Annotated in this window: 106 protein-coding genes, 2 tRNA genes and 1 rRNA gene (1 of these 109 running past the window's edge); 44 read left to right on the top strand and 65 right to left on the bottom strand. The window is 68.8% G+C overall.

What is annotated here, in order from left to right; genetic code table 11:
* The 3 genes from FQ377_RS11950 to FQ377_RS11940 all read left to right on the top strand — a co-directional run.
* A protein-coding gene (locus FQ377_RS11950; protein WP_148601493.1) for a flavin-containing monooxygenase crosses the window boundary here: on the top strand, nt 1-625 show its 3' end. The gene continues 887 nt to the left of window position 1, outside the view; the window shows 625 of its 1512 coding nt (coding positions 888-1512); its start codon lies off the left edge, out of view; it ends in the stop codon at nt 623-625.
* On the top strand, nt 622-2394 hold the full coding sequence (locus FQ377_RS15000) for an SDR family NAD(P)-dependent oxidoreductase (protein ID WP_222861870.1): 1773 nt from the start codon (nt 622-624) through the stop codon (nt 2392-2394). Before FQ377_RS11950 ends, FQ377_RS15000 begins: the two co-directional genes overlap by 4 nt.
* A gap of 158 nt (nt 2395-2552) precedes the next feature.
* Nucleotides 2553-3140, top strand: coding sequence for a GAF domain-containing protein (locus tag FQ377_RS11940; RefSeq protein ID WP_187393351.1), 588 nt, complete (start codon nt 2553-2555; stop codon nt 3138-3140).
* A gap of 62 nt (nt 3141-3202) precedes the next feature.
* Here FQ377_RS11940 and FQ377_RS11935 read toward each other — a convergent pair whose 3' ends face one another.
* Nucleotides 3203-3745 carry a DUF7793 family protein gene (locus FQ377_RS11935; RefSeq protein ID WP_148601491.1) on the bottom strand — a complete coding sequence of 181 codons (543 nt, stop codon included), beginning with the start codon at nt 3743-3745 and terminating at the stop codon, nt 3203-3205.
* 281 nt (nt 3746-4026) lie between these two features.
* Nucleotides 4027-5052, bottom strand: a complete 1026-nt coding sequence (locus FQ377_RS11930; RefSeq protein WP_148601490.1) for an alpha/beta hydrolase — start codon at nt 5050-5052, stop codon at nt 4027-4029.
* Nucleotides 5053-5200: 148 nt separating this feature from the next.
* On the opposite strand from FQ377_RS11930, the gene FQ377_RS11925 reads away from it, so the two are divergent.
* Nucleotides 5201-5743 (top strand): GNAT family N-acetyltransferase, encoded by a 543-nt coding sequence (locus tag FQ377_RS11925; protein WP_148601489.1) that lies wholly within the window; start codon nt 5201-5203, stop codon nt 5741-5743.
* Between the two features lie 39 nt (nt 5744-5782).
* On the opposite strand, the gene heR is transcribed toward FQ377_RS11925, so the two are convergent.
* The 5 genes from heR to FQ377_RS11900 all read right to left on the bottom strand — a co-directional run bounded on the left by heR (nt 5783) and on the right by FQ377_RS11900 (nt 11250).
* Nucleotides 5783-6628: a heliorhodopsin HeR gene (heR, locus tag FQ377_RS11920; protein WP_148601488.1), complete on the bottom strand. Its 846-nt coding sequence runs from the start codon at nt 6626-6628 to the stop codon at nt 5783-5785.
* 682 nt (nt 6629-7310) lie between these two features.
* On the bottom strand, nt 7311-8522 hold the full coding sequence (locus FQ377_RS11915; protein ID WP_222861869.1) for a phospholipase D-like domain-containing protein: 1212 nt from the start codon (nt 8520-8522) through the stop codon (nt 7311-7313).
* 34 nt (nt 8523-8556) lie between these two features.
* Nucleotides 8557-9429, bottom strand: coding sequence for an ABC transporter permease (locus FQ377_RS11910; RefSeq protein WP_187393350.1), 873 nt, complete (start codon nt 9427-9429; stop codon nt 8557-8559).
* Nucleotides 9430-9434: 5 nt separating this feature from the next.
* Nucleotides 9435-10211 carry an ABC transporter permease subunit gene (locus tag FQ377_RS11905; RefSeq protein WP_187393349.1) on the bottom strand — a complete coding sequence of 259 codons (777 nt, stop codon included), beginning with the start codon at nt 10209-10211 and terminating at the stop codon, nt 9435-9437.
* Nucleotides 10201-11250, bottom strand: a complete 1050-nt coding sequence (locus FQ377_RS11900) for an ABC transporter ATP-binding protein (RefSeq protein WP_222861868.1) — start codon at nt 11248-11250, stop codon at nt 10201-10203. Before FQ377_RS11900 ends, FQ377_RS11905 begins: the two co-directional genes overlap by 11 nt.
* Nucleotides 11251-11463: 213 nt before the next feature.
* Here FQ377_RS11900 and FQ377_RS11895 point away from each other — a divergent pair, with 213 nt between their 5' ends.
* From FQ377_RS11895 to FQ377_RS14885, 4 genes are all read left to right on the top strand, one after another.
* On the top strand, nt 11464-12501 hold the full coding sequence (locus FQ377_RS11895) for an isopenicillin N synthase family dioxygenase (protein WP_148601484.1): 1038 nt from the start codon (nt 11464-11466) through the stop codon (nt 12499-12501).
* Nucleotides 12502-12659: 158 nt separating this feature from the next.
* Entirely contained in the window at nt 12660-13166 is a 507-nt protein-coding gene (locus tag FQ377_RS11890) for a carboxymuconolactone decarboxylase family protein (protein WP_148601483.1), read from the top strand.
* Nucleotides 13163-14173, top strand: a complete 1011-nt coding sequence (locus tag FQ377_RS11885) for a pirin family protein (RefSeq protein ID WP_187393348.1) — start codon at nt 13163-13165, stop codon at nt 14171-14173. Before FQ377_RS11890 ends, FQ377_RS11885 begins: the two co-directional genes overlap by 4 nt.
* Nucleotides 14174-14195: 22 nt before the next feature.
* The gene (locus tag FQ377_RS14885; protein WP_187393347.1) at nt 14196-14546 is read left to right on the top strand and encodes a GNAT family N-acetyltransferase; all 351 of its coding nucleotides are present in this window, start codon (nt 14196-14198) and stop codon (nt 14544-14546) included.
* Between the two features lie 9 nt (nt 14547-14555).
* On the opposite strand, the gene FQ377_RS11880 is transcribed toward FQ377_RS14885, so the two are convergent.
* The 4 genes from FQ377_RS11880 to FQ377_RS11865 form a co-directional block, all read right to left on the bottom strand.
* Nucleotides 14556-14849: a DUF3253 domain-containing protein gene (locus tag FQ377_RS11880; protein ID WP_148601482.1), complete on the bottom strand. Its 294-nt coding sequence runs from the start codon at nt 14847-14849 to the stop codon at nt 14556-14558.
* Nucleotides 14839-15192 (bottom strand): 2-polyprenylphenol hydroxylase, encoded by a 354-nt coding sequence (locus FQ377_RS11875; protein WP_148601481.1) that lies wholly within the window; start codon nt 15190-15192, stop codon nt 14839-14841. The genes FQ377_RS11880 and FQ377_RS11875 overlap by 11 nt, the downstream gene beginning before the upstream one ends.
* Entirely contained in the window at nt 15192-15662 is a 471-nt protein-coding gene (locus tag FQ377_RS11870; protein WP_148601480.1) for a DUF3817 domain-containing protein, read from the bottom strand. Before FQ377_RS11870 ends, FQ377_RS11875 begins: the two co-directional genes overlap by 1 nt.
* Before the next feature lie 121 nt (nt 15663-15783).
* Nucleotides 15784-15981, bottom strand: coding sequence for a CsbD family protein (locus FQ377_RS11865; RefSeq protein WP_148601479.1), 198 nt, complete (start codon nt 15979-15981; stop codon nt 15784-15786).
* A 216-nt stretch (nt 15982-16197) separates the two neighbouring features.
* On the opposite strand from FQ377_RS11865, the gene FQ377_RS11860 reads away from it, so the two are divergent.
* On the top strand, nt 16198-19839 hold the full coding sequence (locus tag FQ377_RS11860; protein WP_148601478.1) for a TM0106 family RecB-like putative nuclease: 3642 nt from the start codon (nt 16198-16200) through the stop codon (nt 19837-19839).
* A 69-nt stretch (nt 19840-19908) separates the two neighbouring features.
* On the opposite strand, the gene FQ377_RS11855 is transcribed toward FQ377_RS11860, so the two are convergent.
* Nucleotides 19909-20112, bottom strand: a complete 204-nt coding sequence (locus FQ377_RS11855; RefSeq protein WP_026533290.1) for a cold-shock protein — start codon at nt 20110-20112, stop codon at nt 19909-19911.
* A gap of 212 nt (nt 20113-20324) precedes the next feature.
* Complete coding sequence (locus FQ377_RS11850; protein ID WP_148601477.1) at nt 20325-21314, bottom strand: LLM class flavin-dependent oxidoreductase; 990 nt, start codon at nt 21312-21314, stop codon at nt 20325-20327.
* Nucleotides 21315-21557: 243 nt separating this feature from the next.
* Between FQ377_RS11850 and FQ377_RS11845 the strand changes: the two genes are divergently transcribed.
* Complete coding sequence (locus FQ377_RS11845) at nt 21558-22793, top strand: benzoate/H(+) symporter BenE family transporter (protein ID WP_262364431.1); 1236 nt, start codon at nt 21558-21560, stop codon at nt 22791-22793.
* On the opposite strand, the gene FQ377_RS11840 is transcribed toward FQ377_RS11845, so the two are convergent.
* Nucleotides 22790-24091 carry a cation:proton antiporter gene (locus tag FQ377_RS11840; protein ID WP_148601475.1) on the bottom strand — a complete coding sequence of 434 codons (1302 nt, stop codon included), beginning with the start codon at nt 24089-24091 and terminating at the stop codon, nt 22790-22792. The genes FQ377_RS11845 and FQ377_RS11840 overlap by 4 nt on opposite strands.
* A 167-nt stretch (nt 24092-24258) precedes the next feature.
* On the opposite strand from FQ377_RS11840, the gene FQ377_RS11835 reads away from it, so the two are divergent.
* Nucleotides 24259-27552, top strand: a complete 3294-nt coding sequence (locus tag FQ377_RS11835) for a DEAD/DEAH box helicase (RefSeq protein WP_148601474.1) — start codon at nt 24259-24261, stop codon at nt 27550-27552.
* 9 nt (nt 27553-27561) lie between these two features.
* Here the strand turns inward: FQ377_RS11835 and FQ377_RS11830 are convergent, their stop codons facing one another.
* The 9 genes from FQ377_RS11830 to FQ377_RS11790 all read right to left on the bottom strand — a co-directional run bounded on the left by FQ377_RS11830 (nt 27562) and on the right by FQ377_RS11790 (nt 37561).
* A complete protein-coding gene (locus FQ377_RS11830) occupies nt 27562-28434 on the bottom strand; it encodes an alpha/beta fold hydrolase (RefSeq protein ID WP_262364430.1) in 873 nt (290 codons plus the stop codon).
* A 39-nt stretch (nt 28435-28473) separates the two neighbouring features.
* Nucleotides 28474-29949 (bottom strand): ABC transporter ATP-binding protein, encoded by a 1476-nt coding sequence (locus FQ377_RS11825; protein ID WP_148601473.1) that lies wholly within the window; start codon nt 29947-29949, stop codon nt 28474-28476.
* Entirely contained in the window at nt 29946-30674 is a 729-nt protein-coding gene (locus tag FQ377_RS11820) for an energy-coupling factor transporter transmembrane component T (RefSeq protein ID WP_187393346.1), read from the bottom strand. Before FQ377_RS11820 ends, FQ377_RS11825 begins: the two co-directional genes overlap by 4 nt.
* 30 nt (nt 30675-30704) lie before the next feature.
* On the bottom strand, nt 30705-31544 hold the full coding sequence (locus FQ377_RS11815; protein WP_148601471.1) for an ECF transporter S component: 840 nt from the start codon (nt 31542-31544) through the stop codon (nt 30705-30707).
* Nucleotides 31545-31652: 108 nt separating this feature from the next.
* Nucleotides 31653-32687, bottom strand: coding sequence for a nucleoside hydrolase (locus tag FQ377_RS11810; RefSeq protein ID WP_148601470.1), 1035 nt, complete (start codon nt 32685-32687; stop codon nt 31653-31655).
* A 2-nt stretch (nt 32688-32689) separates the two neighbouring features.
* The gene (locus tag FQ377_RS11805) at nt 32690-33355 is read right to left on the bottom strand and encodes a GntR family transcriptional regulator (protein WP_148601469.1); all 666 of its coding nucleotides are present in this window, start codon (nt 33353-33355) and stop codon (nt 32690-32692) included.
* A gap of 107 nt (nt 33356-33462) precedes the next feature.
* The gene (locus FQ377_RS11800) at nt 33463-36306 is read right to left on the bottom strand and encodes an aconitate hydratase (RefSeq protein WP_148601468.1); all 2844 of its coding nucleotides are present in this window, start codon (nt 36304-36306) and stop codon (nt 33463-33465) included.
* A 112-nt stretch (nt 36307-36418) separates the two neighbouring features.
* Nucleotides 36419-36679 carry a YegP family protein gene (locus tag FQ377_RS11795; RefSeq protein ID WP_148601467.1) on the bottom strand — a complete coding sequence of 87 codons (261 nt, stop codon included), beginning with the start codon at nt 36677-36679 and terminating at the stop codon, nt 36419-36421.
* A gap of 105 nt (nt 36680-36784) precedes the next feature.
* Complete coding sequence (locus FQ377_RS11790; RefSeq protein ID WP_148601466.1) at nt 36785-37561, bottom strand: SDR family NAD(P)-dependent oxidoreductase; 777 nt, start codon at nt 37559-37561, stop codon at nt 36785-36787.
* 214 nt (nt 37562-37775) lie between these two features.
* Between FQ377_RS11790 and fdhA the strand changes: the two genes are divergently transcribed.
* The 3 genes from fdhA (at nt 37776) to FQ377_RS11775 (ending at nt 41585) form a co-directional block, all read left to right on the top strand.
* Nucleotides 37776-38993, top strand: coding sequence for a formaldehyde dehydrogenase, glutathione-independent (gene fdhA / locus FQ377_RS11785; protein ID WP_148601465.1), 1218 nt, complete (start codon nt 37776-37778; stop codon nt 38991-38993).
* Nucleotides 38994-39125: 132 nt separating this feature from the next.
* Nucleotides 39126-40496, top strand: a complete 1371-nt coding sequence (locus FQ377_RS11780) for a dihydrolipoyl dehydrogenase family protein (protein ID WP_148601464.1) — start codon at nt 39126-39128, stop codon at nt 40494-40496.
* Nucleotides 40497-40784: 288 nt separating this feature from the next.
* Nucleotides 40785-41585 (top strand): LysM peptidoglycan-binding domain-containing protein, encoded by an 801-nt coding sequence (locus tag FQ377_RS11775; RefSeq protein ID WP_148601463.1) that lies wholly within the window; start codon nt 40785-40787, stop codon nt 41583-41585.
* 121 nt (nt 41586-41706) lie between these two features.
* On the opposite strand, the gene FQ377_RS11770 is transcribed toward FQ377_RS11775, so the two are convergent.
* Nucleotides 41707-42369 carry a hypothetical protein gene (locus FQ377_RS11770; RefSeq protein ID WP_148601462.1) on the bottom strand — a complete coding sequence of 221 codons (663 nt, stop codon included), beginning with the start codon at nt 42367-42369 and terminating at the stop codon, nt 41707-41709.
* 158 nt (nt 42370-42527) lie between these two features.
* Between FQ377_RS11770 and FQ377_RS11765 the strand changes: the two genes are divergently transcribed.
* The 3 genes from FQ377_RS11765 to FQ377_RS11755 are packed head-to-tail and all read left to right on the top strand — an operon-like array spanning nt 42528 to nt 45656.
* Complete coding sequence (locus FQ377_RS11765) at nt 42528-43793, top strand: type III polyketide synthase (RefSeq protein ID WP_262364429.1); 1266 nt, start codon at nt 42528-42530, stop codon at nt 43791-43793.
* Nucleotides 43790-44527 (top strand): class I SAM-dependent methyltransferase, encoded by a 738-nt coding sequence (locus tag FQ377_RS11760; RefSeq protein WP_148601460.1) that lies wholly within the window; start codon nt 43790-43792, stop codon nt 44525-44527. Before FQ377_RS11765 ends, FQ377_RS11760 begins: the two co-directional genes overlap by 4 nt.
* Complete coding sequence (locus tag FQ377_RS11755) at nt 44520-45656, top strand: FAD-dependent oxidoreductase (RefSeq protein WP_148601459.1); 1137 nt, start codon at nt 44520-44522, stop codon at nt 45654-45656. The genes FQ377_RS11760 and FQ377_RS11755 overlap by 8 nt, the downstream gene beginning before the upstream one ends.
* A 124-nt stretch (nt 45657-45780) precedes the next feature.
* On the opposite strand, the gene FQ377_RS11750 is transcribed toward FQ377_RS11755, so the two are convergent.
* Complete coding sequence (locus tag FQ377_RS11750) at nt 45781-46320, bottom strand: hypothetical protein (protein ID WP_148601458.1); 540 nt, start codon at nt 46318-46320, stop codon at nt 45781-45783.
* A gap of 133 nt (nt 46321-46453) precedes the next feature.
* Here FQ377_RS11750 and FQ377_RS11745 point away from each other — a divergent pair, with 133 nt between their 5' ends.
* Nucleotides 46454-46798, top strand: coding sequence for a DUF3140 domain-containing protein (locus tag FQ377_RS11745; RefSeq protein ID WP_148601457.1), 345 nt, complete (start codon nt 46454-46456; stop codon nt 46796-46798).
* Nucleotides 46799-46829: 31 nt separating this feature from the next.
* On the opposite strand, the gene FQ377_RS11740 is transcribed toward FQ377_RS11745, so the two are convergent.
* From FQ377_RS11740 to FQ377_RS11720, 5 genes are all read right to left on the bottom strand, one after another.
* On the bottom strand, nt 46830-47033 hold the full coding sequence (locus FQ377_RS11740; RefSeq protein WP_148601456.1) for a hypervirulence associated TUDOR domain-containing protein: 204 nt from the start codon (nt 47031-47033) through the stop codon (nt 46830-46832).
* 91 nt (nt 47034-47124) lie between these two features.
* On the bottom strand, nt 47125-47919 hold the full coding sequence (locus FQ377_RS11735) for an EAL domain-containing protein (RefSeq protein WP_148601455.1): 795 nt from the start codon (nt 47917-47919) through the stop codon (nt 47125-47127).
* Between the two features lie 161 nt (nt 47920-48080).
* The gene (locus FQ377_RS11730) at nt 48081-49781 is read right to left on the bottom strand and encodes a thiamine pyrophosphate-binding protein (RefSeq protein ID WP_148601454.1); all 1701 of its coding nucleotides are present in this window, start codon (nt 49779-49781) and stop codon (nt 48081-48083) included.
* Entirely contained in the window at nt 49782-50786 is a 1005-nt protein-coding gene (speB, locus tag FQ377_RS11725; protein ID WP_148601561.1) for an agmatinase, read from the bottom strand.
* 136 nt (nt 50787-50922) lie between these two features.
* Nucleotides 50923-51504, bottom strand: a complete 582-nt coding sequence (locus FQ377_RS11720; RefSeq protein WP_148601453.1) for a helix-turn-helix domain-containing protein — start codon at nt 51502-51504, stop codon at nt 50923-50925.
* A 77-nt stretch (nt 51505-51581) separates the two neighbouring features.
* Here FQ377_RS11720 and FQ377_RS11715 point away from each other — a divergent pair, with 77 nt between their 5' ends.
* A complete protein-coding gene (locus FQ377_RS11715) occupies nt 51582-53075 on the top strand; it encodes a sodium:solute symporter family protein (protein WP_148601452.1) in 1494 nt (497 codons plus the stop codon).
* A 45-nt stretch (nt 53076-53120) separates the two neighbouring features.
* Here the strand turns inward: FQ377_RS11715 and FQ377_RS11710 are convergent, their stop codons facing one another.
* Together FQ377_RS11710 and FQ377_RS11705 are read right to left on the bottom strand one after the other, a co-directional pair.
* Entirely contained in the window at nt 53121-54446 is a 1326-nt protein-coding gene (locus FQ377_RS11710) for an AI-2E family transporter (RefSeq protein ID WP_148601451.1), read from the bottom strand.
* The gene (locus FQ377_RS11705; RefSeq protein WP_148601450.1) at nt 54443-56173 is read right to left on the bottom strand and encodes a long-chain-fatty-acid--CoA ligase; all 1731 of its coding nucleotides are present in this window, start codon (nt 56171-56173) and stop codon (nt 54443-54445) included. Before FQ377_RS11705 ends, FQ377_RS11710 begins: the two co-directional genes overlap by 4 nt.
* A 269-nt stretch (nt 56174-56442) precedes the next feature.
* Here FQ377_RS11705 and FQ377_RS11700 point away from each other — a divergent pair, with 269 nt between their 5' ends.
* The gene (locus FQ377_RS11700) at nt 56443-57561 is read left to right on the top strand and encodes a VIT1/CCC1 transporter family protein (RefSeq protein ID WP_148601449.1); all 1119 of its coding nucleotides are present in this window, start codon (nt 56443-56445) and stop codon (nt 57559-57561) included.
* Nucleotides 57562-57578: 17 nt separating this feature from the next.
* Here the strand turns inward: FQ377_RS11700 and FQ377_RS11695 are convergent, their stop codons facing one another.
* From FQ377_RS11695 to FQ377_RS11665, 7 genes are all read right to left on the bottom strand, one after another.
* Complete coding sequence (locus FQ377_RS11695) at nt 57579-58049, bottom strand: SRPBCC family protein (RefSeq protein ID WP_148601448.1); 471 nt, start codon at nt 58047-58049, stop codon at nt 57579-57581.
* A 56-nt stretch (nt 58050-58105) separates the two neighbouring features.
* The gene (locus FQ377_RS11690) at nt 58106-59161 is read right to left on the bottom strand and encodes a zinc-dependent alcohol dehydrogenase family protein (protein WP_148601447.1); all 1056 of its coding nucleotides are present in this window, start codon (nt 59159-59161) and stop codon (nt 58106-58108) included.
* A gap of 72 nt (nt 59162-59233) precedes the next feature.
* Nucleotides 59234-60649: a sugar porter family MFS transporter gene (locus tag FQ377_RS11685; RefSeq protein ID WP_316245927.1), complete on the bottom strand. Its 1416-nt coding sequence runs from the start codon at nt 60647-60649 to the stop codon at nt 59234-59236.
* A gap of 89 nt (nt 60650-60738) precedes the next feature.
* Nucleotides 60739-61641, bottom strand: a complete 903-nt coding sequence (gene sucD, locus FQ377_RS11680; RefSeq protein WP_148601446.1) for a succinate--CoA ligase subunit alpha — start codon at nt 61639-61641, stop codon at nt 60739-60741.
* A gap of 10 nt (nt 61642-61651) precedes the next feature.
* Nucleotides 61652-62818, bottom strand: a complete 1167-nt coding sequence (gene sucC / locus FQ377_RS11675; RefSeq protein ID WP_148601445.1) for an ADP-forming succinate--CoA ligase subunit beta — start codon at nt 62816-62818, stop codon at nt 61652-61654.
* A 188-nt stretch (nt 62819-63006) separates the two neighbouring features.
* Nucleotides 63007-65478: a DNA helicase PcrA gene (pcrA, locus tag FQ377_RS11670; protein WP_148601444.1), complete on the bottom strand. Its 2472-nt coding sequence runs from the start codon at nt 65476-65478 to the stop codon at nt 63007-63009.
* Nucleotides 65479-65608: 130 nt separating this feature from the next.
* Entirely contained in the window at nt 65609-67150 is a 1542-nt protein-coding gene (locus FQ377_RS11665; protein ID WP_262364427.1) for an alanine/glycine:cation symporter family protein, read from the bottom strand.
* Between the two features lie 164 nt (nt 67151-67314).
* Between FQ377_RS11665 and FQ377_RS11660 the strand changes: the two genes are divergently transcribed.
* A complete protein-coding gene (locus tag FQ377_RS11660) occupies nt 67315-67953 on the top strand; it encodes a hypothetical protein (RefSeq protein ID WP_262364426.1) in 639 nt (212 codons plus the stop codon).
* Nucleotides 67954-67990: 37 nt separating this feature from the next.
* Nucleotides 67991-68064, top strand: a tRNA-Arg gene (locus tag FQ377_RS11655).
* Nucleotides 68065-68121: 57 nt separating this feature from the next.
* Here the strand turns inward: FQ377_RS11655 and FQ377_RS11650 are convergent.
* Nucleotides 68122-70005 (bottom strand): ABC transporter ATP-binding protein, encoded by a 1884-nt coding sequence (locus tag FQ377_RS11650; RefSeq protein ID WP_148601442.1) that lies wholly within the window; start codon nt 70003-70005, stop codon nt 68122-68124.
* A gap of 143 nt (nt 70006-70148) precedes the next feature.
* Between FQ377_RS11650 and FQ377_RS11645 the strand changes: the two genes are divergently transcribed.
* The 3 genes from FQ377_RS11645 to FQ377_RS11635 are packed head-to-tail and all read left to right on the top strand — an operon-like array spanning nt 70149 to nt 72433.
* Nucleotides 70149-70970, top strand: a complete 822-nt coding sequence (locus FQ377_RS11645; protein ID WP_148601441.1) for an amino acid ABC transporter substrate-binding protein — start codon at nt 70149-70151, stop codon at nt 70968-70970.
* Nucleotides 70971-71022: 52 nt separating this feature from the next.
* Nucleotides 71023-71682: an amino acid ABC transporter permease gene (locus FQ377_RS11640; RefSeq protein WP_148601440.1), complete on the top strand. Its 660-nt coding sequence runs from the start codon at nt 71023-71025 to the stop codon at nt 71680-71682.
* Nucleotides 71669-72433, top strand: a complete 765-nt coding sequence (locus FQ377_RS11635; RefSeq protein ID WP_148601439.1) for an amino acid ABC transporter ATP-binding protein — start codon at nt 71669-71671, stop codon at nt 72431-72433. The genes FQ377_RS11640 and FQ377_RS11635 overlap by 14 nt, the downstream gene beginning before the upstream one ends.
* 123 nt (nt 72434-72556) lie before the next feature.
* Here the strand turns inward: FQ377_RS11635 and FQ377_RS11630 are convergent, their stop codons facing one another.
* Together FQ377_RS11630 and fdhD are read right to left on the bottom strand one after the other, a co-directional pair.
* Nucleotides 72557-72973, bottom strand: coding sequence for an ester cyclase (locus FQ377_RS11630; protein WP_148601438.1), 417 nt, complete (start codon nt 72971-72973; stop codon nt 72557-72559).
* A gap of 167 nt (nt 72974-73140) precedes the next feature.
* On the bottom strand, nt 73141-73968 hold the full coding sequence (gene fdhD, locus FQ377_RS11625) for a formate dehydrogenase accessory sulfurtransferase FdhD (RefSeq protein WP_148601437.1): 828 nt from the start codon (nt 73966-73968) through the stop codon (nt 73141-73143).
* Nucleotides 73969-74270: 302 nt separating this feature from the next.
* Between fdhD and FQ377_RS11620 the strand changes: the two genes are divergently transcribed.
* Complete coding sequence (locus FQ377_RS11620; protein ID WP_148601436.1) at nt 74271-74966, top strand: hypothetical protein; 696 nt, start codon at nt 74271-74273, stop codon at nt 74964-74966.
* Here FQ377_RS11620 and FQ377_RS11615 read toward each other — a convergent pair.
* The 5 genes from FQ377_RS11615 to FQ377_RS11595 all read right to left on the bottom strand — a co-directional run bounded on the left by FQ377_RS11615 (nt 74963) and on the right by FQ377_RS11595 (nt 78511).
* A complete protein-coding gene (locus FQ377_RS11615) occupies nt 74963-76225 on the bottom strand; it encodes a molybdopterin molybdotransferase MoeA (RefSeq protein WP_148601435.1) in 1263 nt (420 codons plus the stop codon). The genes FQ377_RS11620 and FQ377_RS11615 overlap by 4 nt on opposite strands.
* Entirely contained in the window at nt 76222-76506 is a 285-nt protein-coding gene (locus FQ377_RS11610) for a DUF6457 domain-containing protein (RefSeq protein ID WP_148601434.1), read from the bottom strand. The genes FQ377_RS11615 and FQ377_RS11610 overlap by 4 nt, the downstream gene beginning before the upstream one ends.
* Nucleotides 76507-76524: 18 nt before the next feature.
* The gene (gene mobA, locus FQ377_RS11605) at nt 76525-77133 is read right to left on the bottom strand and encodes a molybdenum cofactor guanylyltransferase (protein WP_262364425.1); all 609 of its coding nucleotides are present in this window, start codon (nt 77131-77133) and stop codon (nt 76525-76527) included.
* Complete coding sequence (locus FQ377_RS11600) at nt 77130-77627, bottom strand: HNH endonuclease (RefSeq protein WP_148601432.1); 498 nt, start codon at nt 77625-77627, stop codon at nt 77130-77132. Before FQ377_RS11600 ends, mobA begins: the two co-directional genes overlap by 4 nt.
* Before the next feature lie 185 nt (nt 77628-77812).
* Complete coding sequence (locus FQ377_RS11595) at nt 77813-78511, bottom strand: iron-dependent transcriptional repressor DtxR (protein WP_148601431.1); 699 nt, start codon at nt 78509-78511, stop codon at nt 77813-77815.
* A 187-nt stretch (nt 78512-78698) separates the two neighbouring features.
* On the opposite strand from FQ377_RS11595, the gene serC reads away from it, so the two are divergent.
* Nucleotides 78699-79823, top strand: a complete 1125-nt coding sequence (serC, locus tag FQ377_RS11590) for a phosphoserine transaminase (RefSeq protein WP_148601430.1) — start codon at nt 78699-78701, stop codon at nt 79821-79823.
* 13 nt (nt 79824-79836) lie between these two features.
* Here the strand turns inward: serC and FQ377_RS11585 are convergent, their stop codons facing one another.
* The 3 genes from FQ377_RS11585 to FQ377_RS11575 are packed head-to-tail and all read right to left on the bottom strand — an operon-like array spanning nt 79837 to nt 82045.
* Complete coding sequence (locus FQ377_RS11585; RefSeq protein ID WP_148601429.1) at nt 79837-81114, bottom strand: MFS transporter; 1278 nt, start codon at nt 81112-81114, stop codon at nt 79837-79839.
* Between the two features lie 31 nt (nt 81115-81145).
* The gene (locus FQ377_RS11580) at nt 81146-81652 is read right to left on the bottom strand and encodes a DUF3027 domain-containing protein (RefSeq protein WP_148601428.1); all 507 of its coding nucleotides are present in this window, start codon (nt 81650-81652) and stop codon (nt 81146-81148) included.
* A gap of 9 nt (nt 81653-81661) precedes the next feature.
* Nucleotides 81662-82045, bottom strand: coding sequence for a cold-shock protein (locus FQ377_RS11575; RefSeq protein WP_148601427.1), 384 nt, complete (start codon nt 82043-82045; stop codon nt 81662-81664).
* A 167-nt stretch (nt 82046-82212) separates the two neighbouring features.
* Between FQ377_RS11575 and FQ377_RS11570 the strand changes: the two genes are divergently transcribed.
* From FQ377_RS11570 to FQ377_RS11540, 7 genes are all read left to right on the top strand, one after another.
* A complete protein-coding gene (locus FQ377_RS11570; RefSeq protein ID WP_148601426.1) occupies nt 82213-82515 on the top strand; it encodes a hypothetical protein in 303 nt (100 codons plus the stop codon).
* A 236-nt stretch (nt 82516-82751) separates the two neighbouring features.
* Nucleotides 82752-85073, top strand: coding sequence for a putative bifunctional diguanylate cyclase/phosphodiesterase (locus FQ377_RS11565; protein ID WP_187393345.1), 2322 nt, complete (start codon nt 82752-82754; stop codon nt 85071-85073).
* A 74-nt stretch (nt 85074-85147) separates the two neighbouring features.
* A complete protein-coding gene (locus tag FQ377_RS11560) occupies nt 85148-87529 on the top strand; it encodes a helicase-associated domain-containing protein (protein WP_148601424.1) in 2382 nt (793 codons plus the stop codon).
* Nucleotides 87522-89177, top strand: coding sequence for a DNA repair helicase XPB (locus tag FQ377_RS11555; protein ID WP_148601423.1), 1656 nt, complete (start codon nt 87522-87524; stop codon nt 89175-89177). Before FQ377_RS11560 ends, FQ377_RS11555 begins: the two co-directional genes overlap by 8 nt.
* A gap of 59 nt (nt 89178-89236) precedes the next feature.
* Nucleotides 89237-89947 (top strand): response regulator transcription factor, encoded by a 711-nt coding sequence (locus FQ377_RS11550; protein ID WP_148601422.1) that lies wholly within the window; start codon nt 89237-89239, stop codon nt 89945-89947.
* A 10-nt stretch (nt 89948-89957) separates the two neighbouring features.
* Nucleotides 89958-91484, top strand: coding sequence for a sensor histidine kinase (locus FQ377_RS11545; RefSeq protein WP_262364424.1), 1527 nt, complete (start codon nt 89958-89960; stop codon nt 91482-91484).
* A 63-nt stretch (nt 91485-91547) separates the two neighbouring features.
* Nucleotides 91548-91838 carry a WXG100 family type VII secretion target gene (locus FQ377_RS11540; protein WP_148601421.1) on the top strand — a complete coding sequence of 97 codons (291 nt, stop codon included), beginning with the start codon at nt 91548-91550 and terminating at the stop codon, nt 91836-91838.
* Nucleotides 91839-91927: 89 nt separating this feature from the next.
* Here the strand turns inward: FQ377_RS11540 and groL are convergent, their stop codons facing one another.
* The 3 genes from groL to FQ377_RS11525 all read right to left on the bottom strand — a co-directional run bounded on the left by groL (nt 91928) and on the right by FQ377_RS11525 (nt 94621).
* Nucleotides 91928-93565 (bottom strand): chaperonin GroEL, encoded by a 1638-nt coding sequence (gene groL, locus FQ377_RS11535; protein ID WP_148601420.1) that lies wholly within the window; start codon nt 93563-93565, stop codon nt 91928-91930.
* 227 nt (nt 93566-93792) lie between these two features.
* Nucleotides 93793-94365, bottom strand: coding sequence for a LytR C-terminal domain-containing protein (locus tag FQ377_RS11530; RefSeq protein WP_148601419.1), 573 nt, complete (start codon nt 94363-94365; stop codon nt 93793-93795).
* Nucleotide 94366: 1 nt separating this feature from the next.
* Nucleotides 94367-94621: a DUF3263 domain-containing protein gene (locus FQ377_RS11525; RefSeq protein WP_148601557.1), complete on the bottom strand. Its 255-nt coding sequence runs from the start codon at nt 94619-94621 to the stop codon at nt 94367-94369.
* Nucleotides 94622-94776: 155 nt separating this feature from the next.
* Here FQ377_RS11525 and FQ377_RS11520 point away from each other — a divergent pair, with 155 nt between their 5' ends.
* Complete coding sequence (locus FQ377_RS11520; protein WP_148601418.1) at nt 94777-95562, top strand: uracil-DNA glycosylase; 786 nt, start codon at nt 94777-94779, stop codon at nt 95560-95562.
* Nucleotides 95563-95588: 26 nt separating this feature from the next.
* Here FQ377_RS11520 and FQ377_RS11515 read toward each other — a convergent pair whose 3' ends face one another.
* Complete coding sequence (locus tag FQ377_RS11515) at nt 95589-97028, bottom strand: threonine/serine exporter family protein (protein ID WP_262364438.1); 1440 nt, start codon at nt 97026-97028, stop codon at nt 95589-95591.
* A gap of 313 nt (nt 97029-97341) precedes the next feature.
* Nucleotides 97342-98415 carry a lipid II:glycine glycyltransferase FemX gene (locus FQ377_RS11510; protein ID WP_148601417.1) on the bottom strand — a complete coding sequence of 358 codons (1074 nt, stop codon included), beginning with the start codon at nt 98413-98415 and terminating at the stop codon, nt 97342-97344.
* A gap of 138 nt (nt 98416-98553) precedes the next feature.
* Between FQ377_RS11510 and FQ377_RS11505 the strand changes: the two genes are divergently transcribed.
* From FQ377_RS11505 to FQ377_RS11490, 4 genes are all read left to right on the top strand, one after another.
* Nucleotides 98554-99558, top strand: coding sequence for an aldo/keto reductase family protein (locus FQ377_RS11505; protein ID WP_148601416.1), 1005 nt, complete (start codon nt 98554-98556; stop codon nt 99556-99558).
* Between the two features lie 17 nt (nt 99559-99575).
* Nucleotides 99576-100421, top strand: a complete 846-nt coding sequence (locus FQ377_RS11500; protein WP_148601555.1) for an NAD-dependent epimerase/dehydratase family protein — start codon at nt 99576-99578, stop codon at nt 100419-100421.
* 102 nt (nt 100422-100523) lie between these two features.
* Complete coding sequence (locus tag FQ377_RS11495; RefSeq protein ID WP_148601415.1) at nt 100524-100976, top strand: hypothetical protein; 453 nt, start codon at nt 100524-100526, stop codon at nt 100974-100976.
* 136 nt (nt 100977-101112) lie between these two features.
* Entirely contained in the window at nt 101113-102201 is a 1089-nt protein-coding gene (locus FQ377_RS11490) for an alkene reductase (protein WP_222861874.1), read from the top strand.
* Nucleotides 102202-102274: 73 nt separating this feature from the next.
* Here FQ377_RS11490 and FQ377_RS11485 read toward each other — a convergent pair whose 3' ends face one another.
* The 3 genes from FQ377_RS11485 to FQ377_RS11475 form a co-directional block, all read right to left on the bottom strand.
* Entirely contained in the window at nt 102275-102484 is a 210-nt protein-coding gene (locus FQ377_RS11485; RefSeq protein ID WP_148601413.1) for a hypothetical protein, read from the bottom strand.
* A gap of 80 nt (nt 102485-102564) precedes the next feature.
* A complete protein-coding gene (locus FQ377_RS11480; protein ID WP_148601412.1) occupies nt 102565-102837 on the bottom strand; it encodes a hypothetical protein in 273 nt (90 codons plus the stop codon).
* Nucleotides 102838-103019: 182 nt separating this feature from the next.
* Nucleotides 103020-103211 carry a hypothetical protein gene (locus tag FQ377_RS11475; RefSeq protein ID WP_148601411.1) on the bottom strand — a complete coding sequence of 64 codons (192 nt, stop codon included), beginning with the start codon at nt 103209-103211 and terminating at the stop codon, nt 103020-103022.
* A 106-nt stretch (nt 103212-103317) separates the two neighbouring features.
* Here FQ377_RS11475 and FQ377_RS11470 point away from each other — a divergent pair, with 106 nt between their 5' ends.
* On the top strand, nt 103318-103845 hold the full coding sequence (locus tag FQ377_RS11470) for a metallophosphoesterase family protein (RefSeq protein WP_148601410.1): 528 nt from the start codon (nt 103318-103320) through the stop codon (nt 103843-103845).
* Between the two features lie 13 nt (nt 103846-103858).
* Here the strand turns inward: FQ377_RS11470 and FQ377_RS11465 are convergent, their stop codons facing one another.
* The 3 genes from FQ377_RS11465 to FQ377_RS11455 all read right to left on the bottom strand — a co-directional run bounded on the left by FQ377_RS11465 (nt 103859) and on the right by FQ377_RS11455 (nt 105942).
* Nucleotides 103859-104764, bottom strand: a complete 906-nt coding sequence (locus FQ377_RS11465) for a DMT family transporter (protein ID WP_148601409.1) — start codon at nt 104762-104764, stop codon at nt 103859-103861.
* A 157-nt stretch (nt 104765-104921) separates the two neighbouring features.
* Nucleotides 104922-104995, bottom strand: a tRNA-Thr gene (locus tag FQ377_RS11460).
* A gap of 86 nt (nt 104996-105081) precedes the next feature.
* Nucleotides 105082-105942: a DsbA family protein gene (locus tag FQ377_RS11455; protein ID WP_148601408.1), complete on the bottom strand. Its 861-nt coding sequence runs from the start codon at nt 105940-105942 to the stop codon at nt 105082-105084.
* A gap of 191 nt (nt 105943-106133) precedes the next feature.
* Here FQ377_RS11455 and FQ377_RS11450 point away from each other — a divergent pair, with 191 nt between their 5' ends.
* From FQ377_RS11450 to FQ377_RS11435, 4 genes are all read left to right on the top strand, one after another.
* Nucleotides 106134-107567: an alpha,alpha-trehalose-phosphate synthase (UDP-forming) gene (locus FQ377_RS11450; protein ID WP_262364437.1), complete on the top strand. Its 1434-nt coding sequence runs from the start codon at nt 106134-106136 to the stop codon at nt 107565-107567.
* A complete protein-coding gene (otsB, locus tag FQ377_RS11445; RefSeq protein WP_148601406.1) occupies nt 107557-108339 on the top strand; it encodes a trehalose-phosphatase in 783 nt (260 codons plus the stop codon). The genes FQ377_RS11450 and otsB overlap by 11 nt, the downstream gene beginning before the upstream one ends.
* A gap of 114 nt (nt 108340-108453) precedes the next feature.
* The gene (locus tag FQ377_RS11440) at nt 108454-109542 is read left to right on the top strand and encodes an ABC transporter ATP-binding protein (protein WP_148601405.1); all 1089 of its coding nucleotides are present in this window, start codon (nt 108454-108456) and stop codon (nt 109540-109542) included.
* Nucleotides 109543-109707: 165 nt separating this feature from the next.
* Nucleotides 109708-111069 carry a DUF4032 domain-containing protein gene (locus tag FQ377_RS11435; protein ID WP_148601404.1) on the top strand — a complete coding sequence of 454 codons (1362 nt, stop codon included), beginning with the start codon at nt 109708-109710 and terminating at the stop codon, nt 111067-111069.
* A gap of 57 nt (nt 111070-111126) precedes the next feature.
* On the opposite strand, the gene FQ377_RS11430 is transcribed toward FQ377_RS11435, so the two are convergent.
* From FQ377_RS11430 to rrf, 4 genes are all read right to left on the bottom strand, one after another.
* Nucleotides 111127-111600, bottom strand: a complete 474-nt coding sequence (locus FQ377_RS11430) for a DUF4190 domain-containing protein (protein WP_148601403.1) — start codon at nt 111598-111600, stop codon at nt 111127-111129.
* 117 nt (nt 111601-111717) lie between these two features.
* Nucleotides 111718-113082: an FAD-binding oxidoreductase gene (locus FQ377_RS11425; protein ID WP_148601402.1), complete on the bottom strand. Its 1365-nt coding sequence runs from the start codon at nt 113080-113082 to the stop codon at nt 111718-111720.
* Nucleotides 113082-113615 (bottom strand): SRPBCC family protein, encoded by a 534-nt coding sequence (locus FQ377_RS11420; protein ID WP_148601401.1) that lies wholly within the window; start codon nt 113613-113615, stop codon nt 113082-113084. The genes FQ377_RS11425 and FQ377_RS11420 overlap by 1 nt, the downstream gene beginning before the upstream one ends.
* Before the next feature lie 81 nt (nt 113616-113696).
* Nucleotides 113697-113813: ribosomal RNA gene (gene rrf, locus FQ377_RS11415) — 5S ribosomal RNA — on the bottom strand.
* Nucleotides 113814-113816 lie beyond the last annotated feature (3 nt).

Genomic DNA, 113816 nt, shown 5'->3' with positions numbered 1-113816 from the left:
GGACCAGCGGCTCTGCGTGGCTCCGAGCGCCGATCTGTTCAAGGCCCTCAAGGCCGGGACGGCGTCCGTGGTCACGGACACCATCGACACCTTCACGCCGCACGGCATCCGCCTCGCCTCGGGGCAGGAGCTGGAGGCCGACGTGGTGGTCACCGCCACCGGACTGTCCATGCTGCCCCTGGGAGGGGCCACCTTCAGCGTGGACGGCGAGCCCGTGAACCTCGGCGACTCCTGGGTGTACCGGGGACTGATGGTCAGCGGCGTGCCGAATCTGGCGCTCTGCGTCGGCTACACCAACGCCTCCTGGACGCTCCGGGCGGATCTCAGCTCACGCTACGTCTGCCGCCTCATCACCTACATGGACCGCCACGGGCATCGCTACGGCGCGCCGTCCACGGACGGCGGGATGACGCCCCGCCCCATCCTCGACCTGACCTCCGGCTACGTGCAGCGCGCCGTCTCGGCGTTCCCCAAGCAGGGCGACAGGCAGCCATGGACCATGCGCCAGAACTACCTGCTCGACGCCCCCACCGCCCTGCGCGGCAATCTCGCCAAGAACATGGTCTTCGACCGCCCGGCATCCAGCGGTACGCCCGCCCCCGAACTCCAGGAGATCCACGCATGAAGCCGGCACCGTTCCACTTCGCGGGCGCCACCGCCGTCGTCACCGGCGCGGCGGGCGGCATGGGGGAGCACCTCGCCCGCGGACTGGCCGAGCGCGGGAGCAGGCTGCTGCTCGTCGACCGAGACGCCGCGAATCTCGATGCCGTCGCCTCCTCCATCCGCGCCGCCTACCCGGACACGTCCGTCACCACGTTCGTGGCCGATCTGGCCGGGCGCGACGCCGTCGACCAGGTGGCTGCCGACCTCCTCGCCGCCACCGACACCGTGGACCTGCTGATCAACAACGCCGGCGTGGCGCTGGCCGGGACGTTCGACCAGATCACCATGGACGACTTCGACTGGGTCATGGCCGTGAACTTCCGTGCGCCGGTGCTGCTCACCCACCACCTGCTGCCCCTCATGCGCCCCGGCGGCCACGTGGTGAACGTGTCGAGCCTGTTCGGCCTGGTGGCCCCGCGCGGGCAGACCGCCTACTCCTCGTCGAAGTTCGCGTTGCGGGGCTTCACCGAGGCGCTGCGCAACGAGCTGCTGCCGCGCGGTATCGGCACCACCTCCGTGCATCCCGGCGGTATCCGCACGAACATCGCCCGCAACGCGCGCTTGGGCGGCGATCTCGACGAGGCCGCCAGCAGGAAGGCCCGGGGCGACTTCGACCGGCTCCTGACCTTCCCGGCCGATCGGGCGGCGCAGCTCATGCTGGAGGCCGTGCGGAACCGTACGCCGCGCCTGCTGATCGGCCTGAGCGCCAAGCTGCCCGACGTCGTCGCCCGGGTGGCTCCGCTGTCCTTCGGCATGCTCGAGCGCCGCGTCGCGCGTCTGTCCCGCCTGCCGGGTGCGGTGCGCCGAGCCTCCGGGGCAGGCCGCAGCACCGGACCCGGCATTGGTGCGGCGGTCGACCCCGACGGCGTGCTGGGCGACGGCTACCTGCGCGTGGACGGCGTGAGGGTCCGCTACCGGGACGAGGGAGCCGCGGAGAGGACGCCTGTGCTCCTGCTGCACGGGATCGGGCGCAGCCTCGAGGACTGGGAGGGTCTCTACGAACGCCTCGCACCGGACCACCGCGTCATCAGCGTGGATCTGCCGGGCTTCGGACTCTCGGAGCGCACCGAGGGCAAATACTCCATGGAGACACTGGCCCGCTTCGTCCTCGCGGTACTCGACACCCTCGGGGAACACCGGCCGCTGCACGTGGTGGGCAATTCCCTCGGTGGGGCGGTCGCCCTGAAGATCAGCGCCCTGGCCCCCGAGCGCGTCCGGAGCCTGGTGCTCGCGAACAGTGCCGGCTTCGGCAGGGAGGTCACCATAGCCCTGCGCCTCCTCGCCGTCCGCCCCGTGGGCAGGTTCCTCATGCGGGACAAGTCGCGGAAGGCCGCCTACCGCACCGAGAGGGCCCTCTTCTACGACAAGGTCTTCGTCACCGAGGAGCGCCTCGACCACGCGCAGGAGGTGGGCCGGAACCCCGTGTACGACGACGTCATGCTCGCCGTCGCCGGACACCTGGGGACCTTCGGCGGTGTACGTCGTCGCTGGCGGACCGAGCTCCTGCGCCGTGTGGCAGCCCAGCGCAAGCCCACCCTGGTCATCTGGGGCGACGAGGACCGCGTGCTCCCGGCGTCGCATCTCGAGCACGCGCGCGCCGCGTTCCCGCACGCCGAGTTCCACCTGTTCGAGAAGTGCGGGCACATGCCGCAGATCGAGCGGGAGGAGGAGTTCGATGCCCTGGTGCGGCACTTCGTCGCCGGAGCCGACGCCTCTGCCGCGCGCGTCTGACCGTGCCGGGGTGCTCCGATCTGCTCCCGTGCTCCGTCGTGACATAGCCGACACCCCCGGTTACCGGCTCGGTCGTGGTGGGTGCCGTAACGTCGAAGACCATTGGGGGAACAGCCGACGCCCTCGCCACCACTCGTATGCCAGGACCTGAGACGACGATGAAATCAGCGAGGACACCCTCCAGTGAGGTTGGCCGTGGCGATGATGCGGTCGCCGGGGACAATCCCGGTACAGCGCTCCCGCCTGGCGGCGGCCGCGGCGCCCGGTCGGAGGCGGAGAAGTTGCGCCTGCTCTCCGTCGCACGATCGCGGATCCTGGAGGTACAGGATGCGGAACGCTTCGACCGGATCGTCCGCTATGCGCGTGAGATCTTCGAGGTGAGCTCGGCCAGTATCGGCGTGATCACCGCCGACCAGCAGATCCTGTTCTCAGTGACCGGCCCTCTGTCCCGGAGCGTGGACCGTGGTGATGCGCTGTGTAACGTGACGATCCAGGACGAGCATCTCCTCGTCGTCGAGGACACGCACGAGGATCCGCGCTTCAGTGCCAACGCACTCGTCACGGGAGATCCGCGCATACGGTTCTATGCCGGATGCCCACTGCGTGGACCCGGTGGCTGGCTCATCGGCACGCTGTGCGTGATCGACCAGCGGCCGCGTGCCTTCACCGCCGAGGACCAGCGGGTGCTCCGCTCCCTGGCTGCCCAGGCCGAACTCGAACTGAACACACCACCGGTCGTCGAATAGATCCCGCACCCGCGGATGTCCTCGAAGATCTGGGTGTTCGAATGCCCCACCCATCTCCGAGGCTACGGGTCGGAGTGTCGTGGACCCGGCGGCCGCTCCGACGCCCTGTGAGGGGTCCGTGCATGCTCCTCGACGACCCCGAACCGGTGACGGGACTCCTCGGAGGACACAGGGCGACAGTGACGCTCGCGATGTAATTCATGGATGTCCTCACAGTGGGGATCGTGCCCCAGTAGCCACCCCAGTGCCTGCTGACGATCAGGGAAGTACTCACACGGGTACGGCGCCCGTGCATAGGCGGCTGCCAGGACTCTGTCCATGGGGGAATCCCCGAACATCGCTGCGGCCAGGATGTTGCGGGCCGAGGACATGACTCGCCGTGCCTCAGCCGAGATTCCCAGTAGGCCGGCCATGTCGACCACCACCACGTATCGGAGTCCGTGCGCGACGTCGAAGCTGCCCTGCAGCATCCGCTGGGCGGCCTCACGGTCGAGGTGGAGTGGATGACGCATGGATACGGAGACAGCACGTGGTTCCATCAGCTCGATCCGATAGTCGTCGGCGAACGAGCTGACCCCCGTCAGTGGGGAACTTTCTTCAGGCATGCACGACACCTTCACCTAGACACGACGATCACAAAGGCACTCGATGGCTGACGGCGCTCCATCGCTTCGCCTCGTATCGTCAGAAACACAGCACCGACGACGGCCGCGAAGAAACCCGTCCACGGCCCTGAGCAACCCCGCTGGCTCGGGTAGTACCACCAGAGTATCGGCATCGGATGCGGGACCGTCATGAACACGCCAACCGACCCCATCGCCTGAATGGAGCTTGTCACCCCCCGGTGACCACCGCTTCCCGGACCAGCCCAGGCCGGTTCGATGCATCAACAGGCACGCCCTGGTCCCTCCCTGCGCCCCTCGGTTCGCCCTGAATCCGCCGGCCCCGCCGGAACATAGGCCGCCCGCCAGCGCTCCAGCTCGGCGAAGAACGCGGACCGTGCCGGTTCCGGCGAGAGCGTCAGGTCGTGGATCCCGCCGGTGATGCGCACCAGGGTGACGAGCCCGCCCAGCTTCGGGGTGCGGCGGGCTATCTGGCCGACGTCGAGCACCACGTCCGTGGAGGAGACGCGATCTGGTTCCCGGACAGGGTTCGAGCTCGCGTCGGAGCAGGCCACGAACACCGGGCAGTCGATGGCGAGACCGCGATTGAGCCGTGCGTGCCCGGCGCGGATGGCCCGCAACCACCCGGCGACCACGGGAAAACCCCGGTGCGGCTTCCAAGCGAGATCGTAGTCCCACTCCCCGCTGGATTCCCGGTGCAGGAAGCGCCCGTAGGCGGATCCGAGGGAGCTGACCACGGTCTTCGGCTTCAGCGTGCCGAGCTTACGCACCGCGAGGGTGCCGACCGTGCGCTGGAGGAAGCCCGCGTTGAGATCGAACCACGGGCTGTTGAGCACCAGCGCGTCGACGATGCCGCGCCCGCGCCGGTCGTGGGCCCACAGCGAGGTCACCAGACCGCCGGTCGAATGGCCCATGACCACGAGGACGTCGTGGCTTTCCTCCTCACGGATGATCCGGGCTGCGGCATCCAGCTCCTCGTCGTAGGCCTCGAGAGCCGTGATGTAGTTGGGGCTCTGGTGCTCACGCAGCGAGCGCCCGTACTTCCGCAAATCCAGGGCGTAGAAGTCGAACCCGGCCCCGAGCCAGGCGTCGGCGAGATGCTGCTGGAAGAAGTAGTCCACGAAGCCGTGCACGTAGAGGACTGCGCGCCGCGATCCTCCCGGTAGGGCCCGGCGCACCAGCGTGGCCACGACCTCGCCCTCCTCGTCGGGCCGCAGGGGGATGGTCCGTGCCTCGTAGCCCTCGCCCAGGACGTCCGGTCCGTACGTGTGCTGCTGTGTGGTCGTCATCGATCGTGGTCCTCCCTGACCTGTTTCCGGCGTGCGCTGCCCGGTACGGCGTCACTGCCGGGCCTCCGGACCCAGTCTTGCACCGGTTCTGCCCGGGGCCGGGTCCATCTGCTCCGAGCCACGCCTCCATCGGCCCTAGATTGGGATCATGAGCATCCGGATCACGACGGCGACAGCGGACGATGCCGAGGCACTGGCCGAGTGCGCCGCGATCACCTTCCCCCTCGCCTGCCCTCCGGCATCGCGCCCCGAGGACATCGAGCGGCACATCGCCACGCACCTCTCGGCTGCGCGTTTTGCTGCCCTGGTCGGCATGCCCGGCCACACGATCCTCTGCCTCCGGGAGGACGCGCGGGTCGTGGGGTGGAGCATGGTGGTCCTCGACCAGCCCGCTGACGCGGATGTGCTCGACGCCCTGTCCCTCTCCCCGGTGGTGGAGCTGAGCAAGTTCTACGTCCATCCCGAGCAGCACGGGCGGGGTACGGCCGCCGCACTCATGGCGGCGACACTGGAGCTCGCTGCGCGCTCAGGACTGCCCGGAGTATGGCTCGGCGTGAACCAGGAGAATCCCCGCGCCATCCGCTTCTACGAGAAGAGCGGCTTCCGGATCGTCGGCACCAAGCGGTTCCGCCTAGGGGACCGGTTCGAAGACGATTTCATCCTCGAGCAGCCGTTGGCCATGGCCCCGTGATCGGTCTCGGTCGACTGAGACACAACGTGCTCGCTTGTCCTAGCCGATCAGTACGTTGGCGAAGACCTGCCATGCCAGGAGGGTCTTGGCGATGAGGCTGAGCACGATGTAGGTCCGTTCGCCGGTGAGGTAGTTCCTCCAGCGGCCGACCTGCTTGTACTGGAGCCACTGGTTGATCGCGAAGCTGTTGAAGAAGACGAACAGCGAGATGATGATGCCGTACACGAATCCCGGGGGCCCTTCCCCACCCTCGACGCCGACATTGACGATCAGGTAGACCGCCACGGCCAGCCACGGGCCGATGCCGGCAACGCAGCCGAACCAGAAGGGCGTCCACCAGGCGCGCTGCCCGCGTTGTGGGCGTCCGTCCGCGTCGTGCATGAGTCCGTTGTTCGTCATCTCCATCAGCCATCCGAAGAGGATCATCGAGATGTTGGCGATACCCAGACCGATGAGTGCTGCTATGTCCGAGATCCCCAGAATCAGGCTGATGAGCACGATCATGAGCGTGGAGGACACACTGTACTCAACCCACCGGAAACGATTACGTCCTCTGGAGAGCTCCCCGATGTAGCGGTGGAAACCGATGGGTGAGGCGATCAGGAAGTGGAAGAAGGCAGACAGGAACAGGAAAGATGCCGTCGCGATGCCCAGAGGCACATCGAAGACGAGATTGGTGACACCCTGCGACAAGGATGTCCCTGGGGTGCCGTTCAACGCGAACGTCGACACCGGTAGGGAGAAGTCGTTACTGAGCGCCACCATGAGTGATCCCGAGGCCAGATGAAGAAACCCCATGACAGCGTTGAAGACCCGCAACCGTGTGGCCGTGCGGAACGCTATCTGCACGGACGTGGTCTGCAGCTCCAAAGGAGAAACACTCATGAATAAGATTGTGTCACCATTGGATCGAATGTGATACCGGATCGGACTCCGGACCGCGACATTTCCTGGCGGTAAATTCGCCGGCTGTTTCGAGTACCGAGACCCGCTCTGCATTGCCTTCCGGCGCGACCGAAGAACTCACCCAGTCAGCCAATGAAGCTGAGCGCGGCTGATTGGCAGAGCGATCTACACCCGCCTTCTGCATCACAGGAGGAGAGCACGTGGTGTTTGCAGTGGTTTGCCGCCGATCTCCGGCGGTGGCAGATCGACTCTCTGGATACGCCACTTACAGTCGGCCCTGCGAAGTCCAGCCGGATGGGGGCTCACCCTTGCTTGAAGGCTTTTGTAGCCCAAGGATGAGGAACGTGATGCTCACGGTAAAAAGGCAGCCCAGAACGTCGTTCCCGAAAACATTATCGAAATTGCGACGACAAGGAATACGATACCAATGGAAAGAACACCCTACCCGTGCCTTCGGGACGGCCGGCCGACGTCTGCTCTGGTTCCTTGCCGCCATCCATGTGGCAGACGCTACGCAGGAACAAGAAGATGCGCAATTGTGCACACCACTTGCTTCGGCGGGGGCGTCGTCCTGGAATGCCTCGACGAGCACGAACCGGTCGGGTGCTTGCCCTATGAGGGCGGGGAGCTACTCCAGAGAGGTGCAGTCGTGGGCCATGAATCAGCGGCGAGCCCCGGCGAATTCGAAAACGTACGCGAAAGCGGTCCTGGTGTAGGCGATGCCCCGCCCCTGGCGACGAATGGTGTCGGGGTCGGCTGCCGACGGTCGTCGGGGGATGAGATAGCCGTCGAGGCCCGCGGTATCGAGTCGGTACCCGCCGTCGCGCTGGTGCACCGTGGCAACAAGCCGGAGGACCGGATCGAGTGCGGCAAGGCTGGCATCTCCGTGACTGGTATTGGCCAGCAAGCTGCCCTGTGACGAGAGATAGTGTCGACAGTGTTCCCAGACCGGCCCGGCGTAGAGCGAGATGAGTAGGTCGAAGCTGCCTCGCAGGATCGGCAGCGGCGTGGTGTAGTCTCCGGTCTCGCTGTACCAGTCGGTGGGGAAGGCGGCCTCGATCCCGTACACCACGGGACCGCCCAGCTCGACCAGGACGTCCGTCCACTGGAGGCCGCGACGCAGGTTCGCCCTCTTGTTGTAGCTCGCGTCGATGATGTTGAGCGAGCCGACGAAGGCCCTCTCGCCGTCGACGATCATCGCCTTGCGATGGTTGCTGAGGTCAGGTCGCTGGTACCGCCCCCGGAGGGGTTGTACCGGCAACATCAGGTGCCGATCGATGCCGGCGCTCGTGAGCTTCTCGATGGTTGCGCGGTAGTTCGGAGAGCGCCAGGACCCGATGTGGTCGAGCAACACCCTCACCGTGACACCCCTGCGTACGGCGCGGGTCACCGCATCGAAGAACTCGGTCGTGGTCTCATCGAGGGACAGGATGTACGTCTGGAGGTGGACAGAGTGCCGAGCGGACTCGACGGCCGACGTCAGGGCGGCGAGTTCCGCTGCGTATCCCGTGATGAGGGTCGTGGTGTTGCCCCTGAGCATGGGCATAGCGCCCAGCCGTCGGTTCAGGCGCACGACCGGGCGGATCCACGGCGGATCCGGGGCCTCGGTGACCAGATCCAGCGCGCCCGGGTCGACGGCCCTGATGGTGTCGCTCATGGTCGCCTGCTTCTCACGACGCGATCGGGGAAGGTGCGGGCTCCCGATGAGCAGGAACACGATGGTGCCGATCACCGGGATGAAGAAGATCGCCAGGAGCCAGGCCATGGCTGCAGTCGGTCTGCGCCCCTGCGGGAAGGTGATCAGCGCACCGATACGCAGGGCGAGGTCGAGGACCAGGAGGATCGCGCCCAGGACGACGGCCAGTCCCGTCACATCGCGGATCATCCGGCGGACACCGCGCCGGGCCTCAACCGCGGAGGTCGGCGCGGCGGCGGAAACCGACGAGGCCGACAAGGGCGACCACGACGGCGATACCGACCATGACCGCAGCCAGTCCGCCGTCGATGCCGTCGACCACCGGCACGTTTCCGCTGTAGGGATACCAGAGATTGACCTTGGCCCACCCGGTCAGCGCATCGTTCAGCGGCAGGAAGGTCGCGAGGACGAACGAGACGGCCGCGATCCCTGCGGTGATCGCCGAGCTCAGGCGCCGGTCGCCGAGGAGAGCGCCGAGGGTCAGCGCTATCGCCGCATACATCAGACCGAACAGGAAGACCCAGAGTGCGGAGGATGCCAGGGCTCCGATGGCGATCCCCATGTCACCGCTCGCGTTGCCGATGACCATCCCGAGGAACATCGCGACGCTGACCAGCAGCAGATGTGTCACCACGGCGGCGGTCTTGGCCGCGAGGAAGGTGGTACGACCCACCCCGGAGGACAGGACCAGCCCGAGGGTGCGAGCCTGCTCCTCACCCGCCGTCGCGGCTCCGGCGGAGATGATCGCCGCGGCGATGAGGAAGCCCGGAGCGAGGATCGAGAGCATTTCCGCGTGGAGCCAGCCCTCAGGGGTGGCCAGTGATATCCCGCCCAGGATCTGGTCGAAAGCAGCGGGTAGGTTCTGGGCCAGATCTGCGAAAGTATCGCGCAGAGGTGGCCAGAGGGCACCGACTCCCGCACCGATGACCAGACCGTAGACGGCCAGGACGGATACGAGTACCAGCTTGTCGCCGACGGCGCGGGCCCAGATCGTGGCGAAGTGCCTGCCGACCGAACGGGCCGGTCCGCGACCACCCCCGGAGGTGCTGTCGCGAGTGGAAGGCGTGATGGGTGCTGCGGTCATGAGGTTCATCCCTTCAGGTCGCGCCGGTTCACGGCGACGAGACCGGCGACCAGTGCGACGACGATGATGGCTGCGAAGGCACCCAGGTGGGAAAGATCGATCCCGTTGCGCAGCGGATCACTGCCCAGGGCGTAGTGCCACGGGCTGAGCCGTGCCCACTGCTCCAGACCGGCGAGCGGCAGCATGGCCGAGGTCAGATAGGAGATGACCGCGAGGCCGCCTGCTGTTCCGGAGGCCAGCTCGGGACGGCCGGTGGCTGCCCCGACCGCGAGGGCCACGGCGGCGAAGGCCAGGGCGAGCATCACCAGATGGGTGCTGCCGGCCGCCAGTGCACCTGCGGTGAGCTCGGAATCGAAGACGAGCGCGGCCACTGTCATCCCGCCCCAGAAGAGCCCGGCGATGACGACCAGGCTCAGGAGGAGGCTGCAGGCCTTCGCAAGGAGGAGACTTCGCCGGGTCACCGGTTGCGCCGACAGGACGGCCATGGTGCCCTCGCGCTCCTCCCCCGCGAAGAGGCCGGCTCCCGCGATGATGCCGTAGGCGACGAGGGCGATGGGTGCCATCAGGGTGAAGATCTCACCCACCACGTAGCCGCCCGGTGAATCGCCGCCGATGAACGCCGTCAGTGCCTCGGGCATGGAGGCGGTCAGGGAGTCGAGGGCGGAGCCGAGGCTGCCGGAGACGGCGAGCCCGAAGAAGGTGAAGACGGCGAGGGTCCCGCCGAGGACGCCGGTCGGGACCGCGCGTTGTCGACTCTCGTGCCGCAGGACCTCAGCGAACATGGCGTCCCGCCCTGGGCGCCGATGCTGTCGCGGTCCGGGCCGGTGACAACGGGGCGGGGGAATCGTCGGAACGGTAGAAGGCCAGGAAGATCTCCTCGAGATCCGCGTCCCGGGAGTGCAGATTGACCACCTCATGGACCAGGGCCGCCTGCAGGACGTCGTTGACGCTCCCCTCGTAGGCGATCCCGGCGTGGACGCCGTCGATCTCGGCGTCCCGCACACCGGCGACGCCCTCGAACATGTCGATCGGGACCGGCTGGTCGAACTCGAAGTCCAGGCGTCGGATGGCCTTGCGCTTGAGCTCGTCCACCCGCTCGACGACGACGAGCTTCCCCCGCCGGATGATCCCGACGCGGTCCGCGACGCGCTCCACCTCGGAGAGGGTGTGGGAGGACAGGAAGACGGTGCGACCGGCAGCGCGTACCTCGCGCAGCATCTCGTGGAAGGTCTGCTGCATGAGGGGATCGAGGCCGGCATTGGGCTCGTCGAGGATGAGCAGCTCGGGGCGGTGCATGAAGGCCTGGATGAGACCGATCTTCTGCCGGTTGCCGGTCGAGTAGTCCGCCACTTTCTTCCCGAGGTCTGCTTCCAGGCGTTCAGCCAGTTCCAGCACGTAGGACCAGTCCACATTTCCGCGCAGCCGTGCGAAGTACCGCAGCGTCTGGATACCGGTGAGCTTCGGGTACAGCGCCAGATCGCCCGGGATGTAGCCGATGCGTCGGTGGATCTCGAGCGAGTCCGGCCCCACAGCGAGACCCAGGACCCGCGCCGATCCGGAGGAGGGTCGCAACTGATCGAGCAGCATCCTGATGGTCGTGGATTTTCCGGCACCGTTGGGTCCGAGGAATCCGAAGATCTCTCCGCGGCCGATCTCCAGGTCCAGCTCCTCCACGGCGGTGAAGTCCTTGAACTGCTTGGTCAGGCCGACAATTTCGATGGCCGCTGTACCCGAGGCATCCGGTGACTCTGCCGGTCCCGATGGCGTGGGTTCGCGGTCACGATCTACGGACGTGGCTGCTGCTTCGACCTCGTCACTCACCGGGCGCTCCTCGCTGGGCGTGATACCGGGCGATCAAACGGGGAGTCTCCCCGGCGCCTCATCGATAGCCTCGAGACGCTTCATAGTGTCCTCCACATCGCGGGAGGAGTGAAGGGGCAGCTGGGCGAACGGACGGCACCGGCCCTGCGTGCGGCGCAACACGGCGTAATGCAAAGGAGCCACCATCCGGGGACCGGGCGTAGCCTCCTGCGCATGCTGCACACCCCGGGATCGATCCCCACCCTTGACCTCAGTACCGCGCGTTCCGCCGATGGCTCCTTCACCCCGGAGTTCATCGAGGAGCTGCGTGCCGCCGCACACACCGTCGGCTTCTTCCACGTGGTCGGCTACGGCGCCGCCCCCACCCAGGTCGATGACCTCTTCGACGTCACCCGCCGGTTCTTCGAGCTGCCGCTCGAGCAACGCCTCGCGATCCACAACCGCACCTCCCCCCACTTCCGCGGCTACGCCGGCCTGGGGACCGAGATCACGCGCGGCCGCCCCGATGCCCGCGAGCAGATCGACTTCTCCCCCGAACGCGCACCCGTGGCCGAGTACCCGGCGGACGAACCGTACTGGCTCCTGCAGGGCCCCAATCTGTGGCCCCGCGAGACCCTGCCGGAACTCGAGGACCGGGCCATGGCCTGGGCGGACCTGATGTCGCAGGTGGGCGCCGAGCTGCTGTCGGCGATCGCCGTCGCCCTTCACCTGCCGGAAGACCACTTCGCCGAAGCGTTCGCTGCGACGCCGGCGTGGATGGCGAAGCTCGTCCACTACGTGGGCGGAGTGGTCGACGAGGCAGGATCGCAGGGCGTCGGCGCCCATGCGGACTACGGCTTCGTGACACTGCTGCTACAGGACGAGGTGGGCGGACTGGAGGTACTCCCCCACGGCACGGACACCTGGGTTCCCGTCACGCCGGTCCCCGGAGCGCTCGTGGTGAACCTGGGCGAGATGCTCGAGGTGGCCACCGAGGGATACCTCGCAGCCACCGTCCACCGCGTGACCGCTCCTGCCCCCGGCGTGGACCGCTACGCCATCCCGTTCTTCTGGTCACCACGCCTCGACGCCGTCATCGAGCCGGTTCCCCTCAGCGATGAGCTGAGGGCCTCGGCGCGCGGGGTCTCCGACGACCCGGAGAACCCGATGCTCTCCTCCTACGGCTCCAACGTCCTCAAGGGCCGCGTCCGCGCCCACCCGGATGTCACCGAACTCCACCACCCGGAGCTCCTCTCGCGCCGGACCGCCTGATCCCCGCCGTCGGGTGAAGGCCCGCGCCTGAAACCCGTGCCCGATTCGGCCGGCACCGGACCGTGCCCCGTTCCCGAAGTCGTACCGGGTGAGACAGACTGGGAGGAGCACTGGGAACGAATCGCGGTCACCCTCGACCGGTCGACGTGAGGAGCAGCATGACAGGCAAGGATCTTTTTCTCGACAAGTCGGACCCCGCCAGCTGGAGGGCCCTGAACGGTCTGGCGCTCAAGGTCGCCGAGGCGGTCGAGCAGGCCGGTCTGCCGCGCTCCACCGTCGAACTGGTCAACGTCCGGATCTCCCAGCTCAACGGCTGTGCCTTCTGCCTCGACCTGCATGTCCGGCTCGCGCGTCAGGCGGGGGCCAGCGAGCAGCAGGTCGCCGTCCTTCCCGCCTGGCGGGATACCACGGTGTTCTCCACCACCGAACGCGCCGCCCTCATGATCGGGGAAGCCGCCACGGAACTCCCCGACCACGAGCGGCTCCAGACGGAGTTGGCGGCCGCGCGGGCAGAGCTCACCGATGAGCAGTTCTCGGCCCTCCAGTGGGCTGCCGTGACCATGAATGCCTTCAACCGGGTCTCGATCCTCAGCGGCCATCCCGTGCGCCTCCGTCCTGGAGCAGGCAAGAACGCCACGCAGAAAGCAGCAGCGGAGGCATCATGAGCAATCTCGAGGTAGCCCCCAAGGAAACACTGTGCCGGCAGCAGGGACACCCTGACGGGGTGGAGGTCCTGCCCCCGCGCGATGTTCCGCTGGGCGGACCCCGTGCCATGCCCGTACGCCGGACGCTGCCGCAGCGGAAGCGCAGTTTGATCGGTTCCTGGTGCTTCCTGGACCATTACGGTCCGGATCTGGTCTCCACCTCCGGCGGCATGTCGGTGGCACGCCATCCGCATACCGGGCTGGCCACTGTCAGCTGGCTGTTCTCCGGCAAGATCGACCATCGGGATTCTGCCGGGAACACCGCGACCGTCGAACCTGGCGAGGTCAATCTCATGGTCGCCGGTCGCGGCATCTCCCACCAGGAACTCTCCACCCACGACACCACGGTGCTGCACGGCGCGCAGCTCTGGTTCGCACTGCCTGACTCCACGCGTCACATGCTGCCGACCTTCGAGCGCTTCGCCCCGGAGCCCGTCCGTCTCGCCGGCGCCGAGCTGAAGGTCTTCCTCGGGTCCCTCGCCGGCTCCACCTCGCCCGTGGAGACCTACACACCGCCCCTGCTCGCCGCCGAGGCAGTGATCAGCGCCGGAGAGACCCTCGAACTGGAACTGGATCCGTCCTTCGAACACGGCGTCCTCCTGGATACCGGTGACCTGACCCTCAACGGCTCCGCCGTTCCGGTGGACCATCTCGCATACCTGCCCACCGGGCATGCCCGGCTGATCCTGGAAGCGAAGCAGTCCCCCGTGCGGGTACTCATCCTGGGTGGGGAGCCCCTCGGTGAGCAGATCGTCATGTGGTGGAACTTCATCGGCCGGACCCACGAGGAAGTGGCCGCCTACCGGGAAGCATGGCAGGCCGAGATCGGCGCCGAACCCACCCCGTCCCCGGACGGGACTCCCGGTGGGATTCCCCCGCACCTACGCTTCGGCCCGTTCCCGGAGGGTACACCGGCACCGCTGCCCGCCCCCGTCCTACCCAATGTCCAGCTGCGACCTCGCGGCTAGCCACAGCCGATCAGGAGTTTCCATGGAACCGAAGAGTACTCCCACCGTCGAGCACGCAGCGGCGAAGAACTGCTACGAGATCCTCGACGACGGCACCGCTATCGGCAAGACCGAGTACGTGCCCGCCGGCGGCGTGGGGCAGAACGAACGGATCTTCCATCACACCGAGGTCGACGAGGCCTACGCCGGCCAGGGACTCGCGTCGATCCTGGTCAGGCACGCCCTCGACGACACCATTGCTGCCGGTCTGACGATCGTCCCTGTCTGCCCGTACATCAAGACGTGGCTGAAGAATCACGAGGAGTACCAGCAGCACGCCTCACCCGTGCGGCGCGAGCATCTGCAGGCCGTCCGGCAGCTCGCCGGGACCTGAGCCGACCCGTCACCGAGCGGGTACGCCGTTCGGCCCGTCGGATTCACCCGTGTCCACCCAGCGGATGCGGACGGGACCGCGTGCGTCGGCGTCAACAGGGTCGCCGCCCTGCGTGACCTCGACCAGCCCTGCCGCGGCGAGTTCGAAGGCGACGCGACGCGCTGCGGGCATCAGCTCCCGCCACTGCTCGCCACCGATGCTGCGCGCGGCCTCGGACGGGCAGAGCGTCTTCCCGTATCCGCGGTGCTCCGCAATACGCAGGATCTCCGCGCGCAGGGCCCCGGGAAGGGCCTCAGTCGTCATCGGCGGGGGCCCCGGCGGTGCCGGGAGGCTTCGGGCGAAGCGCCTCGAGCTCCTCAAGTGCCGCCGTCCACCGCGCCTCGCGCTGGGCCGCCGACTGCTCCCACCACGGCGTGCCCCGCTCGCCGAGGCCTTCCTTGGCGAGCTGGACGGTGCGCCGTGCCCGCGGAAGGGCGCCTCCGGCGTCGCCCTTGGAACTGTTGCGCACGCCGGAGCGCCCACGCCCGAGGTGGGACATGAGGCGGATCTTCACCTCCTCCGGCAGGGACGGATCGGTCTTCCGCCAGCGGCGTCCGCTGTGGAGGAAGAACCGCTTGTCGTCCGTGGTGCCACCGAGATCACTCATCAGGAGCCCTCACCGCCCCATGATCCGGGCGGGCCGAGCATCAGCAGGACGCTGAAGACCACACCTATGCCCACGACGGCGACCAGCAGTGCGACGAGCGGACTGCGCAGCACCCAGGCCTGCAGTTTCTCGGGGACCGTCGCGGGAGCCTCCGCTCCGGGGCCCAGACGCCAGGTGTCGCTCAGCTGCCCGCGGCGTTCGATCCGTCGTTCGAAGGGGATGGTCGCGAACGGGATCACCGCCGAGGCCAGGCCGAGCACCCCGGTGCCCGCCGACCAGCGCTGGTTGATCCAGACGAACACCGTTGTGACCACGAAGCACAGGAAGACGAACCCGTGCACGGCTCCTGCGGGTGGCACGAGCGCCTCGGTGGTCCGCGTGACGTACTTCAGGAACATTCCCAGCAGCAGGAAGGCCCACGTCATCACCTCCGCGACGGCGACGGAACGGAACAGCGTGCGGGGATTCATCGGTACTCCTGGTGATCGGGTCTCCCCCGATTGTTCCATTCTTCCCGGAGCCGCGGAGCCGCTCGAGCCCGGACACAGCGAGAGCCCCGTACCTATCGGCACGGGGCTCTCACATGCGGGACTACTTGCCCTTGAAGGCGTTCGAGACGTTGGACGCCGCATCCTTCACGTTCTCACCGGCCTGCTTGCCGGACGCCGAAGCCTGGTCGCCCTGACCCTCGGCCTTGAGATCGTGGTTGTCGGTCGAGTCGCCGATGGCCTCCTTGGCCTTGCCCGAGAGTTCCTCGGCTTTATTCTTCGCCTTGTCGATGAAGCTCATGCGAACATCCTTTCCTCGTCACTGCTGGTCGGTCCCGCGGATCCTCCCGCGGAGGTGCGGTTCAGCGGCACAGGACCCTCGCGCGGAACGACTACCACCCCGGGACACGGGCCCGCGCTGCTGCGGCCGATGGGGGTAATCTACCGTGCCGGAGCCGTCCTGTCGGAGGATCATGATGGACTGGACCCTGCCCGCCGAGCGAAAGGTCCCTGGTCCATGTTCCTGCTCGAGGCGTGCTCCCCTCGGTCCAGCCGACCGGATCTGGTGTTCTCGGCCTCCGATCTGGTGACGGCGTCGGAGTGCGAGTACCGCGTGCTGCGCGTACTCGACGAGAAGCTCGGGCGGACACCACGCGCAGAGTTCGCGGTGGACGGCATGACGGAGCGCGCAGCGCTGCTCGGGGACGTCCACGAGCGCCGCGTGCTGGACGGACTCGTGGCCGAGCACGGGCTGTGGTCACCGGATCGTCCCACGGGCGTGTACGACGTCGCACCGGCCGAGTCGATGGACCGTGCCACGCTGGCACACAAGCACGAGGAGTCGCTCCATGCACTGCACTCGGGGGCCTCCGTGGTGTTCCAGGCGGCCTTCTTCGACGGCGTCTTCCACGGGCGCTCCGATTTCCTCGTCCGCCGCCCCGATTCCTCCTACGCCGTCTGGGACACCAAACTCGCCCGGCGGGCGAGGGTGGGCGCCCTGCTGCAGCTCGCCGCCTACGGTGACCAGCTGCAGGCCGCAGGGATCCCGACGTCGCCCGAGGTGACGCTCGTGCTGGGCGACACCACGCACACCACGCACAGCCTTCCCGATCTCCTCCCGGTCTTCCGCGAGCGCCGCGACCGGTTCCTCGACCTGGTCGGGGCGCAGCGGGACCAGTCGCACCCGGTGGAGTGGGGCGCGTCCGGGCTACAGGCCTGCGGCCGCTGCCCCTACTGCACCGAGCAGGTGGAGGTCAGCCGCGATCTGCTGCTCGTCGCAGGCATGACCACAGAGCGCCGGGCGAAGCTCCGGAGCGAGGGCGTCCTGACCATCGAGCAGCTGGCAGCACAGCCCCCACGCGCGGGCGACCCGACCTCCGCCCGGCTGCGGGACCAGGCCCGGCTCCAGGTGGGCGTGGCGGAGACCGACGGCGGCGTCGTGTACACCGGCCCGGACGGGACGGAGCGCTCCGTCTCCTATCGCGTGCTCCCCGAGCACACCCTGGGCACGCTGCCGGCGCCGAGTCCGGGCGACATCTTCTTCGATTTCGAGGGTGACCCGCTCTGGCAGGACCCCGTGGACGGCAGCTGGGGCATCGAGTACCTGTTCGGTGTGCTGGAACTCCCCGCGTCCGGCGGCGCCCCGCCCTTCCACCCGTTCTGGGCGCACACCCGGGCCGAGGAGCGCTCGGCGCTGGCACGCTTCCTCGACTATGTGGCCGAGCGCCGCCGGCGGTTCCCGGAGCTGCACATCTACCACTACGCGGCGTACGAGCGCAGTGCCCTGCGCCGCCTGTCCCTCACCCACGTGATCGGGGAGGACGCGGTGGACACTCTGCTGCGCGAGGGCGTCCTCGTGGACCTCTACGACACCGTGCGCCACAGCCTGCGCCTCTCGGAGCGCTCCTACAGCCTCAAGAAGCTCGAGCCCCTGTACATGGGCTCGAACCTGAGATCCGGGGACGTCACCGACGCCGGCGCCTCCGTGGTGGCCTATGCGGCCTACTGCGCGGCCCGGGACGACGGCGATGCCGCGGCCGCCGCACAGCTCCTTGCGGGGATCAGCGACTACAACCGGTACGACTGCCTCTCGACACTGGGACTCCGCGCCTGGCTGCTCGGCCTGCAGGACCTCCGTGCCACAGGCGACGGCGACGCACCGCCGAGCCCCGCCCCGGCCCGGGGGGCTCAACCAGTCGGAGAGCGCCCCGGTCGGGAATCGCACAACCTGCCCGACGACCTGCCCGACGACGGTCCGGACCCTACCGAGGCCAGGCTGCTCCACCACCTGACCGATCCTCCTGAAGCAGCGGACCCCGCGGACCAGCAGGCCATCGCCCTGGTGGCCGCTGCCGTGGGCTACCACCGGCGCGAACGCAAGCAGTTCTGGTGGTCCCACTTCGATCGCCTCGCGGCATCGACCCAGGCCTGGGAGCAGTCCCGCGACGTCCTGGTCCTCCACGCCGTCGAGGTGCACACCGACTGGGCCCGCCCCACCCCGCGCTCCAACCCGGCCCGCGTCCTGAGGGCCACAGTCCGTATCGAGCCGGGAGCGGAGTTCCGCGAGGGCTCCACCTGCTTCGCCGTCTACGCCGCACCCGTAGCCGAGGACGCCGACTCGGTGGACAGCGGCGGAGCCGGCCGCGGCGGCTGGTTCGGCGCCGAGCTCCTGGCGGTGGACGAGAACACCGACGGTACGGCGACCGTCCTGCTCCGCGAGCGGTCGAAGCGCGGCGCCCCGGAACGGTCCGAATTACCCGTGGCCCTGACCCCCGACCAACCGCTCAGGACCAGGTCGCTGGAGGACGCGCTCGCCGCCCTCGCCGAGGACGTGGCCGGCTCACTACCCGACCTGCCGGCCGGCCCGGCGCTCGATCTCCTCCGGCGCCTGCCACCCCGGCTCGATGCCGCCGGAACACTTCCCACGGTCCCTCCGGGCGACGACGGGTACGTGGCGGCCATCGTCGCAGCACTGCAGGCGATGTCCTCCTCCTATCTGGCGGTGCAGGGTCCACCCGGCACCGGGAAGACCCACGTGGGGGCCGCCGTGATCGAGCGACTTGTCCGGGCCGGCTGGAAGATCGGCGTCGTCGCCCAGTCCCACGCCGTCGTCGAGAATCTGCTCGGCCGCGCCATCGACGCCGGGGTCCCGGCCGAGCGCGTGGCGAAGAAGCCCCGGGACCAGGGGAAGCCCGGCGACCAGCAGTCGCAACTGCCCTGGTCGCAACAATCGGACCAGGACGTGGCACGACTCGTGGACGATCCGGACGGCTGCCTGATCGGGGGAACCGCGTGGACCATGACGGGCAGGCTCGTGCCGGCGGAAGGCCTGGACCTGCTGGTCGTCGACGAGGCGGGCCAGTTCTCGCTGGCCAACACCATGGCCGTCGCCCGGGCCGCGCGCCGGCTGCTCCTCCTCGGGGATCCGCAGCAGCTCCCCCAGGTCACCCAGGGGACGCATCCGGCACCGGTGGATGACTCCGCGCTGGGGTGGCTGTCCGCCGAGCACACGACGCTGCCGGCCCGGTACGGGTACTTCCTCGCGGACACCTGGCGCATGCACCCCGCGCTGTGCAGGGCGGTCTCCCACTACGCGTACGAGGGCCGGCTCGAGACCGCCCCGGCTGCCCGCGAGCGCTCCCTCGACGGCGCCGCTCCCGGCATCGACTGTGTGGTCGTGGAGCACGCGGGGAACACCACCTCCTCGCCCGAGGAGGCGGCCGAGGTCCGCACGCAGGTCGGTCTGCATCTGGGACTGCCCTGGACTCCCGCGGCGGGTGCGGCACCCCGCCCCCTCGACCAGGCCGACATCCTCGTGGTCGCGCCCTACAACGCCCAGATGCGCCTGGTGCGCCGCGTCCTCGACGCCGCAGGGTACGCGGCCGTGCGGGTGGGTACCGTGGACCGGTTCCAGGGGCAGCAGTCCGTGGTCGTCCTGCTCACCCTGGCGGCGTCGTCGGCCGCGGAGGCCGCCAGGGGCGCAGGCTTCCTGCTCGACCGCCACCGGATCAACGTCGCGCTCTCCCGCGGCCAGTGGCGGGCCGTGATCATCCGCTCGCCCCGGCTCACCCACTACCTGCCAGGCTCACCGGACGGACTCGAGGACCTCGGGGCGTTCATCGGACTCTGCCAGCCCGGACACCAGGGCTCTGGGCGTTAAACGAAGAAGCAGGCCGGACCGGGGTCCGACCTGCTTCTTCGCGAAAAGATCTAGTGGAAGATCCGAACCCTAGAGGGGCTGGATGTTCGACGCCTGAGGACCCTTGGGGCCCTGCTCGGTGTCGAAGCTGACCTTCTGGTTCTCATCGAGCGAGCGGTAGCCGCTCGCGTTGATGGCGGAGAAGTGTGCGAACACATCTGCGCTTCCGTCGTCGGGAGCAATGAATCCAAAGCCCTTTTCAGCGTTGAACCACTTCACGGTACCTGTTGCCATTTTTATTTTATCCTTCTGAAACTCAGACGCGCTCCGACTTTCGGAGAGCCCCAGTCGCGGCGTGCTTGTCCGCTTTTTCAGAGACGCGGCCCACCCCGTGAGGGCTGAACCGCACGAAATACAAATGCGCAACACTACAACCGAGACCCACTTAACCAAACCTTGCGGGGTAAAGGCAAGCAGGATGCGGAAAGTCGTGATTTCTGCGGGTCTCAGGCAGCCACGGGCAGCACGGATCCGGCGAGCAGTTCGAAGGATCGCAGCCACGCCTCGGTGCTCCCGGCCTGGGTGGCGACGATCAGCTCGTCGGCCCCGTACCGGGTGGTGAACTGCTCGAGGTAGTCCCGGACCATGTCGGGGGTCCCGACGGCGCTGTGCCGCGCCAGGCCCGCCATCTGCTGGCCGCCGGGCGAGGACAGGATGGCCTCGGACTCCTCCCGCGTGAAGCTCTGCCCACGACCGAGGAGCAGTGTGACGCGACGCAGCATGGCCTCGTGGAACTCGTGCCGCGCCTGGTCGGTGTCGTCGGCGGTGATGACATTCACGCCGGCGATGAAGTGCGGCGCCTGCGCCTGGGCCGATGGCCTGAACTCCCGGCGGTAGAGTGCGGCGGCGTCCTCCAGGGCCTGGGGTGCGAAGTGTGAGGCGAACGCGAAGGGCAGCCCGAGGGCCGCTGCGAGCCTCGCGCCGAAGAGCGAGGACCCAAGGATGTAGAGCGGCACGTTCGTGCCCTGTCCCGGGGTCGCCTGGACACCCGGGACACGGCTCTGCCCCGTCAGGTACCCCTGCAGCTCCAGGACGTCCTGCGGGAAGCTGTCAGCCGCCATGGGATCACGACGTAGTGCCCGGGCAGTGGTCTGGTCGCTGCCGGGCGCGCGTCCGAGACCGAGGTCTATCCGGCCGGGGTGGAGGCTCTCGAGGGTGCCGAACTGCTCGGCGATGGTCAGCGGCGAGTGGTTCGGCAGCATCACGCCGCCGGAGCCGAGGCGGATGGTCGAGGTGTGCGCGGCCACATGGGCTATCAGCACGCTCGTCGCGGACGAGGCGATACTGCCCATGTTGTGGTGCTCGGCGTACCAGATGCGGCTGTAGCCCCAGCGCTCGGCGTGCTGGGCCAGCGAGACGCTCGAGGCGAAGGTTTGCGCCGGCGTCGAGCCCTCGGCTACCTGGGCCAGATCCAGGATGGACAGGGGGACGGTCATGGTGTGCCTTTCGATCGTGCGTGCTGCGCAGAGATCATGCTGCAGCGCTCTCTGTACAAGAACCGTTGCCCGGGTACTTCAATTCCCGGCCGCGCTGGCAGGACCGGTTCTGCCGGACCGGGAGCCGCGGGCCGGCAGAACCGGGCCCGGTCCCCGGAGCGCCCGCGCTACGCTTGCCGTGTCCGTCCCCCACCCCGCCCGAACGACCGCTTCCGCCCCGGCGGCGCTGCCTCCAGGAGATCCGTGGCCCATCTCAGCCAGGTCGAGCGGCCCTCCCTGCACGAGCCCGTCCTCGCCGGTGTGGTCACGGCCATCGTCGGCTTCACCTCCTCCTTCGCCGTCGTCCTCGCCGGACTGCGGGCCACGGGCGCGAGTCCTGACCAGGCGTCCTCGGGACTGCTCGCCCTGACCGTGGTCGTGGGCCTGGGGATCATCCTGCTGGCGCTGCGGTACCGCGTGCCCGTGACGCTCTCGTGGTCCACGCCCGGCGCGGCGCTGCTGGCCGGGGCCAGCGTCCCCTCCGGCGGCTGGCCGGCTGCCGTGGGCGCCTTCCTCGTCACGGGCGTCCTCTTCGCCCTGACCGGTGCCGTTCCCTGGCTGGGCCGGCTCGTGGCGCGCATCCCGCAGCACCTGGCCCAGGCGATGCTCGCCGGGGTGTTGCTGCCCCTCTGCCTCGCCCCGTTCCGCTCCCTCGGGTCCATCCCCGAGCTGGTCCTGCCGGTGATCCTCGTGTGGCTCGCCGCCTCCGCCCTCGCGCCACGGTGGGCCGTGCCGCTCGCGCTCGTGGCGGCGCTGGTCGTGATCGGTGTCCAGCTGAGGCTGCAGGGCACCGTCATCGACCCCGCCTCCCTGCTCCCGCATCCCTCGCCCACCGTGCCGGTCCTGGAACCCGGAGCGCTGATCGGCCTCGCGCTGCCCCTGTACGTGGTGACGATGGCGTCGCAGAATCTGCCCGGCGTCGCCGTCCTGTCCTCCTTCGGGTACCGGACCCCGTGGCGGCCGGCGCTGCTCGTGACCGGGGTGGGCACCGCCGTCGTGGCTCCCTTCGGCGGGCACGCCGTCAATCTGGCGGCGCTCTCGGCAGCGCTGGCTGCCGGGGAGGGAGCGGGCGCCGACCGCGAGAGACGCTGGATCGCGGCGCTCACCGCGGGGTGCTCGTATCTCGTCCTCGCCGGGATCTCGGGGGCGCTCGTCGTCGTCGTGGGCTCCGCACCGGCCGGGCTCGTCGAGGCCGTGGCCGGTCTTGCACTCATCGGGACCATGGCGACCGCGGTGACCGCCTCGTTCCGCGACGCCTCGGGGCGTATGAGCGGGGCCGTGACGTTCCTGCTGGCGGCCTCCGGCCTCACGATCCTCGGGATCGGCGGCGCCTTCTGGGCGCTGGTCGGCGGACTGCTCGTGCGGCTGACGCTCGAGCGGACGGCGGTCACCCGCACGCCCCGGGGCCCGGCGACCCGGGGGTCAGCGGCCGAGGGCTAGACCGGGGTGGTGGCCGCGTTCGCCTCGTCGCCCTCGTCGCGTGCCTTGCGCTGCCGGGCGCTGTCGAGGGCGTTGATGATGGGCCCCGCGGAGATACCGTGCACCACGATCGACATGACGATGACCAGCGCAACGATGCGCCAGAGCGTCGCCTCGTCGGCCATGAACTCGCCCTTGGCCAACGCATAGCTCAGGTAGTACAGGGACCCGATGCCCCGCACACCGAAGAACGCCAGGACCCCCCTCTCCCGCGGCCCGGTCCGGGTGCGGGCGAGGCTGAGCCACGCGGTGACAGGACGCACCAGCACGATGAAGGCGACGGCGACCACCACCTCCAGCGGTCGCAGGCCGTCGAGGAGCCCGCGCGCCACGGCGCCTCCCAGGAGTACCAGCACCACCACCGTCAGGAGCCGCTCCAGCTGCTCGATGTAGCTGTGCAGCACCCCGTGGTAACCGTTCGTCTGTTCACCCGCGCGGATGGTGAGGGCGCAGACGAAGACGGCGATGAAGCCGTATCCCTCCACCCCCTCCGTCAGCCCGTAGGTCAGGAACGTGGCGGCCAGGGCCACGAAGCCCTGCGAGTAGTTGGCCAGGCGGACGCTCTCGAAGGGTGCGCGGAAGAAGATCCGGCCGAGCAGCTTGCCGATCAGGTACCCGAGGGCGCAGCCGATGACCGTGCGCCACAGCACATCCAGCAGGATCCACTCGGTGAGCCAGGCGGACGGTGCGGTACCGACCGTGCTGAGCAGGATCGCCAGGTAGACGAAGGGGAAGGCGAGTCCGTCATTGAGGCCCGCCTCGGAGGTCAACCCGAAGCGCACCTCGTCCTCCCGCTCCAGGTCCTCCTCCAGCTCCGTGGGCTCGCCCACCTGCACCTCGGAGGCCAGGACGGGGTCCGTGGGCGCCAGGGCCGCAGCGATCAGCAGGGCGGACGCGACGCCGAGACCCAGCACCCACATGCCCATGAGCGTGAGGACGACGATGCACAGCGGCATGGCGATGCCCAGGAGGCGCCACGTGGTCGCCCAACGGCGCCAGCCCAGTTTCCGGTCCAGGGCCAGGCCCGCGCCCATCAGGGAGATGATCACGCACACCTCGGTGAGGTGGATGGTGATGTCGCTGTACTTGACCGGGTCCGGATCCGGCAGATCCTCGGCGAACGTGAAGATGAGGATGCCCGCCCCGAGGAAGACCATGGGCATCGAGACGGGGGCCCGCATCAGCAGTCGGGGCAGGAGGGCTGCGGCGAAGACCGCGAGCCCCGCCGCCGTGAAGACGACGCTCGTCGGTTCGAACACGCATGACCTCTTCTTGTTGTGTACCCGTGGTGTCCCCCGACCAAGAATAAGTCAGCGTGCGGCACCTCCCGCGCCACCCGGTCCACGGCTGCCGGTCAGGATGATCGACCCAGCCTCGGCCGCGAACCCGGACGGCAGGCGCCCGTACCGCGTGAGAGCATGGAATTATGCCCAATTCGCCTCACCCCCTGGTCGATGTCACCGACATCATCCGGATCGTGGGCGGGGCCGCGTTCCAGCGGGGGCAGACCTACGCCAAGGACGGCGCCGTCAGCTCGGTGTCCTGGGACGCCGGCTCGAAGCTCCTCACCGGTCGCGTCCGGGGAACCGCGGCGAACGACTACCGGACCAAGCTCCGCCTCGGGGTCAAGGGTGACGGCCGGTTCCGCCCGCTCGAGAACTTCTGCAGCTGCCCGGTCGGCGCCGACTGCAAGCACGTCGCAGCCACCGCACTGCAGTCCAACACCGAGAACCTGCTGGCCCGGCACGACGACGAGCGCGGTGCCCGCCCGGATCCGCGGTCCGCCGTGCCGGAGGGCTGGCAGGCGTCCCTGACCGACCTCCTCTCCGCCGACGCCGACGCCCCGGACGGCACAGCGGCACCCACTCCCCTCGGCGTGCAGTTCGAGCTGAGGACGCCCGAGGTCGCCGTGCAGCGCTGGGGGTCGGCGGCCGAGCGCCAGGGCCAGCGCACGCTCAACACCCGCCTCGGCGTCCGGCCGGTCAGCCAGAACGGCAAGGGCAAGTGGATCAAGAACAATCTCTCCTGGGGGAGCATCAGCTACCAGACGTACGGGCTGACCTTCGACCCTGAACAGCACCGCTGGTTCTCCCAGTTCCCCGCCCTGCACCGCGGTACGGGGGTCAACTACTTCGGCAACAACGATTCCTGGCTTTACCTCGACGACTTCAGCAACCCGCTCCTGTGGCAGCTGCTGGACGAGGCGCAGAGGCTGGGGATCGCCTTCGTGGGGTCCCGGAAGTCGGTGCGGATCGACCTCGCCGAGCAGGCCACCCTGCGGCTCGATGCCAGCGTGGACGACGACGGCGCACTCCGGCTGGCCCCGGCCCTCGACATCGACGGCCGACCGCACCCCTCGGACACCGCCCACGTGATCAGCACCCACGGCATCTACGCGGTGACCGACGGCGACATCATCACCCTGGCGCCCACCTCCCGGAAACTCACGCCGAAGGACATCGAGCTCCTGCAGCGCGGTCACGCCGTCGTGGTCCCCGAGGAGGAGAAGTCCCTCTTTCTCCAGGAGTACTACCCCCGCCTGCGCCAGCGGATCGAGGTGGACAGCAGCGACGGCAGCGTGGACCTCCCCGTGATCGAACGGCCGCGGCTCGTCCTCACCACCACCTACACCGACGACGCGCTCACGCTCGACTGGCACTTCGACTACCCGCTCGGCGACACCGTGCGGCGTCGGCCTTTCCGCAGGGGCGGGCCCGGCAGCGACGACGGCTACCGGGACGCCGAGGCGGAGGACGCCCTCGGTGCCGCTGCACGGAAGACCCTCGGCACCCTCCCGCTGAGAACTCTCACCCTGGCGGACATGCAGGCCGTGGAGTTCGTCGAGGAGATCCTCCCGGAGCTCACCGCGCTCGACGACGTCCACGTCGAGATCGTCGGCGAGAAGCCCGACTACCGGGAGCTGACCGAGACGCCCACGCTGCGCATCAGCACCGTCGAGACGGACAACCGGGACTGGTTCGATCTCGGCGTCATGGTCACGGTCAGTGGTCGCACCATTCCGTTCGACGCGGTGTTCCGCGCCCTGGCACAGGGCAGGACGAAGCTCAAGCTCGTCGACAACACGTACCTGTCCCTCGAGCAACCCGTCTTCGACCAGCTGCGCGAGCTGATCGAGGAAGCCCGGTCCCTCAGCGAGTGGGACCCGGAGACGGGCCTGACGATCAGCCGCTACCAGGCGGGGCTCTGGGCGGAGTTCGAGGACCTCGCGGAGGAGACCGAGCAGGCGCAGTCCTGGCGCGACGCCGTCACGGGGCTGCTCGAGCTCGAGGAGGTCGCCGCGACGCCCGCCCCGGCCGGTCTCGTGGCCCGGATGCGCCCCTACCAGCTCGAGGGCTTCAGCTGGCTCGCATTCCTGTGGCGGCATCGCCTCGGCGGGGTGCTCGCCGACGACATGGGCCTGGGCAAGACCGTGCAGGCCCTGGCCCTGATGGTCCACGCGAAGGAGACCGGCGGCCTCGAGGCCCCGTTCCTCGTCGTCGCCCCCACCTCCGTCGTCCCGAACTGGACCAACGAGGCCCACCGCTTCGCTCCCGGGCTGAAGGTGGTCACCATCACCGACACGCAGGGCGCCGCGGGCCGGGCCTTGAGCGGGCAGGTCGGCGACGCCGATGTGGTCATCACCTCGTACACGCTCTTCCGCCTCGATTTTCCGGCCTACCAGGATCTTCCCTGGTCGGGGCTCGTGCTCGACGAGGCGCAGTTCGTGAAGAACCGGGCCTCCAAGGTGCACCAGGCGGCCAAGGACTTCCAGGCACCGTTCAAGCTCGCGATCACCGGAACACCCATGGAGAACAACCTCATGGAGCTGTGGTCCCTGTTCAGCATCGTGGCGCCCGGCCTGTTCCCGTCCGCCCGGAAGTTCACCGACGACTACCGCACGCCCATCGAGAAGATCGGCGACAACCGCCCGCTCGTGCGGCTGCGCAACCGGATCCGGCCGCTGATGATGCGCCGCACCAAGGAGGCCGTGGCCGCGGATCTGCCGCCCAAGCAGGAGCAGGTGCTCGAGGTGGAGCTCCACCCCGAGCACCAGCACATCTACGAGACGTACCTGCAGCGGGAGCGGCAGAAGCTTCTCGGCCTGATCGAGGACATGAACCGCAACCGGATGATCGTGTTCCGCTCCCTGACGCTGCTGCGCATGCTCGCCCTCGATGCCTCCCTCGTGGACCCGGCGCACGCCGGCGTCCCCTCGGCCAAGCTCGACGTCCTGTTCGAGAATCTGGAGGGGATCATTGCCGAGGGACACCGCGCACTGGTCTTCAGCCAGTTCACGTCCTATCTGAAGAAGGCCGCGGAGCAGCTCGAGGCACGCGGGATCAGGTACGCCTACCTGGACGGCTCCACGCGCAGCCGCGGCGACGTGATCGATTCCTTCAAGGACGGCGACGCCCCGGTGTTCCTCATCAGCCTGAAGGCCGGCGGGTTCGGCCTCAATCTGACCGAGGCCGACTACTGCTTCATCCTGGACCCCTGGTGGAATCCCGCGTCCGAGAACCAGGCCGTGGACCGCACGCACCGCATCGGCCAGACCAAGAACGTGATGGTCTATCGCATGGTGTCCAAGGGGACCATCGAGGAGAAGGTCATGAAGCTCAAGGAGAACAAGGCGAAACTCTTCACGTCCGTGATGGACGACGACGCCGTGTTCAGCTCGGTCATCACCGCGGAGGACATCCGGGGTCTGCTGGAGGCCTGACCGGCCGCCTCAGCCGCCCGGCTGATCGGCGGGAGCGTGCCGCAGGGCCGGGTCGAGCAGTTCGGCGAACGCCCTGGGGCGGGCCGCGATCCACCAGTGGCTGCCGGGGACACTCGTCACGGTGAGATCCTCCACCAGGTCCTCCAACCCGTCGACGAGCTTCGGCGAGATAAAGGGGTCCTTGAGCGGGACGATCACGTGGACGGGGGCCGACACACGGCGGCTCCTGGGCGGAATCTCCTCCGAGAACATGTTCACGCGGTACAGGGCCAGCCCACGGATGGGGTCGGTGCCCACATTGCGGCGCGCCGCCAGCTCGTACCGGCGGGTCAGGCCGGAGCGCCAGAGCAGCTCGGGCAGGACCGGCAGCTGGAACAGGGCGACGTACCAGCTGCGCAGCAGCTGCCCGATGCCCTGTGGCATCAGCCGCGGCTCCCGGAGGCGACGCCGAAGCCAGCGCGAGAAGTGCCGCAGGTCGGGTCCGGAGATGCTCGTGTAGTCGACGATCCGGCCGTCGGCCCGCTCGTCCTGCACGGCGGCCCAGCCCTGGATGGACCCCCAGTCGTGGCCGACGAGCCGCACACCCCCGGGGGTGTCGACGGCGTCCAGCACGGCGAAGATGTCGTCCACCAGCTCCCCCAGGGTGAAGCCCGCCCCACCGAGCGTGCGGGAGCGGCCCGCGTTGCGCGTGTCGAAGGCGACCAGGTGATGCGTCGGGGCGAGCTCGCGCAGCACCGGGTGGTAGACGCGGTGGTCGTCGGGGTAGCCGTGGACGAACACCAGCGTCGGCGCGTCGGGACGGGGATCCACGCCGTACTCGAAGACGGCGATGTCGGCGCCCTTCGTGGGGACCGTCCGGTGGCGTTCGCGCAGCACATCCATGGCTCCACCCTAGAGGGCTGCCGCCGGTCGGGGGAATGCTCAGTGGCCTTCCCGGACGACCCTGCCGTCGTCGAGCCAGAGGCTGCGGTGCACCACCGCGTCTGCGAAAGCCGCGTCGTGGGTGGCCAGGACGACGGCGCCTCCCGCCCGGGCATGGGCGGCCAGGAGGGCCGCCACGGTCTCGCGTGCGGGGGCGTCGAGCCCGGCCGTCGGCTCGTCGAGCACCCAAAGGCTGGGCCCGGTGGCGATCAGTGAGGCGAGCGCCACCAACCGACGCTGGACGAAGCCGAGTTCGTAGGGATGGACCTCCTCCACCGCCCGCAGACCCACCTCCGCGAGAGCGGCTGCGGCCCGGCGCCCCGCCTCCGCCCGGCCCGCGCCGGTGACCCGCGGACCGTAGGCCACCTCCCGGAGCACGGTCCGCTCGAACAACTGCTGGTCGGTGTCCTGGAACAGATAGCCCACGGTGCCGGCGAACGAACCCGTCGGCTGCCGGCGGATGAGCGTGCCCTCCACCGTGACCGAGCCGGCCCCGGCCCGGAGCAGTCCGTCGAGGTGCTGGAGCAGGGTGGACTTGCCCGAGCCGTTGGGGCCCCGCAGCGCGACGATCTCACCCGGATGGACGTCCAGGTCGATGCCGCGAAGACCGGCGACCCGCGGCGCTCCCCGCTCGTCCGGATAGCTGAAGGACACGTTCCTCAGCTCCACGAGTGCGGGGCCCGCTCCGGCCGGGCGGTCCACGCCGGTTCTCGTAGGGGGATCCCCCGCCGTGCCGATGCCGTACCGATCGAGCCCGGCCGAGCGGGCCTCGGCGAGCGGGCCGTCGAAGACCGGACGGCCGCCCGCCAGGGCCAGGACCCGCGCGGACCGCGGCGCGTCGAGGGGGAGCATCGGCGCGGAGACCACGACGCCGGTGCCGTCCCCGCGCAGCACCTCCAGGGCCGCTCCCACCTCACGCACGGCGTCGTCGTCGAGCCCCTGGAAGGGTTCGTCGAGGACCAGGACCCGTGGACGCTGCACCACGGCGGCGGCGATCAGGGTGCGCTGCAGCTGGCCCCCGGACAGTCGGCGTGGGTCTCGCTGGAGCAGCGGTGTCAGCCCCAGCGCCACCGCGACCTCCTCCACGCGCAGGCGCAGCTGCGCACTCGGCACCCCGCGGTTCGCCAGGCCGAAAGCCACCTCCTCACCGACGGTCGAGGACATCATCGACAGTTGTCCCCACGCCCCCTGCGCCACATAGGCCACCTGTGCACTCCACCGGGCGGCGTCGATGCGCGGATCCCGCGGCGAGCCGTCGAAGCGGAGCCGCTGGTCCCCGAGCGTGATCGACCCGAGAAGAGTGGCTCCGGCGTCGAGACCGGTGAGGCCCGCGAGCAGGCGGACGAGCGTGGTCTTCCCCGACCCCGATGCGCCCGCGAGGACCACGTGCTCCCCGGGCTGCACCGAGAGCGAGACATCGGTCAGGGCCGGGGCGGCGCCGTCGTGGGCGAAGGACTCGACCTCGAGACTGATCATCCGGGCACCGTCACGATCAACCACACCGCGCAGCAGAGGCCGACGCCGAGCACCAGCAGGCGGCGGAACACGCGCTGCCCCGCCGTGTCGGAGTCCGGCACATAGCTCGTGCGCGCCACCGTGGCGGAGAAGCCGCGTGCCTCGAGCATGTGGTTGCGCTCCGAGGCGTCCACGAGCAGGCCGATGACCAGCGGAGTGGTGACGGCGAGCAGTCCCCGCAGGCGGGTGAACGGGCCTCGGCCCACCACGAAACCCCGCGCCTGCTGGGCGCGGGTGATCTGCTGCCCGCGGAGGGCCACGTGCGGAATCAGGCCGACGGCGGAGCCGATGACGAAGACGAGCTTCCGGTTCCAGCCGCGGTGGGTCATGGTGGCCAGGAGCTCGGCGATGTCGAGGGTCATCGCCGTGGTCAGCAGGACACCCGCGAAGACGCTCGTCCGCACGCCCAGGACGGCGGCGAAGACCAGTCCCTCCACGCTCACGCGGGCGATCCCGAGATCGAGCAGGATCCGCTCCCCCTCGGGGAAGAACAGTCCGTGGAGCAGGAGGGAGGAGATCAAGAGGGGCCCGGTGACCAGCGCGAGGGCGAGCCCGATCCGGCGGGCCCTGCCCGAGAACAGGACGGCGGGAAGCACCCCGAGCACCAGGACCCCGAGGGAGAACTCCCACCGGTTCACCACGAGCACGAGGACCACCAGCAGCGCGGCCGTGAGCAGCTCGGTCACGGGGTTGTAGATCCTGCGGCGGGGCATGGGTCAGGCCGTGCCGGCATCGTTCCCGCGGGCGGCGGACCGTCCGCCGCCTCGCCCGCCGATGACCCGCTGCGTCCGGGCGAAGGGGAACTGGCGGACCGCCCGCTGCGGCAGCGCGTGGACGATCAGCGCCACGAGGACGAACACCACGATCTTGTCCAGCGAGTCGGAGAGCAGACCCTGCTTGGTCGCGGCGAGGAGGAGCTTGTCCCCCAGCGAGCGGAACACCGCGATGATCGCATTGGTCCCGGGGGTGCCCGCCGCACCGAACATGAAGACCGCCACCGGGGCCGCGACGAGTCCGCCGATCGCGCCGGTCACGAGACCCGCACCCGCTGCGGTGTAGACGCGGCGGAAGAGTCCGTGCTTCGCGGCGAGACCGGCAAGCAGGCCGATCAGTGCAGCGCCGGCGGCGAAGGGCAGGGCGAAGGGATTGAACAGTCCCCAGATCGCGTTGCTGATGGCACCGGTCGCGGCTCCTGCGGCCGGTCCGGCGAGGACGGCGACGAGCACCGTCCCGATGGCGTCGAGGTAGATCTGCAGGCCCAGCGATCCTGCGAGCTGGCCGATGGCGATGTTCAGGGCGATCCCCAGCGGCATGACCACGAGCGAGCTGGTGCTGAGCATGGGCAGGATCCCTGCGACGAGGAGTGCACCTCCTCCGAGGAAGCCGATGAGCGAGACGAGCGCGGCCACGCTGCCCATGCCCCCGGCGAGCTCGGTGGGCTGCAGGATCACCAGGAGGAGGTACGTCAGGACGATCAGTGTGCCGCCGGCGGCGAGGAGCAGGCGGCGGGGTCGCAGGGCGGCCGGCTCTGCTGCCGGCGCGGAGGATGAGCTCACGGTATTCCTTGGGCGGGGATCGAGGGCAGGACACGCACCTCATGTCACCTCGGCGCCGGCCACGCAGCATCGCGGGCCGCTTCCAGTGTAGCGGGGGCCTGCGCCGGGTCAGCCGTGCATCCGGGCCAGGTGCGAGAGCCGGCGGACCATGAGCTCGAAGACGGCCGGAGGGTCGTTGCCCGTGACGATCCGCGCATTGGGCCGGCGCCCCCACATCCCCGCGACATCGGCCACCGTCTGCCCGATCGTCAGTGGAGACTGTGTCTCCACGTCCACCGTCACGGTCCGCTCCGTGATGCCGGCCTCCCCCGTGGCGACCATCGCGGCGAAGAGATCGTGCAGATGCGCGATGTACCCCTGGCCGTGGAGCCGGTGGAACTCCATGTAGAAGCGCAGGGCATCGGACAGGCATGCGACAACGGCGTTGTCGCTGGTGCTGCGCGTCCCCTCGGGCTGATCCGGCGAAACCACTTCCGGCCCGGCACACGCCGCCGCGGCCACGGCCTCCAGATGCGCGGGAGTGCACTCGATGCGCTCGGTGGTCTCGAGGGCGCAGATGACGGGCAGCTTCTCGTACGGCAGCCCCTCGTAGGCGGCGAACACCTCCCTGGCCGCATGCGGATCCACGTGCATGTTCCACTCGGCGACCGGCGTGGTGTTGCCCGGGTAGTTGAACGCCCCACCCATGATCACGAGACCCTTCAGGAGCATGGGCAGCTCCGGCTCGGCCCGTAGCGCCAGGGCGAAATTGGTGAGCGGACCCGTGATGATTCCGGTGACCTGGCCGGGATGGCAGCGGGCGGCTTCGAGCCAGACATCCACGGCGTTGCGGCTCGAGACGCTGCAGCGCGGCGGAGGCAGGACGGCGTAGCCGATTCCCTGGTCGCCGTGGGTCTCCTCCGTGGTGACGAGGGGGATCTCCAGTGGCACCTCGCTGCCGATGGCCACCTCCACGCCGGCCCGGGCGCACAGCTCAAGCAGCGCCAGATTGTTGGCGGCCACCTGGTGGGCGCCGACATTGCCCGCGGTACAGGTGATGGCCTCGATACTCACCCCGGGCGTCGCGAGCAGGTACAGGAGGGCGACGGCGTCGTCGATCCCCGTGTCGACGTCGAGCAGGAGGCGCTGGCGGGACTGCGGCATGATCAGTCCGCCGCCGACGTGCGCAGCAGCTGCAGTCGCAGCGTGCGCGCCGTCTCCATGTGGGCGCGGGCGATGGCCCGGGCGTCCTCGCTCCGCCGCTCGGTGATGGCACTGATGAGCGCCTCGTGCTCCCCGAGGACCTCCTGCCAGCGATTGCCCACCGAGAGGGTGGAGCGCGGGGTGTGGATCAGGTGCGTGGAGAGCCGCTGGAGCAGATCCATGAGGATGGGATTGCGCGCCGCTGCCCACAGCGTGGTGTGGAACTCGAGATTGTTGGTGACCTTCGTGGTGTCGTCGGGGTCGACGGCGGCGCGGTCGCGATCCAGGAGCGCTTCGAGCCGCATGAGATCCGCTGTCCCGCGGTTCAGGGCCGCCTGTCCGGCCGCCTCCTCCTCCAGCATCACCCGCAGGTCGTAGATCTGGATGACCTGCTGCGGGTCGACCTGGGGGACCTGGAGTCCGCGGACCGCGCGTTCGAGCAGTCGCTCGTGCTGCAGCCTGCTCAGTGCCTCCCGGACCGGGGTGCGGGAGACTCCGAAACGCTCGGAGATCACGACCTCGCGCAGCGCCGTCCCGGGAGGGTGCATCCCGGCGAGGATCTCGCTCCGGAGCGCCCGGAAGATCGCCTCACCGTCGACGCGCGCCGTCAGCTCTGTGGGTTCGGCCATGGCACCCCCTCGGATGATCTGGGCTGGACAGGAGTTGGATCGGATGAAGAGCTGCCGCCGGTCCCGGTCCGGGAGGTGGGCCTCCCGGACCGGGACCGGCGTACCGATCAGGCGGCGAGCTGGCGCAGCACGTACTGCAGGATCCCGCCGTTGCGGTAGTAGTCCGCTTCTCCCGGCGTGTCGATGCGCAGTACGGCGTCGAACTCGACGGGAGCTCCGCCGTCACCCGGGGTCGCGGTGACCTTCACGGTGCGCGGCGTGCGGCCCTCGTTGAGCTCGGTGACCCCGCTGACAGCGAAGGTCTCCGTGCCCGTCAGGCCCAGCGACTCGGCATTCTGCCCTTCCGGGTACTGCAGCGGCAGCACGCCCATGCCGATCAGGTTCGAGCGGTGGATGCGCTCGAAGCTCTCGGCGATGACCGCCTTGACGCCCAGGAGCGCCGTGCCCTTGGCCGCCCAGTCACGCGAGGACCCGGAGCCGTACTCCTTGCCGGCGAGGACCACCAGGGGCGTTCCGGCCTCGCGGTAGTTCTCCGCGGCGTCGTACACCGCGGCCTGCGGGGCGTCCGGCTGGGAGAAGTCCCTCGTGAACCCGCCCTCGACGCCGTCGAGGAGCTCGTTCTTGATCCGGATGTTCGCGAAGGTGCCGCGGATCATGACCTCGTGGTTGCCTCGGCGCGAGCCGTAGGAGTTGAAGTCCTTGCGCTGCACACCCTTCTCGGTCAGGTAGCGCCCGGCCGGGGTGTCCGACTTGAACGAGCCCGCGGGCGAGATGTGGTCGGTCGTCACGGAGTCGCCGAGCTTCAGCAGCACGCGGGCGCCGTCGATGTCCTCGACCGGACTCGTCTCGCGCTGCATGCCGTCGAAGTACGGGGGCTTGCGCACGTAGGTGGACTCCGCGTCCCAGGCGAACGTGTCGCCGTCGGGTGTGGGCAGCGACTGCCAGCGCTCGTCACCGTCGAAGATGGTCGCGTAGCTCGAGGTGAACATGTCCTCGTCGATGGAGTCGTCCATGACTTTCTGGACCTCGACCGGGTTGGGCCAGATGTCCTTGAGGAAGACATCGGCTCCCTCATGGTCCTGACCGAGGGGCTCGGTGTCGAAGTCGAAGTCCATGGTTCCGGCGAGCGCGTAGGCGATGACCAGTGGCGGCGAGGCCAGGTAGTTCATCTTCACGTCCGGGTTGATCCGGCCCTCGAAGTTGCGGTTTCCGGAGAGGACCGCGGTGACGGCGAGATCGTTGTCCTGGATGGCCTGCGAGATCTCGTCCTCCAGCGGACCGGAGTTGCCGATGCAGGTGGTGCAGCCGTACCCGACCGTGAAGAACCCGAGCTTCTCGAGGTACGGGCTCAGTCCGGACTTCTCGTAGTAGTCGGTGACCACCTTGGAGCCGGGGGCCACGGACGTCTTGACCCACGGCTTGGACACCAGGCCCTTGTCCACTGCATTGCGTGCCAGGACGGCGGCGGCGAGCATCACCGAGGGATTCGAGGTGTTGGTGCAGGAGGTGATCGAGGCGATGCTGACGATGCCGTGATCGAGGTCGAAGGCACGACCGTCCTCCATGGAGACACTGACCTGCTTCGACGGCCGGGTCGACGCGGCGTCAGCGGAGGAGACGGTCTCGCGTGGTTCCGCGTTCTCCTCGGTGACGGTCTCGGTCGTGCCGGGGGTGAAGCTCGGTGCGTCGGAGGCGGGGAAGCTCTCCTGGGACGCGGCGTCCACGGTGCCGTCCGGTGCGAAGTGCGTCTCGGGATCCTCCGAGTAGCTGCGCAGGTCCTCGCGGAACTGGCTCTTCGCACGGCTCAGCTCCACACGGTCCTGCGGACGCTTGGGTCCGGCGATCGAGGAGACCACGGTGGAGAGATCGAGCTCCAGGTACTCGGAGAACTTGATCTCGCGGGAGGGATCGTGCCAGAGTCCCTGCTCCTTGGCGTAGGACTCCACGAGGGCCACGTTCTCCGCCGGACGCCCCGTGAGGCGCAGGTAGTCGAGGGTGACGTCGTCGATGGGGAACATGGCGGCGGTGGAGCCGAACTCAGGGCTCATGTTGCCGATCGTGGCGCGGTTGGCCAGCGGCACGGAGGCCACGCCCTCGCCGTAGAACTCCACGAACTTGCCCACCACACCGTGTCCGCGCAGCATCTGCGTGATGGTGAGGACGACGTCGGTCGCCGTGGCGCCGGCGGGGATCTCCCCGGTCAGCTTGAAGCCGACCACTCGCGGGATGAGCATCGACACGGGCTGTCCCAGCATCGCGGCCTCGGCCTCGATGCCGCCAACGCCCCAGCCCAGCACACCCAGGCCGTTGACCATGGTGGTGTGGGAGTCGGTGCCGACGCAGGTGTCGGGGTAGGCCCGGAGCGCGCCCTCGACCTCACGCGTCATGATCGTCCGTGCCAGGTACTCGAGGTTGACCTGGTGCACGATCCCCATGCCGGGCGGCACCACCTTGAAGTCGTCGAAGGCGGTCTGTCCCCAGCGCAGGAACTGGTAGCGCTCGCCGTTGCGCTGGTACTCGATCTCCATGTTGCGCTCGATCGCCCCGGCGTTGCCGAAGGCGTCGATCTGCACGGAGTGGTCGATGACCAGTTCGGCCGGCGCGAGCGGGTTCACCTTCGTCGGGTCACCGCCGAGCTCCACCACGGCCTCGCGCATGGTCGCGAGATCGACCACGCAGGGAACACCGGTGAAGTCCTGCATGACCACGCGGGCCGGGGTGAACTGGATCTCGGTGTCGGGTTCCGCCGTCGGATCCCATTGCGCAAGGGCGCGGACGTGATCCGCAGTGATATTCGCGCCGTCCTCGGAGCGGAGCAGATTCTCCAGCAGGACCTTGAGGCTGTAGGGGAGGGCGTCAGCGCCCTCGACAGCACTCAGCCTGAAAATTTCGTATTCTGCGCCGGCGACATCGAGTACGCCCTTCGCGCCGAATGAGTCCGCAGTCGTCATGACCTCGGCTCCCTTCGATGAGATTGTGGAATGCCCTCATCCTATTCCACGATCCCCGCGACTGTATACAGTCGTACACCGAAAGTCCGTCAGACGGCGCCGGCGATCACGCTCAGGCGTCCCGCCCGAACGCATGCTCCTGTCCGGCGAGGGCCTGCAGTCCGCTGAGGATCTCCACCGGCCCCGGATCGTCCCGGCTGTGATCCACCACGGGCCCCGTGCCGGCGATCTCCCGGATAAGTTCTATCCCGGCCACCGCCTCCTCCTTCGAGGCGTAGAAAGTGGATACACCCACCAGGGTCCCGTCGGGAGCGGTCAGCTTGACGCGGAACCCGCCGTCGTGGGCGTCGACCAGCTTGAAGTAACCTGCCATCGTCCTACCTCCTTGTAAGGGGCATCTTCAGAATTTCCGATGGCTCATCGTAAGCACACTTAGTGCTTCTGGAACCGCGCAATTATGCAACGGTCACCCCGATCATCAGCGGCCGCGGCGGGCCAGCCGGGCCACGAGGGACGACGGCGCCACCCGGGCGAGGGCGACGAGCACCCGGTAGCGCAGACTCGGGATGGAGACGGCCTTCCCCGCGGCGGTGTCGCGCAGCGCTTCGCGCACCACGAGGTCCGTGTCGAGCCACAGGATGCCCGGCACGCTCGCCCTGTCCGCACCCATCCGCTGGTGGAAGTCGGTGTGGACGAACCCGGGACACACCGCCGTGACCCGGATACCTCCTGGCCCGTAGGTGAGATTGGCCCACCGACTGAAGCTGATCATCGCCGCCTTCACGGCACCGTAGGTCCCCCTCGGGGTGAACCCGGCAACGCTCGCGATGTTGATGATCGTCCCGTGCTCATGCCGGCGCATCGACTGCAGCGCAGCATGGGCCAGGGACAGCGGGACTTCCAGGTGGATCCTCAGATGGCGCACCTCGTCGTCGAGCGTGTTGTCCGCGAACGGCTTCACGAGTCCGTACCCCGCATTGTTGACCAGCACCGTGACACGTGCCCGGCCGGGGTGCGCCGGTCCGTCGTCGGCCAGGCGGGCGAGGACCCGCGCCAGACCGTCGGTCTCGAGCAGATCGGCGGCGATGGTCTCCACCCCGATGCCCCACCGCTCCCGCAGCGCGGCTGCGGTCTCCCCGAGCGGGCCGGGTGCCCGGGCCACCAGCACCAGGTCCCGGCCGCGGGAGGCGAAGTGTCGGGCGAACTCGGCGCCGATGCCCGATGTCGCGCCGGTGATGAGGACGGTTTCGGTCATGTGGCCACCCTCCCCCACGCCACCCACGCGGGCAAGACGCATCGCTGCAGCTCACCACGCCTGCCCTGGCGGATACGGGGCGGAAAATACATGGTCCGTGCAAGCCCCCGAGATGTTAGAGTCCCGACATCTGCGACCCGAGGCCATCAGTGGGCGCAGGGTGTTGGCGTGCGGGTCAGCCGGACGCCACCGAGGTATCAGGAGAGGATGTTCCATGAGTGGTAACAGAGCTGTTGCGTACAAGGGGACGGGGAAGGTCGAGGTCATCGACACCGACTACCCCACATTCGAGCTGAAGGACGGACCGGGGGTGAACCCGGCCAACGTGGGCCGGCAGGTCCACCACGGCGTGATCCTCAAGACGGTCACCACCAACATCTGCGGCTCGGACCAGCACATGGTCCGCGGCCGCACGTCCGCACCGAAGGATCTCGTGCTGGGTCACGAGATCACCGGTGAGGTCGTCGAAGTGGGTCGCGACGTCGAGTTCATCAAGAAGGGCGATATCTGTTCGGTCCCCTTCAACATCGCGTGCGGACGGTGCCGCAACTGCAAGGAGCGTAAGACCGGCATCTGCCTCAACGTCAATCCGGACCGCCCGGGCAGCGCCTACGGCTATGTGGACATGGGCGGCTGGGTGGGTGGCCAGGCCGAGTACGTCCTGGTGCCCTACGCCGACTGGAATCTGCTGAAGTTCCCGGACCGGGACCAGGCCCTGGAGAAGATCCTCGACCTGACGATGCTCTCGGACATCCTTCCCACGGGCTTCCACGGCGCGGTCACCGCCGGCGTGGGCGTGGGGTCGACGGTCTATGTTGCCGGAGCCGGTCCCGTGGGCCTGGCAGCAGCAGCGTCGGCGCAGTTGCTCGGTGCTGCCGTGGTGATCGTCGGCGATCTCAACGAGGACCGCCTCGCGCAGGCGCGGAGCTTCGGCTGCGAGACCATCGACGTGTCGAAGGGCGATCCGGGTGAGCAGATCGAGCAGCTGCTGGGTGTCCCGGAGGTGGACTGCGGCGTGGACGCCGTGGGCTTCGAGGCGCGCGGCCACGGCGAGGGTGCAGCCACCGAGGCCCCGGCCACGGTGCTGAACTCCCTCATGGACATCACGGCCGCCGGCGGTGCCCTCGGCATCCCGGGCCTGTATGTCACCGGCGATCCGGGCGCAGCCGACGACGCCGCGAAGGTGGGCTCGCTCTCGCTCAGCCTGGGGACGGGCTGGGCGAAGTCGCTGTCCTTCACCACCGGGCAGTGCCCCGTCATGAAGTACAACCGGGGCCTGATGATGGCGATCCTGCACGACCGCATCGCGATCGCCAAGGCCGTCAACGCCAAGACGATCGGACTCGAGGACGCCCCTCGCGGCTACGAGGAGTTCGATGCCGGTGCGGCCACGAAGTACGTACTCGACCCGCACGGGTACGTCGCCGCCTAGGCGGTGGTGCCGGGACCGTCGTCGGTATCGTCCGACGGCGGTCCCGGTCCTCGCGGGGAGGACCCACGTTCTCCGTCACATCCGGGACTGATCGTGGTACCCGTCCGGGCAGTCACCGAAGGAGCACTCGCCATGGAGTACACGTTCGACGTCCTCGTCATCGGTGGTGGCCCCGCGGGCATGGCCGCCGCCACGCGCGCTGCAGAGCTCGGCGCGCGGACCGCCGTCGTCGAACGGTCGGCGCTCGGTGGCACCTGCGTGAATTCCGGCTGCGTGCCGAGCCGCGTCCTGGCGAAGACCGCCCGCCTGTTCCGGGAGGTCCGCACGGCCTACGACTACGGGATCGTGGTGGACGAGCCGGCCGTCGACTGGGACAGGACAGTGCAGCGCGTGCGGGCCACGGTTGCCCGGGTCCTCGCGTCGAAGGGGTACGGCGCCACGATGGAACGCCTGGCCATCGAGCTGATCGAGGGCGACGCCGAGCTCACCGGCGACCACCGCGTCCTGGTCGGCGACAGGGAGCTCACGGCGGCCTCCATCATCCTGTGCGTCGGCGGGAGTGGTCGCCGGCTACCCATCGACGGCGCCGAACACGCCGTCCTGCCGCACGAGGTCCTGGATCTCGAGCGCCTTCCCGGCGCAGTGGCCATCATCGGCGGCGGACACACCGGCGCCCAGCTGACCACCATCTTCGACGCGCTGGGCTCGCAGGTGCTGCTCCTCGACCTCGCACCGCGCATCCTCATGACGGAGGACGAGGACGTCGCCGCCGCCGTCACGGCCGGCTTCACGGGCAAGGGGGTGGAGGTGGAGACGGGCATCGGCGGGATCGACCGCATCGAGCGGGTGGACGGCCACCTCACCCTCAGCTGGGAGCACGACGGCGACCGGCGGTCGCGGGACGTGGACGCCGTGATCATGGCCGCCGGCTGGCCCGCCAACCTCCCGGGGCTCGGACTGGAGTCCGCCGGGGTGCGGACCGCCGGCTCCTTCATCCCGGTGGACGACTACCTGCGGTCCTCCGTCCCCCACATCTTCGTGGCGGGCGACGCCAACGGCCTGAGCATGCTGGTGCAGGCCGCCGTGGTCGAGGGGGAGACGGCGGCGGAGAACGCCGTGCTGGGTGCCACCCACACCTCGCCACACCATCTGCTGCCCGAGGGCGGCTTCACCGATCCGGATTACGCCGGCGTGGGCCTGACCGAGGCGAAGGCCCGCGAGCGCGACGCGGAATGCCATGCGGTGACCGTGCCCTACGCCGTCGTGGAGCGCCCGATCATCGACGACCGCGAGCAGGGCTTCCTGAAGCTCGTGGTGGACCGCCGGCGTGAGCTCATCCTTGGCGCGCACGCCGTCGGTGAGAACGCGGTCGAGGTCATCACCGCCGTGGCCGCGGCCATGGCGGGTGGGACGGATCTCTCCACCCTGGCCCGGGTCAAGTTCGCCTACCCCACTTACAGCGCTGTGATCGGGCATGCGGCCCGGGCTGCGCTCAGCGGCTGACCGGTCGGAAATCTCCACACCGCAGGACCTTCCGCAGCGTTGTCAAGCACCGACCTGCACCAATTTGGCATCGAATCGCAATTCCTTTAGGGTGGACCAAGTTCCCCGTCCAGGGAAGCGAACGGCTGCCGCCCAGCGAGCAGCGATCTATGCCCGGCACCGCTCTCCACCGCTCGTTGCTCATCAGGCGGCTGCCGAACCATGACCTCAATACCGTCAAGGTGAGCAGCGGCGCGAAGAAGTCCGGGGACGGACCTAGTGCGGGTGGCCTCGGAGCATCGTAATCCCATGAACACAAACACCTTCAGCACCACCGCCCGCCGCGGCTTCGCCGTCGTCGCCCTCACCGGACTGGCCCTCGGCTCGGCGGCCGGAGCGGCCAACGCCGCACCCGGGAGCGACTGGGACGCCCTCGCCCAGTGCGAGAGCGGCGGAGACTGGAACATCAACTCCGGCAATGGTTTCTCCGGTGGACTGCAGTTCCAGAAGTCCACGTGGGACGCTTTCGGCGGCAAGGGACAGCCTCAAGACGCGAGCCGTTCGCAGCAGATCGCTGTCGCGGAGAACGTCCTCGCCGGTCAGGGTTGGGGCGCATGGCCCGCCTGCTCCGCCAAGCTCGGCCTCAACGGTGCAGCAGCACCCGCGCCCGTGCAGTTCGCCCAGTCGGCAGCTGTCCAGGCACCCGTCGCCGCCCCTGTTGCCCAGGCCCCCGTCGTCCAGGCACCCGTTGCCGCCCCGGTCGCCCAGGCCCCGGCACCTGTTGCCGCTCCTGTAGCTCCGGCCGCAGCCCCTGTCGCCGCTCCTGTAGCCCCGGCCCCTGCTGCCGCCCCCGTCGCCCAGGCCCCGGCACCTGTCGCTGCTCCTGTTGCGCAGGCACCCGTCGCTGCCCCTGTCGTCCAGGCGCCGGTTGCAGCACCTGTCGCGCTCAGCGGCCAGAGCTACACCATCCAGTCCGGCGACACCCTCAGTGAGATCGCCCAGCACCTCGGCGTCGTCGGCGGCTGGCAGGCACTGTACGCCGCGAACACCGGCACGGTTGTGGATCCCAACCTGATCTATGCCGGTCACCTGCTGAACCTCCCGGCCTAGTCCGGTCCACGTCGGTCCGGCTCCCGGGCCGGCGACAGAGAACCCCCGTCCTGTACAGGGCGGGGGTTCTCTGTCTTTGGGAATCCCCGGTCAGGGACCCTGTGGCTCGGAATCAGCTCGGTCAGGCGCAGGATTTCGCGTCGACGTCGATCTTCAGGGGGTGGGGCACCGCGAAGTCCCGCTCGTCGTTGGCGAAGGCCACCATGATGTTCTCCGCACTGCCGTGCGAAGCACCCTCGGCGAGTTCGACGGTGACGATGATGTTGAGGTGGGCGTCGGGTTCGAACACGTAGCCCTCGGCCTCGACGGGCGGACCGATCGGCTCGGGAGCCTTGGTGGGGGCCGGAGTCGCTGCATGCTCGTCGTGCCCGCCCTCGGGCGCTCCCCCGTGGTGATGACCCTCGCGGTTCGCGGTCTGCACCATCGTCGAGACGACGGTGAGGTCCTCGGGATCGCCGAGGCGTACCTCCCCCAGGGTGAAGGCCTCCAGCGTGGGATTGTGGAGCATCACCGTGTAGTGCAGTCGGCTCTCCTTCGGCTGCACCCCGCAGAGCGCTGCGCCGTCGCGCCCGATGTTCAGGGGGTCATCCCCCAGCCCGGCGCCGACGGGATCGGCCTGGCCCGCACCTGCCCCGTCCGATCCAGCGGCGCTCCCGTCCGCAGCACTGTTGACGCCCAGCGGATCCTCCTCGGCGGCGCCGCAGCCCGCCAGGACCAGGCAGGCACCGAGCGCGACGAGCAGGGTGGCGCGGTTCCGATGGGGCAGTGCGGTCTTGGATCTCACGGGTGGTCCGTCCTGGTCGGGAGGACGGCTGAGCCGTCGGCGGTGATGGGTGTGATTCGTCGCATCGACCGCCCCGGCTTGGTCCGGGAACGGCGCGCGGCAGCGAGGCACCGCGGAGGACCTCCCCGCGGGGCGGGGCACGAAGGCCTTCGTTGTGTTTGTCGCGGCAGTCCTCTAGTAATGGGTGTATGACAGTGATCCTGAGAGCCCTCGAAACAGCTGTACCCGACACGATCATGGTGCAGCCGCAGGTCCGTGACGTCTTCGCCGCCCAACCCGATCTCACCCGGCTCGGGAAGCGCCTCGTGGGGGCCGCCTTCGATTCGTCGGGGATCGAGACCCGCTACACCGCCCTGGAAGAGCTCACCGTCGAGAAGTCTTTCGAGCACCCGGTCTTCTTCGACCAGCAGAACATGCAGATCCTGACGCCCAGCACCAAGACCCGCAACGAGCTCTACGCTCAGGAGGGCACCAAGCTCTTCGTCGAGGCGGCCCGCAAGGCACTCGACGCGGCTGCGGGAATCGAGGCCGCGGACGTCACCCACGTGGTCACGGTCTCCTGCACGGGCTTCTTCGCTCCCGGCCCGGACTACAAGATCGTCCGCGCCCTCGATCTCGATCCGGCCGTCCAGCGCTACCACCTCGGCTTCATGGGCTGCTACGCCGCGTTCCCTGCCCTGCGCGCCGCCAAGGCGTTCTGCGACGCCGACCCGGACGCCGTCGTCCTCGTGGTCTCGGCAGAACTGTGCTCCCTGCACGTGCGCTCGTCCAACAACCCCGACACGATCGTGGGGTCGTCCCTGTTCGCGGACGGGGCCGCAGCAGCGATCGTCTCCGCCCGGGATCTCCCCCTGGAGGGGCCGGCGCTGACCCTCGACCACTTCGAGACCGTCCTCACGCCCGTGGGCGAGGAGTCGATGGCCTGGAACATCGGCGACGAAGGTTTCGAGATGGTCCTCGGTACCTACGTGCCGCACATCATCGACTCACACATCATCGGCGCCCTGGAACCGCTGCTGGCGCGCGACGCGTCCCTGCAGGGCCTGGACTACGCGGAGATCGAGCACTGGGCCATCCACCCCGGCGGCCGCAGCATCCTCGACAAGGTGGAGGCGAAGCTCGGACTGACCGCTGAGCAGCTCGTGCCCGCGCGCGAGACACTGCGCGACTACGGGAACATGAGCAGCGCGACCGTCATGTTCGTGCTCAAGCACATCATGGACCAGCCCGCCACTGCGGGGAACAATCGTATCTGCTCCATGGCGTTCGGCCCCGGCCTGACCGTCGAGACAGCGCTGCTGACCCGGCTCGGCGCACGAGAGGCGGCAGACGCACCGGCAACGACGGATGCCGCGGCGGCCCTCGACGGCAGCGTCGCCGGCCCCGCCGAGCGGACACCCGTCCTGACGAACGCGGGCGCATGACGTCGAGCGGGTTCCTCGCCCAGCGGGACGCCGACGCCGTCGAGGAGATGGACCGCCCCGACTGCGACGCGGCCAGGCTCGAGCGTACCTACGCCCAGTTCGGGATCGTCAATGCCGTGGTCTCGGGCTGGCGCCGCACGTACACCTCCCTGCTGCGCCCCGTGTTCTCCCGCGACCGGGTGAACACGCTGCTCGACGTCGGCTCGGGAGGAGGCGACGTACCGCGGGCCCTGAGCCGCTGGGCGCAGCTCGACGGCTTCAGGCTCGAGGTGACCGCCGTCGACCCCGACGAGCGGGCCCACGCCTACGCGACATCGCTCCCGCCGCTGCCCGGACTCTCCTTCCGCAGGGCGCTGAGCTCGGACCTGGTGGCCGAGGGTGCGTCCTTCGACGCCGTGGTGTCGAACCATGTCCTCCACCACCTCGATCCCGCCGCACTCGGGGGTCTGCTCGACGACTCGGAACAGCTCGCGCGCCGCGTGGCGGTCCACAGCGATATCGCACGCCATCCCGCGGGCTACGCCCTGTTCGCGGTGGGCACGCTCCCGCTGCCGGGATCCTTCATCCGCGAGGACGGCCTCACCTCCATCCGTCGCAGCTACACGCCGGACGAGCTGCGCGCCGCGGTGGCCGATCGCCGCGCATGGCAGGTCCGCACGCGTGCCCCGTTCATCAATCTCCTCGTGCTCGACCGCTCGGGCGCCCCTGCGGAAGGAGACGCCGACCGTGCATGACGTGATCGTCGTCGGAGGTGGACCCGTGGGGCTGTACACCGGGCTGCTCCTGCGCCGGGCGGGCCTGGACGCCGTCGTGCTCGAGCGCCGGCCCGAGCGCGGCACCCACTCCCGGGCCATCGGTATCCACCCACCCGCCCTGCGGGCGCTGGACGCCGTCGGAATCGCCGACGAGCTGCGCGAACGCGGGGTGCTGATCCGCGACGGGGTAGCCAGGAGCTCCGGTCGCCACGTGGGCACCATCTCCTTCTCCGCGCTGCCCGGAGCCGAGCAGTACGTGCTCGCCGTCCCGCAGGCCGTCACGGAGGAGATCCTCGAGCGCCGGCTGGAACGGGAGTTCCCCGGTACACTCCGGCGCGACGTGTCCCTGCTGACCACGCACGACGCCGGTGACCGCATCCTGGCGGTGACCAGGAGCCAAGGCGAGGACGCGGTGCTGGACGCGAGGCTGATCGTCGCGGCGGACGGTGCCCGGAGCTCGGTGCGGGACAACGCCGGCATCCGGGCACGGCCGCGCCGCTACCCGGACTGCTACGTCATGGGTGACTTCCGGGACGATACCGCCGACGGCGACGACGCCGTGCTGTACCTGGAGACCGGTGGGATCGTGGAGTCCTTCCCCCTGCCCGGCGGTCTCCGCCGCTGGGTGGTCCGCGTGGGCTCCCCGGTGGAGCAGCCCTCGGTCGACCGCCTCGCCGCCCTCATCCGCGACCGGACGGGTGTGGCCGTCGACCAGGCCACCAACTCCATGATCAGCGCCTTCGAGGTGCGGTCACGACTCGCCGAGCGCTTCGTCGCGGGACGCACCGTCCTGGTCGGGGACGCCGCCCACGAGATCTCCCCGATCGGCGGGCAGGGGATGAATCTCGGCTGGCTCGACGCCGCACGGCTCGTCCCGATCATCGTCGCGTCACTGCGCGACGGCCAGGATGTGGCGGCGCAGCTGGCCGGGTACGAGAAGGATCGCCGGGCCGAGGCGACCCTCGCCCGGCGGAAGGCCCATCTCAACATGGCGCTCGGCAGGCCCCTGCCCGTCCCGCTCATGCGCGGCCGCAACGCCGTCCTCTCGGCCCTGATCCGGAATCCGACGGTGCACGGCGGCGTCGCCCGCGCCTTCACGATGCAGTAGGAGCCCAGGAACAGGGCGCCCCGGGACGAGGTGCCCGGGAACGGCAGAGGCCCCCGCTGGCCCGACGCCGACCACGTGTTCGTGGAAGGGACGAGCCTGCGGGGGCCTCGCGAACCGGGAGGTCCTACTTCTTGAGCAGGCCCTTCACGATGTTCTCCGGACGCTGCATCTCGCCCTGCTTGGCGCCCATGACGATGACGGCGCCGCTGAAGACGGGCAGCAGCCACTGCGTGACCTGGAGCTGCTTCTGGGCCTTCGCGAGTTCGTCACTGGCTCCCGGGCGGGGCTCGGTGGCTCCCTGGCCACCCTGCTCGGCCAGCTCGCCGACCTTCTTGCCGAGGATGCCCGAGTAGAGCGACAGTGCCATGCCGACGAGGGTCACGGCGGTCTTCCAGCCGGTGTTGGAACCGACCGAGTCCTGGCCCTTGACGCGTCCCTTGTTGGCGCCGATGAGGCCGAGGCCGCCGATGCCATGGGCTGCGAAGGCCGCGATCTGCACCGGGGTCCACTTGGCCCAGCCGAGGGCCGACAGGCGGGTGCGCTCCTTGGGGTCCTTGGCCTTCGCCGTCGCGCCGTTCAGACCGACAGCGCCCATGAGCGTTCCGCCGAACCAGGCTGCGGCGCCCAGATCGTGGGCTGATCGTGCCAAAAGGTTTCCTGCCATGATGTAGAGCTCCTTAGACGTTGTTGACCTACCCTCTACATTTATCAGCCAGCTTACGATTAAGCTATTGCAAGCTCGCGAAAAAGCCCTGCTGTGACTCGTCACACGCCATGCTATGAGAGGCCCGGAACCGATGAACGCTGCACCCCACCAGCTCGAGGACGTCTGGTCTGACTGGAAGGACGCCGTCACCATGACCGCGTCGCAGCTCGAGACCTGGCTCGACTCCGACGAGTCCCGATCGGTGGGCCAGAAGGACTCGGCCGGCGGCGAATCGGTGGGCCACGAATCGGGACGGCGGATCGTGGACATCCTCCGGACGAGGAAGGCGGAGCTCACCGACGACGACGTAGCCCACATGCGGAAAGTGGTCGGCTACGTCCACCGCCACCTGGCCCAGAAACCGTCGAAGGAAGACCTGGAGACGTCCAAATGGCGTTACTCGCTCATGAACTGGGGCCACGACCCGCTGAATTGAGATCACGGCCCGCCGGCGTGAGAAGGGGCTGCTACTTCTTCGTCAGCGCACTCTCCTTGTGCGCGGCATGCTTGCCGGACTTCGCGCTCTCGACGGTGTAGTACGGCTCGTCCTCCGACGCGTTGAACTTCTGCCCGTCGAACGTGAACTCCTTCTCGTGCTTCTCCACGATCGAGCCCTCGGTCTCGCCCTGCGGTGTGTTCCAGGTGATCGTGTCGCCCTTGCGGAATGCCATGGTTCTCCTCCGTCGTCATGGTGATGTGCCTCGACATTCTCATCTCCACGAGCGGAACGGAAGGCGTGCTGCACCGCGTGGGGTGCACGTGTCAGGCGGGGGTGGGTACTCCTACTGACATCTCGACCTCAGCTGGGGCGCCGAGGGACCGGGGACGGATGCGGGGCAGCTCCTCGAACGCGGGCTTCGCGAACCAGTACCCCTGGAAGAGGCGCACGCCCGCTGCCTGCAGCACCGAGAACTCCGCCTCCGTCTCCACCCCTTCGGCAAGCACGGTGATGCCGAGTTCCCGGGCGATTCCCAGGATGCCGTCCACCACCACCCGGCGCGCCGGACTCGTGTCGATCCCCCGGACCAGCAGCATGTCGATCTTGAGCAGATCCGGCTGGAAATCGACGAGCAGCCCCAGCCCGGCGTGACCGGCACCGAAATCGTCGATGGCCGTGGTGAAGTGGTGCTTGCGGTACTCGGAGATGATGTTCTGGAGATGGGCGGTGTCGGCCACCTCCTCGTCCTCCGTGAACTCGAACATGATGGAGGACATCGGGAAGCTGTACCGCTCGGCTGCACGCAGCGTCGCGCGCAGGCAGGCGGCCGGTTCGTAGACGGCATTCGGCATGAAGTTGATGGAGAGCATCAGCTCCTCACCCGCGGGGAACAGGCGCGAGGCGAGTTCGATCGCCTTGATGCGGCAGTCCTGGTCGAAGCGGTACTTCTGCTCCGGCGTCACCCTCGACAGGATCTGCTGAGCGCCCTCGCCCGCCAGTCCCCGGACCAGCGCCTCGTAACCCCACACGCGCCCCGCCACGGCGTCATAGATCGGCTGGAACGCCATACTGAAGTCGAAGTCGAGTTTCGACGCCGAGCTGCATCCGTTGCACGCCATAGGAGCTCCCCACTGTTCTCGTCCACGCTCCGGGAATCGGCCGGTCCGGACGCCGGAGTACTCAGGGCGCCGCACATCCCTATCGGCTCTGTGCCCGGTGTTCGTTACCCTGCCACGGGATGACACGAAACGGAACGGGCCCGGCCCCTGCCGATTCTGCGCTACCGATCAAGGTGCGTCGGGGCGAACAGTCTCAGGAGAGTCTCCACGACGACGACATTCGGGCCCTCCGCAGCGAGTGACTCGCGCAACGCGGCACCGATACCCTCCGGTCCCACGCGCCGGGCCGGTACGCCGAAGGATTCCGCGAGCGCCACGAAGTCGGGCCGCGCGAGTTCCGTCGCCGTGGCCTTGCCGAAGGCGCCCTCCATGTACTCGCGGAGGATGCCGTAGCCGCCGTCGTCCACGATCAGCCAGGTCACCGGGATGTCGTGCTGTCGCGCGGTGGCGAGTTCTGCGATGGAGTACATGGCGGAGCCGTCGCCGGAGACGGCGAGGACCCGTGCGGGCAGGTCATGGGATGCGAGGCCCACGGAGCCGCCGATGGCGCCCGGGAAGCCGAAGCCCAGCCCGCCTGCGCCCTGCGCGGAGTGGAACTGGCCCTCACGCGCGTCCCAGCAGCTCCAGGCCCAGTAGGCGGCGATGGTCATGTCCCAGAAGGTCTGCATGCCCGCGGGCACGGCCTCCCGGATGTCCTGCATGAACGCGCGCTCCTTGCCGAGCTCCTGCCCGTCGAGACGCGCACCGACCTTCGCGAGGGTCGCGGCCACGAGCGCGACGGCGTCGTACCCGGGTTCGCGGTCGCGCTCGAGCGGCTCGATCGCTGCGTCGAGGGCCGTGAGCGCCTGTCCGGCGTCGGCGCGGATGCCGAGCCCCGGACGATTGGACTCCAGGACCCGCGGTTCGGCGTCGATCTGGATGATGCGGCCGCGGGGCTCGAGCGTGAAGTAGTTGGAGGTGACCTCACCGAGTGAGGAGCCGACCACGAGGAGGACGTCGGCGTCCTCGAGGACGTCCGTGGTGTGGCGGTCCTCCACCCAGGACTGCAGTGACAGCTCGTGGGTCCAGGGGAAGGCGCCGTTGCCGCCCGGTGAGCAGATGACGGGAGCGCCGAGCTTCTCGGCGATCGAGAGCAGCGCGGCCTCGGCTCCACCGCGCCGCGTACCGCCGCCGGCGACGATCGCCGGGCGCTTGGAGTCCTTCAGCCAGGCCACCGCCTCGCGCACGAGTTCCACCCGTGGAGGATTGTCGAAGGGTTCAGCGAGCGCGTCCTCGACCCGCGGGACCATCACGGGATCCAGCAGCACGTTCTGCGGTACCTCGATCCATACCGGGCCCTGCGGCGACGAGACGGCCTCGGTCCAGGCGTCCTGGATGGCCGAGGGAATGCCGGAGGCCTGCTGGATGAGCCGCTGGCTCTTGGTCACGTTCGCCGCCGAGGCCTTCTGGTCATCCAGCTGGTGCAGCATGCCCTTGCGCCGCGCGCCGAGGCCCTCGAGGGGGATCTGGCTGGCGACGACCACCATCGGGACGCCCGTGGCGTAGGCCTCCTGCAGGCCGGCGAGGGCAGTGAGTGCCCCGGGGCCGGTCGAGAGGAAGAGCACCCCCACATCCCCGGTGGCCCGGGAGAAGCCGTCGGCCGCGAACGCCGAGTTGTTCTCCACACGTGAGGAGACGAAGCGGAGCTCCGAGCGGGAGAGGGCGTCGAAGAGACCGAGGGCGTGCTGCCCGGGAATGCCGAACACCGTCGTCGCCCCGAGCGCGGTGAGGGTCTCGATGACGAGATCGCCGCCGTTGCGCTGGTCGGTGACGGGCGCCGGCGGGGTGGAGGCTGCGCTGTCGGTGCTGTTGATGCTGGCCATCTACTGGTCCTCGGGGGTCGTGGTGGCGGGTGTACCTGGGGTCAGGGTATCCGCCAGGAGCGTGACGAGGTCGTACGCCACGTGGGACGCGGCGACGCCGGTCATCTCCGCATGGTCGTAGGCCGGGGCCACCTCGACGACGTCGGCGCCGACGAGGTTGAGTCCGCGCAGGCCGCGGAGGATCTCGAGCAGTTCGCGGCTCGTGATGCCGCCGGCCTCGGGCGTGCCGGTGCCCGGGGCATGCGCGGGATCGAGGACGTCGATGTCCACCGAGACGTACAGCGGCCTGGAGCCGATGCGTGAGCGCAGCTGGTCCACGATCTCGTCGACGCCCTTGCGGTAGACGTCCGAGGACGTCACGATGCCGAAACCGAAACGGCGATCGTCCTCGAGGTCACGGACGCCGTAGAGCGGCCCGCGCGTCCCCACGTGGGAGATGGCCTCGGTATCGAGGATGCCCTCCTCCACGGCGCGGCGGAACGGCGTGCCGTGGGTGTACTCGGCGCCGAAGTAGGTGTCCCACGTATCGAGGTGCGCGTCGAAGTGGAGCATCGCCACGGGCGAGCCGGCCCGTTCGGTCGCGGCCCGCAGCAGCGGTAGGGCGATGGTGTGGTCACCGCCCAGGGTCACGAGCCGCGTGCCGTTCGCGGTGAGATCCAGCGCGTTCTGCTGCACCGTCTCGATGGCCTCGCCGATGTTGAACGGATTGACCGCCATGTCCCCGGCGTCGGCCACCTGCACGCGCTCGAACGGCGAGACGTCCAGTGCCGGGTTGTAGGGACGCAGCAGGCGTGAGGCCTCGCGGATGGCATTGCCGCCGAACCGCGCTCCCGGGCGGTAGGAGACACCCGAGTCGAACGGGACGCCGACGACGGCCACCTCGGCGTGCTCCACCTGGTCGAGCCGCGGCAGCCGGGCAAAGGTGGCCGCTCCGGCATAGCGGGGGACGCGGGAGGAATCGATGGGGCCCAGCTGACCGCCGCTCGTGACACGCAGTTCTTCCACAGCTGCCATCCGTTCCGGGCCACTCGGTGAGTTGCCCAATATGAATCAAAGGTTTTTCCCAAGGCTATTGGGCGGGTTCCACCGGGTCAAGGATCGCAGCGTTCTCCACCTGCGGCGCGGGCAGGCGCCGTGGCCCCTATGATCGGCCGGTGGCAGCTGCGACCAGGGTCCACAGGACGATCGCCTCATGATCCTCCGGGTTGGCCCAGCTGTGCGGTTCCCTGCCCGGGAAGGTGAGCGTGTCCCCGGCACGGAGATCGTAGCGGTCGTTCGAGAAAATCAGCTCCAGCCGGCCGGAGACCACGTGGAGAACCTCCACCTCGCAGTCCACGGAGTAGAGCTCGTCCTCCCCCCGGCCGTGCGGCTCGACGACGGCGCGGATCAGCTGGAGCCGGCGCTCCGAGCGCGCCGTCAGCAGGGTCTCCTCGATGCCCTCGCCGCCGAGGCTGATCCGCGGCGCCTCCTGAAGTCTCGTCAGGAACGTCTCGGGCTGGAGGAACAGGTCGCCGATGGGGATCGAGAGCACCTGGCACAGAGTCACGAGCGAGGCCACGGACGGGGAGGTCAGATCGCGCTCCACCCTGCTGAGGAACCCCTTGGTCAGTCCCGTCGAGGCAGCCACCTGCTCGATCGTCATCCGCTGCGCCTGCCGCGCGGCACGGATGCGCGATCCGATGGCGACGGGCACATTGGACGGCTCGATGGGCAATGCCTTCATGGTTGTCCTCTCCGGCGGCAATCAGGGAAGCTTACCGGGAAGAGGACACCCCTTCATCCGTCCCCGGAAGGCCCATCATGCACCTGTTCGACATCTCCATCGTGGTGATCTATCTCGTGGCCATGCTCGGCTTCGGCTGGTGGGGCAAGTCCCGTACCCGGACTGCGAGCGACTATCTGGTCGCAGGCAGACGCCTCGGGCCGCTCCTCTACACCGGGACCATGGCCGCCGTGGTCCTGGGAGGCGCGTCCACCGTGGGCGGTGTGGGCCTCGGCTACCAGTACGGCATCTCCGGCATGTGGCTCGTGGTGGCCATCGGCACCGGCGTCCTGCTGCTGAGTCTGCTCTTCGCCCCCACCATCCAGAAGCTCAAGATCTACACGGTCTCGCAGATGCTCACGCTGCGCTACGGCCACCGCGCCACCCGGGTCTCGGGCATCGTGATGCTCGCCTACACGCTCATGCTCTGCGCCACCTCCACCGGCGCCTACGCCACCATCTTCGTGGTGCTGTTCGGGTGGGACCGCGCGCTGTCCATCGCCGTAGGCGGGGCGATCGTGCTCATCTACTCCACGATCGGCGGCATGTGGTCCATCACCCTGGCCGACATGGCCCAGTTCGTGATCAAGACCATCGGCGTCTTCGCCCTGATGCTGCCCTTCTCGCTCGCCGCGGCCGGCGGATTCGACGGCATCGCCGAGCGCGCGGGCGACGAGTTCTTCAGCATCACCGGGATCGGCGCGCAGAGCATCATCACCTATTTCGTGGTGTACACCCTCGGCCTGCTGATCGGTCAGGACATCTGGCAGCGGGTCTTCACCTCCCGGACACCGCAGGTGGCCCGCTGGGGTGGCTCGGCCGCCGGGATCTACTGCATCCTCTACGGCATAGCGGGTGCGGTGATCGGTATGAGTGCCAGCGTGGTCCTGCCCGCCATCGAATCGCGCGACGACGTCTACGCGGACATCGCCCTCAACGTGCTGCCGGTCGGCATCGGCGGCCTGGTCCTCGCCGCTGCGGTCGCCGCCATGATGTCGACGGCGTCGGGCGCCCTGATCGCCGCCGCCACGGTGGCCCGCACCGACGTCGTGCCGTTCGTGGGGGGCTGGTTCGGCAGGGGCGGCGACGAGCGCCCGGTGTCGGAGGACGTCTCCGCGAGCCGCTGGTGGGTGCTCGGCCTTGGGATCGTCACCCTCGGCCTGGCCGTGGTGGTACAGGATGTGGTCGCCGCCCTGACCATCGCCTACGACATCCTCGTGGGCGGGCTCCTCGTCTCCATCATCGGAGGGCTCGTCTGGCGTCGCGGCAACGGGATCGGCGCCGGCGCGTCCATGGCGGCGGGCACTCTCGTGACCCTCGGCGTCATGGCCTACCTCGAGATCACCGCGGAGGCGCGGTACGACGGCATCTACGCCAACGACCCGATCTACTGGGGTCTGGGAGTCTCGGCCCTCGTGTACGTCGTCGTCTCGCTGGCCACCCGGCCGACCAGCCCCGCCGTGATGGCTGCCTGGGACCGCCGCGTGGCCGGAGAGGTGCCCGAGGAGACCCCGGCGGAGCTGCCCCGCTGATCCGACCGGCCCGCGGGCCGGTCGGGCCGCGTGGCGGTCGACGCCCTAGCGCGGGGCGGGCGACGAACCGCCGTCCCGCTCCGCCCGGCCCTCGGTGTCGCCGGCATCGCCGGTGTCGCCGTCCGACCCGTCGACCGGACGCTCCGCGACCGTGCGGCGGTCATCGGCCACCTCCACGGCGACGGCGGCCGCGGCCCTGCGGCCCGCGTGATCCTCCTTCGGGGTGGAGCTCAGACCCCTGCCCGTCTCGTCGAGCGCGGTCCGCTCCTCGGCATCCGCGATCTCCTCGTCGGTGATGTGGTCGTCGTCCTCCTGGTTCCACGCCTTGATGGCGGCCCAGCCGACGGCGGCCACGGGCACGGAGAGGATGGCCCCGACGATCCCCGCCAGGACGGTGCCGGCGGTCAGGGCGACCAGGATCACGAGCGCGTGCACCTGCAGCGTGCGGCCCATGACCACGGGCTGCAGGAAGTTCCCCTCGAGCTGGTTCACCACGATCACGGCGATGATCACGAACAGGGCGATCAGCGGCCCGTTGGCCACGAGGGCGATCAGGGCGGCGAGCACACCGGCGAGGGTCGCGCCGACGAGCGGGATGAACGCGCCGATGAAGACGATCGCCGCCAGGGGCAGTGCGAGCGGCACACCCAGGAAGAAGAGGGCGAGGCCGATGAACACGGAGTCGACGAGCGCCACGATCGCCGTCCCACGGATGTACCCCCCGAGGACCGTCATGCCGCTCTCCCCGACACGGCGTGCCTTGACGAGGCGCTTGCCCTTGAAGGCACGCAGCATGAAGGCCCAGATCTTCTCTCCGTCCTTGAGGAAGAAGAAGAGGATGACCACCATGAGCACGGCGCCCGCGAAGAAGTTCCCGGCCGCGCTCAGCCCGGAGATGGCACCGGCACCCACGGTGCTGCTCGTGGCGAAGTCCACCACCCAGTCGCGCGCCTGCTGGATCTGCGCCTCGTCGACGGGGATGGGTCCGTTCTGGACGAAGGCGTAGAGCTTGTCGAAGCCCTCGGTGGCACTGGAGACGAGCTGGTCGGCCTGCCCGACGACGGCGAACACGATACCCGTGATCAGGCCGCTGAACACCAGCAGCAGGAGCAGGAAGGCCGCGGCGGTGGCGGCGGAAGCTGCCCAGCCCTTCCGGCGGAGCCAGTTCACGAACGGCCCGATCGCCGCGGCGAGGATGAGGGCGAGCAGCATGGGGATGACCACGAGCTGGACCTGGATCAACGCGTAGATCGCACCGACGATCAGCACCAGGAGCAGCAGGACCTGCGCCGCCCTGATGCTGGCATTACCGAGGCTGTCGCGCCAGGGTCCCTTCGGGGCGAAGTTTTCCAGCTGGGCGGGAGTGGTCATCGGCGGTCACCTTTTCCTTCGGCCGGGAGGCCATCGTTGAGCAGTTGGGCGCGGACCTCGCGTCGGAGGATCTTCCCGATCTGGGACCGGGGCAGGTCCTGTGCCTGCACGATCGTCCGCGGAACCTTGTAGGCCGCGAGCGCGCTGCGGCAGTGGGAACGCAGCGCCTCGACATCGAGTGCGGCCCCCGGGGCGAGGACCACGACGGCGACGACGTCCTCGCCGCCCTCCGCCCGCGCCAGTCCCACGACGGCGGCGTCCGTCACATCGGCGTGGTTCAGCAGCGCCCTCTCGACCTCGGACGGCGCCACGTTGAACCCGCCGGTGATGATGAGTTCCTTGATGCGGTCCACGATGGTGATGAAGTGGTCCCCGTCCATGCGGACGATGTCTCCTGTGCGGCACCAGCCGTCGTCGAGCAGGACGGCCTGGGTCTCGTCCGGCCTGCGCCAGTACCCCTGGAACACCTGCGGGCCACGGATCAGCAGCTCCCCCGTCTCACCGGGGGCGCGATCGACGTCGGGGGCGTCGGGGTCCACGATCCGCACGTCCGTTCCGGGGAACGGCACGCCGACCGTGCCCGGGCGCCGGGTGGGGCCGATCGGGTTGCCTGCCACGATCGGGGAGGTCTCCGTGAGGCCGTAGCCCTCGATCAGATACCCGCCCGTGGCGGCCTCCCAGGTCTCGACGGTGGACTCCGGCAGGTTCATGGCACCGGAGATCGCGAAGCGGATGCTGCGCAGATCCGCCCCGCGCTCCGCCGCGCCGGCGGCGAGCCGATCGTAGATGGGCGGCACGGCGGGAAGGAAGGTAGGCGGACTCTTCTTCGCGGCGTCCAGCACCAGCCCGACGTCGAAACGCGGGAAGAGGACGAGTTTCGCGCCGATGCTCATGGCGAAGGTGAGGCAGAGGGTCAGGCCGTAGGCGTGGAACATGGGCAGTACCGCGTAGACCGTCTCGCGTCCGGCGTCGAGCCCGGGCACCCAGGCCCTGCCCTGCGCCGCGTTCGCCAGCAGATTGCGGTGCGTGAGGATGGCACCCTTCGGTACACCCGTGGTCCCACTGGTGTACTGCAGGACGGCCGTGTCCGTCGCTGCGGGGCGCGGCTGCTGCTGCGGCAGGCGGCGGTGCCGGAGCAGCTCCTTCCACGCCACGAGCGTCCGCGGCCCGGTGAGCCCGTCCGTCGTCGTCAGCGCTGCCCTGGCCTCCCGCGCACGCCTGAGCGGCAGCGTGAGCGCGAGCCGGCGGGACACCGGCATCGCGCTGATGAGGTCCACCGAGACCACGGTGGTCACGGCGATGTCCGCCGGGAACCGCTGGATGCGCGGCGCCACCCGGTCCCAGACGATCGCGAGCTTCGCACCGTGGTCCTCGAACTGGTGTCGGAGCTCCCGGTCGGTGTAGAGCGGGTTGTGCTCGACGACGATCGCCCCGAGCCGGAGGACCGCGTAGAAGGCGATGATGTGCTGCGGGCAGTTCGGGAGCACCAGGGCCACGCGGTCGCCGTGGGTGACGCCGAGGGCCTTCAGGCCCGCCGCGGCGCGGGCCACGGCGTCCCCGAGCTCCCGGTAGCTGGTGGACGCCCCGAAGAACTCGAGCGCCGTCGTGGCGGCATAGGTCCCCACCGACGCATCGAGCACATCGGTGAGGGTGCCCTCGGGTACGTCGAAGATGGTCGGCACGCCGGGTGCGTAGCTCGCCAGCCACGGTCTGGCTGCCAGATCCATGAGTCTGCTTCCTCTTGTCCGTCCGACCCTGATGCGGGGCCGACGAATCACGTTACCCGACCCCGCACACCTGCCGGGGCTGACGGGACCCCCCGTCGCCGCACGGTAGGATTGTGCGCCGAAGGGGAGTAGCTCCGCGTGCAGACGCGAGGCCTGTCGACATACTGGCACCGCGGTGCCCGGCAGTCCACCGGTGAGACGGCGAGCGAGACCTTCGGCCCTGTTCGACGCATCCGCGTACCCCGGCCGACGTCCTCTTCGGACCGGGACTGCGCGGGCCTGACCCCCGGAGCCCCGTGACACACCCCCAGCAGCCCCCACCGCCCGACGACGTCAGGCGGTGGCGCCAGCATCTGGCCGACGAGCGTGCCGAGGCCGCGATCTACCGGGATCTGGCCCGACGCCGCGTGGGCGAGGAACGCGAGATCCTCCTCGGCCTGGCCGAGGCGGAGGGTCGCCACGAGGCGCACTGGCTCGCGCTGCTCGGCGAGCACGCCGGGCGTCCGCTGCACCCCTCGCTCCGCAACCGGGTCCTGGGCTGGTTCGCGCGCCGGTTCGGGTCCGTCTTCGTCCTCGCCCTGGCCCAGCGGGCCGAGGGCCGCTCCCCCTATGCTGCCGATCCCTCCGCGACGGACGCCATGGTGGCCGACGAACAGATCCACGAGGAGGTGGTGCGAGGTCTGGCGACGCGCGGGCGCACCAGGCTCTCGGGCAACTTCCGGGCGGCCGTGTTCGGCGCGAACGACGGCCTGGTGAGCAATCTCGCGCTGGTCATCGGGATCGGGGCCACGGGGGTGTCCCCCGCGTTCATCCTCTTCAGTGGGCTGGCCGGTCTGCTGGCGGGAGCGCTGTCGATGGGAGCCGGTGAGTACGTCTCCGTTCGCTCCCAGCGCGAGCTGCTCTCGGCGTCGCGCCCCACGCAGATCACCCTCACCGCTGCGAAGCAGCTGGACATCGCGGCCAATGAGCTGGTGCTGGTCTACCGGGCGCGCGGCATGACGCCGGCCGCCGCCGAGCACAGGGCGGCCGAGCGGCTGGGCATGGCGGACTGCGACTGCGATCCGAGCTTCTCGCTGCGGCCGGAGGAGGATCTGCCGGAGTACGAGTCTGTCGGCACCGGCCTCGGGGCCGCGGCCTCCAGCTTCTGTTTCTTCGCCACCGGGGCGATCATCCCCGTGCTCCCCTATCTGCTGGGACTCGATGGCGTCACCGCCGTGGTCCTGGCGTGCGTCCTGGTGGGACTGGCCCTCCTGTCCACGGGGGCCGTCGTCGCGCTCCTCTCCGGAGCCTCTCCGCTGCGCCTCGCGCTGCGCCAGCTGGGGATCGGGTTGGGAGCCGCAGCGGTCACCTACCTGCTCGGGCTGCTCTTCGGCACCACCGTCGCCTGAGGTCCCGACCGCGCGGCTCAGCCCCGACGCTGCTCCTGTAGCACGTGGTCCTCGAGCTTCGCGAGGGTGGCCTCGATGCTCGCGGGATGACGGCGCGTGAAGCCCGCGAGCCGGAAGGCGATCCTCCACGGCACCGCCCGCCCGTCCCACTCCTCGCGCACGAGCGTGGAATCGCCGCGGGGTTCCAGGGTGTAGCGCCACACGTGCGCGGAGAAGTGCCGCCAGGCGATCCGGCGGCCCTCCTCGAACTCGGTCACCCGGTTGAGGATCCGGTAGGGGGCACCGATCCGCATCTCCATACCGAACCGCGCACCGAGCGAGAGGCGCTCGGGGCCATTGGGCTGCTCGCCCCGCACCGTTCCGGAGCCGTCGATCACGCTGTGCAGGGCGGGGCGGGCGAGGACCTCGAAGATCCGCTCGGCAGGGGCCTTGATGAGCCGCTCGCGCGAGATGAGATAGGCCGGGTCTGGAGCGGGAGCAGTGGTCATACCCTCATTGTCCACGCCGACGCTGCCCGCGCACTTCCGGGTGAACCGTCCGGGGATCAGGGCTTCAGCAGCACCTTGATGGCACGCCGCTCGTCCATCGCCCGGTACGCCTCGGCTGCGTCCCCGAGGGGCATCACGACGTCGAAGACCAGCCCGGGGTTGATCGTCCCGTCGAGGACGTCCTTCAGCAGTTCCGGGATGTACGTGTGGGCGGGTGCCATGCCGCCGCCCACGGTGATGTTCTTCGCGAAGAGATAGCCGACGGGCAGCTCGGGTCCGCCGGCGGGGACCCCGACGAAGCCCAGATTTCCGCCGGGTCGGGTGCTGCGCAGCGCCTGGTCCATGGACTCCTTGGTCCCCACGCACTCGAGCACGGAGTCGGCGAGGACACCGCCGAGCAGTTCGCGGACCATCTCCACGCCCTCGTCCCCGCGCTCGGCCACGATGTCCGTGGCGCCGAACTCACGGGCCAGCGCCTGGCGGTCCTCGTGGCGGGACATGGCGATGATGCGCTCGGCGCCGAGACGCTTCGCGGCCAGCACCCCGCACAGGCCCACGGCGCCGTCCCCCACGACGACGACGGTGCGGCCCGGTCCCACGTTCGCCGAGACGGCGGCGTGATGGCCCGTCGACATGACGTCCGAGAGGGTGAGCAGGCTTGCCGTGAGGGCGTCGTCCGGCTCGGTGACGCCGTCGACGACGCGCAGTGTCCCGTCCGCCTGCGGGACGCGCACGGCCTCGCCCTGGGCTCCCTGCACGTAGTGGCCGTGCTCGTCGGTGCTACCCCATCCGGTGAGGTGGTCGCAGGCCACGGTGACTCCGTTGAGGCACTGGGGGCAGGTGCCGCAGCTGTCCACGAACGGCGCGATCACGAAGTCACCGACACTCACGTCGCGGACGTCGGCACCGACGGATTCCACGACGCCGATGAACTCGTGCCCGATCGCCTTGGGCTCCTTGGTGGGCCGGACACCGCGGTACGGCCACAGATCGGACCCGCAGACGCAGGACGCGGTGACTCTGACGACCGCGTCGGTGGAGCGGACGATCTCCGGGTAGTCCCGGTCCTCGACGCGGATATCGCCGGGTCCGTGGATGATGGTGGCGCGCATGGTCTCTCCTCGAAGCTTTGCCTGATGGAATCGATGTCCCCTCCCGACAGTACAAGCCGTGGGGGCGCGACCCTACCTCGGTGAGTGACCGGCCGCGACCCTGAAGCCGCCCTCCAGCTCCTCCAGGGTTCTGCCCCGTGTCTCGGGGATGTACCGGCGGGCGAAGGCGATCGCTGCGATACCGAGGACGCCGAAGGCGAAGAAGGTGCTCGAGAGGCCGACCGTGTCGACCAGGGTGGGGAAGGTGAGGCTCACCGTGAAGTTGACCATCCAGAGCACGAACACCGCCGCGCCCATCCCGAGTCCCCGCACACGCATGGGGAAGATCTCGGAGAGCATCAGCCAGGTCACCGGCGAGATGGAGCCCTGCTGGAAGGCCAGGAAGGTCACGGTGAGCGCGAGGACCAGGAAGCCCCGCAGCGCTCCCTCCTCGACGAGCAGGGCCACGAGACCGATGCCGAACAGGGCCGACGTCGTTCCGAGCTGACCCACGAGCAGCATGGGGCGGCGTCCCACGCGGCCCAGCAGCCAGATGCCCACGAAGGTGGCGGCCACGGAGACGATGCCGTTGGCGATGTTCGCCGTCAGGGCCGACCGGGTTCCGAAGCCGGCGTCGACGAGAATCTGTGTGCCGTAGTACATGATCGCGTTGACGCCGGTGATCTGCTGGATCACCGCGAGTCCGAGACCGACCACGAGGACCCTCCGGAGCCAGGGCTCACGCAGGTCGCGCAGGGACGCCCTGTCCCGCAGACGGTCCTCGGCCGCGGCCTGCCTGATCTCCTCGTACTCCCGACGCGCCTCCTCGGGTGGGCGCAGGGTCTGCAGGACCCGCAGCGCCGACCCGGCGACGCCGTGTGCTGCGAGCCAGCGCGGGCTCTCGGGGACCACGTGCATCCCGATCCAGAGCCCGATCGCCGGCAGCGTCGCGAGCACGAGCATCCAGCGCCAGATCCCATGGCTGTCCCCGAAGACATTCCCGAGGAATGCGCTGGAGCTGAAGGCCAGCAGCTGCCCCGCCACGATCATCAGTTCGTTGCGGGTGACGATCTGACCGCGCCTGGCTGCCGGGGCCACCTCCGCGAGGAAGATCGGCACCATCACCGAGGCCCCTCCCACAGCCAGACCGAGGACGAAGCGGACGATCACCATGACCGTCACATCGGGCGCGAGGGCGGACCCCAGCGCTCCGAGCAGGAAGATCACGGCCAGGACGAGGATCATCCTCCTGCGGCCGAAGGCATCGGCGAGGCGGCCACCGGCAAGGGCACCGAACGCGGCGCCGAGCACCAGCGAGCTCGCCACGAGCCCCTCCGTGAGGGCGGTGAGCCGAAGATCATCCGCCATGAAGGGCAGTGCTCCGTTGATGACACCCGTGTCGAAGCCGAAGAGCAGCCCGCCGAGGGTCGCCACCCAGGTCATGCGCCGCAGTGCTCCGCGCCGGGTACGCGCATCGGTGCCGGGCGGGGCGACGTCGTTCCCGGTCACGCCGCCCCCGCCCGACCGGCCCGGGCACGCAGAAGAACAGCCTCCCCCGTGGGGGAGGCTGTTCTCGGTCCGTGCGGGTGGAGGTCCACTCAGAGGCTTGCGTAGACCTCACGGAGGAGGCTCGCGGTCTCGGACGGCGTCTTGCCGACCTTGACGCCGGCGGCCTCGAGTGCTTCCTTCTTGGCCTGCGCCGTCCCCGCGGAGCCGGAGACGATGGCACCGGCGTGGCCCATGGTCTTGCCCTCGGGCGCGGTGAAACCGGCCACGTAGCCCACCATGGGTTTCGTGACGTTCGCCTTGATGAACTCGGCCGCGCGCTCCTCGGCGTCGCCGCCGATCTCCCCGATCATCACGATCGCCTTGGTCTCGGGATCCGCCTCGAATGCCGCGAGGGCGTCGATGTGGGTGGTGCCGATCACGGGGTCGCCGCCGATTCCGATGGCCGTGGAGAAGCCCAGATCGCGCAGTTCGAACATCATCTGGTAGGTCAGGGTGCCCGACTTCGAGACAAGACCCACGCCGCCCTTGCCGGTGATGTTCGCAGGGGTGATGCCCACGAGGGACTCGCCCGGCGTGATGATGCCCGGGCAGTTCGGGCCGATGATGCGCGTGACCTGCTTGCCGTCGGCGTCGACCTTGGACTGGGCGAGTGCCCAGAACTCCGCCGAGTCCTGGACGGGTACGCCCTCGGTGATGACGACGACGAGGCCGATCCCGGCCTCGATGGCCTCCACCACGGCGTCCTTGGTGAAGGCAGGCGGCACGAAGACGATCGACACGTCGGCGCCGGTCTCCTTCATGGCTTCCTCGACCGTGCCGTAGACGGGCAGGGTGACGTCGTCGTGCGTGACGGACGTACCCGCCTTGCGGGCGTTCACGCCGCCGACCACCTGGGTGCCGGCCTTGAGCATGAGGGCGGTGTGCTTGGTGCCCTCGCCGCCCGTGATGCCCTGGACGATGACCCGTGAGTCCTTGTTGAGATAGATAGACATGGGGAAACCTTTACTTTCCGTAGGCGAGCGCGGCGGCCTTGTCGGCGCCTTCGTCCATGGTGTCGGCGAGGGTGACCAGCGGATGGTTCGCCTCGGCGAGGATGCGCCGGCCCTCCTCGACCTTGTTGCCGTCGAGGCGGACCACGAGGGGCTTGTTCGCCTCGTCGCCGAGGATCTCGAGGGCCTTGACGATCCCGTTGGCGACGGCGTCGCATGCCGTGATGCCGCCGAAGACGTTGACGAACACGCTCTCGACCTGGGTGTCGTTCAGGATGACGTCGAGACCGGCGGCCATGACCTCGGAGGAGGCCCCACCGCCGATGTCGAGGAAGTTGGCCGGCCGGACGCCGCCGTGCGCCTCACCGGCGTAGGCGACGACGTCGAGCGTGGACATGACGAGCCCGGCACCGTTGCCGATGATGCCCACCTGGCCGTCGAGCTTCACGTAGTTGAGATCGTTCTCCTTGGCCTTGGCCTCGAGCGGATCCGCGGCGTCCTTGTCCTCCAGCTCGGCATGGCCGGGCTGGCGGAAGCCGGCATTCTCGTCGATGGTGACCTTGCCGTCGAGGGCGAGGATCTCTCCAGCGCCGGTCTTCACGAGCGGGTTGACCTCCACGAGCGTGGCGTCCTCCTTCACGAAGACGTCCCACAGCTTCAGGATGGTGTGGATGACGCCGTCGCGGACCTCGGGGGCGAAGCCGGCGGCGTCCACGATCTCCTCGGCCTTCGCCTGGTCGATCCCGGTTCCGGCGTCGATCGGGACACGGGCCAGGGCGTCGGGGCGCTCGACGGCGAGCTGTTCGATCTCGACGCCGCCCTCGACGGAGCACATGGCCAGGTAGTTGCGGTTGGACCTGTCGAGCAGGACGGAGAAGTAGTACTCCTCGGCGATGTCGGCACCCTGGGCGATCATGACCCGCTGGACGGTATGGCCCTTGATGTCCATCCCGAGGATGTCGGAGGCGTAGGAACGGGCCTCCTCGGGGGTCTTGGCGACCTTGACCCCGCCGGCCTTGCCGCGACCGCCCACCTTGACCTGGGCCTTGACGACGACGACGCCGCCGATCTTCTCGGCCGCTGCCTGCGCTTCTTCTGCGGTGTGCGCCACGATGCCGGCGAGCACGGGGACGCCGTGTGCCTCAAAGAGATCGCGCGCCTGATATTCAAACAGGTCCACTTAGCTCGTGTCCTTCTACGTCGAAGTCGGTTTACAAGAGGGAACTGTAGTCCTCCCGGCGCTGGGGCCTCTCACAGACTAGCGGTTCGGTGAGGAAGGCCACAGTTCTATCCGGCGTAGAAATCCGCCTCCCGTTCGTTGAGGTCCCGCGGCCGTGGGCGGCGACCCGACCGCGTGTCGTTCGTCCATCAGGCCACCTTCGTCAGCGGGGCGTAACGCAGCAGCAGCCGCTTCTCGCCGACGTCGAAGCGGACCTTCGCCACGGTCTTGTCGCCGGCGCCCTCCACCGAGAGCACCGTGCCGTCGCCGAAGCTCGCGTGGTTGACCTTGTCCCCCACGGCCACGGAGACAACCTCCTTCTGCGGCTGGACGCGGCCGATGGCCTTCGCCGGCGCCGTCCCGCCGGTGAAGCCTCCCCCGCCGGCACCCCAGTACGAACCGCTGAACCGGGGCCCGCCGATGCTGCCGCCGGTGGTCCAGGCGGGCTTGGCGGCGCCCTCCCGCTTCCAGTCGATCAGTTCCGCCGGGATCTCGCCGACGAACTGGCTCTCGGGGTTGTACTGGCTCTGGCCCCACATGCTGCGCACTTCGGAGCGCGTGATGTAGAGGCGCTGCCGGGCGCGGGTGAGACCGACGTAGGCCAGGCGCCGCTCCTCGGCGAGTTCCTTGGGATCGGTGGCCGAGCGCTGGTGCGGGAAGATGCCCTGTTCCATGCCGGTCAGGAACACCACGGGGAACTCCAGCCCCTTGGCCGTGTGCAGCGTCATGAGCGTGACCACTCCCTGGCGCCGCGCTTCCTCCACGGCCCGCTGCACCTCGGCCTGCGAACCGTCCGGTGCATCCGGGATCTGATCGGCATCGGCCACGAGCGAGACCTGCTCCAGGAAGTCGCCGAGCGTCCCCTCGGGGTTGTCCCGTTCGAACTCGCGGAGGACGGCCACGAGCTCTGCGAGGTTCTCCACGCGGGACTCGTCCTGGGGATCGTTGCTGGTGCGCAGCTGCTCGAGATAGCCGGTCTGCTCCAGGACGGCCTCGAGGGCCGCGGCGGCACCGGATCCGGCGGCCACCTCGGCGAGATCGTCGACGAGCTTCACGAATCCCGCGACGGCGTTCACCGAACGGGTGGCCAGGCCCGGCGCCTCGGGCGCGCGGCGCAGTGCCTGCATGAAGCTGATCCGCTCGCGCTCCCCCAGGGCCGCGACGGCGTACTCCGCGCGGTCGCCGATGCCGCGCTTGGGCTCGTTGAGGATGCGGCGGAGATTGACGACGTCGTCCTGGTTGACCAGGACGCGCAGATAGGCGAGGGCGTCCTTGACCTCCTTGCGCTCGTAGAACCGCGTGCCGCCGACCACCTTGTAGGGCAGCCCCACGCGCAGCAGGATCTCCTCGATGGACCGCGACTGCGCGTTCGTGCGGTAGAAGATCGCGACGTCGCCCGGACGGACCGCCTCGTCGTCCTGCAGCCGGTCGATCTCCTCCGAGATGAAGCGCGCTTCCTCGTGTTCGTTCTCCCCCACGTAGCCGATGATCTTCTCGCCGCTGCCTTCCGCGGTCCACAGCCGCTTCTCCGGCCGGTTCGGATTCCGGGAGATCACGGCGTTGGCCGCGCTGAGGATGTTCTGCGTGGACCGGTAGTTCTGCTCGAGCAGGATGGTGCGCGCGCTGGGGTAGTCGTTCTCGAACTCCACGATGTTGCGCACGTCGGCTCCGCGGAAGGCGTAGATGGACTGGTCGGAGTCGCCCACCACCGTCAGCTCGGCGGGATCGTCGGTGGACTCGCCCGGCACGCCGACGATCTCCCGGACCAGGGCGTACTGTGCGTGGTTGGTGTCCTGGTACTCGTCCACGAGGACGTGACGGAACCGGCGCCGGTAGTAGTCCGCGACCCCCGGGAAGGCACGGAACATGAAGACCGTCTGCGCGATCAGGTCGTCGAAGTCCATGGCGTTCGCCTGGCGCATGCGCTGCGCGTAGCCGGAGTAGACCTCGGCGACCGCCTGGTCGAACGGATCCGCGGGATCGGCGTCCGAGGCGAAGGACTCCTCGTCGACGAGCTCGTTCTTCAGCGCGGAGATCTTGTGCTGGATTGCTTTAGGGGCGAACTTCTTGGGGTCGAGATCCAGCCCCTTGGCCACGAGCGTGATGAGACGCAGCGTGTCGGCGGAGTCGTAGATGGAGAAGTTGGAGTTCAGGCCCACCGACGCGGCCTCGCGGCGGAGGATGCGCACGCAGGAGGAGTGGAAGGTGGAGATCCACATGCGCTTGGCCACGTCGCCGATGAGGCCCTCGATGCGCTCGCGCATCTCGGCGGCCGCCTTGTTCGTGAAGGTGATGGCGAGGATCTGTCCGGGGTGGGAGCGGCCCGTAGCCAGCAGGTAGGCGATCCGGTGGCTCAGGACGCGCGTCTTGCCGGATCCCGCACCGGCCACGATCAGCAGTGGTGAGCCGCCGTGCCTGACGGCCTCCTCCTGCTGGGGGTTCAGGCCCTGCAGGAGTTCCTGCGCCCGGCGCTCGTCCACTCCTGCATCGGCGGGTACGTGCGCCGGGCCCCCGCCCGACGCGGGTCCGACCGGCGTCCCGCCGGCCATGGCGGCCTCGCGTGCGCGCTTCTTCTCGGCGGGCGTGGGTGGGGAGACGTAGGGATCGAAGAGCATGTCCATGGTGTCTCGAGTCTAGGCCGTTCTCCCGACAGTCCGCCGGAGAGTGAGGAGAGGGTGCGGTGACGCGACGATGCCCCCGCCGTGGGCCGGCGGGGGCATCGCTGCGTCCGGGTCTTGTCGGGCTCGGGTGCTACTTCTCGGTCTGGAGCTCGTCCCGCTCGATGCCGAGAATCAGCAGCTTGCCGCTCTTGCGGTCAGCGAGGTACTCGCGCATCTCCTTCTTGATGACCGGCAGCAGGAAGTACACGCCGAGCAGATTGATGAAGGCGCAGACGAACAGGGCGGCGTCGGCGAAGCTGATGACCTGGCTGAAGGTCAGGACGCACCCTGCGACGGTGAAGAACAGGAAGATGATCTTGTAGCTGATCTCCGCCGTCTTGCCGCGACCGAACAGGAACTCCCAGGCCTTGAGACCGTAGTAGGACCAGGTGATGAGTGTGGAGTAGGCGAAGAGGACGACGGCGATCGCGAGGATGATGGGGAACCATGGGATGACCGTCGCGAAGGCGTCCGAGGTGAGGATCACGCCGTCGGGCGTGTCGCCACCACCCTGCACCTGATCGATGCCCGCCTGGAGGCTCGGCGCACCGGCGATGATGATCGCGAGGGCCGTCATGGTGCAGATCAGGACCGTGTCCACGAGCGGCTCGTACAAAGCCACGAAGCCCTCGCTGACGGGGCGGCGGGTCTTCACGGCAGAGTGGGCAATGGCGGCCGAGCCCACACCGGCCTCGTTCGAGAAGGAGGCCCGCTGGAACCCGACGATCAGGACGCCGAGGAAGCCGCCAGCCATCCCCTGCGGATTGAAGGCCCCGGTGATGATCGCGCCGAATGCCCCGGGGACCTGGTCGATGTTGACGATGATCACGAACAGGCAGGCGAGGACGTAGACGCCGCCCATGGCAGGGACAAGCCGCGAGGTGGTCGCCCCGATCGACTTGATGCCACCGAGGATGACCACGGCGACCAGAAAGGCGAGGACGATCCCGAAGATGAAGGCCGAGCCGGCGCTGCCGAGGAAGCCGTCTTCGCCGCCCGTGACGTTCTGCACCTGGGCGAAGGTCTGATTGGCCTGGAACATATTGCCGCCGGCCACACCGAAGACGAGGATCGCCACCGCGAAGATGCCGGTGAGGATCTTCGCCGGGATGCGCCCGAGCTTGCTGAACGCGATGGGGAGGTACTTGAAGGGACCACCGCTGACCGAGCCGTCCTCGTGGATCTGGCGGTACTTGACCCCTAGCGTGCACTCCGCGAACTTCGTGGCCATGCCGATCAGGCCGGCGCAGATCATCCAGAATGTGGCGCCCGGGCCACCGAGGGCCATGGCCGCGCCGACGCCGGCGATGTTACCGAGACCCACGGTGCCTGAGAGCGCGGAGGTGAGGGCCTGGAAGTGAGGTACCTCGCCCGGATCGTCCTTCGAGGAATAGCGCCCGCGGACCACCTCGTACCCCACCTTGAGGCCGCGGAACTGGGGGACCTTGAAGTAGATCGTGAAGATGATGCCCGCGATGACGAGCCAGGCCACGACGGCGGGAAAGCTGACGCCGCCGATCGTGATCGGGAAGAACACGATATTGGAGAAGATCTCGGTGGGCTTGGCGAACGCCGTGTTGACGGCGTCGTCGACGGTGGCCAGCCAGGAGACGTCATCTGTCGCAGTGGTCATGGGTACTGCAGAGGCTAGAAGCATTCCCTAAATGAACCGCGCCCGGAAGGTGAGCGCAATCACACAAACGATATTTCAGTGGAAGCGTCACTGAATTGAAACTAGATTCACAGCGGACTCACAGGATTCCCTGTCCCTGTTTGTGGATCGTTCATACTGGGACTGTGGCACGAACACGAGCACAGATCGCGCGGAAGCATTTCACCGGCACTCCGCCACCCCGGACACCGGACGCACCGCCGCAGCTACAACGCTCCAACGGGAGCCTGGTCATCATCGCCGCTGCCGTCGCCTCCGTGTTCCTCTTCTGGTACTTCCACCTGCTGGCCCTCGGGCAGATGACCCAGCTTGCTGACGGCCTGGCCATGCCGGACATGATGGTGGGCGGCTACGACGTGGGGTATGTCGAGCGGCTGCGAGCGGCGATGGACGACGACGCCCGCGGTCAGCTGAGCTATCTGCACAAGACGGCGGGCACCCTCTTCCCCCTGATCTTCGCCTTCGCCTGGCTCCTGCTCATCCAGCTCAACACCGCGCGTCGCTGGCTCCGCTGGGTGCTGTGGTCCCCGGTGCTCCTGTTCGTGGTGGCCGATCTGTGGGAGAACATCGCCATCGACACCGTTCTGGCCCAGGCCTCACCGGGGGCGGGCGACGTCCTGCTCGCCTCGACCCTGACCGTACTGCGGTGGGTACTGCTCCTCGTGAGCCTGGCGGGCGGTGCCGTCTCGGTCTTCGGGCGTCGCCGGATGGTGCACCACGGGCCTGACGGGGGCGGCGCGGGGACCACGGCGCGGAGCAGGTAGGCTGGGACCGCCGAACACGGACCCCTACCGTGTCCGAGCCTCTGTAGCTCAGTAGGATAGAGCGTCCCTCTCCTAAAGGGAAGGTCGTCGGTTCGATTCCGGCCAGGGGCACTTCGGGTACAGCAGGTCAGGGATGGATCGATGATCCATCCCTGACCTGTCTCCGGGTTACTCGTTGGCGGCCAGGGTCTTCTGCACGGCGAACTGCGTCCGGTGGAGTTCCTCGTAGCGGCCGCCCATGGCCAGGAGCTCGTCGTGCGTTCCGCGTTCCACGATGGACCCGTCCTCCACCACCAGGATCATGTCCGCGCTGCGGATCGTGGACAGCCGGTGGGCGATGACCATCGCCGTGCGGCCTTCGAGGGCGGCGCTGAGCGCCGACTGCACGGCCGCCTCCGACGTCGAGTCCAGGGCCGCCGTCGCCTCGTCGAGAACCACCACGCGCGGCTGGGCGAGCAGCAGGCGTGCGATCGTCATGCGCTGGCGCTCACCACCCGAGAGCCGGTAGCCGCGCTCGCCGACCATGGTGTCCAGCTGGTCCGGCAGGGACCGCAGGAGCGGCTCGAGGCGTGCACGCCGGACGGCATCCCAGACCTCGTCCAGGGTGGCCTCCGGCCTGGCGAGCCGGAGATTGGACAGGATGGTCTCGTGGAACAGATGACCGTCCTGGGTCACCATCCCGAGGGAGTGGCGCATGGAGGCGAAGGTGACGTCCCGGACGTCCGTCCCGCCGAGTCGCACGGCGCCGGTGTCGACGTCGTACAGCCGGGCCACCAGCTGGGCGATCGTCGACTTGCCCGCACCCGAGGTACCCACGAGTGCCACGGTCTGGCCGGGCTCGATCCGGAAGGACACCCCGTGGAGCACTTCCTCCCCGCCGCGGGTGTCGAGCGTCGAGACCTCCTCGAGGGAGGCCAGGGAGACCTTGTCCGCCGACGGATAGGCGAACCGGACGTCGTCGAACTCCACGGACACCGGCCCGGCGGGCACCGTGCCGGCGTCCGGCTTCTCCTGGATGAGCGGCTCGAGATCGAGGACCTCGAAGACACGCTCGAAACTGACGATCGCGCTCATGATCTCCACGCGGGCGTTCGCCAGGCTCGTCAGGGGTGCGTAGAGGCGCGTGAGCAGCAGGGCGAGCGTGACCACCTCGCCCGTGTCGAGCTGGCCGGCGAGCGCCAGGAAGCCGCCCAGGCCGTAGACCAGGGCCAGCGCGAGTGCCGAGACGAGCATCAGGGCGGTGAAGAAGACGAACTGCAGCATGGCGGTCCGCACCCCGATGTCCCGGACGCGTGAGGCGCGGAGCCGGAACTCCTCGGCCTCCTCGTCGGGTCGGCCGAAGAGCTTGACCAGCGTGGCGCCCGGCGCGGAGAAGCGCTCGGTCATCTGCGTGCTCATCGCGGAGTTGTGATCCGCTGCCTCGCGGCGGAGCGCGGCGAGACGGCTGCCCATGCGGCGTGCGGGGATCAGGAAGATGGGCAGCATGATCACGGCGAGGACGGTCACCAGCCAGGAGGTGCCGAGCATGACGATCAGTGTCAGGGCCAGGGCCACGATGTTCGTGACCACGCCCGACAGCGTGCCGCTGAAGGCCTGCTGCGCGCCGATGACGTCGTTGTTCAGCCGACTCACCAGAGCGCCGGTACGGGTGCGGGTGAAGAATGCGATCGGCATCTTCTGCACGTGGTTGAAGACCGCCGTACGGAGATCGAGGATCACGCCCTCACCGATCCGCGCGGAGTACCAGCGGGTCACCAGGGACACCCCGGCGTCGGCCACCGCGACGAGGGCGATGACGACGGCGAGCCAGACGATGGTGCGCACCTCGCCCTCGGCCACGATGACGTCCACCACCTGACCGGCGAGCACCGGCGTCGCCACGGCCAGGAAGGCACCGGCGATGGACAGGACGATGAACAGGATCAGCATGGTCCGGTACGGCACGGCGAAGGTGAGGATGCGCCGCACCGATTCCCGCGAGAAGCCGTGCCTGCCGTCCTTCGCCGTCGAGATCTTGTACAGCGAGCTCCAGGCTGCGCCTTCCATGGACATGGTGATTCCTCCCGGTGGTGCGCACGATCGTGCTCCCCACAAGTCTGGCAGCCGCGCGCAACACTGCGGAACAATAAGTAGGTGGTGCGGTGTTGCCTTCAGTAGTGTTCAACGTCCGATCACCACGAGAAGGATTGATCCCCATGACCCACCGCCTGTCCGTCCTCGGTGCCGCGGCGGCACTCACACTGGCCCTCGCGGGTTGCTCGGACGGCGCCGATTCGCCCGATGCCGGCGGCGCCTCCGGCTCCGCCGGTCCCACCACGCTCCAGGAGATCCAGGACGCCGGAGTACTGACCGTCGGCACGGAGGGCACCTACCGGCCCTTCAGCTTCCACGAGGACGGCAGCGGGGACCTGACCGGGTACGACGTCGAGGTGATCGATGCCGTCGCGGCAAGGATGGGCGTGGAGGCCGAGTTCGAGGAGACGCAGTGGGATGCGATCTTCGCCGGGCTGGAGGCGGGCCGCTTCGACGTGATCGCCAATCAGGTCACCATGACGGATGAGCGCAAGGAGGCCTACGACTTCTCCGAGCCCTACACCGTCAGCTCCGGCGTGATCGTCACGCGCTCCGACAACGAGGACATCTCCTCCTTCGAGGATCTGGACGGCAAGACCACCGCGCAGTCCCTCACGAGCAACTGGAACACGCTCGCGAACGAGAGCGGTGCGAACGTGGAGCCCGTGGAGGGGTGGGCGCAGTCCGTCACGCTCCTCGAGCAGGGCCGCGTCGATGCCACGATCAACGACGAACTGACCTACCTCGACTACCAGAAGACCAATGGCAACGAGGGCATCAAGATCGCGGCCACCACGGAGGAGAACTCGATGAGCGCCGTCGCCGTCCGGAAGGGCAGCACAGAGCTCGTCGACGCGATCGACACGGCGCTCGACGAGTTGCGCGCCGACGGCACGCTCGCGGAGATCTCGCAGAAGTACTTCGGCTCCGACGTCAGCGAGTGACCATGGGGGCGGGAGGAGGCAGCGGCGTCGGCGGACCCGGAGGAACTGACTGATGGACTGGGACCTGCTGCGCTCCTCCTTCTGGCCCATGCTCTCCGGCGGCCTGACCGCCACCATCCCGCTGGCGCTCGCATCCTTCGCGCTCGGGCTGCTGCTGGCACTGGTGATCGCCCTCATGCGCATCAGCGGGCAGCCCGTCCTCTCGGCGATCGCCCGCTTCTACGTCTCGGTCATCCGGGGCACTCCCCTGCTGGTGCAGCTGTTCGTGATCTTCTACGGACTCCCCTCCCTCGGCGTGACCATCGATCCGTGGCCGAGCGCCATCATCGCGTTCTCGCTCAATGTCGCGGGCTACGCCGCCGAGATCCTGCGGGCCGCGATCCTGTCCGTGCCGAAGGGCCAGTGGGAGGCCGGCCACACCATCGGCATGTCGCGCGCCCTCACACTGCGCCGCGTGATCCTGCCGCAGGCCGCCCGCGTCTCCGTTCCACCGCTGTCCAACACGTTCATCAGCCTCGTCAAGGACACCTCCCTCGCCTCGCTGATCCTCGTGGGCGAACTGTTCCGCGAGGCACAGCAGATCGCGTCCTTCTCGCAGCAGTTCATGCTCGTCTACATGGAGGCCGCGGCGATCTACTGGGTCTTCTGCCTCGTCCTGTCCACCGGACAGTCCGCGCTCGAGAAGAGATTGGACCGCTATGTCGCCCGCTGACCCACTCCTGAGAGCCACCGCACTGCAGAAGTCCTTCGGCGGTAACCAGGTCCTGAAGTCCATCGATCTGCGCATCGACAGCGGGCAGGTGGTGGCGCTCGTGGGTCCCTCCGGATCCGGGAAGACCACGGTATTGCGCTGCCTCAATGGCCTGGAGACGCCCGACGGCGGCACGGTGGCCTTCCGTGGCGGGCCCGCGATCGACTTCGGCCCGAAGGTCTCGAAGAAGGATGCGCTGGCGCTACGGGACCGCAGTGCCATGGTGTTCCAGACCTACAATCTCTTCCCGCACATGACGGTCCTCGAGAACGTCATCGAGGGCCCTGTCAAGGTACAGAAGCGCCCCCGTCGTGAGGCGATAGCGGACGCGGAGCGGCTCCTGGCACGCGTGGGCCTCGCCGACAAGCGCGACGATCACCCGTTCAATCTCTCGGGTGGACAGCAGCAGCGCGTCGGCATCGTCCGGGCGCTGGCGCTGCAGCCCGATCTGCTCCTGTTCGACGAACCGACCTCCGCTCTCGACCCGGAACTCGTCGGAGAGGTTCTGACGGTCATCAAGGAGCTCGCCGAGGAGAAGTGGACCATGGTGATCGTCACCCACGAACTGGCCTTCGCCCGGGAGGTCGCCGACGAGGTGGTCTTCATGGACGGGGGTGTGGTCGTGGAGCACGGTCACCCGGACCAGGTGCTGCGCGCTCCCCACCACGAGCGCACGCGGCGCTTCGTGGACCGCCTGCTCAACCCCTTCTAGAACCACCGTGGAAGAGATCGTCCGGTACCCGCCGCGGCTCGGGCTGCGAGCGAAATGTTCTCGATGACCTGGACCGCGTGAGGAGCAGGCTACTGCCTGACCACCACGTGACCCATCCACCGCTCATGCCTGGGCTTCACCGCGAATCTGGCTGAGCAATGTCGCTTCATCCGTAGTTCCCCAGCGCTCCACCAGCTTGCCGTCTTCGAACCGTCCTACCTGAACGCCACGGACCGAGAATTTCCTACCCGATGGCTCCAGACCCATGAACGCACCCTGGTGCGTGCCGGACACAGTCAGCACGACGGCGACATTCTCTTCATCGGCCACAATCGTCTGCGGCTCGAGATTCACGTCCGGGAATGCAGTGCGGAAGGTGTGCCAGAAGCCCTTGATCCCCTCGACACCCGGCTCCTGGCCGGGCGCAGGGTCGTGATCGACGACGTCCTCTGCAAACACTTCTCCGAGCCGATCGAGCTGGCCGCTGACAATGAGTTCGCCCATCTTTTCCTGCGCCTCAAGATTCGCTTCGCGTGACACGGAGTACTCCTTCGCTCGACTGGAACGGTGTCCGTGGTTGCAGACCGCCACCACCCATTCACCACCATGATACGTACTCGGCGGCTCGACGGGTCGTGGAATACTTGGGCGGCGCGTTCGGCGGAGAACCACCGTCCACCCGCGTTACACCCGCCCTGGCAAGTACATCAGGCGGCGATGCGGTCGGGGTGCGAGTAGCAGTTGAGCGACGCCCCGCGGCTGAAGCCCACCAGCGTGAGGCCCGAATCGTCCGCGAGATCCGCGGCCAGCGACGATGGCGCGCTGACGGCCGCCAGCACGGGGATGCCGGCGAGCTGTGCCTTCTGCACGAGTTCGAAGGACGCCCGGCCCGAGACCTGGAGGATGGTCCCGCGCAGCGGCAGCATCCCCTCGCGCAGGGCCCAGCCCACCACCTTGTCCACGGCGTTGTGGCGTCCCACGTCCTCGCGCAGGCACAGGAGTTCGCCCTCGCGCGTGAAGAGGCCCGCCGCGTGCACGCCACCGGTCCGGTCGAACAGCTTCTGGCTCTCCCGCAGGCGATCGGGCAGCCCGGCCAGGACGCCCAGGTCGGTCTGCGCGGAGTCGACGGCGAGATCGAAACGGGAGGACTTCCGGACCGCGTCGATCGACGCCGTCCCGCAGATACCGCACGAGCTCGAGGTGTAGACGTGGCGCTCCATGGCGGTGTCGGGGAGTTCCACCCCGGGGCGCAACTGGGCCTCCACCACGTTGAAGGTCTGCTGCCCGTCGTCGTCCACCCCGGCGCAGTAGCGCAGGCTCGGCAGCTGGCCCGGTTCCCAGATCACGCCCTCCGAGACGAGGAACCCCGCGACGAGGTCGAAATCGTCCCCGGGGGTCCGCATGGTCACCGTGAAGGCGCGGCCACCGAGTCGGATCTCCAGGGGCTCCTCCCCTGCCAGGACATCCTCGCGCCGCCCTGTCTGCCCTCCGATACGGAACTTCGTGATGCGCCGTCGCTGCGTGACCCTGTTCATGCCTACTCCTTCGTCCGGCCCAACCATCGGCCCTGCGTCCAAGATTAGTTGACCGCGTGCACCACCGACGATCCGGATGATCCGGGCGGCTATGGAGGCGGGGATGGGGGTGGAGGCGCGGCGGGTGGACGACGCCGGCAGGGCCCGCGCTGCCGGTGGATAACGGTTTGCCAACGAAGCCGGCAGTCCGGAGGGTAGAGGGCGCCCGTGACCAGTAGTGTCCGATGCGGGGGATGCGGTGCGGTACTCGTGCTCGACTGTTCTCCGACGTCCACCGCTCCTCCCACCCAGGAAGCCTCATCGTGCGCACGCTGCCCTCCGTCGTCGCCATCGCGACCATCGCCACACTCCTCGCAGGGTGCTCGAACACCCCTGGCGCCTCATCCGAAGCCGATCCGCAGTCCTCCGGCGCGTCGGCCTCCGGCGCGGCGTCGTCGACCACCCCGTCCTCGAGCGCGGCGTCCTCCAGCACCCCGACCTCCGGCGCGGCGTCGTCGACCACCCCTGCTGCACCGTCACCGGCGCCGACGACCCCCGCGCCGTCACCCGTACCGACGACTGCCGCGCCGACGACCCCCGTACCGACGACCCCCGCGCCTTCACCCGCTCCGACGGCCCCCGTCGAGCAGACTCCGGCAGTGCCCGCGGTGCCGGCTGCGCCGGGGGGTGTCGTCGTTCCGACGACGCCGGACTTCGGTGGTCCGAGTACGTCGATCCCGCAAGGGGGAGCGTTCACCATCGTCGGTAGCGGGTACGAACCCGGCCAGCAGGTCATCGTCTCGATGGGCTACTACCGCACCGACTCCTTCGTCATGGACGACCAGACGGCCATCGCCGACGCCGCCGGGAACTACAGCCTCATGATCACTGTCGGACCGGACCTCGAAGCACGGACCTACGGCATCCTGACCTACGAGGCGGACGCCCGGGAACAAGGGGATCCGGCCGCCTTCGAGGCATCGAAGCAGTACGCGACCATCAAGGTGGTCGCGGCCTAGCCCGTCACCCACGGCAGGGACAGCGCCGCCACCTCGTCGCCCTCCACGCAGCCGTCCGCCGGGACCACCATGACGCCATCGGCCCCGGCCAGGCCGCGGAGCATGCCGGATCGCTGGTGCGTGCTCGGCACAGCCCGTCCGTTCACCGACCGGAACGGCACGAGCCGACTGCGGCCGGGAAGCGGCTCGAAGGCCTCGCCGGTCACGACCGTGGACGGTTCTGCCGGCGCAGAACCCCGCAGCCCTGCGATGAGGGGCCCGGCCACCGTGAGCATGGCCATCATCGCTGCGAGCGGGTTGCCGGGCAGCCCGACGAGGAAACGGCCGTCCTGCAGTCGTGCCAGCAGGGTCGGGTGGCCGGGGCGCATGGCTATGCCGTCGATGATCAGCTCGGCTCCGAGTTCCGTCAGCGCCCGGCGGATGTGGTCGGCGGAGGAGCTGCCCGTACCGCCCGTGGTGATCAGGACGTCGCCGGAGGCCCGGGCCAGCGAGAACTCGTCGGTCGGCTCGGCGCTGATGGCCGCGATGACGTCCTCGAGGTCGTCCTTCGCGCGGCCCGCGACGTCCACGTGGCCGCCGAGCATCGAGACGAAGCCCGGCAACTGGGGTCCGAAGGTGTCACGCACCTGGCCCGCGTGCGGCAGTCCCTGGTCGATCACCTCGTCGCCGGTCATGAGCAGGGAGACCCGCGGGGGCCGGAGTACGGCGAGGGTGTCGTGGCCGCAGACGGCTGCGAGCGCGATCTGCGCGGGATTGAGCACCACGCCGGCGCGGATGGCCTCGGAGCCCTCCTCGGCCTCCTCCCCCGCCGGTCTGATGTGCTCCCGCGGAGACGGCTCGCCGGACCGGGCGTCCTCGTTGCGGTCGAGCACGTCACCGCGGACGAGCCCGTGCTCGGTCCGCAGGATCCCCTCGGTGTCGCTGGGTACCACGCCTCCCGTGAGGATGAACGTCGCCTCCCCGGGGGCCAGCGACACCTCGCCGGAGTCGGCGTGCGGCGCGGGCCTGCCGCGGTGGTGTTCCTCGGGTGCCGCCGGACTCACGAGCGTCCACGGCGGCTCCCCCCGCACTGCCCAGCCGTCCATCGCGGACGATGCGTAGTGCGGGATGGCCTGGAGTGCGTGGACGGGTTCGGCGAGGGTCTGACCGAGGGCATCTGCCAGATTGACCGTCTGGAAGGGCAGGGCGCGGGCAGCACTGTGTGCAAGCTGCCTCGCCCTGTCCCAGGCGACGTTCCGGACATCGAGGGCCTCGCTCATTCGGCACTCCCGTCTGCCGCGGCATCGGCGCAGAGGGCATCGGCCACCGCGGACGCCGACCGCATGGCCACCTGCTCCTCGGCCTGGCCGCTCCCGACGGCGAGGCCCGCCGCGTAGCCGACCACGAAGGTCGTCAGCGGGGCCGCCGGCCGCACCACCGAGTGCGCCGCCCTGCCCGCCAGCCCGAGCACGGCGTCGATGTCCACCTCGGTCCCCTCGAGTTCGAGGGCTGCGAGCAGTCCCTCGGTCCAGTCGTGCAGCAGCTTCTGGCGATCATCCATCGGGCCCTCCGGGCAGTCTCAGGGAACGTCGACTCCCAGCCGGCGAGCATCGCTGAAGGTGTCGACGTCGTGCGTCACGCCCGGGGGAACCGGGACTTCTCTGGTCCTCACACTAGCAAGGAGGCTGCGCATCGACAGGTTCTCGACGGCGCCGTGGGCGAGGAGGGCGTCGATCGCGTGGGCGAGGTCCGCGCTGCGGTAGAGCGCGGCGAGCGGTTGGTCGCGCCCGCCCTCCACCGCCATGACCGAGGTTCCGCCCTCCACCTCCGCCGCCGCGAGCAGCAGGGGGACGAGCTCGTCCACGCGGGGCATGTCGCAGGCCACGACGGCGCACCACGGCGCAGGATCGGTGATGGTCCCGAGACCGGCGACGACGGCCGCCGCCGGCCCGGCGAAAGCCGGTTCCTCCCGCACGAACGACGGCGCCCCTGCGAGCGCTGCCAGCTGCCCGCCGTCCGGGTCCGGCCCCACGACGACCAGCCGGCGTGCACCGGCCAGCGCCGCACACGTCCGTTCCAGCAGGGTTCGCCCCCCGAACACGAGACCCGCCTTGGGCAGGCCCCCGAGGCGGGAGGAGCGTCCACCTGCCAGGACGATCGCGTCGAAGTCGGGTGGGGCGGCGCTCACGCCGCGTACTCCGAGAGGAATGCACTCCACTGGGGCGCCGGTCTCTCCAGCTCGCGGATCTGCCACTGCGGGCCGCGGGGAGGGAGCGGCCTGATCCGCAGCTGCCATCCGAGGCTGCCCAGCGTCCGGTCGCCCTTCGCGCTGTTGCATGGCAGGCAGCACGCCACGAGGTTCTCCCAGGTATCGCCGCCGCCCCGGCAGCGCGGCATCACATGGTCGATCGTCGACGCACTCTTCCCGCAGTAGGCGCAGACGTGGTCGTCGCGGCGCAGCACCCCGCGCCTCGTGGCCATCACCTCGTGCCGGTACGGGATCTTCACGTAGCGGTTGAGGAGGATCACCGACGGCCTGCCGAGTGTCTCGGTGGGGCCGACGACGGGCTCCTCGTCCTCCGCGATGACACTCGCCTTCCCCGTGAGCACAAGCACCAGCGCCCGGCGGAACGTGACGACCGCCAGTGGTTCATACCCTGCATTCAGAACAAGAGTGCGCATGCGTTGGCCTCGTTGCCGACCTGCGCCCCGTAGCCGGGTGCCATCCCGGGATGGGGACAAGTGCTTCGGATTGACAGTGCAAGGGTAAACCGGAGACCCGCCCTCGGCTAATCGGAAGCGTCCGCCTCAGGTGCGTGTCCAGCTGCGTGTCCCGCGGCCGGGTGCTGTGTCGGGTGCTGTACCGGCTACTCGGGCACCGAGACGAAGATGTGCGAGGCCACCTCGGGCGGCAGCTCGAGCGCTCCCTCGACGCCCGGGACCCGGACGGAGACGTACTCGCCCACCGCCTCGAGCGTCAGGCGCGCTCCTGGTCGCAGACCGCCCTCGTCGAGTTGCGTGAGCAGCTCGGGATCCACCTGGATGGGCTCGGCGAGGCGCACCAGGGTGACGTACTCCCCGGGCCCGCGAAGGCCCAGCGCTGCGACGAGGGTGACCACGCCGTCGGTGAACAGTCCGGACTCCGTGCCGCCGATCGCCTCGAGGCCCGGGATCGGATTGCCGTACGGCGACTCGGAGGGTTGGCCGAGCAACTCGTAGAGCCGGCGCTCCACCCGCTCGCTCATGACGTGCTCCCAGCGACAGGCCTCGTCGTGCACGTAGGCCCAGTCGAGACCGATCACGTCGCTCAGGAGCCGCTCCGCGAGGCGGTGCTTGCGCATCACGCCGGTGGCGCGGTCACGCCCGGCCTCCGTGAGCTCCAGATGCCGGTCCCCGGAGACCACCACAAGACCGTCGCGCTCCATGCGGCCGATGGTCTGGGACACCGTGGGGCCGGAATGGCGCAGCCGCTCGGCGATCCGTGCACGCAGGGCCACGATGTTCTCCTCCTCGAGCTCGAGGATGGTCCGCAGGTACATCTCGGTGGTATCGATGAGGTCCGTCATGCGGTTCAGCTCCTTGATGCTGTGCGGGTGCGCGGCTGGAAGCCCCTCATGCCGATGCGAGTGCCACGGCGGTCACCGTGCGCTCGGGCCCCGCTTCCCAAGATTAGTCCATGGGCCCCGGCGGGGAGCGCAGCATCAGCTGGGGCAGAATGGGTACGACACCTGCCGTCGATCAGCTGGAGCACCCATGAGCGAGCGTCCCCGCATCCCCGGCCATCTCCTCCCCTCCGACGGACGCTTCGGCGCAGGGCCCTCGAAGATCCGCGGCGCGCAGCTCGACGCCCTGGTCGCGGCGGGCACCTCGCTCCTCGGTACCTCGCACCGACAGGCACCCGTGCGGAGCCTCGTGGGCCGCATCCGTGAGGGTCTGCGGAACTTCTTCGACGCTCCCGAGGGCTACGAGGTGGTGCTCGGCGTGGGCGGCTCGACGGCGTTCTGGGACGTGGCGTCGTTCGGCCTCGTGGATCACCGGGCCCAGCACCTCTCGTTCGGTGAGTTCGGCTCGAAGTTCGCGGCGGCCACCTCCAAGGCACCGTTCCTCGAGCCCTCCACTGTCATCACCGCCGAACCCGGTACGCGTGCGGAGCCTATTGCCGAGGCCGGCATCGACTGCTACGCCTGGCCGCAGAACGAGACCTCCACGGGGGTCGCGGCTCCGGTGAAGCGCGTCCAGGGCGCCGATGACGGTGCCCTGCTCCTCATCGATGCAACCTCCGCCGCAGGTGGGCTCCAGGTCGACGTCTCCGAGACCGACGTCTACTACTTCGCCCCGCAGAAGAACTTCGCCTCCGACGGCGGACTCTGGCTGGGGCTCTTCTCCCCCGCGGCCCTCGAACGCGCCGCCCGCATCGACGCCGGCGGGCGCTGGATCCCCGATTTCCTGAATCTCCAGACCGCGATCGACAACTCGCGCCTCGACCAGACCTACAACACCCCCGCGCTGTCCACCCTCGTGCTGCTCGACGCCCAGCTCCAGTGGCTCGAGGCGCAGGGGGGCCTGGCGTTCGCCTCGGCCCGGACCGCGGACTCCGCGAACCGGATCTACAGCTGGGCGGAGGCCTCCCCCATCGCGAGTCCCTTCGTCTCCCGGCCGGACGACCGCTCCGATGTGATCGTCACCATCGACTTCGCAGCCTCGGTGGACGCGGCCCGCATCGCGGCGATCCTGCGTGAGAACGGGATCGTGGACGTCGAGCCCTACCGCAAGCTCGGGCGCAACCAGCTCCGTTTCGCCACGTTCGTGGCCATCGAGCCCGACGACGTCTCTGCGCTCCTGGCGTGCATCGACCACGTGGTCGGCACCCTCCTCTGAGCGTGCCGGTGTTCTAGGGCGCGCCGTCCACAGGGTCGGTACCGAGGTCGAGACGCAGCCGGCGGGGCGCCGAACGGTCGAAGTGCAGCCTGGCGTCGTGGTATTTCCAGGCCCAGAAGAGCCCGGCGCCCGCGGCGATCAGACCGGACGCGGCTGCGACACCCAGGCTCCAGCGGGGCCCGAACATGTCGGAGACCCACCCCACCACCGGCGCACCGAGTGGCGTGCCGCCGAGGAAGATGGCGAAGTACAGCGACATGACGCGCCCGCGCATGGCCGGTTCCGTGGTCGTCTGCACGTAGGCGTTGGCGCTCGTCATGAGCGTGAGGGCGAAGAGGCCCACGGGGACCAGTGCCAGGCCGAAGAGCCACAGGGTCGGGGCGAGGGCAGCCAGGATGCAGGCAAGTCCGAAGGCTGCGGAGGCGCCGAAGACGAAGCGGAGCCGGGCGCGTTCACGTCGCGCCGACAGCAGGGCACCGGCGATCGATCCCACGGCCATCACGGAGGACAGCACCCCGAAGGCCCCGGCCCCCTGGCCGAACTCCGTACGGGCCATCGCGGCAATGTAGACCGCGAAGTTCAGCCCGAAGGTGCCGACGATGAAGATGGCCAGCAGCACCATCATGATGTCCGGCCGGCGCCTCACGTAGCGGAAGCCCGCGCGGATCCGGCCCTTCCCGGGGGCGGAGAACGGCTGCTCGTTCAGTTCGGACGTGCGCATGACCACCAGCACCCACACCATGGCGCCGAACGTCAGGGCATTGATGATGAACACCCACCCCGGACCCACACCCGCCGTGAGCAGACCCGCGATGGCGGGCCCGATCAGGCGGGCGCCGTTGAAGGAGGCGCTGTTCAGGGCCACAGCGTTGGGCAGGTAGTCCTCACGCACCAGTTCGGAGACGAAGGCCTGGCGGGCGGGGGCATCGAAGGCCGAGACGATACCGAGCGCCAGGGCGAAGGCGTAGACGTGCCACAGCACGGCGATGTCGAGGAGGACCATGACCCCCAGGCCCACGCCCAGCAGCGCCATGGCGACCTGCGTTACCGCGAGCAGCCGGCGCCTGTCCACAGTGTCCGCGATCAGGCCGGCCCACGGCGCGATGACCAGCTGCGGGCCCAGTTGGAGCGCAAGGACGATCCCGAGGGCCGAGGCGTTCTGCTCGGTGAGGATGTCGTAGACGAGCCAGTCCTGTGCGGTCCGCTGCATCCAGGTGCCCACGTTGGAGATCAGCGCCCCGATGAACCAGAGCCTGTAGTTGTGGAGCTCGAGTGACCTGAAGGTGTTCATGCTCGCGCTCGGGCGCGACACCCCGGGGCGCTCATGGAGTGGGGGGCTGCTCCGCGCCGTCGTCCTCCGCCCCCGGCACCACCTCGGTGGCCGGTGCGGCCGGTGCGGCCGGTGCATCCTCCGTCTCGTGGTCCTCGGGACGGACCCGTTCCGACCACGGCAGCCACTCGGGTGCGCGGAGCGAGGTCTCGGAGGGCAGCAGCCCCACCTCGCACACGCTCACGTCCTTGCCACGTGGCACGCGCGCCAGGCTCGCATACCACTGCCAGCCGCCGTACCCGGGGAGGAATGCCTCGAACCGGTGGGTGACGAGCCGCTCCCCGTCGACCACGGCCGACACATGCCGTCCCACCTGCGCTTCCGGGGCGATCTCGAGGATCCCCTGGAGCGCCCGGTCGACGGCTGCCTCGAGGACGGCGTCGGACTTCGGGATGCGGCGCGGAGACCGTGGTTTCCGCTTGGCGGTATCGATCATGGGTACCTGCTCCGGCGGCGCGGATCCGGTTCCGTCGGGCGTCTGCAGCTCACTGGGCATCATGATCGAAGCCTACGCGTCGAGGTCGTCGGCGACCGCCCGCAGCACAGCGGCGACCTTGGCCGCCTGCGCCCTCTCGGGATAGCGGCCCTTCCGCAGTCCGTTGGACACGGCGTCCAGGAGTTTGATGAGGTCCTCCGTGATGACGGCCATGTCCTCGGCGTCCTTGCGGGTGTTCTTCGCCACCGATGGCGCCTGCTCGACGACGCGCGCGGACAGGGCCTGCAGGCCGCGACGCCCGTCGGCGACGCCGAACTCCAGTTTGGTCCCCACCTTGACCTCACTGAGTCCGGCGGGAAGCGCCGAGGCGTGCAGGAAAACCTCCTTGCCGTCGTCGGCGGTCAGGAATCCGAAGCCCTTGTCCGCGTCGAACCACTTCACTTTGCCGATAGGCACGGTGTTAACCTTTCTCAACTGTTCCGGGCGGCCGGCGCCCGCGGTGTCGGTCCCGGGTCGATGGCACCGCCTGGCGCACAGGCGCTCACGCCTCCGGGATTCCCTGCCTCCTAGGATATAGGTTGTCCCGCTGCCGCCCTATCGTGGCTCCAGTAGTCTGGACGGCCATGACTCCCGACGACCATGCCTCCGACTCCCACGCTTCCGACACCCACCGTCCCGAACCCGGAGGGGGACGGTCGGGTGTGCCCGCGGGATCCGCCCCCCGCGGCCTACCCGTGCTCATGATCCTCGCCGTCTCCCTCGCGGTGCTCGGCCTCGTGTCCCTGGCGGCGATCCTCGTCTCGGCCTTCCTCGGATGGACCGTCTGGCCGGGCTTCGTCCTCGCCAGCTATTTCTTCCTGCCCGTCGCCTTCCTCCTGATGGCCGCTCTCGTCGTGAAAGCAGCCCTCGGTCGCCGGAGATCCTGAGCCGTCACCGCCGGAGTACTCATGGTGCATTACGGCCGGGCCCCGCCGGTCGATAGTCCCGGGTGAGCCCAGGCCGAACCGAGGAGCACCCCCGTGAACACCACCCTGTTCAGCGATGGTCGCGGACCCGAGCCTCCCGGCGTCCCCGGGAGCCCAGGCGTTCCCGCCCTCGGGGACGGGCGATGAGGGGCCCGGAGGCCGCATCGCCACTGGGTACTGGATCCGATGAGCCCATCATGCGCCTGTTACCTGTGGTCCTGGCAGCCGTCGTCGTTGCCTACCTGGCCGGCGTCCTCCTCCGCAGCTCGGACGCCTACAACCTCTGGCTCGACGGCGTCCTGGGCCTGCTCACCACGTGGGTCCCGGCCCTCGTCGCGTGGTCGGTTGTGGGTGTCACCCGAGGGGGGCGTCCGGATCTCATGCTGGTGGCAACCGCACTCCTGTGCTGGGCGTTCGCCGACACCTACTACGTGCTCGAATCCGCGGCAGGCCGGGACGTCCCCCTGCCATCGCCGGCCGATGTAGGCTACCTGTGCTTCTACGTCCTGATGCTGGTGGCGGTGATCCTGGCCGCACGTGCCCGCGCCCTCTACCTGACCCGGCCAGCCCTGCTCGACAGTGTGATCGGCTCGCTGGGCGCAGCGGCGATCCTGACCCTGCTGCTGGACCCCGTCGTGAAGTCGGCCTTCGACGGCCCACTTACACTCACCGCGATCGTCGGAGTCTCCTACCCGGTGATGGATGTGCTGCTCATCATCAGTCTCACCGGAACGACGGCCACAGCCGGAGGGGTGCTCGGTAGGCAGTGGGCGCTGCTGATCCTGGGAATCCTCGCCCTGGCGAGCGCGGACATCGCCTACGCGTTCCAGGAGATCGAGAACGTCTACGTCATGGGTGCGCCGCTGGACGCAGGCTGGGCGATAGGACTGGCCCTCATCAGCGCGTGGACGATCACCCAGAGAAATCCGGTGGAACATCGGCCCGATCTCCACGCTATCGTCCCTGCACAGGCTGTTCCCCAGGTGGCGACGGCGGCTGGTCTGATCGTCCTCGTCGTAGCCTCCCAGCGCCCGGTCGTGGCCCTCGCCGTCATCCTGGCGGGCTCGACCGTCGCCCTCGCTGCGCTGCCCCTGGCATTTTTCCAGCGCGTCCTGCTGGCACAGGTCAATCACCACGCGAGAACCGACGAGCTGACGGGCATCCCGAACCGTCGGGCGCTCTACGCGGACTTCCCGCGCAGACTGGCGGTCAACACCGAGCTGCCCAGCGCAGTCCTTCTCCTCGATCTCGACAAGTTCAAGGAGATCAATGACGGACTGGGACACGACAAGGGGGACCAGCTCCTGCAGCAGGTCGCAGCCCGCCTGACCGCCCAGGTAGGGCCCCTCGATCTGCTCACACGCATGGGTGGCGACGAGTTCGTCATGCACCTCGACCAGTGCGACAGCGAGCACGCCCAGGCTGCCGCGCTGGGCATCCGGGCCGCCCTCGCCGCACCGTACGATCTCGGCGGCGTCACCATCCACATCTGCGCCAGTATCGGCATCTCGTGCTACCCCGCCCAAGGGCAGGACCTGAGTTCACTGCTGCGCAAGGCCGATATCGCGATGTACGCGGCGAAGAGCGAGCACACCGGATACGCGGTGTACTCCGACGGTGGGGGAAACAACGCCCGGGGCGAGTTCCATACCGTCCAGGCGCTGAACGAGGCACTGACCGATCATCAGCTCATCCTGCACTACCAGCCGAAGATCGGTCTTGCCGACGGCAGGGTGTGCGGGGTCGAGGCGCTGGTCCGTTGGGAGCACCCGGTGCTGGGCCTCCTGCAACCGGATTCCTTCCTGGGCCGCTTCGACGAGGCCGGGCTCATGCCGGCCCTCACGGACGTGGTGCTGGACCAGGCGCTGGATCAGGCCGCCGTATGGTCCCTCCGGGGCAGACCGCTCCCCGTGGCGGTCAATCTGCCGGCCAGCTCGATCATGGATGCCGGGCTGCCGGCACAGATCCTGGACATGACCTCGAGCCGCGCGCTTGATCCGAGCATCCTGGTCATCAAGATCACGGAGGACGTCCTCATCTCGGATCGCAGCCGGGCCGCTGCGAATCTCCGGATGCTCCGCCAGATGGGTGTCCGGATCGCGGTCGACGACTTCGGGAAGGGCTACAGCTCGCTGTCGTACCTGCGGGAACTGCCCATCGACGAACTGAAGCTGGACAAGTCCTTCATCCTCTCGATGATGAGTGACACCCGCGCCACGGCGCTGGTGGTCTCCACCATCGATCTGGCGCACAGCCTCGGGCTCGAGATGACGGCCGAAGGAGTGGAGGACACCGAGACCTATCGCGCTCTCGGCGACTACGGGTGCGATCTCGCCCAGGGCTACTTCATGTCCAGGCCGGTTCCCGCGGCGGGTCTCGACATGTGGCTGGGCGACAGCGCGCGGATCATGCAGCAGGAGTCGGCGGTTCCTGCGGTCGTCCCACCGGACAGCGGTTCCCCTGTGGGGCTCCAGGATGCGCCGCTGCATGAGCGCCTGGAGGGTCTCGTCGACTCGTAGCATCGCGTGCGGACCGGATGGATCCGTCGCGCACCGGACCGGTCGTGTCGGTCACGACCGGTATTCTTGGGGGGATGTCCGCGATCCGAGCACTAGCCGAAGACCTGGGCGGCCGGAGCGACGACGACCTGCGCCGTCTCCTGACGGTCCGGCCCGACCTCGTCCTTCCCCCGGTCCCCGATTTTGCCGCGCTCGCCGCCCGGGCATCCACCCGCGTCAGCCTGCAGCGCGCGCTCGAGAACATCACCCGACCCCAGCTCCAGGTGCTCGAGGCGCTGACCGTCCTGGACATGGACGGTCCCGTCCCACAGCGCGGGCTCGAGCGGGCGATCCGCGTGTACACCGTGGAGGACCTCCAGGAGATCCTCCACGAACTCGTGCACCGCGCACTGTGCACCGGGTCCGCCGAGGACGGCTTCCAGCCCGTCGGCGCGATGGCGGAGGCCCTCGGCCCCTATCCCGCCGGACTCGGCAGACCGTTCGGCGTCCTCGCCCGGGCCGTTCCCCGCTACGGGCCGGCACTCATCGGGGCCGTCGCCCTCGTCGCCGCGGAGCGGGCCCGTGAGGCGATGACGCCGGCCGCCGCGGCCGTCGCCCTCGACGCCGTGATCGCCGACCCGGAGGGCTGGGCCCGCCTCCTGGCCGGGGCCCCGACCGGCACCGTGGCCCTGCTCGACCGGCTGCGGGACAACCCGGTGGGCTCGATCGGCCCGGGCGACGACGCCTCCCCCGCGGTCCGCTGGCTGCTGGACCGCTGCCTGCTCGCCTCCCTCGACGCACTCCACGTGGAGTTGCCGCGCGAGGTCGGAACGGCCCTCCGCGGCCACGCCGTCGTGGCTGCCCTGGCAACGGATCGTCCGCTCGCCGTCGAGGCGACCACGCGGGCGAGCCTGCGGGACAATGCCGCCTTCGGGACCATGGCCGAGACGCTCCGCCTGGTGACGGCACTCCTCCACGCGATCGCCGCCACCCCTGTCGCGACCCTGCGCTCGGGCGGTGTGGGTGTGCGTGAGCTCCGCCGCGTCCGTGAGGTACTGCGCGCGGAAGAGGGCGAGACCCCCTGGCTGCTGGAACTCGTGGCCGCCGTGGGGCTCATCACGCTGGACCCCGACGACTCGCGGTGGAAGGCCTCCCGCCTCGACACATGGGAATCACTCGACCGCGACGCCCAGTGGGTGCTCCTCGTCGAGGGATGGCTCGCCGTGGACCGCGCACCGGCGCTCGTCGGGTCCCGGCTGCCCGACGGCGCCTCGGTCAACGCCCTCGCGGCCGAGGCATCACGCCCCGATGCGCCGATGGTACGCCGGCGGCTCCTCACGGTCGCGGCCGAACTGACCGGAGCGGGCCCCCCGGACGGAGCGTCGCCGGTCCTCACCGGTCCATCGGTCCTTGCACTGGCCTCCTGGTACCAGCCGCGCCTGCACCGCCGCTTCGAGCGCCTACTGCCGGGCATGCTCGTCGAAGCGGCATTCCTCGGGCTCACCGGGGGCGGTGCGCTCACGGAGGCAGGGCGGCTCGTGGCCGAGGACCGATTCGACGACGCCGCCCGCAGCGTCCGCGACGCGCTGCCCGCCCCCGTGGCCCACGTGGTCCTGCAGGCCGACCTCACCGCCGTGGCGCCCGGCTACCTGCAGCCGGAGGTTGCCCGCGGACTCCGGCGGATGGCCACGCCCGAGGGGCAAGGACCGGCCACCACCTACCGATTCTCCGCCGACTCGGTCCGTGCGGCCCTGGACGGCGGCGACGACGCCTCGACGATCCTCGCCTTCCTGTCCACGCACTCCGCCACGCAGATCCCCCAGGCCCTCACCTATCTCGTCGAGGACACCGCCGCCCGGTACGGGGGCCTGCGCGTGGGCCGCGCCGGCAGTTACCTCCGCACGGAGGACGACGCCGTCGCCGCCACGGTGCTGGCGGATCCGCGCTCCCTCGTCCTGGGAATCGTGCAGGTGGCCCCCACGGTCCTCGTCTCGCCCGCCTCGCCCCAGGAGCTCACCGCACTCCTGCGGAATCTCGGGTTCACCCCGGCGAACGATACGGTCGCTGGCCCCACCGTGGCCCGGACCACCGTGCCACGCGAGGACACCCCCGGTGCGGGCACCCCGGCGATGCGGCTGCGGTCCCGGCTGAACCCGTGGTCCGTCGCCGAGGAGGAGATCTCGGCACAGATCACCGCGCTGCGCTCGGCCACAGCTTCTCCCGGCAGCGACGCGCGAGCGGCCAGCGAGACCCTGCTGGGTTTGGAGACACTGCGCTCGGCCATCCGCTCGAGGAGCCGCATCAGTCTCGGGACAGCCGACAGCGGGGGCCATCATGAGCGACAGGTTTTGGTGCCCCTCTCCGTCTCGGGCGGCCGCCTCCGGGTGTTCGATCCGGAGCGCCAGGTGGAGAAGGTGGTCTCCGTGCACCGCATCATGGATGTCGAGATCCTCGAAGGGAGCCCCGCTGATGGTTGACGGACCATTGATCGTCCAGAGCGACAAGACCATCCTGCTCGAGGTCGACCACGAGCAGGCCACCGAGGCACGCCACGCGATCGCGGCCTTCGCCGAGCTCGAACGTGCGCCGGAGCACGTGCACAGCTACCGCCTCACCCCGCTGGGCCTGTGGAACGCCCGCGCCGCCGGCCTGGATGCCGAGCACGTCCTCGACACGCTCCTGACCTACTCGCGCTTCCCGGTGCCGCATGCCCTGCTGATCGACATCGAGGACACCATGTCCCGGTACGGTCGGCTCCGCCTCGAGAAGGACCCGCAGCACGGCCTGGTCCTGCGGACCACCGACTACCCGGTCCTCGAGGAGGTACTGCACGCGAAGAAGATCCAGCCCCTGCTCGGTCCGCGGATCGACGGCGAGACCGTCGTGGTCCACTCCTCGCAGCGCGGGGCCCTCAAACAACTCCTGCTCAAGCTCGGCTGGCCCGCCGAGGATCTCGCCGGGTACGTGGACGGACGTCCCCACCCGATAGCGCTGAACGAGGACGGGTGGGGACTGCGCCCGTACCAGCAGCTCGCCGTCGAGAACTTCTGGTCGGGTGGCTCCGGCGTCGTCGTCCTGCCGTGCGGGGCGGGCAAGACACTCGTCGGCGCCGCGGCGATGGCCACGAGCCAGACCACCACGCTGATCCTCGTCACCAACACCGTCTCTGCCCGGCAGTGGAAGCAGGAACTGCTCAAACGGACCTCGCTGACGGAGGACGAGATCGGCGAGTACTCCGGTGCGGTCAAGGAGATCAGACCCGTCACGATCGCCACCTACCAGGTGCTCACCACCAGGCGCGGCGGCCTGTACCCGCACCTCGAACTCCTGGACGCCAACGACTGGGGCCTCATCGTGTACGACGAGGTACATCTGCTGCCCGCCCCCATCTTCAAGATGACCGCCGATCTGCAGGCCAGGCGCCGGCTCGGGCTGACCGCCACGCTCGTCCGCGAGGACGGCCGCGAGGGCGAGGTGTTCTCGCTCATCGGTCCCAAACGCTATGACGCGCCGTGGAAGGACATCGAGGCGCAGGGCTACATAGCCCCGGCGGACTGCGTGGAGGTGAGGGTGGACCTGCCGCGGGACGAGCGCGTGGCCTACGCCATGGCCGACGACGCCGACAAGTACCGTCTGTGCGCGACGTCGGACACGAAGTCCGCCGTAGTGGAGAAGCTCGTCGCGGCGCACCGTGGGGAGCAGCTGCTCGTGATCGGGCAGTACATCGACCAGCTCGACGATCTCGCGGGTCGGCTCGATGCCCCCGTGATCAAGGGCGAGACGTCCGTCAAAGAACGCCAGCGGCTCTTCGACGCGTTCCGGACCGGCGAGATCCACGTCCTCGTGGTGTCCAAGGTGGCGAACTTCTCGATCGATCTCCCCGAGGCCGCCGTCGCCATCCAGGTCTCGGGCTCCTTCGGGTCCCGCCAGGAGGAGGCACAGCGCCTCGGCAGGCTGCTGCGACCCAAGGCCGATGGGCGGGCCGCCAGGTTCTACACCGTCGTGGCGCGGGACACCCTCGACCAGGAGTTCGCTGCACGCCGCCAGCGCTTCCTCGCGGAGCAGGGCTATGCCTACCGGATCCTCGACGCGGCCGGGGTCGAGGACATCAAGCCCAGGGAGTGACCAGCCTCCTCCCAGCAACGGATCAGCTGGTTCACAGCGCGATCGCGGATACTGGTGCTGTGAAGAAAACTGGCCCCGAAGCGAAGCTGCTGGTCGTCGACGACGAACCGAATATCCGAGAGCTCCTCTCCACCTCCCTGCGCTTCGCCGGCTTCGACGTCGTCGCCGCGGGAAACGGCCGGGATGCACTCGCCGCCGCGGAGACCCACAACCCGGATCTCGCCGTGCTCGATGTCATGCTGCCGGACATGGACGGGTTCACCGTCACGCGCCGCCTGCGGGCTGCCGGCCGGCACTTCCCCGTGGTCTTCCTGACCGCTCGTGACGACACGGAGGACAAAGTGACGGGCCTGACGGTCGGTGGTGACGACTACGTCACCAAGCCCTTCAGCCTCGACGAGGTGGTGGCGCGCATCCGCGCCGTCCTCCGCCGCACGCATCCCCTCGAGGATGACGACTCCGTGATCCGTGTGGACGACCTCGAACTCGACGACGACGCCCACGAGGTGCGGCGCGGGGGCGAGACCATCGATCTGTCCCCCACGGAGTTCAAGCTGCTGCGCTACCTCATGCTGAACCCGAACCGGGTGCTGTCCAAGGCGCAGATCCTGGACCATGTCTGGGAGTACGACTTCAACGGCGACGCCTCGATCGTGGAGTCCTACATCTCCTACCTGCGCCGGAAGATCGACCGGAGCTCCGACGCCGTCGCCCTCATCCAGACCAAACGCGGCGTGGGATACCTGCTCCGTACCGCCGACAAGCGGTAGCGCGATCCCCTTGACCACGCGCTGGAACGCGGCTTCGCTGCGCTCGCAGCTGGTCGCGATCATCATGCTCCTCATGATCGTCACGGTGGGCATCACCGGGCTGGCAACGGTGTCGCTGCTGCGCAACGGACTGGTGGACCGGGTGGACGTCGACCTCCGGAACAACGCGCAGGACGTGGCGCGGAGCCTCTTCTCCCAGCAGGAACCCGCGGAAGGCGTCGCGCTGCGGTACTACGCCGCCGTGCTGGACAGCGACGGGACCCCGTACCGGGCCAATCAGCTGGCGGACGCCACCGATGTCCCCGATCTCTCGGGTCTGACCATCGACCGGATCGCGGAACTCAACGGCGCCGGTGTCACGCTGCCCGGCGAGGGACCCGATGCCCAGGAGTGGCGGGCGACCACCCTGACCTTCTCGAACAACGAGGGCTATCTGGTCATCGCGACCCGCCTGAACACCGTCAACGAGTCCCTGCAGGAGGCCACCGAGATCATCTTCACGGCGGGGCTGGTCACCACCGCTCTCGCGTCGGGTATCGCGTTCATCGCCGTGACCCGGCAGTTCGCCCCGCTGGCCAGGGTGGAGCGGACGGCTGCCGCCATCGCCGGCGGGGATCTGACCCGCCGTGTCGCCGTCGAGCGTCCCACCACGGAGATCGGACGGCTCTCACGGTCCCTCAACGCGATGCTCGCACACATCGAGCGCGCCTTCGCCGCGCGGACGGCCTCGGAGGCGAAGATGCGCCGGTTCGTCGCGGACGCCTCGCACGAGCTCCGCACGCCCCTGGTCACCATCCGCGGGTACTCGGAGCTCTATCGGCACGGCGCCCTGCAGAATGACGAGGACATCGGTGCGGCGATGGGCAGGATCGAGAGCGAAGCCATCCGGATGGGCCGGCTGGTCGAGGATCTGCTGACCCTGGCCCGGATCGACGAACAACGCCCCCTCGAGGCGGAGCCGGTGGATCTGCGGGTGCTCGGCTACGACGCGGCATTCGACGCGCGGGCGACCGCCCAGGACCGCTCCATCACCGTGATCGGGCTCGACGGCGGCGCCCCGGCGTCCGCGCCGACAACCGGCGACGAGGCCCGCCTCCGCCAGGTGATCGCGAACCTCATGACCAACGCCCTGCGCTACACACCCGAGGGCTCCCCCATCGAGATCGCGGTCGGGGTGGAGGCCGCCCCGCACGGGGGCAGCCACGCGGTCCTCCAGGTCCGCGACCACGGCCCCGGTATCTCCGCGGAGGACGCCGCACGGGTCTTCGAACGCTTCTACCGTGCCGATTCGTCGCGTGACCGCCAGACGGGCGGCACCGGTCTGGGCCTGGCCATCGTCGCGGCGCTCGTAGCGCAGCACCACGGCACGGTGCGCCTGGAGGACACCGCGGGTGAGGGTGCGTGCCTCTCGGTCCGGCTGCCCCATGCACCTCCCGAACACTCCGCTGCCGACATCGGCGGCAGCGCCCCCGGCAACACTGCGCCACGACCGCCCGAAGTGGCTCCGGTTGTCCACAAGAGCGAGGACGACCACTGAGCGGGTGGCGCGGACGGCTAGCGTCGGGGAGGTCAACGAAGCGCTAGAACACAGGAGTCCAGCATGGCATTCTTCAACGTAGACACCGACAGCCTGGCGGCCAAGAGCAGCCAGGTCCAGGGGACCATCTCGCGGCTGCAGGCCGAGGTCAACTCCATGCAGGCCGGCCTGCGTGAGCTGGAGGGCCTGTGGACGGGGCAGGCGGCCTCGAACTTCCAGCAGCTCATCCTGCAGTGGCGTGCCACGCAGCAGCAGGTGGAGGAGTCGCTCACCGGCATCAACGAGGCCCTGAACGTCGCCACGCAGCAGTACGCGGACGCGGAGCAGAGCAATGCGCGGATGTTCATGAGCTGAACGGGGACTCCGTCGCAGACACGACAGGGGCGGCACCCCTCACGGGAATGCCGCCCCTGTCAGTCAGAGCATGCGCTGCGGGGAGGGGACTAGAAGCCGCCCATACCGCCCATACCGCCCATGTCGTCGCCCCCGCCGCCACCGGCAGGAGCCTTCTCGGGCTTGTCGGCCACGACGGCCTCCGTGGTGAGGAACAGCCCGGCGATCGACGCCGCGTTCTGCAGGGCAGAGCGCGTGACCTTCACGGGGTCGTTGACGCCGGCCGCGAGCAGATCCTCGTACTCCCCGGTGGCGGCGTTCAGGCCGTGACCGGCGGGCAGTCCGCGGACCTTGTCGACCACCACGCCGGGCTCGAGGCCGGCGTTGAAGGCGATCTGCTTGAGCGGCGCGTCGATGGCGACGCGCACGATGTTCGCACCCGTGGCCTCGTCACCCGTGAGCTCCAGCGTGGCGAAGGCCTTGGCGCCGGCCTGGATGAGGGCCACGCCACCACCGGCGACGATGCCTTCCTCGACGGCGGCCTTCGCGTTGCGGACGGCGTCCTCGATGCGGTGCTTGCGCTCCTTGAGCTCCACCTCCGTCGCGGCGCCGGCCTTGATGACCGCGACACCGCCGGCCAGCTTGGCGAGGCGCTCCTGCAGCTTCTCGCGATCGTAGTCCGAGTCGGAGTTCTCGATCTCGGCGCGGATCTGAGCCACGCGGCCCGCGATGGCATCGGCTTCGCCGGCACCCTCGACGATCGTGGTCTCGTCCTTCGTCACGACGACCTTGCGGGCCGTGCCGAGCAGGTCGAGGGTGGCGGTCTCGAGCTTGAGGCCCACTTCCTCCGCGATGACCTGGCCACCGGTGAGGATGGCGATGTCGGCGAGCTGCGCCTTCCGACGGTCACCGAAGCCCGGTGCCTTCACGGCGACGGACTTGAACGTGCCGCGAATCTTGTTGACCACCAGGGTCGCGAGGGCCTCGCCCTCGATGTCCTCGGCGATGATCAGCAGCGGCTTGCCGGACTGCATGACCTTCTCGAGGACGGCGACGAGGTCCTTCACGTTGCTGATCTTCGAGTTGACGATCAGGATGTACGGATCCTCGAGCACGGTCTCCTGACGCTCGGCGTCCGTGACGAAGTAGCCGGAGATGTAGCCCTTGTCGAAGCGCATGCCCTCGGTCAGCTCGAGCTCGAGGCCGAACGTGTTCGACTCCTCGACCGTGATGACGCCTTCCTTGCCCACCTTGTCGAGGGCCTCGGCGATCAGGTCACCGATCTGCTTGTCGCCCGCGGAGATGGAGGCGGTCGCAGCGATCTGCTCCTTGGTCTCGATCTCCTTGGCCGAGCTGAGGAGCTCCTCGGTGACGGCCGCGACGGCCTTCTCGATGCCGCGCTTCAGGCTCAGGGGATCGGCTCCGGCCGCTACGTTGCGCAGGCCTTCCTTGACGAGGGCCTGGGCGAGCACGGTGGCCGTGGTGGTTCCGTCGCCCGCGACGTCGTCGGTCTTCTTGGCGACCTCCTTGACGAGCTCGGCGCCGATCTTCTCGAACGGATCGTCGAGTTCGATCTCCTTGGCGATGGACACGCCGTCGTTCGTGATGGTGGGGGCACCCCACTTCTTCTCGAGCACCACGTTCCGGCCGCGCGGGCCGAGCGTTACCTTGACGGCGTCAGCGAGGATGTTCAATCCACGCTCGAGGCCGCGGCGGGCCTCTTCATCAAAAGAAATGATCTTGGCCATAGTGGCGTAGGTCCTTTCGGGGACGGTTGCATCTGCGCATCTGAGTGCTTGCCTGCGTGGTGCCCGCGACGGCCGGGCAGCGGATGGACGATCTCTTTCACGTCCATGCACCACCCCCACCACGGAGGTTTGCCTGCTTCACCGCACGCACAGCTTTAGCAGTCTGCGCGTACGAGTGCTAACTCAATAATTAGCACTCCCACCCCGTGAGTGCAACCTGCTCGGAGCTACTCGAAGCCCGCGCCCAGCACGGCGGAGATGTCGGGTGAGACGTCGGGAGTCTCGACGAGGCTCCCGATACCGAGGTCCTCCGCGACCGCCTCCGCCGCCGCGCGTTGCGCCTGGCCGCTGTAGAAGACCACGGAGGTGTCGAGGGGTGCCCCGGCCCAGTTCCCGGGCACGGCGGACGTCCATCCGGCCGCGGCCAGACGCGCGGCGGCCGTTCCCGCCAGATCCGGGACGCCCGTGCCGTTCAGGACATTCACGCTGACGGAGCGATCCACCTCCGTCGGCACGGCAGACGGCTGCGCCGACGGCCCCGCGGTCGACGGCGCCTCCTGCGAGGTGGGGGTCGAGGACGCCTGATCGGAGGTGGAGAGACCCAGTCGGGGAAGGATGAGCGCAGCCGCCACCATGACGAGCACGAGGAGGACCCCGACCGTGATCCTGAGGCCCAGCACGCCCGATCGCGACGGGACGAAGGTGTCCCGGTGGACACCCTGGCGGCCGGAGCGCTCCGGGACGTCGTCGAACTCGTCCCGCGTGTCGTCGCCCCGTCCGTCGGTCGCGGAGGAAGGCACCCTAGATGTCCGCGCCGAGGCGACGCGCGGAGCGTGCCTGCTGGCGGGTGGACCTCAGCCGCCTGAGTCGTTTCACGAGCATCGGATCGTGTGCGAGCGCGGCTTCGGTGTCGATGAGGGTGTTGAGGACCTGGTAGTAGTGGGTGGCCGACATGGTGAACAGCTCGCGGATGGCCTGCTCCTTGGCGCCGGAGTACTTCCACCATTCGCGCTCCAGGGCGAGCATCCGCTGCTCGCGGTCACCGAGGACCAGCATGGCGCCCCGATCAGCAGGCGCTTCGTCCCCGCTCCGCGGTGGTTCGACCACGTCCACGACCGCCTCCCCTTCCGCTGACACAGGTATCCATGGTAATGCCGAATGACACGGATGTCATTCGGTGAGCGGTGGCCGCGCCGGGCGAGAATGGGACCATGACGAACGACGACGCCCTCTTCGATCTGCCCCCGACTCCACCGGAGCCCTCGCCGGTCGGTCCGCGGTCCCCCAGCGAGTCCACCTTCGCCTTCGCGGCACCGGCCCGGATCGGGGAGCTCGTTCCGTCGGACTGGGCCGCCGGGCTCGAGCCCGTGGAGCCCGTGCTCCACCGACTCGCAGCCTCCCTCGCCGCTGATCTCGACCGCGGCGCCCGGATCCTGCCCGAGGCCCGACGGATCCTGCGGGCCTTCGAGACTCCCCTGGACAGTGTGCGGGTGGTGATCGTGGGACAGGATCCGTATCCGACGGTCGGGCACGCCGTGGGGCTGAGCTTCGCGGTGGCCCCTGCCACACGCCCCGTGCCGCGGAGCCTGGCGAACATCTACCGGGAGCTGGCCACGGATCTCGGGGTCGCTTCCCCGGCGACCGGAGATCTCTCCGGATGGACCGGCCAGGGCGTCCTGCTGCTGAACCGGGTCCTGACGGTCCGTGCCGGTGAGGCCGCCTCGCACCGCGGGATCGGCTGGGAGGAGGTCACTGACGCTGCGATCAGGGCTCTCGTGGCCCGGGGCGGTCCGCTCGTGGGCATCCTGTGGGGCAGGGACGCGCTCCGGCTGAAGCCCCTGCTGGGCTCCACCCCCACGGTCGAGTCGGCGCACCCCAGTCCGCTCTCGGCGTCCCGCGGGTTCTTCGGCTCGCGGCCCTTCAGCCGCACCAACGAGCTACTGGTGCAGCAGGGCGCCGCACCGATCGACTGGGCCCGGACCACGAACCCGACCTGATCTCCACCGTCACCGTCACCAGAGCCCTAACGGCGCCGGTTGCGCTGCCGTTCGTCCGAGCTGAGTTTCCTCGTGAACGGTCTGGCGAGGTTGTCTCCGAGCACTACCCCAGCAGCGATCGCCAGCACCACCGTCGAAGCGTTGAAGAGCCCCACGACGCCGGTCGAGACCACTCCCGCCTCGATCGTGAGGTCGTACATCGAACGGAAGACTGTGAGCCCCGGGTACAGGAAGAGGACGGCGGGCACCGCGACCACGAGCTGCGTCGCGTGCATGCGGAGGGCGACCACGCGTGCAAGGCCTCCGATCAGGACGGCGGCGAGCACCGGGGCGAGCCGGTAGCCCGCCCCTGCAGCCGTGGCGCCGAGGAGCAGGAGATAGCCGGCCACCGCCACCATCGCGGTGGGGATGACCAGGCTCATGGCTGTCTGCTCGGCGACGCAGATCATCGCCACCGCGACGAAGACGAAGATTGCCGCCACCGGCCACGGATACTGTGTCCCGTCCGACTCGAGCACCTCGAGCTCCGGCACGCCCACAGCCGATCCAGCGACCAGCGCGACGGCGATGCCCGACACCAGCGCGGCGAAGACGAGGATCGCCGAGAGATACCTGCCGGCCGCGGTGACGGGAAAGCCGTTGATGGCATCCTGGGTCGCCGAAACGAGTCTGCCGGTCGGCAGGAGTAGCAGGATCCCGCCAACAACGACGAAGGCCGGGGCGATGGGCACCTGCAGCCACCAGACGAGCATGGCGATCAGCGTGACGATGGCGGCGGAAGTCGCCACGGAGAAGAACTCCGGAACCCGCCATTCCCCGAGCTTGCGACTCACCAGATCGATGAGGATGCAGCTGGCGAAGCCGATGAGCGATCCCATCGGCGACCCGCCGATGAGCCCGACGATCGCCGCCGAGAAGGTGCCGAAGGCAGCCGTGACCATCCAGCGGGAGAAGGGCTTGGGTCGGCGCAGGATGTCGTCGAGGCGCTGCGCAGCCTCGGTCCGGGACACACCGCCGTCGACGATGTCGGACACGAGGCGATGGATGTTCGTCAGTCCTGCGTAGTTGTTCGTCCAGGACCGGACCACCCTCAGGACCGTCGTCGGGGTCTGGTCCTTGCTTGAGTAGTTGATCACCACCGACTGGTTCGTGATATCCACCTCGATGTCGTCGAGGCCAAAGGCAGCGGTGACAGCGATGATGCTGGTCTCCACCTCGAGTGCGCCCGCACCGAACCGGAACATGGCCTCGGCGAGATCGAGGGCGAGATCGAGGGCTTTCCGTGCGCTTGCATCGGGCCCAGCCACCTGGATGGTGGGATTGGCATAGGGGCTCCCTGCCAGTCGCTCCACGATGCTCATCGCCTGGGTGGGCGGGTCCTCGCCCTGGACCAGGCGGCGCAGGACGCTCCGCGCGGCGGCATTGGACTTTCCCGAGGCGGGGACGCTGTGCGGTGTGGTCGGCAGGGCGTCCGTCGGTCGCGTGACGGGCTGCTTCGAACGCTTCTGGCGCTGGACCCTGGGGGCTGCCGACGGTCGACCCGGGGGCGACGCGACGGTCCGGCCCTCGGCGCCGCTGCTCGCTGCCCTTCCTCCCCTCGGCCCCTTGCCCGTGGCGAAACGTTTCTTCTCGCCCTCGGAGGGGTCGAACGGTCGCTGGATCACGGGCAGGGACTCTGCGACCGGTGAGGGGTTGGTGGAAGGCGATCGGCCGTCCGCCGGCGTGGGACCGTCTTTCACAGCCGCCTTTCGATCATCGCGGTGCTCCGCGGGGTTTTCCTCAGTAGAACGGTTGGTGCGTGCGGCGCCAGTACACCTGGCGGACCACCCGTTCGGCGACGAGATTCCACACGCGGTACCGCCAGGCACTGACCACGAGGTCGTAGCACCCCACGAAGTCCGTGACGGTCTTCGAGAAGCTCGTCTTGAACAGGCCCAGCCCGTGGTGGGGGTGATCCTTGTCCTTCAGCTGATCCGCGGGGGGCGTTCCGCAGAAATCGTACTCGACGATCCCGAACTCCTCCTTGAGCTCGGTGATCGCCGTCCACTGCACCAGGTGGGAGTCGCCGTACTGCCGCCGGCCCGGCTTCGACCCGCCGTCCTTGTACGTGCCCTTCGAACCGTAGTTGATGACGAAGGCACCCACCGAGGGCTCGCCGTCCTCGTGGACGAAATAGAAGCGTCCCTGGCCTGCGTCGACGAAGTTCTGCCAGAAACGGCTGTAGTACTCGAAGGACCGCATGCGGGCAGCGGAGCGGTCCTCGATGTGGGACATCAGGGCGTACATGGCACGGAAGGTCTCCTCCGTGGGCTCCATCCGCTGGACCTCGACGCCCTCCCTGATGGCCCGCCGGACGGCGTTGCGGCCCCGGGAATGGAGAGTGCGCAGCAGCTGGTTGGGCTCCGCGGTCGTGTCGAGGAGGGCCGTGCTGTCATTGGGCTGCAGATTGAACGTCTTCACGAGCCCGGCCGCCCGCAGGGTCTCGCGTGCAGCGGGACCGTCGAGGAGGTCCGGCTCCACCTTGATGGCGAAGAGCCGGTGCCCCTCACGGCGCGCGAGCTCCGCGACGGCGCGGGTGGCCGGCGCCACGTGGTCCACCTCGTTCACCGCGGGACCCTTGATGAGGTACCAGAGGGCCCCGAGCAGCGGTACCTTCTTCTCGAGCACAAGATTGTGGCTCGTATAGCCCGGACCGTCGAGGACCACGAGCCGTGGCCGCCAGCCGTGCCGGGATTTCACGTCCGCGAAGGCCATCGACTGGAGCAGATTGCCTCCGCCCGGGTTGTCCGTGACGAGCGAATCCCACTCGCGCTGCTCCGCCGGATCGGCGAAACGAGCCGTGAAGTCTGCCAAGATTCCTCATTCACTGGTGCTATCGAAGGACGCGCCCAAGTGTAGCTGTTGGAGCGATCACCACGTGGTCGGACAACAGGTTGCCCCAAGAAACGAAATATCTGTACTCACTCCGGCCGGGTGGTTAGCATCGGAATCATGGAAACCAGATACCTCGGACACAGCGGCTTCAAGATCTCGGAGATCACCTACGGCAACTGGCTAACGCACGGCTCGCAGGTGGAGAACGACGTCGCCACCCAGTGCGTGCGTGCAGCGCTCGACGCGGGCATCAGCACGTTCGACACCGCGGACGTCTACGCGAACACCGTGGCGGAGACGGTCCTGGGTGAGGCGTTGAAGGGCGAGCGGCGCCAGTCGCTGGAGATCTTCACCAAGGTGTGGGGACCCACGGGGCCGAAGGGGCACAACGATGCAGGGCTCTCCCGCAAGCACATCATGGAATCGATCGACGGTTCGCTGCAGCGGCTGCAGACGGAGTACGTGGACCTCTACCAGGCACACCGCTACGACCACGAGACTCCCCTCGAGGAAACGATGCAGGCCTTCGCCGACGTGGTCCGGCAGGGCAAGGCCCTCTACATCGGGGTCAGTGAATGGACCGCGCAGCAGATCCGCGACGGACACGCACTCGCGAAGGAGCTCGGGTTCCAGCTGATCTCGAACCAGCCCCAGTATTCGATGCTGTGGCGCGTCATCGAGGGCGAGGTGGTACCCACCTCGGAGGAACTCGGCCTCTCACAGATCGTCTGGTCGCCGGTGGCCCAGGGCGTCCTGACCGGCAAGTACAGGCCCGGGCAGCAGCCCGAGCAGGGAACCCGCGCCTCGGACGACAAGGGTGGCGCGGACATGATCAAGCGCTGGATGGGCGACGACGTCCTCACCGGGGTGCAGAAGCTGTCCCCGATCGCCGACGGTGTCGGGCTGACGATGGCCCAGCTCGCCGTCGCCTGGGTCCTGCAGAACAAGAACGTGGCCTCGGCGATCATCGGAGCCTCACGTCCGGAGCAGGTGGCGTCGAACGCCGCCGCCGCAGGGGTGACGCTCGACACCGACGTCATGGACGCGATCGACGACGCCATCGGAGGTCTCGCCGAGACTGACGTCGCCAGGACAGTGTCTCCGGAAAGCCGCCCGGCCTGATGGGCCGGGACACCGCGTTGACCGTCGCGGTCACCGGCTCGAGCGGGAAGCTGGGCCGCAGCGTGGTCCGCGGACTGCGCGAGGCCGGGCACACGGTCCTCGGGCTCGACCAGCACGGCGAGCGCGGTCCCGGGTTCCTCCGGATCGACCTGACGGACTACGGGCAGGTGCTCGACGCACTCCTGGGCGTGGACGACCGGCACGCGGGGGTCGACGCCGTCGTCCATCTCGGCGCCATCCCGGCACCCGGGCTCCAGGCCGATGCCGCGACCTTCCACAACAACCTGACGGCGACCTACAACGTCTTCCAGGCCGGCAGGCGCGCCGGTATCAAGCGCATCATCCACGCCTCCAGCGAGACCGTCCTGGGCCTTCCCTTCGACACCCCTCCTCCGTACATCCCCGTCGACGAGGACTACCCGGCGCGTCCCGAGAGCACCTACTCGCTCGTGAAGCACCTGGAGGAGCAGCTGGCGATCGAACTGACGCGCTGGGATCCGAAGCTGAGCATCACGTCCCTGCGCTTCTCCAACGTCATGGATCCGGAGGACTACGCCGAGTTTCCCTCCTTCGGCGCCGATCCCCGGGAGCGCAAGTGGAATCTGTGGGGTTACGTGGACGGGCGCGACGGCGCCCAGGCGGTGCTGAGGGCGCTCGAGAACGCCGCACCCGGCTTCGATCGCTTCATCATCGCCGCCGCGGACACGGTGATGGACCGTGCGAGCGACGGGCTCGCGCGGGAGGTCCTCCCCGGCGTGGACCTGACCCGGGCTGTCGGCGAGTACGAGACACTGCTCTCGATCGACAAGGCCAGGCGCGTCCTGGGCTACGACCCGCAGCACAGCTGGCGCCAGCACGTCTAGCCGGCTCACGCGGGGCCGGACCACAGCGCGAGGTGTCGCCCGGCCCCGTCCGTCCGTAGGCTGATGATCGAAGGATGCGCAGCGCAACGAAAGGCAGAGCAGATGACCGAGAATCTTCCCGACGAGGAACTGACAGTCGTGGGTGACGAGCCCGACATGCCCGTCGACCCACTCGAGCCGGAGTCCCTCGACCCGGTCCTGGACGGCCGCCCGGACTCCTACAGCGGCGCGGCCGAAAACGATCCCGACCACTGGCAGGAGGATCCGCTCCTGCAGGACGAACCCGGAGTGAACGAGTCCGTCGCCGAGGAGGACGGCGTCCCGGTGGTCGGCGAGGAGGGCGAGCAGAGTGATCAGCAGCTGCGCGCGGAGACCGCGGAGGCGCGGTACGAGGACGGGGAGGAACAGATCCCGCCGGAGGAACCCGGGGTCGGCGAGGCCGCCGCCGATGTGGACTTCGGCATGATGGAGGACGACGAGTCCGACGGGAGTGACGATCCCGCCAATCGCGGCGGCTCCTCACTGAGCGCGATGGACGAGCCGGACCCCACGTAGACACGGGAACGGCAGGTATCCCGGAGCCCCGGACACTGTCCGGGGCTCCTTCGTGTGACACCTGACACATGCGGAATAGCACGTGCCGCGGTCCGGTTCCGTTTCGGTAGAACACCACCGGAAGTAGGAACCCATGTTGCTTTTCTCGCCCCTGACCCTCGGCTCGCTGGAACTCCCCAACCGCGTTGTCATGGCGCCGCTGACCCGCGTCCGCTCGGGCTCCGCCGGCGTGCCCGGCGATATCGTCGTCGAGCACTACCGCCAGCGTGCCTCCCTCGGCCTGATCGTCAGCGAGGGTACCTACCCGAGCCATGCCGGACAGGGCTTCCCGGGTCAGCCCGGGCTCGTCGAGGACGATCAGCTGGCCGGCTGGAAGCGCGTCACCGACGCGGTCCATGACGAGGGCGGCCGGATCGTGGCCCAGGTCATGCACGCGGGTCGGGTGACCCATCCCGACACGAACGGCGGCTACGAGGTCGTGGCTCCGAGTGCCATCGCGATCGACGGCAGTACGCGGACGAACACGGGCAAGCAGCCGTATCCCGTACCGCATGCACTGGCCGAGGAGGAGCTTCCCGGCATCATCTCCGAGTTCGTCACAGCGTCGCGGAAGGCCATCGACGTGGCGGGCTTCGACGGAGTGGAACTGCACGGCGCCAACGGCTATCTCCTGCACGAATTCCTCTCGCCGGACTCGAACCAGCGCGACGACGCCTTCGGCGGCTCCCCCGAGAAGCGGGCACGGTTCGTGATCGATGTCGTCACGGCCGTGGTGGCAGAGGTCGGAGCAGGCAAGGTGGGCCTGCGCATCTCACCCGAGCACAACATCCAGGACGCGCTCGAGACCGAGGCCGCGGATGTGCACGCGACCTACACGACGCTCGTCACGGCTCTAGCCCCACTGAACCTGGCCTACCTCAGCGTGCTCCACGCGGAGCCTTCCGGCACCCTGGTCCAGGACCTCCGCGCGAGCTTCGGAGGACCGTTCCTCATCAACAGCGGCTTCGGGGTCATCACCAATCGCGAGGAAGCCATCGCCATCCTCGAGGACGGCCTGGGAGATGCCGTCGTCGTCGGACGTCCGGCCATCGCGAACCCCGATCTGGCACGCCGCTGGCGGGAGAATCTGCCCGAGAACGAACCGAACCCGGCAACCTTTTACGCGCCCGGCGCCGAGGGATACACGGACTACCCGTTCTACGACGCGACGGTCAACGCCGGGTAGGACGGACACCGGATCGAGCGGCGCCCGTCGGGATCGACGGACGCCGCTCGTCCTGTTCTCAGGGGGGGACGCCTCAGATGATGCCCTCGTCCACCTCGCCGAAGGGTACGGTCTCGGACAACTCCACATGGCGATCCACGGATTCGTTGCCTACGAGGATGCCGTGCTTCTTCTCGACCATCGACTGCTTCATCACCATCAGGACGGTTTCGGCGAAGTGCTCGTCCTGAGCTTCGAGATAGCTGATGTAGCGGGAGGGGAAATCTTCGGGGACTGTGAGCATGGTTCCACGCTACCCGTCACTGCCCGTCCTTGCCGAGTGCTGACCGGTGCGAGGGAGCAGGCGGGAATGCGGATGCGGAACTAGCTGCGGCGGCGTTCGCCGGCCTGTCGACCGAGTTCGAACATTGCCGCGGCGGCGATCACCATTGACAGGATCACGATCGCCAGCATGGCGTAGAGCAGTACCAGGGTAGCCATGGGCGACGACGCACTGTGGAGTACGCGCAGCCCGCCGAGCAGCCCCACCACCCAGAACAGGGCGACCCCCGCAAGTGCGTATGCTGCGCAGTTGCGCGTCCGGTCGAAGCCCATTCCCCGTGCGGTCTGCGTCAGCAGTACCCCCATGTGTTCCATGAATCCATGATGGGCCCCCTCAGCGCCCGGACGTGCACTGCGCCCTATCGTGTTGCTCACACCGAGGACGGCGCAGCAGACGGACGCGGAGGTACGCTCCCTTCCCCGTATCGAGGGCGGAAGGGAGCCCTCGTCGAGGACTCCCTTCCAGTATGACCGCGGGCGCACCCGCTCGTGCGGTCCTAGTTGCCGAAGCCATCGAGGCCCGGGATCTTGCCCAGCAGATCCTTCGGGTCGATGCCGAACTTCGACAGCAGGTCGGAGTGCTGCTCAGGATCGACCTTGTCGGGGAGTTCGGACTGGGCCTGGTCGGCGTTGTCGTTCTTGCCCTGGCTCTTGAGCAGATCGATGATCTGCTGCTTGTCGATGTTCATGACGCCTCCTGGTCTCGGGTACACACAGTGGTCAGTGTGCTGATCACAGCATCACACACGGGTCATTCCCTGTCACAGCCGCTCCCAGACGCCCGACAATTGACCCATGAGCCTCACGCTGACCCTCCTTGCAGACACCCACCTGCCCCGGCGCGCCCGAGAACTTCCCGCTGCCGTCTGGGCTGCGGTCGAGGCCTCGGACGTCGTCGTGCACGCCGGGGACTGGACCGAGCTATCGCTGCTGGAGGAGCTCCGGGGCCGCGCCGCCCACCTGATCGCCTGCTACGGGAACAACGACGGGCCGGAGTTCGCGGCGGAACTGCCCCTGGTGGCCCGGGAGGTGCTCGACGGCGTGCGACTGGCTGTGGTCCACGAGACTGGTGCTGCCGCGCACAGGGAGGCCCGCATGACAGCCCGCTATCCCGACGTCGATGTCCTGGTGTTCGGGCACAGCCACATTCCCTGGGACACCACCGCGGAGTCCGGTCTGCGACTGCTCAACCCGGGATCGCCCACCGATCGGCGCAGGCAGCCCCACTGCACCTTCATGACCGCGGTCATCGACGCCGGGACACTGACGACCACACTGCACGAGCTCCCTCGCCGCACGCCCGCCGACCGGGTGGCTCCATGACGAGGCGGTGACATCACCGGGCGGCTCGGCCTGTCTGCGTCACGACGGCGGCGAGGAGGAGAAGCCCCACGGCGAGAACCGCGGAGAGCAGGAGCGGCTCGCGGAGGAAAACGGTACCGATGACGAGGGCGATCACCGGCGGGATGTAGGTGGCCGTCGACGCGGTCACCGCCCCCAGCCCGGCGATCGCCACGTAGTAGAGGATGAACGCCACCCCGGTACCCAGTGCCCCCAGACCGAGGATCACCGCGGCTGCCGCGAGAGGGTCCGCAGTGATGGCGGTGATGCCGTCGAGGTCGGTGATCACCCCCAGACCGACTGCGGCAAGGACCAGCTGATAGGTCGCTGCGGCGGGTGCCGGAATACCGAGCGGGCTGATGAAGCGCCGCGCATAGGCGAAGGACGCGCCCAGGCTCGCCGACCCGCCGAGCATGAGCAGGACGCCGATGGGATCGACCGCCCCGGCCGCCCAGGGGCGGGTCAGCACGAGGACCCCGCACACCCCGAGGGCCAGACCCGCGGCCTTCCGCCGCGTGAATTCCTCGGTGCGCAGCACCAGGACCGCTGACAGGAAGACGAACAGGGGGATCGATCCGCTCAACGCCCCGGCGATACCGCTGTGGAGCCGGTAGGTCCCGGCGGCGTACGCGTAGTAGTACAGTCCTGCGGCCAGCACCGCCATCACCACGAAGTGGTGGGCATGGCGGAAATGCCAGCGGGCGATGGAGCGCGTGGCCAGGGCGAACACGAGCACGGGTAGCAGCCCGAAGGCGACCCTCAACAGCGTGGTCTGCGCCGCGCTGATAAAGGGGGCGGCGAGAGTCATGGACACGAAATTGGTGCCCCATACCAAACCCAGCCCGAGGTAGGCGGCCACGGCGGTCGACGGGGTGGGCCTCGAGGCATGGTTGGACGTCATGGCAGAAGGAGGCCCTGCCCGGCGACCCCCGGTGCCATCGCGGCTGGCGAACTCATGCCGTCACTGTAGGGACTGCTGCGGGACGAGGAGAAATCCCTCTGGGAGTACGTCGCCGAAGGGTCCTTCCGATGCTGTGCCTGCACCCAGCCGGGTTCGGAGCCTCCTGTCGGATTCGAACCGACGACCCCCGCTTTACAAGAGCGGTGCTCTGGCCAACTGAGCTAAGGAGGCGCACTGGCCGGGCCAGCTGGCGCCGTCGTTCCCGTGCGGGATCGAGCGCCTCACAAGATTAGCCCAGCCCCGCGCGCGCCGGGAAATCAGCCGCGGGCGTCCAGCTGGTTCTGCACCACCTGTTCGAAGTCCGAGACGGCATTCTCCACGTTCTCCCCGTCCACGTAGACCGTGGGCGTCCCGCCGATGGCGGATGCCTTCGCCGCCTCCGTCGTGTACTTCGCCCAGGGGCGGAACGTCCCGTCCTCCACACAGGACCGCACGTCCCCGGCACCGGCTTCCTCCGCGAGGCCGAGGAGCCCGTCGTCGTCGAGTTCACCCTCCGCGTGATGCTCATACACGCGCCGGGTGAACTCGAGGAAGGCCTCCGGCGAGGCATCCGCGACGCAGGCGGCGGCGTTGGCGCCGCGGGAGGAGAAGTCGGTGCTGCTGTTCCGGTCGAGGTACGCGACCGTCCGGTACTCGAGGGTGATGTCACCGGCGTCGAGCCAACGCCGGATCTGCTCGGCGTGGCGGGTCTCGAAGTCGGCGCAGAATACACAGTTGACGTCCACGTAGGCGACCACCTGCAGGGGGCCGTCGCCGCTCGCCCCGACGCCATCGGGAATGGTACCGGGGTCGGCCGGCTCGTCCGGCAGCACCGCGAGGTCCACGTCCTCGGTCTGCGTGGATTCCAGCTCGGTCGGCGACACCAGGGTGATGCCGCCCTGCTCGTTGCCGCCCCGCGGAGCGGGCCCTGCGTCCGGGACCCGCCCGCGCACGGTATTCACCACGACGACGGCGATGACCGCCACGATGACCAGGACGGCCACCACCACGCCCCACTTGGCGAGCAACCCGTTGCGACGGGCCCTGCGCTGCTGTTCCTCGCGTGCCAGCCGCTCGCGCTCCCGGGCTGCTGCTGTGCGTTCGGCTTTCGTGGGCCTGCGGGCGGAGGCGGGGGCCATTGGTCCTCTTCGTCGGCGGTGCTGATCTCTTGGGGTCCAGCCTATCGACCGGCCGCGCAGCGGGCGGAGCCCGCCCCACCCGGCAAGGACCGGAGCGGATAGAGTCGATCAGGAGACCACCTACTGCGATGGAGCCAGTTTTGAGTGCAGCACAGCCTTCGACCACTCCGGGGGTCGCGCCCTCGTTCTCCATGGACGGCGAGTTCGGTGAGTTCGATTTCATCGTCGTCTCGAATCGTCTGGCCGTGGACCGCGTCGTCGACGAGCACGGCGAGAGCTCGTGGAGGCGCTCCCCCGGCGGCCTGGTGACGGCGCTGGCCCCGGTCATGGCGAAGGCCGACGGCGCCTGGGTGGGCTGGCACGGTGCTCCCGACGAGACTCTTGAACCCTTCGACGAAGCGAACATGCGGCTGGTCCCCGTACCGCTGAGTGACGAGGAGGTGGAGCTGTACTACGAGGGCTTCTCCAATGCGACGCTGTGGCCGCTCTACCACGACGTCATCGCGTCCCCGGAGTTCCACCGCACCTGGTGGGACTCCTACCAGCGCGTGAACGAGCGCTTCGCGGCCGCGGCGGCCTCCGTGGCGGCGGAGGGCGCCACCGTGTGGGTGCAGGACTACCAGCTACAGCTGGTCCCTCGGCTGCTGCGGCAGGCCCGGCCCGATCTCCGTATCGGCTTCTTCAACCACATCCCCTTCCCTCCGCTCGAGATCTATGCGCAGCTGCCGTGGCGGCGCCAGGTGATCGAGGGGCTCCTCGGCGCGGATCTCATCGGCTTCCAACGCCCGAGTGACGCCAGCAACTTCCTGCGCTGCGTGCGCCGCTTCACCGGCTACGCGATCAAATCCCAGCAGGTCCAGGTACCTGCGGGCGAGAACGGCGCCCCGGCCTACGCCTCGCGTGCCGAAGCCTTCCCCATCTCCATCGACACCGCATCGATCGCCGAGCTGGCGCAGCGTCCCGACGTGATCGAGCGCTCGAAGGAGATCCGGCGCGAGCTCGGGGACCCGCGGCACGTGCTCCTCGGCGTCGACCGGCTCGACTACACCAAGGGAATCGGCCATCGGCTCAAGGCCTACGGGGAGCTGCTCGAGGACGGGTCCATCACCGTCGAGGACGCGGCCCTCATCCAGGTGGCCAGTCCCAGCCGCGAGCGCGTGGAGCAGTACAGGCTGCTGCGGGAGGACATCGAGGGCGCCGTCGGCAGGATCAACGGCACGCACGACACCATGAAGAACACGGCGATCCGCTATCTCCACCACAGCTACCCGGTGGAGGAGATGGTGGCGCTGTACCTGGCCGCCGACGTCATGCTCGTCACCGCGCTCCGCGACGGCATGAACCTCGTGGCGAAGGAGTACGTGGCAGCCCGCACCGGGAACACCGGCACGCTGGTCCTCAGCGAGTTCGCGGGCGCGGCCGACACCCTGCGCCAGGCGATCCTCGTCAATCCGCACGACATCGACGGCCTCAAGAGCGCCATCGTCCAGGCTGTCGAGATGCCGCGCACGGAGGCCACGCGACGCATGAGGCTCATGCGCCGGCAGGTGGTCCAGAACGACGTCGAACAGTGGTCCCGCTCCTTCCTCGACGCGCTGCAGGGGGGAGGTCGTCATGACGCTTGAGCCGAACCTGGACTCCGCACTGCGCACCCTCGCCGGAACCGAGCACCTGCTCGTGGCGCTCGACTTCGACGGCACCCTCGCGCCGCTGGTGGAACGTGCCGAGGACGCACGCGCGCTACCCGCATCGGCCACGGCCCTGCGCGCGCTGACCCGGCTTCCGGGGACGACGACGGCGCTGATCTCAGGTCGCGCGCTGGAGAGCCTCCGCACGGTCGCGGATCCTCCCCCCGAGACGATGCTGATCGGCAGTCACGGCGCGGAGGCGTGGACAGGGCCGGGAGCCGCCCCGCTGTCCCTGACGGACGAACAGACGGAGCTGCTCGCCCGGGCGGTGTCCGTGGTCGAACGCGTTGCCGCCGCCCACACGGGCACGCACGTCGAGTTCAAGCCGGCCGGCGTCGTGCTCCACACCCGTACGGCGGACGACGCCGTGGCGGCAGCGGCCGTCGACGCGGCGCGTACCGCTCTGGCCGCGCTGCACGGCCTGAGTATCAGCGAGGGCAAGCGTGTCCTGGAGGCCTCGGTACTGAGAGCGGACAAGGGCCAGGGCCTCGCCCTGCTCCGCCAGGAATCCGGAGCGACGGCGGTCTTCTTCGCGGGCGACGACGTCACGGACGAGGACGCCCACCGCACGCTCGGGCCGGACGACCTCGGCGTCAGGATCGGCTCGGGAGACACCGCCGCGAGCTTCACCGTCGAGGACCCGGCTGCCTTCTCGGAGGTGCTCCAGACCCTCGTCCGGCTGCGCGACACCGGTGCGCCCCGAGACTGAACGTGCCATACTGCGCAGGCGTGGGTCAGCGTTTCTGGCGCCGCGCCACAACTGAATATCCTCCATTCACTACGGATCGTCGGGCACGTACCTGCCCGTGAAAAGGAACCCATCATGGCAACTGTGACATTCGACCAGGCCACTCGCGTGTACCCGGGCACCGAGAAACCCGCCGTCGACAAGCTCGACATCGACATCGCCGACGGCGAATTCCTCGTCCTCGTAGGACCTTCCGGATGCGGCAAATCCACCTCCCTGCGCATGCTCGCCGGCCTCGAGGACGTCAATTCCGGCCGCATCCTCATCGGTGACCGCGACGTGACGGACGTCCCTCCGAAGGATCGCGACATCGCGATGGTCTTCCAGAACTACGCCCTCTACCCGCACATGTCGGTCGGCGACAACATGGGCTTCGCACTCAAGATCGCCGGCGTGTCGAAGGAGGAGCGGGCCGAGCGGGTCCGCGAGGCCGCGAAGCTCCTGGATCTCGAGGACTACCTGGATCGCAAGCCGAAGGCACTCTCCGGTGGTCAGCGCCAGCGGGTTGCGATGGGGCGCGCCATCGTACGTAATCCCCAGGTGTTCCTCATGGACGAGCCGCTCTCGAACCTGGACGCGAAGCTGCGTGTGCAGACCCGCACGCAGATCGCGTCGTTGACCCGACGGCTCGGTGTCACCACCGTCTATGTCACCCACGACCAGGTCGAGGCCATGACCATGGGAGACCGCGTCGCGGTCCTGAAGGACGGCATCCTGCAGCAGGTCGACACTCCGCGCAATCTCTACGAGCGCCCCAAGAACGTGTTCGTGGCCGGCTTCATCGGCTCCCCGGCGATGAATCTCCTCGAACTGCCGGTGACCGACGGCGGCGTGGTCTTCGGCGGTCTCACCTACCCCGTGAGCCGCGATGTCCTGAGCGCGGCAGCGGGCAACACCGTGATGCTCGGAGTACGCCCCGAGGACCTGACGATCAGCACCGATGGCGACGGGCTGCAGGTCGAGGTGGATGTGGTCGAGGAGCTCGGCGCCGACGCCTACATCTACGGTCACACCACCCTCGACGGCAAGGATCACGACATGGTGGTCCGCGTCGACGGGCGGCGGCCCCCGATGAAGGGCGACACCGTGTTCGTCCGACCCGAGCAGGGACACGTCCACCTGTTCGACACCCAGGACGGCCTGCGCCTGGCGGACACGCTCTAGTCCTCCCGCGGACGCCATCGCAACGACGACGGCGGGGGTTCAACGGGCATCTTCCGCACCCGGCAGCCCCCGCCGTTGTCTGTCCGCGCCCTGCAGCCCCCGCCGTCGTCGGGAGTGGAGCTACGCTTGCAGCACCCCACTCCCGTCAGCCCGGAAGGCAGCACCATGAGCGAGACCCCTGACGCCCAGTGGCGTGACGAGCCGACGGACTACACCCAGACCGGCAAGCTGCCGCGGGTCCGCGCAACGTCGGCCGAGGCCTCCGGCTTGGGCTCCCTCGACATCACCGCTGCCGCAACGGATCCCGAGCTGCTGGATCTGCCCTGGCACGTCGCGCTCGAGCAGTGGCCCGCCAGTGCTCTCGCGGCCCTGCCCCGCGGGATCTCCCGTCACGTGGTGCGCTTCGCCCACTTCGGCGGCTCCGTCATCGCCGTCAAGGAGACGGGTGAGCACATCGCCCGCCACGAGTACCACATGCTGCGGAAATTGCAGCGTCTCGACATTCCGTGCGTGGAGCCGGTGGCCGTCATCTCCGGCCGGTCCACCCCGGAGGGTGAGGAGCTCGATCCCGTGCTCGTGACGCGGCATCTGAAGTTCTCCCTCCCGTACCGGGCACTGTTCTCGCAGACGCTCCGCCGTGACACCCTGACCCGCCTGATCGACGCCCAGGCGTTGCTCCTCGTGCGGCTGCACCTGGTCGGTTTCTACTGGGGCGACGTCTCGCTCTCGAATACGCTCTTCCGCCGCGACGCCGGGTCGTTCGCGGCCTATCTGGTGGATGCCGAGACGGGCGAGCTCTACCCCGAGCTCTCGGTGGGCCAGCGTGAGTACGATCTCGAGATAGCACGCGTCAACATTGCCGGCGAGCTGATGGATCTCGCCGAGGGTGGTCTCATCGAGGAGAAGGTGGATCCGCTCGCGACGAGCGAGCTCATCATGGACAGCTACCGCCGCCTCTGGAGCGAACTCACCGAGAAGGAGTCTTTCGAGCTCGGCGAACGCTGGCGCGTGGGCGCACGCATCCGCCGCCTGAACGAGCTCGGGTTCGACGTCGAGGAGTACGCCATCAGGACTGCGGCGAACGGGACCCAGATCCAGCTGCAACCGAAGGTGGTCGACGCCGGCCACCACAGCCGCCGCCTGCTCAGGCTCACCGGGCTCGATGCCCAGCAGAACCAGGCACGGCGGTTGCTCAACGACATGGATGCCTACCGGGTGGACAACAACCCCCACATGGACGAGGACTACAGTGCGCATCTGTGGGTCAGCGAGGTCTTCGAGCCGATCGTCAGGGCGGTACCCCGTGACCTGGGTGGAAAGCTCGAACCGGCAGAGGTCGTCCACGAGGTCCTCGAACACCGGTGGTACATGTCCGAGCGCGAGGACCGGAACGTGCCGATGGCCGAGGCAGTCCAGTCGTACCTCGACAACGAACTCCGGCACCGCCGCGACGAGGCGGAAATCATGCTCACGGCGGATGCCAGGACCATCGGGATCGACGACGAGTCGGAGCACGAGGGCAGCTAGGCAATCATGAGAAGGGCCGGCAGCCTCGTGGCTGCCGGCCCTTACCTCGACACGGAATTACGGGCATTCCGTGGGAGCGCCCTGCACGGTGACCGAGGTTCCCGACGGTAGCCCTTCACACGCATTGAGGAACTGCTGCGCGAACTCGTTGACGAAGGCCCCCAGTGCGATTGCACCCAGCACGCCGAGGATCGTGAAGAGTGCGCCGATGATGATGCCCGCGAGAGCAAGACCGTTGCCCATCCCGGCTTTCCGCGACTTCACGAACGCGATGATGCTGATGATCAGCCCGACCGGGGCGATGAAGATCGCCAGGATGAATCCCACGATCCCCAGAACCCTGCCCGGATTGTCTGTCGGCGCACCCTGCGGGGTCTGCTGTCCGTAGGGCGAGGGGGCCATTCCTGGGTCCTGTTGTCCGTACGGCGAGGTGTTCTGCCCACCGTACGGCGAGGCGCTCTGCTCTCCGTACCGGGGCTGGTTCTGACCGTACGGCGAGCTGCCCTGTGATCCTGGCGTGTTGTCACTCATGATGCCCCCGAGAAGAAGTCGATGAACGCGCCGGTGTAATCCGGCAATGTCGTCGAGAGTATCACCCGACAGCAGCCGGTCCCACGCTGGATCGGTCACCGCGCGGCCGACCGGCTGTCAGCCGATGGCCTTCCCCGGATTGAGGATGCCCAGGGGGTCGAACAGCCGCTTGATCCCGGACTGGAGATCGAGGACCTCCGTGGACTGCTCCCAGGCCAACCAGCGCTGCTTGTACTGCCCCACACCGTGTTCTCCGGTGATCGTTCCGCCGAACTCCAGCGCGGACCGTACGGATTCGTCGAGAGCTTCCTCGAGTCGCTCCAGGCCCTGTGCCCCCTCGGAGCGGTCCACCCAGAAGGTGGGATGCAGATTGCCGTCACCTGCGTGCGCGACTACCTTCAACTGCACACGGTGTTTCTGCGCCATGGCCTCCAGAGCGGCCACATAGGGTACGAGCCGGGACTTCGGCACAGCGACATCCTCCCCCACCCGATACAGATCGTCCACGCTGTCGCCCCTGCTGTGGCGGCGCAGGTCGACGAGCTGTTCGGCCTCGGCGGAATCCTCCTGGTTCACCACTGCTCCCAGCTCGGTCAGCGCCGCTCTGATCACGTCGGCCTCGGCTGCGGCACCGTACCCGTCCGTCTGGACCAGGAGCAGCGCTCCCCCGCGGCGACGCAGCTCTGATCCGTGGGCGCCGTCGAGCGCCTCCAGCGTCCGCCCGTCGAGGAGCTCCAGGATGGCCGGCTGGACTCGAGCACGTCCGATCGCAAGCACGCCCTCCGCGGCCTTCGGGAAGTCCTCGAAGAAGGCGGCGAGTGTGTGGACGGCGTGCGGTAGATAGCGGAGCCGGACCGTGATTCCCACGATCACCCCCAGGGTCCCTTCGGAGCCGGTCATGAGTGCCGCCAGATCGTAGCCTGCCACGCCCTTGAACGGACGATGCCCCACGGAAACGAGCGTTCCGTCCGCGAGAACCACGTCGAGGGCCAGCACGGATTCCCGGGTGACCCCGTACTTGGCGCAGCGCAACCCACCCGCGTTGGTCGCCACATTGCCGCCGATGGTCGACCATCGATAGCTCGCGGGATCGGGGGCGTACATCAGCCCGTGCTCGGCCACCGCGTCGTTAAGCTCGCCATTGATCACACCGGGTTCGACGACGGCCGTTTCGTCATCAGGAGTGATGGCGACGATCCGGTTCATGTCCTCGAGGGACAGGACCACACATCCGTCGGTCGCGTGGGCTCCACCGGACACACCGGAACCGGCACCCCTACTCACGATGGGCACACCGTGCCGGGTCGCCCACCGCAGGAGTTCCTGGACGTCCTCAACAGTGCGGGCACGCACGACGGCGACGGGCAGCGCCGGGCTCAGCAGCGGTCCCTGATCCCGCGAGTACCGGTCGAGGGTCTCCGTGGCGGTCGACACGCGCCCGGGAACGACTGACTGCAGCTCGGCTAGGAGCATCCCGTCCATCACGAGCCGCCCATGAAGCGGAAATAGCAGCCGAGCGCCTCCGGCCAGAATGTGCGGTAGAACTCGTACAGGTCGTCCGGATCTGAGCGGGTCCACCCGCCATGGGTGATCGTGAGCACCGAGCCCGGCGCTTCGACGTCCGCCCCTCCGTTGTCCCAGGTCGAGGATTTGCGCTCGTCGTGGACGCCACTCTGCTTCACATCCATCGCCAGCAGGAGTCGCGTCACGGAATGGGAGCCGGCATGCCTCCAGGTGAGCGAGAGCCACTTGCCCGGCAGTCCATCGGTGACTTCACCCCAGACGTTCTCGTCATCCTGCGCCGAAGTCTCGACCAGCGCGTTGTCCTCGAGGTCGAAAAAACTGTCGCCACCCCACCTGCTCAGCTCGGCTGCGGGCCACCAGAGGTGCAGGTGTTCAGTCAGGCCTGCCCAGGCATGATCCTGTGGAGCCGGAACCGTCACCTCGGCGCGAAGATCCGGCCGGCCCGTGGAATCATCGGCTGGCTCGCCTGCATGCGAGAACAATCCACTCATGTTCCGACCTTACCGGTGGGGTGTGGGGGTTAATGGGCGAGGGCCCCTCACCTGGTGGTGGGGGGCCCTCGTTGTGTGGTTGTCCGGCGGTGTCCTACTCTCCCACACTCTCTCGGGTGCAGTACCATCGGCGCTGTGGGTCTTAGCTTCCGGGTTCGGAATGGGACCGGGCGTTTCCTCCACGCTATGACCGCCGTAACC

Source organism: Arthrobacter echini, from assembly GCF_008107445.1.
In the GTDB taxonomy this organism is placed as follows: Bacteria; Actinomycetota; Actinomycetes; order Actinomycetales; family Micrococcaceae; genus Arthrobacter_D; species Arthrobacter_D echini_A.
This window is presented reverse-complemented; position numbering and strand designations above follow the sequence as displayed.

Coding starts and splice junctions, on each gene's coding strand:
- FQ377_RS11635 (WP_148601439.1), top strand. CDS start 71,669: ATGTCGCCCGCTGACCCACTCCTGAGAGCCACCGCACTGCAGAAGTCC.
- FQ377_RS11440 (WP_148601405.1), top strand. CDS start 108,454: ATGGCAACTGTGACATTCGACCAGGCCACTCGCGTGTACCCGGGCACC.
- FQ377_RS14885 (WP_187393347.1), top strand. CDS start 14,196: ATGGAACCGAAGAGTACTCCCACCGTCGAGCACGCAGCGGCGAAGAAC.
- FQ377_RS11935 (WP_148601491.1), bottom strand. CDS start 3,745: ATGCCTGAAGAAAGTTCCCCACTGACGGGGGTCAGCTCGTTCGCCGAC.
- FQ377_RS11735 (WP_148601455.1), bottom strand. CDS start 47,919: ATGGCGTGCAACGGATGCAGCTCGGCGTCGAAACTCGACTTCGACTTC.
- FQ377_RS11715 (WP_148601452.1), top strand. CDS start 51,582: ATGCACCTGTTCGACATCTCCATCGTGGTGATCTATCTCGTGGCCATG.
- FQ377_RS11890 (WP_148601483.1), top strand. CDS start 12,660: ATGACAGGCAAGGATCTTTTTCTCGACAAGTCGGACCCCGCCAGCTGG.
- FQ377_RS11795 (WP_148601467.1), bottom strand. CDS start 36,679: ATGGCAGGTTACTTCAAGCTGGTCGACGCCCACGACGGCGGGTTCCGC.
- FQ377_RS11825 (WP_148601473.1), bottom strand. CDS start 29,949: ATGATCAGTCTCGAGGTCGAGTCCTTCGCCCACGACGGCGCCGCCCCG.
- FQ377_RS11555 (WP_148601423.1), top strand. CDS start 87,522: ATGGTTGACGGACCATTGATCGTCCAGAGCGACAAGACCATCCTGCTC.
- FQ377_RS11520 (WP_148601418.1), top strand. CDS start 94,777: ATGACGAACGACGACGCCCTCTTCGATCTGCCCCCGACTCCACCGGAG.
- fdhA (WP_148601465.1), top strand. CDS start 37,776: ATGAGTGGTAACAGAGCTGTTGCGTACAAGGGGACGGGGAAGGTCGAG.
- pcrA (WP_148601444.1), bottom strand. CDS start 65,478: ATGGACATGCTCTTCGATCCCTACGTCTCCCCACCCACGCCCGCCGAG.
- FQ377_RS11495 (WP_148601415.1), top strand. CDS start 100,524: ATGACCGAGAATCTTCCCGACGAGGAACTGACAGTCGTGGGTGACGAG.
- FQ377_RS11430 (WP_148601403.1), bottom strand. CDS start 111,600: ATGAGTGACAACACGCCAGGATCACAGGGCAGCTCGCCGTACGGTCAG.
- FQ377_RS11565 (WP_187393345.1), top strand. CDS start 82,752: ATGCGCCTGTTACCTGTGGTCCTGGCAGCCGTCGTCGTTGCCTACCTG.
- FQ377_RS11710 (WP_148601451.1), bottom strand. CDS start 54,446: ATGACCACTCCCGCCCAGCTGGAAAACTTCGCCCCGAAGGGACCCTGG.
- FQ377_RS11790 (WP_148601466.1), bottom strand. CDS start 37,561: ATGACCGAAACCGTCCTCATCACCGGCGCGACATCGGGCATCGGCGCC.
- FQ377_RS15000 (WP_222861870.1), top strand. CDS start 622: ATGAAGCCGGCACCGTTCCACTTCGCGGGCGCCACCGCCGTCGTCACC.
- FQ377_RS11665 (WP_262364427.1), bottom strand. CDS start 67,150: ATGACCACTGCGACAGATGACGTCTCCTGGCTGGCCACCGTCGACGAC.
- FQ377_RS11850 (WP_148601477.1), bottom strand. CDS start 21,314: ATGACCGTCCCCCTGTCCATCCTGGATCTGGCCCAGGTAGCCGAGGGC.
- FQ377_RS11780 (WP_148601464.1), top strand. CDS start 39,126: ATGGAGTACACGTTCGACGTCCTCGTCATCGGTGGTGGCCCCGCGGGC.
- FQ377_RS11720 (WP_148601453.1), bottom strand. CDS start 51,504: ATGAAGGCATTGCCCATCGAGCCGTCCAATGTGCCCGTCGCCATCGGA.
- FQ377_RS11585 (WP_148601429.1), bottom strand. CDS start 81,114: ATGAACACCTTCAGGTCACTCGAGCTCCACAACTACAGGCTCTGGTTC.
- FQ377_RS11885 (WP_187393348.1), top strand. CDS start 13,163: ATGAGCAATCTCGAGGTAGCCCCCAAGGAAACACTGTGCCGGCAGCAG.
- FQ377_RS11435 (WP_148601404.1), top strand. CDS start 109,708: ATGAGCGAGACCCCTGACGCCCAGTGGCGTGACGAGCCGACGGACTAC.
- FQ377_RS11450 (WP_262364437.1), top strand. CDS start 106,134: ATGGACGGCGAGTTCGGTGAGTTCGATTTCATCGTCGTCTCGAATCGT.
- FQ377_RS11485 (WP_148601413.1), bottom strand. CDS start 102,484: ATGCTCACAGTCCCCGAAGATTTCCCCTCCCGCTACATCAGCTATCTC.
- FQ377_RS11420 (WP_148601401.1), bottom strand. CDS start 113,615: ATGAGTGGATTGTTCTCGCATGCAGGCGAGCCAGCCGATGATTCCACG.
- FQ377_RS11425 (WP_148601402.1), bottom strand. CDS start 113,082: ATGGACGGGATGCTCCTAGCCGAGCTGCAGTCAGTCGTTCCCGGGCGC.
- FQ377_RS11895 (WP_148601484.1), top strand. CDS start 11,464: ATGCTGCACACCCCGGGATCGATCCCCACCCTTGACCTCAGTACCGCG.
- heR (WP_148601488.1), bottom strand. CDS start 6,628: ATGAGTGTTTCTCCTTTGGAGCTGCAGACCACGTCCGTGCAGATAGCG.
- FQ377_RS11645 (WP_148601441.1), top strand. CDS start 70,149: ATGACCCACCGCCTGTCCGTCCTCGGTGCCGCGGCGGCACTCACACTG.
- FQ377_RS11570 (WP_148601426.1), top strand. CDS start 82,213: ATGACTCCCGACGACCATGCCTCCGACTCCCACGCTTCCGACACCCAC.
- FQ377_RS11865 (WP_148601479.1), bottom strand. CDS start 15,981: ATGAGCTTCATCGACAAGGCGAAGAATAAAGCCGAGGAACTCTCGGGC.
- FQ377_RS11760 (WP_148601460.1), top strand. CDS start 43,790: ATGACGTCGAGCGGGTTCCTCGCCCAGCGGGACGCCGACGCCGTCGAG.
- FQ377_RS11600 (WP_148601432.1), bottom strand. CDS start 77,627: ATGCGCACTCTTGTTCTGAATGCAGGGTATGAACCACTGGCGGTCGTC.
- FQ377_RS11480 (WP_148601412.1), bottom strand. CDS start 102,837: ATGGAACACATGGGGGTACTGCTGACGCAGACCGCACGGGGAATGGGC.
- FQ377_RS11800 (WP_148601468.1), bottom strand. CDS start 36,306: ATGACGACTGCGGACTCATTCGGCGCGAAGGGCGTACTCGATGTCGCC.
- FQ377_RS11610 (WP_148601434.1), bottom strand. CDS start 76,506: ATGGATGATCGCCAGAAGCTGCTGCACGACTGGACCGAGGGACTGCTC.
- FQ377_RS11470 (WP_148601410.1), top strand. CDS start 103,318: ATGAGCCTCACGCTGACCCTCCTTGCAGACACCCACCTGCCCCGGCGC.
- FQ377_RS11705 (WP_148601450.1), bottom strand. CDS start 56,173: ATGGATCTGGCAGCCAGACCGTGGCTGGCGAGCTACGCACCCGGCGTG.
- fdhD (WP_148601437.1), bottom strand. CDS start 73,968: ATGAACAGGGTCACGCAGCGACGGCGCATCACGAAGTTCCGTATCGGA.
- FQ377_RS11540 (WP_148601421.1), top strand. CDS start 91,548: ATGGCATTCTTCAACGTAGACACCGACAGCCTGGCGGCCAAGAGCAGC.
- FQ377_RS11805 (WP_148601469.1), bottom strand. CDS start 33,355: ATGGCCGAACCCACAGAGCTGACGGCGCGCGTCGACGGTGAGGCGATC.
- FQ377_RS11830 (WP_262364430.1), bottom strand. CDS start 28,434: ATGGATGTGCTGCGCGAACGCCACCGGACGGTCCCCACGAAGGGCGCC.
- FQ377_RS11615 (WP_148601435.1), bottom strand. CDS start 76,225: ATGAGCGAGGCCCTCGATGTCCGGAACGTCGCCTGGGACAGGGCGAGG.
- FQ377_RS11880 (WP_148601482.1), bottom strand. CDS start 14,849: ATGACGACTGAGGCCCTTCCCGGGGCCCTGCGCGCGGAGATCCTGCGT.
- FQ377_RS11690 (WP_148601447.1), bottom strand. CDS start 59,161: ATGCGCGCCACCATCATCCACGGACCCGGCGATATCCGCGTCGAGGAC.
- FQ377_RS11910 (WP_187393350.1), bottom strand. CDS start 9,429: ATGACCGCAGCACCCATCACGCCTTCCACTCGCGACAGCACCTCCGGG.
- FQ377_RS11925 (WP_148601489.1), top strand. CDS start 5,201: ATGAGCATCCGGATCACGACGGCGACAGCGGACGATGCCGAGGCACTG.
- FQ377_RS11940 (WP_187393351.1), top strand. CDS start 2,553: ATGAAATCAGCGAGGACACCCTCCAGTGAGGTTGGCCGTGGCGATGAT.
- FQ377_RS11750 (WP_148601458.1), bottom strand. CDS start 46,320: ATGGCAGGAAACCTTTTGGCACGATCAGCCCACGATCTGGGCGCCGCA.
- FQ377_RS11745 (WP_148601457.1), top strand. CDS start 46,454: ATGAACGCTGCACCCCACCAGCTCGAGGACGTCTGGTCTGACTGGAAG.
- FQ377_RS11875 (WP_148601481.1), bottom strand. CDS start 15,192: ATGAGTGATCTCGGTGGCACCACGGACGACAAGCGGTTCTTCCTCCAC.
- sucD (WP_148601446.1), bottom strand. CDS start 61,641: ATGTCTATCTATCTCAACAAGGACTCACGGGTCATCGTCCAGGGCATC.
- FQ377_RS11580 (WP_148601428.1), bottom strand. CDS start 81,652: ATGATGCCCAGTGAGCTGCAGACGCCCGACGGAACCGGATCCGCGCCG.
- otsB (WP_148601406.1), top strand. CDS start 107,557: ATGACGCTTGAGCCGAACCTGGACTCCGCACTGCGCACCCTCGCCGGA.
- FQ377_RS11905 (WP_187393349.1), bottom strand. CDS start 10,211: ATGTTCGCTGAGGTCCTGCGGCACGAGAGTCGACAACGCGCGGTCCCG.
- FQ377_RS11525 (WP_148601557.1), bottom strand. CDS start 94,621: ATGCTGGTCCTCGGTGACCGCGAGCAGCGGATGCTCGCCCTGGAGCGC.
- FQ377_RS11740 (WP_148601456.1), bottom strand. CDS start 47,033: ATGGCATTCCGCAAGGGCGACACGATCACCTGGAACACACCGCAGGGC.
- FQ377_RS11650 (WP_148601442.1), bottom strand. CDS start 70,005: ATGTCCATGGAAGGCGCAGCCTGGAGCTCGCTGTACAAGATCTCGACG.
- FQ377_RS11730 (WP_148601454.1), bottom strand. CDS start 49,781: ATGGCCAGCATCAACAGCACCGACAGCGCAGCCTCCACCCCGCCGGCG.
- FQ377_RS11505 (WP_148601416.1), top strand. CDS start 98,554: ATGGAAACCAGATACCTCGGACACAGCGGCTTCAAGATCTCGGAGATC.
- FQ377_RS11870 (WP_148601480.1), bottom strand. CDS start 15,662: ATGAATCCCCGCACGCTGTTCCGTTCCGTCGCCGTCGCGGAGGTGATG.
- FQ377_RS11595 (WP_148601431.1), bottom strand. CDS start 78,511: ATGACGGACCTCATCGATACCACCGAGATGTACCTGCGGACCATCCTC.
- FQ377_RS11775 (WP_148601463.1), top strand. CDS start 40,785: ATGAACACAAACACCTTCAGCACCACCGCCCGCCGCGGCTTCGCCGTC.
- FQ377_RS11475 (WP_148601411.1), bottom strand. CDS start 103,211: ATGAACATCGACAAGCAGCAGATCATCGATCTGCTCAAGAGCCAGGGC.
- FQ377_RS11860 (WP_148601478.1), top strand. CDS start 16,198: ATGTTCCTGCTCGAGGCGTGCTCCCCTCGGTCCAGCCGACCGGATCTG.
- FQ377_RS11810 (WP_148601470.1), bottom strand. CDS start 32,687: ATGCCGCAGTCCCGCCAGCGCCTCCTGCTCGACGTCGACACGGGGATC.
- FQ377_RS11560 (WP_148601424.1), top strand. CDS start 85,148: ATGTCCGCGATCCGAGCACTAGCCGAAGACCTGGGCGGCCGGAGCGAC.
- FQ377_RS11640 (WP_148601440.1), top strand. CDS start 71,023: ATGGACTGGGACCTGCTGCGCTCCTCCTTCTGGCCCATGCTCTCCGGC.
- FQ377_RS11835 (WP_148601474.1), top strand. CDS start 24,259: ATGCCCAATTCGCCTCACCCCCTGGTCGATGTCACCGACATCATCCGG.
- FQ377_RS11465 (WP_148601409.1), bottom strand. CDS start 104,764: ATGACGTCCAACCATGCCTCGAGGCCCACCCCGTCGACCGCCGTGGCC.
- groL (WP_148601420.1), bottom strand. CDS start 93,565: ATGGCCAAGATCATTTCTTTTGATGAAGAGGCCCGCCGCGGCCTCGAG.
- FQ377_RS11455 (WP_148601408.1), bottom strand. CDS start 105,942: ATGGCCCCCGCCTCCGCCCGCAGGCCCACGAAAGCCGAACGCACAGCA.
- FQ377_RS11855 (WP_026533290.1), bottom strand. CDS start 20,112: ATGGCAACAGGTACCGTGAAGTGGTTCAACGCTGAAAAGGGCTTTGGA.
- FQ377_RS11695 (WP_148601448.1), bottom strand. CDS start 58,049: ATGACCACTGCTCCCGCTCCAGACCCGGCCTATCTCATCTCGCGCGAG.
- serC (WP_148601430.1), top strand. CDS start 78,699: ATGAGCGAGCGTCCCCGCATCCCCGGCCATCTCCTCCCCTCCGACGGA.
- FQ377_RS11930 (WP_148601490.1), bottom strand. CDS start 5,052: ATGACGACCACACAGCAGCACACGTACGGACCGGACGTCCTGGGCGAG.